The sequence below is a fragment of the Streptococcus sp. AS20 genome, from assembly GCF_000524255.1.
GTDB classification, from domain to species: domain Bacteria; phylum Bacillota; class Bacilli; order Lactobacillales; family Streptococcaceae; genus Streptococcus; species Streptococcus constellatus.
On sequence record NZ_JANS01000001.1, the window covers coordinates 1 to 85,972 of the forward strand.

Annotated in this window: 81 protein-coding genes, 4 tRNA genes and 2 pseudogenes; 71 read left to right on the forward strand and 16 right to left on the reverse strand. The window is 39.4% G+C overall.

What is annotated here, in order from left to right:
• Window positions 1-4 precede the first annotated feature (4 nt).
• From HMPREF1514_RS00005 to purH, 20 genes are all read left to right on the forward strand, one after another.
• Window positions 5-77: transfer RNA gene (locus HMPREF1514_RS00005), tRNA-Phe, on the forward strand.
• 17 nt (window positions 78-94) lie between these two features.
• Window positions 95-165 (forward strand) — tRNA-Gly (locus tag HMPREF1514_RS00010).
• Window positions 166-200: 35 nt separating this feature from the next.
• Window positions 201-274, forward strand: a tRNA-Ile gene (locus HMPREF1514_RS00015).
• 10 nt (window positions 275-284) lie between these two features.
• Window positions 285-372 (forward strand) — tRNA-Ser (locus HMPREF1514_RS00020).
• Window positions 373-466: 94 nt separating this feature from the next.
• A complete protein-coding gene (gene mreC / locus HMPREF1514_RS00025) occupies window positions 467-1,273 on the forward strand; it encodes a rod shape-determining protein MreC (RefSeq protein ID WP_037596251.1) in 807 nt (268 codons plus the stop codon).
• 1 nt (window position 1,274) lies between these two features.
• Entirely contained in the window at window positions 1,275-1,775 is a 501-nt protein-coding gene (gene mreD / locus HMPREF1514_RS00030; protein WP_003071293.1) for a rod shape-determining protein MreD, read from the forward strand.
• A 109-nt stretch (window positions 1,776-1,884) separates the two neighbouring features.
• Window positions 1,885-3,105 carry a peptidoglycan hydrolase PcsB gene (gene pcsB, locus HMPREF1514_RS00035; protein ID WP_037596256.1) on the forward strand — a complete coding sequence of 407 codons (1,221 nt, stop codon included), beginning with the start codon at window positions 1,885-1,887 and terminating at the stop codon, window positions 3,103-3,105.
• Window positions 3,106-3,238: 133 nt separating this feature from the next.
• Window positions 3,239-4,210: a ribose-phosphate diphosphokinase gene (locus HMPREF1514_RS00040; protein ID WP_020997513.1), complete on the forward strand. Its 972-nt coding sequence runs from the start codon at window positions 3,239-3,241 to the stop codon at window positions 4,208-4,210.
• A gap of 232 nt (window positions 4,211-4,442) precedes the next feature.
• The gene (locus tag HMPREF1514_RS00045; protein WP_037596259.1) at window positions 4,443-5,630 is read left to right on the forward strand and encodes a pyridoxal phosphate-dependent aminotransferase; all 1,188 of its coding nucleotides are present in this window, start codon (window positions 4,443-4,445) and stop codon (window positions 5,628-5,630) included.
• Window positions 5,608-6,381, forward strand: coding sequence for a DNA repair protein RecO (gene recO, locus HMPREF1514_RS00050; RefSeq protein WP_037596262.1), 774 nt, complete (start codon window positions 5,608-5,610; stop codon window positions 6,379-6,381). The genes HMPREF1514_RS00045 and recO overlap by 23 nt, the downstream gene beginning before the upstream one ends.
• Window positions 6,378-7,376, forward strand: a complete 999-nt coding sequence (plsX, locus tag HMPREF1514_RS00055; protein ID WP_006270084.1) for a phosphate acyltransferase PlsX — start codon at window positions 6,378-6,380, stop codon at window positions 7,374-7,376. Before recO ends, plsX begins: the two co-directional genes overlap by 4 nt.
• A complete protein-coding gene (locus HMPREF1514_RS00060) occupies window positions 7,373-7,618 on the forward strand; it encodes an acyl carrier protein (protein ID WP_006270090.1) in 246 nt (81 codons plus the stop codon). Before plsX ends, HMPREF1514_RS00060 begins: the two co-directional genes overlap by 4 nt.
• Before the next feature lie 158 nt (window positions 7,619-7,776).
• Window positions 7,777-8,484: a phosphoribosylaminoimidazolesuccinocarboxamide synthase gene (gene purC, locus HMPREF1514_RS00065; RefSeq protein WP_006269231.1), complete on the forward strand. Its 708-nt coding sequence runs from the start codon at window positions 7,777-7,779 to the stop codon at window positions 8,482-8,484.
• Window positions 8,485-8,493: 9 nt separating this feature from the next.
• Window positions 8,494-12,219 carry a phosphoribosylformylglycinamidine synthase gene (locus HMPREF1514_RS00070; RefSeq protein WP_037596268.1) on the forward strand — a complete coding sequence of 1,242 codons (3,726 nt, stop codon included), beginning with the start codon at window positions 8,494-8,496 and terminating at the stop codon, window positions 12,217-12,219.
• Between the two features lie 21 nt (window positions 12,220-12,240).
• The gene (locus tag HMPREF1514_RS00075; protein ID WP_003071279.1) at window positions 12,241-12,861 is read left to right on the forward strand and encodes a DNA alkylation repair protein; all 621 of its coding nucleotides are present in this window, start codon (window positions 12,241-12,243) and stop codon (window positions 12,859-12,861) included.
• Window positions 12,862-12,886: 25 nt separating this feature from the next.
• A complete protein-coding gene (purF, locus tag HMPREF1514_RS00080) occupies window positions 12,887-14,326 on the forward strand; it encodes an amidophosphoribosyltransferase (RefSeq protein WP_037596270.1) in 1,440 nt (479 codons plus the stop codon).
• Window positions 14,327-14,572: 246 nt separating this feature from the next.
• Entirely contained in the window at window positions 14,573-15,595 is a 1,023-nt protein-coding gene (purM, locus tag HMPREF1514_RS00085) for a phosphoribosylformylglycinamidine cyclo-ligase (RefSeq protein WP_156921855.1), read from the forward strand.
• Complete coding sequence (purN, locus tag HMPREF1514_RS00090; protein ID WP_037596275.1) at window positions 15,595-16,149, forward strand: phosphoribosylglycinamide formyltransferase; 555 nt, start codon at window positions 15,595-15,597, stop codon at window positions 16,147-16,149. The genes purM and purN overlap by 1 nt, the downstream gene beginning before the upstream one ends.
• A 106-nt stretch (window positions 16,150-16,255) precedes the next feature.
• The gene (locus HMPREF1514_RS00095; RefSeq protein WP_037596278.1) at window positions 16,256-16,963 is read left to right on the forward strand and encodes a suppressor of fused domain protein; all 708 of its coding nucleotides are present in this window, start codon (window positions 16,256-16,258) and stop codon (window positions 16,961-16,963) included.
• A gap of 41 nt (window positions 16,964-17,004) precedes the next feature.
• Window positions 17,005-18,552: a bifunctional phosphoribosylaminoimidazolecarboxamide formyltransferase/IMP cyclohydrolase gene (gene purH / locus HMPREF1514_RS00100; protein WP_037596281.1), complete on the forward strand. Its 1,548-nt coding sequence runs from the start codon at window positions 17,005-17,007 to the stop codon at window positions 18,550-18,552.
• 54 nt (window positions 18,553-18,606) lie between these two features.
• Here purH and HMPREF1514_RS00105 read toward each other — a convergent pair whose 3' ends face one another.
• The gene (locus HMPREF1514_RS00105) at window positions 18,607-20,538 is read right to left on the reverse strand and encodes a GBS Bsp-like repeat-containing protein (protein ID WP_037596282.1); all 1,932 of its coding nucleotides are present in this window, start codon (window positions 20,536-20,538) and stop codon (window positions 18,607-18,609) included.
• A gap of 522 nt (window positions 20,539-21,060) precedes the next feature.
• On the opposite strand from HMPREF1514_RS00105, the gene HMPREF1514_RS00110 reads away from it, so the two are divergent.
• Window positions 21,061-21,960, forward strand: coding sequence for a beta family protein (locus tag HMPREF1514_RS00110; RefSeq protein WP_037596284.1), 900 nt, complete (start codon window positions 21,061-21,063; stop codon window positions 21,958-21,960).
• Window positions 21,961-21,991: 31 nt separating this feature from the next.
• Here the strand turns inward: HMPREF1514_RS00110 and HMPREF1514_RS00115 are convergent, their stop codons facing one another.
• Together HMPREF1514_RS00115 and HMPREF1514_RS00120 are read right to left on the reverse strand one after the other, a co-directional pair.
• A complete protein-coding gene (locus HMPREF1514_RS00115) occupies window positions 21,992-22,600 on the reverse strand; it encodes a sce7726 family protein (protein ID WP_021002278.1) in 609 nt (202 codons plus the stop codon).
• Between the two features lie 175 nt (window positions 22,601-22,775).
• Window positions 22,776-23,240, reverse strand: a pseudogene (locus HMPREF1514_RS00120) (IS30 family transposase); the annotation flags it as partial.
• Window positions 23,241-23,346: 106 nt separating this feature from the next.
• Between HMPREF1514_RS00120 and HMPREF1514_RS00125 the strand changes: the two are divergent.
• The 7 genes from HMPREF1514_RS00125 to purB all read left to right on the forward strand — a co-directional run bounded on the left by HMPREF1514_RS00125 (window position 23,347) and on the right by purB (window position 31,035).
• The gene (locus HMPREF1514_RS00125) at window positions 23,347-24,159 is read left to right on the forward strand and encodes a hypothetical protein (RefSeq protein ID WP_037596286.1); all 813 of its coding nucleotides are present in this window, start codon (window positions 23,347-23,349) and stop codon (window positions 24,157-24,159) included.
• Window positions 24,160-24,617: 458 nt separating this feature from the next.
• Entirely contained in the window at window positions 24,618-25,883 is a 1,266-nt protein-coding gene (gene purD, locus HMPREF1514_RS00130; protein ID WP_037596289.1) for a phosphoribosylamine--glycine ligase, read from the forward strand.
• A 207-nt stretch (window positions 25,884-26,090) separates the two neighbouring features.
• Window positions 26,091-26,582, forward strand: a complete 492-nt coding sequence (gene purE / locus HMPREF1514_RS00135) for a 5-(carboxyamino)imidazole ribonucleotide mutase (protein WP_037596292.1) — start codon at window positions 26,091-26,093, stop codon at window positions 26,580-26,582.
• Window positions 26,569-27,660 carry a 5-(carboxyamino)imidazole ribonucleotide synthase gene (gene purK, locus HMPREF1514_RS00140; RefSeq protein WP_037596294.1) on the forward strand — a complete coding sequence of 364 codons (1,092 nt, stop codon included), beginning with the start codon at window positions 26,569-26,571 and terminating at the stop codon, window positions 27,658-27,660. Before purE ends, purK begins: the two co-directional genes overlap by 14 nt.
• 9 nt (window positions 27,661-27,669) lie before the next feature.
• Window positions 27,670-27,894, forward strand: a complete 225-nt coding sequence (locus HMPREF1514_RS00145) for a hypothetical protein (protein ID WP_037596296.1) — start codon at window positions 27,670-27,672, stop codon at window positions 27,892-27,894.
• Window positions 27,894-29,663 carry an RNA-directed DNA polymerase gene (locus HMPREF1514_RS00150; RefSeq protein WP_232216459.1) on the forward strand — a complete coding sequence of 590 codons (1,770 nt, stop codon included), beginning with the start codon at window positions 27,894-27,896 and terminating at the stop codon, window positions 29,661-29,663. The genes HMPREF1514_RS00145 and HMPREF1514_RS00150 overlap by 1 nt, the downstream gene beginning before the upstream one ends.
• Before the next feature lie 76 nt (window positions 29,664-29,739).
• Window positions 29,740-31,035, forward strand: a complete 1,296-nt coding sequence (gene purB, locus HMPREF1514_RS00155; RefSeq protein WP_037596298.1) for an adenylosuccinate lyase — start codon at window positions 29,740-29,742, stop codon at window positions 31,033-31,035.
• 189 nt (window positions 31,036-31,224) lie between these two features.
• Here the strand turns inward: purB and HMPREF1514_RS00160 are convergent, their stop codons facing one another.
• Window positions 31,225-31,791: an NAD(P)H-dependent oxidoreductase gene (locus HMPREF1514_RS00160; protein WP_037596300.1), complete on the reverse strand. Its 567-nt coding sequence runs from the start codon at window positions 31,789-31,791 to the stop codon at window positions 31,225-31,227.
• Window positions 31,788-32,384 carry a TetR/AcrR family transcriptional regulator gene (locus HMPREF1514_RS00165; protein ID WP_037596303.1) on the reverse strand — a complete coding sequence of 199 codons (597 nt, stop codon included), beginning with the start codon at window positions 32,382-32,384 and terminating at the stop codon, window positions 31,788-31,790. The genes HMPREF1514_RS00160 and HMPREF1514_RS00165 overlap by 4 nt, the downstream gene beginning before the upstream one ends.
• 216 nt (window positions 32,385-32,600) lie before the next feature.
• Here HMPREF1514_RS00165 and dhaK point away from each other — a divergent pair, with 216 nt between their 5' ends.
• Genes dhaK through HMPREF1514_RS00185 form a run of 4 tightly spaced genes read left to right on the forward strand, consistent with a single transcriptional unit; the run spans window position 32,601 to window position 35,279 of the window.
• Complete coding sequence (gene dhaK, locus HMPREF1514_RS00170; protein ID WP_037596306.1) at window positions 32,601-33,590, forward strand: dihydroxyacetone kinase subunit DhaK; 990 nt, start codon at window positions 32,601-32,603, stop codon at window positions 33,588-33,590.
• Between the two features lie 10 nt (window positions 33,591-33,600).
• Entirely contained in the window at window positions 33,601-34,182 is a 582-nt protein-coding gene (dhaL, locus tag HMPREF1514_RS00175) for a dihydroxyacetone kinase subunit DhaL (RefSeq protein WP_037596309.1), read from the forward strand.
• A complete protein-coding gene (gene dhaM / locus HMPREF1514_RS00180) occupies window positions 34,179-34,553 on the forward strand; it encodes a dihydroxyacetone kinase phosphoryl donor subunit DhaM (protein WP_003071235.1) in 375 nt (124 codons plus the stop codon). Before dhaL ends, dhaM begins: the two co-directional genes overlap by 4 nt.
• 12 nt (window positions 34,554-34,565) lie before the next feature.
• On the forward strand, window positions 34,566-35,279 hold the full coding sequence (locus HMPREF1514_RS00185) for an MIP/aquaporin family protein (protein WP_037596312.1): 714 nt from the start codon (window positions 34,566-34,568) through the stop codon (window positions 35,277-35,279).
• Between the two features lie 300 nt (window positions 35,280-35,579).
• On the opposite strand, the gene HMPREF1514_RS00190 is transcribed toward HMPREF1514_RS00185, so the two are convergent.
• Entirely contained in the window at window positions 35,580-36,296 is a 717-nt protein-coding gene (locus HMPREF1514_RS00190) for a GntR family transcriptional regulator (RefSeq protein WP_037596314.1), read from the reverse strand.
• A gap of 171 nt (window positions 36,297-36,467) precedes the next feature.
• Between HMPREF1514_RS00190 and HMPREF1514_RS00195 the strand changes: the two genes are divergently transcribed.
• The 8 genes from HMPREF1514_RS00195 to HMPREF1514_RS00230 all read left to right on the forward strand — a co-directional run bounded on the left by HMPREF1514_RS00195 (window position 36,468) and on the right by HMPREF1514_RS00230 (window position 44,290).
• On the forward strand, window positions 36,468-38,255 hold the full coding sequence (locus HMPREF1514_RS00195; protein ID WP_037596406.1) for a glycoside hydrolase family 35 protein: 1,788 nt from the start codon (window positions 36,468-36,470) through the stop codon (window positions 38,253-38,255).
• Window positions 38,252-38,728: a PTS system mannose/fructose/N-acetylgalactosamine-transporter subunit IIB gene (locus HMPREF1514_RS00200; RefSeq protein WP_037596316.1), complete on the forward strand. Its 477-nt coding sequence runs from the start codon at window positions 38,252-38,254 to the stop codon at window positions 38,726-38,728. Before HMPREF1514_RS00195 ends, HMPREF1514_RS00200 begins: the two co-directional genes overlap by 4 nt.
• A gap of 18 nt (window positions 38,729-38,746) precedes the next feature.
• A complete protein-coding gene (locus tag HMPREF1514_RS00205) occupies window positions 38,747-39,640 on the forward strand; it encodes a PTS mannose/fructose/sorbose/N-acetylgalactosamine transporter subunit IIC (protein ID WP_006269047.1) in 894 nt (297 codons plus the stop codon).
• Window positions 39,627-40,454 (forward strand): PTS system mannose/fructose/sorbose family transporter subunit IID, encoded by an 828-nt coding sequence (locus tag HMPREF1514_RS00210; RefSeq protein ID WP_003071224.1) that lies wholly within the window; start codon window positions 39,627-39,629, stop codon window positions 40,452-40,454. Before HMPREF1514_RS00205 ends, HMPREF1514_RS00210 begins: the two co-directional genes overlap by 14 nt.
• 17 nt (window positions 40,455-40,471) lie before the next feature.
• On the forward strand, window positions 40,472-40,876 hold the full coding sequence (locus HMPREF1514_RS00215; RefSeq protein WP_037596319.1) for a PTS sugar transporter subunit IIA: 405 nt from the start codon (window positions 40,472-40,474) through the stop codon (window positions 40,874-40,876).
• 152 nt (window positions 40,877-41,028) lie between these two features.
• Window positions 41,029-42,198 carry an SIS domain-containing protein gene (locus HMPREF1514_RS00220; protein ID WP_037596321.1) on the forward strand — a complete coding sequence of 390 codons (1,170 nt, stop codon included), beginning with the start codon at window positions 41,029-41,031 and terminating at the stop codon, window positions 42,196-42,198.
• 10 nt (window positions 42,199-42,208) lie between these two features.
• Entirely contained in the window at window positions 42,209-43,210 is a 1,002-nt protein-coding gene (gene lacD / locus HMPREF1514_RS00225) for a tagatose-bisphosphate aldolase (protein WP_037596323.1), read from the forward strand.
• 42 nt (window positions 43,211-43,252) lie between these two features.
• Complete coding sequence (locus HMPREF1514_RS00230; RefSeq protein ID WP_037596325.1) at window positions 43,253-44,290, forward strand: aldose epimerase family protein; 1,038 nt, start codon at window positions 43,253-43,255, stop codon at window positions 44,288-44,290.
• Window positions 44,291-44,733: 443 nt separating this feature from the next.
• On the opposite strand, the gene HMPREF1514_RS00235 is transcribed toward HMPREF1514_RS00230, so the two are convergent.
• The 8 genes from HMPREF1514_RS00235 to HMPREF1514_RS00270 all read right to left on the reverse strand — a co-directional run bounded on the left by HMPREF1514_RS00235 (window position 44,734) and on the right by HMPREF1514_RS00270 (window position 49,582).
• Window positions 44,734-45,252: an ATPase AAA gene (locus tag HMPREF1514_RS00235; RefSeq protein WP_037596326.1), complete on the reverse strand. Its 519-nt coding sequence runs from the start codon at window positions 45,250-45,252 to the stop codon at window positions 44,734-44,736.
• A gap of 34 nt (window positions 45,253-45,286) precedes the next feature.
• On the reverse strand, window positions 45,287-46,036 hold the full coding sequence (locus HMPREF1514_RS00240; RefSeq protein ID WP_037596328.1) for a class I SAM-dependent methyltransferase: 750 nt from the start codon (window positions 46,034-46,036) through the stop codon (window positions 45,287-45,289).
• Window positions 46,037-46,147: 111 nt separating this feature from the next.
• On the reverse strand, window positions 46,148-46,930 hold the full coding sequence (locus tag HMPREF1514_RS00245) for an aminoglycoside N(3)-acetyltransferase (protein ID WP_037596329.1): 783 nt from the start codon (window positions 46,928-46,930) through the stop codon (window positions 46,148-46,150).
• Window positions 46,931-46,990: 60 nt separating this feature from the next.
• Window positions 46,991-47,434 (reverse strand): GNAT family N-acetyltransferase, encoded by a 444-nt coding sequence (locus tag HMPREF1514_RS00250; protein WP_198014300.1) that lies wholly within the window; start codon window positions 47,432-47,434, stop codon window positions 46,991-46,993.
• On the reverse strand, window positions 47,428-47,868 hold the full coding sequence (locus HMPREF1514_RS00255) for a hypothetical protein (RefSeq protein WP_037596411.1): 441 nt from the start codon (window positions 47,866-47,868) through the stop codon (window positions 47,428-47,430). Before HMPREF1514_RS00255 ends, HMPREF1514_RS00250 begins: the two co-directional genes overlap by 7 nt.
• Before the next feature lie 112 nt (window positions 47,869-47,980).
• Complete coding sequence (locus HMPREF1514_RS00260; protein WP_037596414.1) at window positions 47,981-48,631, reverse strand: ABC-2 transporter permease; 651 nt, start codon at window positions 48,629-48,631, stop codon at window positions 47,981-47,983.
• Entirely contained in the window at window positions 48,631-49,365 is a 735-nt protein-coding gene (locus HMPREF1514_RS00265) for an ABC transporter ATP-binding protein (RefSeq protein ID WP_186822129.1), read from the reverse strand. Before HMPREF1514_RS00265 ends, HMPREF1514_RS00260 begins: the two co-directional genes overlap by 1 nt.
• 1 nt (window position 49,366) lies before the next feature.
• On the reverse strand, window positions 49,367-49,582 hold the full coding sequence (locus HMPREF1514_RS00270; RefSeq protein ID WP_006269106.1) for an AbrB/MazE/SpoVT family DNA-binding domain-containing protein: 216 nt from the start codon (window positions 49,580-49,582) through the stop codon (window positions 49,367-49,369).
• 240 nt (window positions 49,583-49,822) lie between these two features.
• Between HMPREF1514_RS00270 and ruvB the strand changes: the two genes are divergently transcribed.
• From ruvB to HMPREF1514_RS00345, 15 genes are all read left to right on the forward strand, one after another.
• Window positions 49,823-50,821 carry a Holliday junction branch migration DNA helicase RuvB gene (gene ruvB, locus HMPREF1514_RS00275; RefSeq protein ID WP_037596335.1) on the forward strand — a complete coding sequence of 333 codons (999 nt, stop codon included), beginning with the start codon at window positions 49,823-49,825 and terminating at the stop codon, window positions 50,819-50,821.
• 5 nt (window positions 50,822-50,826) lie between these two features.
• Window positions 50,827-51,402, forward strand: a complete 576-nt coding sequence (locus HMPREF1514_RS00280) for a nucleotidyltransferase family protein (RefSeq protein ID WP_037596339.1) — start codon at window positions 50,827-50,829, stop codon at window positions 51,400-51,402.
• 229 nt (window positions 51,403-51,631) lie between these two features.
• Window positions 51,632-52,060 (forward strand): low molecular weight protein-tyrosine-phosphatase, encoded by a 429-nt coding sequence (locus tag HMPREF1514_RS00285; RefSeq protein WP_003027217.1) that lies wholly within the window; start codon window positions 51,632-51,634, stop codon window positions 52,058-52,060.
• 7 nt (window positions 52,061-52,067) lie between these two features.
• A complete protein-coding gene (locus HMPREF1514_RS00290; protein WP_006270404.1) occupies window positions 52,068-52,481 on the forward strand; it encodes an MORN repeat-containing protein in 414 nt (137 codons plus the stop codon).
• Window positions 52,471-54,288, forward strand: coding sequence for an acyltransferase family protein (locus HMPREF1514_RS00295; RefSeq protein WP_037596347.1), 1,818 nt, complete (start codon window positions 52,471-52,473; stop codon window positions 54,286-54,288). The genes HMPREF1514_RS00290 and HMPREF1514_RS00295 overlap by 11 nt, the downstream gene beginning before the upstream one ends.
• 360 nt (window positions 54,289-54,648) lie before the next feature.
• Window positions 54,649-57,300 carry a bifunctional acetaldehyde-CoA/alcohol dehydrogenase gene (gene adhE, locus HMPREF1514_RS00300; protein WP_037596350.1) on the forward strand — a complete coding sequence of 884 codons (2,652 nt, stop codon included), beginning with the start codon at window positions 54,649-54,651 and terminating at the stop codon, window positions 57,298-57,300.
• Window positions 57,301-57,579: 279 nt separating this feature from the next.
• Window positions 57,580-58,170 (forward strand): HAD family hydrolase, encoded by a 591-nt coding sequence (locus HMPREF1514_RS00305; RefSeq protein ID WP_198014301.1) that lies wholly within the window; start codon window positions 57,580-57,582, stop codon window positions 58,168-58,170.
• A gap of 187 nt (window positions 58,171-58,357) precedes the next feature.
• Complete coding sequence (locus HMPREF1514_RS00310) at window positions 58,358-59,062, forward strand: N-acetylmannosamine-6-phosphate 2-epimerase (RefSeq protein ID WP_037596353.1); 705 nt, start codon at window positions 58,358-58,360, stop codon at window positions 59,060-59,062.
• A gap of 45 nt (window positions 59,063-59,107) precedes the next feature.
• The gene (locus HMPREF1514_RS00315) at window positions 59,108-60,433 is read left to right on the forward strand and encodes an ABC transporter substrate-binding protein (protein ID WP_037596356.1); all 1,326 of its coding nucleotides are present in this window, start codon (window positions 59,108-59,110) and stop codon (window positions 60,431-60,433) included.
• Between the two features lie 111 nt (window positions 60,434-60,544).
• The gene (locus HMPREF1514_RS00320) at window positions 60,545-61,432 is read left to right on the forward strand and encodes a carbohydrate ABC transporter permease (protein WP_003074939.1); all 888 of its coding nucleotides are present in this window, start codon (window positions 60,545-60,547) and stop codon (window positions 61,430-61,432) included.
• 16 nt (window positions 61,433-61,448) lie between these two features.
• Window positions 61,449-62,279: a carbohydrate ABC transporter permease gene (locus HMPREF1514_RS00325; protein ID WP_037596359.1), complete on the forward strand. Its 831-nt coding sequence runs from the start codon at window positions 61,449-61,451 to the stop codon at window positions 62,277-62,279.
• 13 nt (window positions 62,280-62,292) lie between these two features.
• The gene (locus tag HMPREF1514_RS00330; RefSeq protein ID WP_037596361.1) at window positions 62,293-62,745 is read left to right on the forward strand and encodes a YhcH/YjgK/YiaL family protein; all 453 of its coding nucleotides are present in this window, start codon (window positions 62,293-62,295) and stop codon (window positions 62,743-62,745) included.
• 24 nt (window positions 62,746-62,769) lie between these two features.
• On the forward strand, window positions 62,770-63,417 hold the full coding sequence (locus tag HMPREF1514_RS00335) for a DUF624 domain-containing protein (RefSeq protein ID WP_037596364.1): 648 nt from the start codon (window positions 62,770-62,772) through the stop codon (window positions 63,415-63,417).
• 25 nt (window positions 63,418-63,442) lie between these two features.
• Entirely contained in the window at window positions 63,443-64,360 is a 918-nt protein-coding gene (locus HMPREF1514_RS00340; protein WP_037596366.1) for a dihydrodipicolinate synthase family protein, read from the forward strand.
• 17 nt (window positions 64,361-64,377) lie between these two features.
• Window positions 64,378-65,262 (forward strand): ROK family protein, encoded by an 885-nt coding sequence (locus HMPREF1514_RS00345; protein WP_037596369.1) that lies wholly within the window; start codon window positions 64,378-64,380, stop codon window positions 65,260-65,262.
• A gap of 54 nt (window positions 65,263-65,316) precedes the next feature.
• On the opposite strand, the gene HMPREF1514_RS00350 is transcribed toward HMPREF1514_RS00345, so the two are convergent.
• On the reverse strand, window positions 65,317-66,162 hold the full coding sequence (locus HMPREF1514_RS00350) for a MurR/RpiR family transcriptional regulator (RefSeq protein ID WP_006270388.1): 846 nt from the start codon (window positions 66,160-66,162) through the stop codon (window positions 65,317-65,319).
• Window positions 66,163-66,398: 236 nt separating this feature from the next.
• On the opposite strand from HMPREF1514_RS00350, the gene HMPREF1514_RS00355 reads away from it, so the two are divergent.
• From HMPREF1514_RS00355 to HMPREF1514_RS00425, 15 genes and pseudogenes are all read left to right on the forward strand, one after another.
• Window positions 66,399-66,722 (forward strand): hypothetical protein, encoded by a 324-nt coding sequence (locus tag HMPREF1514_RS00355; RefSeq protein ID WP_003027241.1) that lies wholly within the window; start codon window positions 66,399-66,401, stop codon window positions 66,720-66,722.
• The gene (locus HMPREF1514_RS00360) at window positions 66,712-68,670 is read left to right on the forward strand and encodes a V-type ATP synthase subunit I (protein WP_037596372.1); all 1,959 of its coding nucleotides are present in this window, start codon (window positions 66,712-66,714) and stop codon (window positions 68,668-68,670) included. Before HMPREF1514_RS00355 ends, HMPREF1514_RS00360 begins: the two co-directional genes overlap by 11 nt.
• Before the next feature lie 99 nt (window positions 68,671-68,769).
• Window positions 68,770-69,249: a V-type ATP synthase subunit K gene (locus HMPREF1514_RS00365; RefSeq protein ID WP_003071156.1), complete on the forward strand. Its 480-nt coding sequence runs from the start codon at window positions 68,770-68,772 to the stop codon at window positions 69,247-69,249.
• A gap of 55 nt (window positions 69,250-69,304) precedes the next feature.
• Complete coding sequence (locus tag HMPREF1514_RS00370; protein WP_037596374.1) at window positions 69,305-69,895, forward strand: hypothetical protein; 591 nt, start codon at window positions 69,305-69,307, stop codon at window positions 69,893-69,895.
• Window positions 69,896-69,906: 11 nt separating this feature from the next.
• Window positions 69,907-70,917, forward strand: a complete 1,011-nt coding sequence (locus HMPREF1514_RS00375; protein ID WP_037596376.1) for a V-type ATPase subunit — start codon at window positions 69,907-69,909, stop codon at window positions 70,915-70,917.
• Entirely contained in the window at window positions 70,907-71,230 is a 324-nt protein-coding gene (locus tag HMPREF1514_RS00380) for a V-type ATP synthase subunit F (RefSeq protein ID WP_006270371.1), read from the forward strand. Before HMPREF1514_RS00375 ends, HMPREF1514_RS00380 begins: the two co-directional genes overlap by 11 nt.
• 12 nt (window positions 71,231-71,242) lie before the next feature.
• Complete coding sequence (locus HMPREF1514_RS00385; protein ID WP_037596378.1) at window positions 71,243-73,033, forward strand: V-type ATP synthase subunit A; 1,791 nt, start codon at window positions 71,243-71,245, stop codon at window positions 73,031-73,033.
• Window positions 73,020-74,411, forward strand: coding sequence for a V-type ATP synthase subunit B (locus tag HMPREF1514_RS00390; protein WP_003071147.1), 1,392 nt, complete (start codon window positions 73,020-73,022; stop codon window positions 74,409-74,411). The genes HMPREF1514_RS00385 and HMPREF1514_RS00390 overlap by 14 nt, the downstream gene beginning before the upstream one ends.
• Before the next feature lie 12 nt (window positions 74,412-74,423).
• A complete protein-coding gene (locus HMPREF1514_RS00395) occupies window positions 74,424-75,047 on the forward strand; it encodes a V-type ATP synthase subunit D (protein WP_003077697.1) in 624 nt (207 codons plus the stop codon).
• 263 nt (window positions 75,048-75,310) lie between these two features.
• Complete coding sequence (gene thrC / locus HMPREF1514_RS00400) at window positions 75,311-76,795, forward strand: threonine synthase (RefSeq protein ID WP_037596382.1); 1,485 nt, start codon at window positions 75,311-75,313, stop codon at window positions 76,793-76,795.
• A gap of 119 nt (window positions 76,796-76,914) precedes the next feature.
• Window positions 76,915-78,192, forward strand: a complete 1,278-nt coding sequence (locus tag HMPREF1514_RS00405) for an MATE family efflux transporter (protein WP_037596385.1) — start codon at window positions 76,915-76,917, stop codon at window positions 78,190-78,192.
• Window positions 78,189-78,800 carry an HAD-IA family hydrolase gene (locus HMPREF1514_RS00410; protein WP_037596387.1) on the forward strand — a complete coding sequence of 204 codons (612 nt, stop codon included), beginning with the start codon at window positions 78,189-78,191 and terminating at the stop codon, window positions 78,798-78,800. Before HMPREF1514_RS00405 ends, HMPREF1514_RS00410 begins: the two co-directional genes overlap by 4 nt.
• A gap of 401 nt (window positions 78,801-79,201) precedes the next feature.
• Window positions 79,202-79,346 (forward strand): annotated as a pseudogene (locus tag HMPREF1514_RS09785) (DUF1304 family protein); the annotation flags it as partial.
• 148 nt (window positions 79,347-79,494) lie between these two features.
• Window positions 79,495-79,773, forward strand: a complete 279-nt coding sequence (locus HMPREF1514_RS00420) for a phasin family protein (protein ID WP_037596389.1) — start codon at window positions 79,495-79,497, stop codon at window positions 79,771-79,773.
• A gap of 109 nt (window positions 79,774-79,882) precedes the next feature.
• Entirely contained in the window at window positions 79,883-81,460 is a 1,578-nt protein-coding gene (locus HMPREF1514_RS00425; protein WP_037596392.1) for an ABC1 kinase family protein, read from the forward strand.
• 105 nt (window positions 81,461-81,565) lie between these two features.
• Here HMPREF1514_RS00425 and HMPREF1514_RS00430 read toward each other — a convergent pair whose 3' ends face one another.
• Window positions 81,566-82,189, reverse strand: coding sequence for a TetR/AcrR family transcriptional regulator (locus HMPREF1514_RS00430; protein ID WP_022526405.1), 624 nt, complete (start codon window positions 82,187-82,189; stop codon window positions 81,566-81,568).
• Window positions 82,190-82,454: 265 nt separating this feature from the next.
• Here HMPREF1514_RS00430 and HMPREF1514_RS00435 point away from each other — a divergent pair.
• The coding region (locus HMPREF1514_RS00435; RefSeq protein WP_037596395.1) for a Spy0128 family protein at window positions 82,455-85,972 on the forward strand (3,518 nt) is incomplete at its 3' end.

Here is an 85,972-nt window from a genome sequence, read left to right on the forward strand (position 1 = left end):
GGTAGGCTCGGTAGCTCAGTTGGTAGAGCAATGGATTGAAGCTCCATGTGTCGGCGGTTCGATTCCGTCTCGCGCCATTTGTTTAATTGATTAAGCGGGTGTAGTTTAGTGGTAAAACTACAGCCTTCCAAGCTGTTGTCGCGAGTTCGATTCTCGTCACCCGCTTTGAACGGAGATGTTCACACCAAGTTTTTGAACTTGGGCGCGTAGCTCAGGTGGTTAGAGCGCACGCCTGATAAGCGTGAGGTCGGTGGTTCGAGTCCACTCGTGCCCATAATATTTTTGGAGAATTACTCAAGAGGCTGAAGAGGACGGTTTGCTAAATCGTTAGGTCGGGTAACTGGCGCGGGGGTTCGAATCCCCCATTCTCCGTATTTAAGGAGTGTAGCGATAGCTATCTCCTTTTCTGTTATCTGTGAATCTTGTGTGATAGATATTGTATCTATTTTGGAGTAGAGTGAATCATATGAAAAAATCCAAATTTCTTATTATGACTGCTGTTTTGATAATAATAACTTCTGTACTTTTGGTTACTACTCGTTCTTTAGGTGTGGTGAATGAAGCTTCTAATGTTGTTTCTATTTTGGATAATATTGTTTCAAAACCATTTAGTTTTTTAACGGATGTTAAATCAGATTTGACTGATTTATCGCGAACATACAAGGAAAATAAGCAATTAAAAAAGACTTTATTTAAAGTAGAAGAACAATCGGCTGATTTAGATTCATTAAAAGATGAAAATGCTCAATTAAGACAACTATTAGAAATGAAAAATATCTATGAGTCAAAAAAGACGGTTTCATCTGATGTTATCACGCGTATGCCTGTTTCTTGGTTATCTGAATTAACTGTCAATGCTGGTCGTCAAAATGGGATTCAAAATACAATGTTAGCGGTGGCAAATGGTGGCTTGATTGGTAGTGTGAAAGATGTTGCTGCTCATTCTAGTCGAGTAAATCTTTTAACAAACAATAAAAATGTTGACAATATTTCAGTAAGAATTCAAACGGAGACAAGCACTATTTATGGAGTGATTGTTGGCTACAGTAAAGAAAAATCTGCTTTCATTATCAGTCAGTTAAACAGTTCGGATACAATTAAAAAAGGTGAGAAAGTTGTGACAAGCGGTTTAGGAACGTATAACATTCCCAATATTCCAGTCGGAACAGTTCTTTCTGTTACTGAAAAATCTGATCATTTAACAAAAGAGGTATTTGTAAAACCGAGTGCAGATTTGTCAGATATTCGTGTGGTAACATTGGTAGGAAATTGATATGAAATTTTTTAAAAACTACGTTTTACCTTTTTTGGTTTTATTTGTTGTGATGTTAATAGATGGTCATCTTTCAAATCTTTTGACTAATCTTTTTTCGAATGATATTCACTTACTCAGTCATCTTTTACTTATTTTAATTTTGTACGTTTCTATAGATTTCTCGGAAAATATTAATTTTGTTATTTTATTGTTAATCGGTCTATTGTATGACGCTTATTATTTTCATATTATTGGTCTTTCGACATTATTATTGCCTTTAAGTGGGATTGTTGTTAGTAAATACAATTCTGTTTTGATGACTAATCGAGTTAGTCGCTTTTTGTCAGTTGCTATTTTGGTATTTTTCTTTGAAATAGCTACGTTTGCTTTGGCAAATGTTACTCAGTTGACTCGAATGTCTTTTGCAGATTTTGTCGTTTATACAATGGCTCCGACGATGGTGTTCAATTTACTATTCTTTTTATTGATTCGACCAATTTTGGAAAAGATATATTTATGATAAAAATTTATGATAAATTGGAAATAGAAATGTAATAAAGGCGTAACATACTCAATGCCTTTTTTTGTTATACTTATAAATGTCTTATCGAATAGGAGTATAATTGTTTATGAAGAAAAAATTACTTACGTCAATCTTATTAAGTACAATGGTTCTTGCACAAGGAGCATCTCTTGTAAATGTACATGCAGATTCCACTGATGATAAAATCGCCGCACAAGATAGCAAAATTAATAGTTTGACTGATCAACAAAAATCAGCTCAAGCTCAGGTAGATCAAATTAAAAGTCAAGTCTCATCCATCCAAGCTCAACAAGAAAAATTGAAAGCTGAAAATGATAAACTCCAAGCCGAGTCAAAGAAATTATCAGCTGAAATTGAAGCTTTGTCTAAAAATATTGTAGCGCGCAACGAATCATTGGCTAATCAAGCACGTAGTGCTCAAACGAGTGGTACGGCTACAAGTTATATCAATACAATTGTAAATTCAAAATCTATCACAGAAGCCATTTCACGTGTTTCTGCGATGAATGAAATTGTTTCAGCAAATAATAAAATGTTAGAGCAACAAAAGCAAGATAAAAAAGCAATTTCTGAAAAACAAATGGCTAATAATGAAGCGATAAATACCGTTATTGCAAATCAACAAACGCTTGAAAATGATGCAAAAACATTATCTACTAAACAAGCTGAATTAAAAGCAGCTCAGTTAAATCTTGCTGCAGAAAAAGCAACTGCTGAAGGTGAAAAGAATTCATTGTTAGCTCAAAAAGCAGCAGCACAAAAGGCTGCGGAAGAAGCAGCAGCACAAGAAGCAGCTTATAAAGCACAACAAGCAGCACAAGCACAAGCAGTCGTTTCTTCAGCAAATACAAACTTTGAGGCACAGGTGCAAGCGGTGAATAATAGCGCTTCAGCAGCTACTCCAACTCAAACAAATGTGACGACTCGTTCTACATCAACTACATCAACTGTTAGTCGTCCTACTTATAGTTCTTCAGCTTCAACTTATCCAGTTGGTCAATGTACTTGGGGAGCGAAAACATTAGCTCCGTGGGCTGGGGATTATTGGGGTAATGGTGCTCAATGGGCAGCAAGTGCAGCTGCGGCTGGTTTCCGTACAGGTTCAACACCTCAAGTTGGTGCAATCATTTCGTGGAATGATGGTGGTTATGGTCATGTTGCCGTGGTGACAGCTGTAGAATCACCTACACGTATTCAAGTATCTGAAGCAAACTATGCAGGTAATCAAGCTATTGGAAATTACCGTGGTTGGTTCAATCCAGCTGCTGCAGGACAAGGCTCATTTACTTACATCTATCCAAATTAATGAATAAAGAGATAAAAAGCGCATGATGCGTTTTTTATTTTTGATTGAAAAATTAACTAAAAAGGGTTACAATGTTAATTGGAGAATATTTGTAACTGGTTTACAAAGAAACGAATACATACTGGAGGAAATTATGTCGTTTTCTGATTTAAAGCTCTTTGCTCTTTCGTCCAACCAAGAATTGGCTAAACGTGTTGCTCAAGAGATTGGCATAGAGCTTGGAAAGTCAACTGTGCGTCAATTTTCCGATGGGGAAATTCAGGTTAATATTGAAGAATCTATCCGCGGGAAACATGTTTTTATTTTGCAATCAACGAGTTCTCCTGTCAATGATAATTTGATGGAAATTTTGATTATGGTGGATGCATTGAAACGTGCAAGCGCCGAGTCTATCAATGTTGTCATGCCTTATTATGGTTATGCTCGTCAAGATCGAAAGGCACGCGCTCGTGAACCGATCACTTCAAAATTAGTTGCAAATATGTTGCAAGTGGCAGGTGTGGATCGTTTGTTGACAATTGATTTGCATGCGGCTCAAATTCAAGGATTTTTTGATATTCCAGTAGATCATCTCATGGGTGCTCCTCTCATTGCGGATTATTTTGAACGTCGTGGAATGACAGGTACTGACTATGTGGTTGTCAGCCCTGATCACGGTGGTGTGACGCGCGCTCGTAAATTAGCTGAGTTTTTGAAAACACCGATTGCGATTATTGATAAGCGACGTAGCGTAGATAAGATGAATACGAGTGAAGTGATGAATATCATTGGTAAGGTAGAAGGCAAGACTTGTATTTTGATTGATGATATGATTGATACGGCTGGGACAATTTGCCATGCTGCTGATGCGCTTGCTGAGGCAGGTGCGGTAGAGGTTTATGCAAGCTGTACTCACCCAGTACTTTCAGGTCCTGCTATGGATAATATTCAAAAATCAGCAATTAAAAAATTGATCGTATTAGATACAATTTATTTACCAGAAGAACGTTTAATTGATAAAATTGAACAAATTTCGATTGCACATCTTTTGGCAGAGGCTATCGTACGTATTCATGAAAAACGTCCTCTTTCGCCACTATTTGAAACTTTAACGGCTCTTTCATAAGAAATCTAGATAGGAATCACTCTGATAGCTGGAGTGATTCTTTTGTTTCAATTAGACGATAAGTGATGAATTTTCCTCAATATTATGCTATTTTTTTATTTTTTTTTGAATAATAAAAAAGACTTTGTCTAGATAGGTTGCAAAAATAGCGGAGATACTCTCGCTAAAGTATTGATTTAACAAGTTTTTGATTTTATAGTATAATAGTTCTATCAGATTTTGGAGGTAAGATATGGATTTGACGAAACGTTTTAACAAAAATTTAGATAAAATTGAAGTTTCTTTGATTCGGCAATTTGATCAATCTATTTCGAGCATTCCTGGAGTTCTTCGTTTGACATTAGGAGAGCCTGATTTTACAACTCCAGATCATGTAAAAGAAGCTGCAAAAGCGGCAATTGATGCAAACAAGAGTCATTATACAGGCATGAGTGGGCTGTTAGAATTGCGTCAGGCAGCCAGTCAATTTGTAAAAGAAAAATACAATCTTTCTTATGATCCTGAAACAGAAATTTTAGTGACAATTGGGGCAACTGAAGCTTTATCTGTTACGTTGACGGCTATTTTAGAAGAAGGAGATAAGGTGCTTTTACCCGCACCTGCTTATCCAGGATATGAGCCGATTGTTAATCTTATTGGGGCAGAAGTTGTTGAGATTGATACGACAGAAAATGATTTTGTTTTAACACCTGATATGTTGGAAAAAGCGATTTTGGAGCAAGGAGATAAATTAAAAGCTGTTATTTTAAATTACCCAGCTAATCCTACGGGCATTACCTATTCTCGTGAACAAATAGCTGATTTAGCCGATGTCTTGACAAAGTATGATGTCTTTGTTGTTTGCGACGAAGTGTATTCTGAGCTGACTTATACTGAGCAGCCACATGTATCTATTGCAGAATTTTTACCAGAGCAAACGATTGTTATCAATGGTTTGTCTAAATCGCATGCGATGACAGGATGGCGTTTGGGTTTTACCTTTGCTCCAGCAGCATTTACTGCTCAGTTGATTAAGAGTCATCAGTACTTGGTAACAGCTGCAAATACGATGGCTCAATTTGCAGGAGTGGAAGCATTGACAGTAGGTAAAGATGATGCAGAGCCAATGAAAAGGGAATATATTGAGCGTCGCGATTACATTATAGAAAAAATGACAGAATTGGGCTTTACGATTATCAAGCCAGACGGTGCATTTTACATTTTTGCTAAAATTCCAGCTGACTATAATCAAGATTCTTTTGCTTTTTTGAAGGATTTTGCACATAAAAAATCAGTTGCTTTCATTCCTGGTGCCGCTTTTGGGCGGTATGGAGAAGGATATGTACGTATTTCTTATGCGACCAGCATGGATACGATAAAGGAAGCAATGAAGCGACTTAAGGAATATATGGAGGAATATGCTGAAATCTATCACAAGTAAAGGTTTGGTTCTCTATAATCGTAATTTCCGAGAAAATGATAAGTTGGTCAAAATTTTCACAGAGCAAGCGGGTAAGCGAATGTTTTTCGTGAAACATGCTAGAAATTCTAAGTTGAATCCGGTTATCCAACCACTAGTAGTGGCAGATTTTTTAATGAAAATAAATGATGACGGTTTAAGTTATATTGATGATTATCAAGAAATTAGAACTTTTCAGCATATCAATCATGATCTTTTTACAATGGCTTATGCGACTTATGTGGTAGCTCTGGCGGATGCCAGTATTCAGGATAATGAAATAGATTCTGCTCTCTTTGTTTTTTTGCAAAAGACATTAGAATTGATGGAGCAAGGTTTGGACTATGAAGTCTTGACAAATATTTTTGAAATTCAAATTTTATCGCGTTTTGGTGTTTCTTTGAATTTTCATGAGTGTTGTTTTTGCCACCAAATAGGGCTACCGTTTGATTTTTCTTTTACTTATAGTGGCGTTTTATGTCCGGAGCATTACGACAAGGACGAGCGACGGAGTCATTTGGAGCCCAATATTCCTTACTTATTAGACCAATTTCAGGCTGTTCAATTTAGTGAACTGGAGACAATTTCTTTGAAATCTGAATTGAAAAAACAATTGCGAAAAGTGATTGATCAAATTTATGAAGAATATGTTGGGATTCATCTAAAGTCCAAAAAATTTATTGATTCTCTGGGAGACTGGGGAGAAATCTTAAAGAACAAGGAGTCGAAATGAAAAAAATAGCAATTGATGCCATGGGTGGTGATTATGCCCCACAATCTATTGTAGAGGGGGTTAATCAAGCCTTGAATGATTTTTCGGATGTTGAAGTCATCCTTTATGGAGATGAAGCAAAAATCAAGCAGTATTTAAAGGCAACTGAGCGGGTTCGTATTGTTCATACAGATGAAAAAATCAATTCAGATGATGAGCCGACTAAAGCTATTCGTAAGAAGAAAAATGCCAGTATGGTGTTAGCGGCCAAAGCTGTAAAGACTGGAGAAGCTGATGCCATTCTTTCTGCGGGGAATACTGGAGCGCTTTTGGCTGCTGGATTCTTCATCGTCGGTCGTATCAAGAATATTGACCGTCCGGGTTTGATGTCCACATTACCAACGACAGATGGAAAAGGATTTGATATGTTGGACTTGGGAGCTAATGCAGAAAATACGGCTCATCATTTGCATCAGTATGCTATTTTAGGGTCATTTTATGCTGAAAATGTACGAGGAGTCAAGCAACCGCGTGTTGGGCTGTTAAATAACGGAACTGAAAGCAGTAAGGGAGATTCGCTTCGTAAGGAAGTGTATGATTTGTTAGTGTCGGATGCCTCATTGAATTTTATTGGAAATGTGGAAGCGCGTGATTTAATGGATCATGTAGCGGATGTTGTTGTAGCAGATGGGTTTACAGGTAATGCAGTATTGAAAGCTATGGAGGGAACCGCCATGGGAATTATGAGCCAGCTTAAAAAATCTATTTTAGATAGTGGCTGGAAAGCAAAACTAGGTGCAGTGTTGCTGAAAGACAGTCTAAAGTCTTTGAAGAGTAGTTTAAATTATTCTGAGGTAGGCGGTGCTGTTTTGTTTGGAGTGCAGGCACCTGTTGTTAAAACACATGGGGCGAGTGATGCGAAAGCAGTTTACAGCACGATTCGCCAAATTCGTACAATGTTAGAAACAGATGTTGTTGGAAAAGCGGTACAAGAATTTTCAGGAGAAGTAAAATGACAGAACAAGAAATTTATCAAAAAATTATAGAAATTATTCAGGAAAGTCAGGGTGAACATTTTGTTGTCACTAAAGAATTGAGTTTAAAAGATGATTTAAAAGCGGATTCGGTGGATTTGATGGAATTTATTCTAACTGTAGAAGATGAATTTAACATTGAAATTTCAGACGAAGATATAGATAGTTTGAATAATGTGAGCGATGTCGTCGCTTGCGTACAGAAAAACTTGAACAAAGGATAAAAGCGAACATTTTATCTCTATAAGAAATCAATTGTAAGAAAACAACTGAAAAACCAGTTGTTTTTTTGTTGTTTATCATTATTGTACGTTATTTTCTTGAAAAACTATTTCCAATATGATAGACTTAAGTCAGAAAAAGACGAAAGGCGAATATTAAAATGATGAGTGATTTATTATATTCGGGAAAAGCTAAAGATTTATTTTTGACAGATGATGAAAATATCATTGTTGCACGTTACAAAGACCAAGCGACAATGCTTAATGGCGCTCGTAAAGAGACGATTAAAGGGAAAGGTGTTCTTAATAATCAAATCTCATCTCTCATTTTTAGAAAATTAAATGCAGCTGGGGTTGCAACGCATTTCATTGAGAAAATATCAGAAACAGAACAACTGAATAAAAAGGTCAGCATTATTCCGCTTGAAGTTGTTCTGCGTAATGTGACAGCAGGTTCTTTTTCTAAACGTTTTGGGTTGGAAGAAGGAATCGAACTGGAAGAGCCAATTGTCGAATTTTATTATAAAAATGATAAATTGGATGATCCCTTCATTAATGATGAACATGTGAAATTTTTAAAGCTTGCTAACGATGAAGATATTGCCTATATTAAAGCTGAAACACGTCGGATAAACAAACTCTTGTCAGATTGGTTCCATCAAATCGGACTTAAATTAATTGATTTTAAATTGGAATTCGGTTTTGATAAAGATGGTAAAATTATCCTAGCAGATGAGTTTTCACCAGATAACTGTCGTCTTTGGGATGCGCAAGGGCATCACATGGACAAAGATGTCTTCCGAAGAGGGTTAGGAGAATTAACAGATGTTTACGAAGTGGTATGGGAAAAATTGCAAGAACTTAAGTAAGGATTGAACATGGATAGACGTATTTTTGTTGAGAAAAAAGCTAACTTTAGCATTAAATCGGAGTCACTGGTCAAAGAACTAACACATAATTTGCAGTTAACCTCTTTAAAAATTTTACGTATTGTGCAGGTGTATGATATCTTTAATTTAGAAGAAAGCCTGTTTGCGCGTGCGCAAAAGCATATCTTTTCTGAGCAGGTGACAGATACAATTTTAGATGAAGCAACTGTGCAGGCGGATCTTAACAGCCATGCTTTTTTTGCTATTGAAGCTTTGCCGGGTCAGTTTGACCAGCGGGCAGCAAGTTCACAAGAGGCTTTGCTCTTACTTGGTAGTGACAGCAACGTAACGGTTAATACTGCCCAGCTTTATCTGGTTAATAAGGATATTGATGCAACTGAGTTGGAAGCGGTGAAGCATTATCTTTTAAATCCAGTTGATTCGCGTTTCAAAGATATCACCTTGCCTATTCGTCCACAGGAATTTTCAAATTCTGACAAAACAATTCCAAATTTGGATTTCTTCAAGACTTATACAGCCGAAGATTTTGCGGCTTACAAGGCGGAACAAGGTTTGGCTATGGAAGTGGATGATCTTGTTTTTATTCAAGATTATTTTAAATCAATTGGGCGTGTGCCAACAGAAACAGAATTGAAAGTTTTGGATACCTACTGGTCTGACCATTGCCGTCACACGACTTTTGAGACAGAATTGAAAAATATTAACTTTTCAACTTCTAAGTTCCAGAAACAATTGCAGGCAACTTACGATAAATATATTGCCATGCGTGACGAATTGGGACGTTCTGAAAAGCCACAGACGCTTATGGATATGGCGACGATCTTTGGTCGTTATGAGCGTGCTAATGGGCGTTTGAACGACATGGAAGTGTCGGACGAAATCAATGCCTGCTCGATTGAAATTGAGGTAGATGTAGATGGTATCAAAGAACCTTGGCTGCTTATGTTCAAAAATGAAACCCACAATCACCCAACGGAAATTGAGCCTTTCGGTGGAGCTGCAACTTGTATTGGTGGTGCTATTCGGGATCCGTTGTCAGGTCGTTCTTATGTTTACCAAGCTATGCGTATATCAGGTGCAGGTGATATTACCGCACCAATAGCAGAAACACGCGCCGGTAAATTGCCACAACAAGTCATCTCTAAAACGGCGGCACACGGCTATTCGTCATACGGGAACCAAATAGGACTTGCGACTACCTATGTCAAAGAGTACTTCCATCCAGGCTTCGTTGCTAAGCGTATGGAGCTAGGTGCTGTTGTCGGTGCAGCACCAAAAGAAAATGTCGTGCGTAAAAAGCCAGAAGCTGGTGATGTGGTCATCCTTCTTGGTGGGAAAACAGGCCGTGACGGTGTCGGTGGTGCTACAGGCTCATCTAAGGTTCAAACGGTTGAATCGGTTGAGACAGCAGGTGCTGAAGTGCAAAAAGGGAATGCTATTGAAGAACGTAAGATTCAACGTCTTTTCCGCAATGGCAATGTCACTCGTCTCATCAAGAAATCAAATGACTTTGGTGCTGGCGGCGTCTGTGTGGCTATTGGTGAATTGGCAGATGGTCTTGAAATTGACTTGGACAAAGTGCCACTAAAATACCAAGGTCTTAACGGTACCGAAATTGCCATTTCTGAGTCACAAGAACGCATGGCTGTTGTTGTTCGTCCAAGTGATGTGGACGCCTTTATTGCAGCATGTCATAAAGAGAACATTGATGCAGTTGTTGTCGCGACTGTTACTGAAAAACCAAACCTTGTCATGACTTGGAAGGGTGAAACCATCGTTGACTTGGAACGTGCCTTCCTTGATACCAATGGTGTGCGTGTGGTTGTTGATGCAAACGTTGTGGATAGGGATGTTGCTCTTCCTGAGGTGCGTACCACGTCAGCAGCAACACTTGAAGCAGACACAGTGAAAGTTCTGTCTGATCTTAACCACGCTAGTCAAAAAGGGTTGCAAACCATCTTTGACAGCTCGGTTGGACGTTCAACAGTTAATCATCCAATCGGCGGTCGTTATCAAATTACGCCCACTGAAGCTTCTGTGCAAAAATTGCCAGTACAAAATGGTGTAACAACAACGGCTTCTGTCATGGCACAGGGATTCAATCCTTATATTGCGGAGTGGTCACCTTATCATGGTGCAGCTTACGCTGTTATTGAAGCAACAGCTCGCTTGGTAGCAACAGGTGCTGATTGGTCTCGTGCGCGTTTCTCTTACCAAGAATACTTTGAACGCATGGATAAACAAGCGGATCGCTTTGGTCAGCCAGTAGCTGCTCTGCTTGGTTCGATCGAGGCACAAATCCAGCTTGGGCTACCATCAATCGGTGGTAAGGACTCCATGTCAGGGACCTTTGAAGAATTGACGGTACCGCCAACCTTGGTTGCCTTTGGTGTGACAACAGTAGATAGTCGCCAGGTGCTTTCTCCTGAGTTTAAGACTGCTGGGGAGAATATTTACTACATCCCAGGACAGGCTATTTCAGAAGACATTGATTTTGATTATATCAAGGCTAACTTTGCACAATTTGAAGCTATTCAGACTAAGCATAAAGTAACAGCAGCCTCAGCTGTTAAATACGGTGGTGTTCTTGAAAGTTTAGCACTTATGAGCTTTGGTAACCGTATTGGTGCAACTGTAGAAATAGCTGAGCTTGACAGCAGCTTGACAGCTCAGCTTGGTGGTTTTGTTTTTACATCTGATGAAGTCATTGCTGACGCAATGAAAATTGGTCAAACTGTTGCAGAATTTACAATAACTGTTAATGGTGTCAACTTGTCTGCTGCGAAATTACTTGCAGCCTTTGAAAGTAAGTTAGAAGATGTTTATCCAACCGAGTTTGAACAGTCAACAGTTCTTGAAGAAGTACCTGTTGTGGTATCTGATGCTGTTATAAAAGCTAAAGAAAGAATTGCACAGCCTCTGGTTTATATCCCAGTTTTCCCTGGTTCTAATTCAGAGTATGATTCAGCTAAGGCCTTTGAACAAGCTGGTGCCAAAGTCAACTTGGTGCCATTCGTGACTCTTAATGAAGCAGCAATTGAGGCTTCTGTTGACACCATGGTTGACAACATTGCTAAAGCCAATATTATCTTCTTTGTCGGTGGTTTCTCAGCAGCAGACGAGCCAGATGGTTCGGCTAAGTTTATCGTCAATATCTTACTTAATGAAAAAGTTCGCTCTGCTATTGACAGCTTCATTGAAAAGGGTGGCCTCATCATCGGTATCTGTAATGGGTTCCAAGCTCTTGTCAAATCCGGTCTTCTGCCTTATGGTGACTTTGAAGAAGTTGGCGAGACAAGCCCAACCCTCTTCTACAATGATGCCAACCAGCACGTGGCTAAGATGGTGGAAACCCGTATCGCTAATACCAACTCTCCATGGTTGGCAGGTGTTAAGGTTGGTGATATTCATGCGATTCCAGTCTCTCACGGTGAAGGGAAATTTGTCGTGACAGCTGAAGAATTTGCGGAACTGCGTGACAATGGTCAAATCTGGAGTCAGTACGTGGACTTTGATGGCAAGCCTTCTATGGATTCTAAATACAATCCAAATGGTTCACTCAACGCTATTGAAGGGATTACGAGTAAGAACGGTCAAATCATTGGTAAGATGGGACACTCGGAACGCTATGAAAATGGCCTCTTCCAAAACATCCCAGGTAACAAAGACCAGGGCCTATTTGAAAGTGCAGTGAAATACTTTACTGGAAAATAGCCTATTTATAGAAGGGATATTATGAAACAGTATGTTGCAAGGCTAGAAAAAGATTTTTCACTTATAGAACACGGATTTAAAGAGGAAGAACAAAGAGCCTTAACTGATTATAAATCCAACGATGGTGAGTATATCAAGAAATTAGCATTTTTAGCTTATCAATCTGATGTTTACCAAGTAAGAATGTACGCTGTATTCCTTTTCGGATACTTATCAAAAGATAAAGAAATTTTAATATTTATGAGAGATGAAGTTTCTAAAGATAGTAACTGGAGAGTTCAAGAAGTGTTGGCAAAGGCGTTTGATGAATTTTGTAAGAAAACAGGATATAAAAAAGCACTTCCAATTATTGATGAATGGTTAAAAAGTAGCAATCTCCATACGAGGAGAGCTGTTACAGAAGGGTTAAGAATATGGACAAATAGACCATACTTTAAAGAGAACCCTAATGAAGCTATCAGAAGAATAGCTGACTTAAAAGAGGATGTAAGCGAATATGTTAGAAAATCAGTAGGGAATGCTTTAAGAGACATTAGCAAAAAATTTCCAGATTTAGTTAAAATTGAGTTGAAAAATTGGAAATTAGAAAGTAAAGAAATTAACCAAGTTTATAAATTGGCAAGTAAATTTATTGATGCCTAGAATTTAAGTACAAAAGGTATATAAAATGACATACGAAGTAAAATCTCTCAACGAAGAATGTGGGGTCTTCGGTATCTGGGGACATCCTCAAGCAGCTCAAGTCACTTATTTTGGATTGCATAGTTTGCAACACCGTGGTCAAGAAGGTGCTGGCATTCTGACAAATGATGCTGGCAAATTGATACGACATCGTGATACAGGATTAATTTCAGAAGTTTTCAAAAATCCAGCTAATTTGGAAAAATTAACAGGTCAGGCTGCTATTGGGCATGTCCGTTATGCAACGGCTGGAGAAGCCTCTATTGATAATATCCAGCCTTTCCATTTTAAGTTTTACGATATGGAATTTGGTCTGGCACATAACGGTAATCTGACCAATACGAAAACCCTGAAGAAAGAATTAGAACATAACGGCGCTATTTTCTCTTCTTCATCTGATACGGAAATTCTGGCTCATCTTATTCGCTGCAGCCATAATCCAAGCTTTATGGGCAAGGTTAAGGAAGCGCTCAATACGGTCAAAGGTGGTTTTGCCTATCTTCTGATGATGGAAGATAAGCTGATTGCAGCTCTTGATCCAAACGGTTTTCGTCCGCTTTCTATTGGTAAAATGGCAAATGGTGCCATCGTTGTTTCCAGCGAAACCTGTGCCTTTGAAGTGGTGGGTGCCGAGTGGATTCGTGATGTCAAGCCGGGTGAAGTGGTTATCATTGATAACAGTGGTATCCAGTACGACACTTACACGACAGATACACAGCTGGCTATTTGTTCAATGGAATACATCTACTTTGCCCGTCCTGACTCAAATATTCACGGGATCAATGTCCACACTGCTCGTAAACGTATGGGAGCACAGTTGGCGCGTGAGTTCAAACATGAGGCAGACATTGTGGTTGGTGTACCTAATTCCTCACTCAGCGCAGCTATGGGCTTCGCCGAAGAATCAGGACTGCCAAATGAAATGGGTCTCATCAAAAATCAATACACTCAGCGAACCTTTATCCAGCCGACGCAAGAACTGCGTGAGCAAGGGGTTCGCATGAAACTTTCTGCCGTATCTGGAGTGGTTAAGGGCAAACGTGTCGTCATGATTGATGACTCCATCGTGCGTGGGACAACTTCACGTCGTATCGTTCAGCTCTTGAAAGAAGCTGGAGCTACAGAAGTTCACGTGGCAATTGCTAGCCCACCTCTAAAATATCCATGTTTCTATGGAATTGATATTCAAACACGGCGTGAATTGATTGCGGCTAATCATTCTGTTGAAGAAACACGCCAGATTATCGGTGCAGATAGCCTAACTTACTTGTCTATTGACGGCTTGATTGACTCTATCGGACTTGAAACAAATGCCCCAAACGGCGGTCTCTGTGTTGCTTACTTTGATGGAGAGTACCCAACACCGATTTACGATTACGAGAAAGATTATCGTAGAAGCTTGGATGAGAAGGTTAGTTTTTATTGATAGACCGAACTCAATAGCAGCTCTGCTATTTCCGAAGAAAAAAGAAGGAAAATATTATGACAGAAAAAAATGCTTACGCTCCACGTCTTACCACTGACTAAAGGCTAAAGCATTTGTCAGTGGACGCTTTGTCCTATGGGGCCAAAGCTAAAGACCTGACTAGCTTTTTCAGTCAAAATTATGGTTTGACTGAAAAAACGTCGCAATCTTCAATATGGTTTTTTGACAAAAAAGAGAAGGAAAATTATTATGACAAAAAATGCTTACGCTCAATCTGGTGTAGATGTTGAGGCGGGATACGAGGTTGTTGCTCGGATTAAGAAACATGTGGCGCGTACGGAGCGTCTTGGTGTTCTGGGGGCTCTCGGTGGCTTCGGTGGGATGTTTGATTTGTCCCAGCTGGATGTCAAAGAGCCTGTCTTGATTTCAGGAACGGACGGTGTCGGAACCAAGCTCATGCTGGCTATCAAGTACGACAAACACGATACCATTGGTCAGGACTGTGTGGCCATGTGTGTCAACGACATCATTGCTGCGGGTGCTGAACCTCTTTATTTCCTAGACTACATTGCAACGGGTAAGAATGAACCTGCTAAACTGGAGCAGGTGGTTGCTGGTGTGGCTGAAGGCTGTGTCCAAGCTGGTGCTGGTCTGATTGGCGGCGAAACAGCTGAAATGCCTGGTATGTATGGCAAAGACGATTACGACTTGGCTGGTTTTGCGGTTGGTGTGGCTGAAAAATCACAAATCATCGACGGCTCAAAAGTCAAAGAAGGAGATGTGCTACTGGGATTGGCTTCCAGCGGTATCCATTCAAACGGTTATTCGCTTGTCCGCCGTGTCTTTGCAGACTATACTGGTGAGGAAGAACTGCCAGAATTGGAAGGTAAAAAACTCAAAGATGTCTTACTTGAACCTACTCGTATCTATGTCAAAGCAGCTCTGCCATTGATTAAGGAAGAATTAGTCAACGGTATTGCCCACATCACAGGTGGCGGCTTTATCGAAAATGTCCCACGTATGTTTGGGGACGATTTGGCAGCCGAAATCGAAGAAGACAAGGTGCCAGTTCTGCCAATCTTCAAGGCGCTTGAAAAATATGGTGAGCTGAAGCACGACAAAATGTTTGAAATCTTCAACATGGGTATCGGGCTCATGCTGGCTGTCAGTCCTGAAAAGGTTGACCGTGTCAAGGAAGTCCTTGATGAGCCTGTTTATAAGCTTGGGCGTATCGTGAAAAAGGCTGACGCAAGTGTGGTGATCAAATAATGAGCAAAAAAATTGCTGTTTTCGCTTCTGGTAATGGGTCAAATTTTCAGGTGATTGCCGAAGAATTTCCAGTGGAGTTTGTTTTTTCAGACCATCGTGACGCCTATGTGCTCGAGCGTGCCGACAAGCTTGGCGTTCTGTCCTACGCTTTTGAACTCAAGGAGTTTGAGAACAAGGCAGAATACGAAGAAGCAATTGTCAATCTCTTGGCTCAGCACCAGATTGACTTGGTTTGTCTAGCAGGCTATATGAAAATCGTTGGGCCAACCTTGCTTTCTGCTTACCAAGGTCGTATGATCAATATCCACCCAGCTTACCTGCCAGAATTTCCAGGAGCTCACGGTATCGAAGATGCTTGGAATGCTGGGGTCGACCAGTCTGGCGTGACCATTCACTGGGTTGACTCTGGTGTGGATACAGGCAAGGTCATTAAACAAGTCCGTGTCCCACGGCTAATTCATGATACGATTGAAAGTTTTGAAGAACGCATCCATGCTGCTGAGTATCAGCTCTATCCTCAAGTGCTGGAGAGTTTAGGGGCCGAGAGAAGATAAGAAGGTAGTGAGAGATGATTTTATGGTAAAGGTAAGGACCTGTTCATAAACTATCTCTATCAGGGTTGGTAAATCATGAGTAGGGGCGTTAGCTAAGGAGAATTTTATGGGTCTATTTGATTTTTTTAAGAAGAAATTTTCCAGTGAAGAGATACCAATTGAAGATGGAGATAAGACTGTTGTTAAATCTGAAGATACAGATGATAGCGCTCCAGGATGGGAAGCGATTGATGCAGAATTTGATCGTTTATATCCTGATCAGCCCAATCCTCTTCATTATGGGACGGTTGTCAAGTATATGTTTGGGGGTCCAGATCCACTTGACGGTATAAGTGTCTACGATGCGGGAGATTTTTGGCATTTTGTCAGCTATGGCTTGTCGGAGTTATATACAAAAGAAAGCACCGACTCAGAATACAGTGGTTATGGGATTGAATTGACTTTTAAGTTAAAGAAATCTACTAATGACGAAGAAGAAATCAAAAATGGCTGTGGTTTATTGCAGTATGTTGCAAGATATATTTTTAAAACAGGAAAAGTAGTTTTACCAGAAGAATATATTTATATGAAGCAAACGGTAGGAATCGATATCCAGCAGAAATCTAAACTGACAGGTTTTCTGACCGCTAGTGACAATCTAGCTAAGCCTCTAGATACTCCTCATGGAAAAGTAGAATTTGTCACTCTGATTGGTGCGACAGATGCAGAACTGCGAAGTGTTTATGAAAGTGAAACAAGTAAGTTTGAGGTAAGGAAATTGTTGCAAGAGCTTGGAAATCAGATTACAGACTATAATCGCCAGTCCTTAGTTTAGATAATTTGAAGGAATCTATTGATAAAATGAAAGGAAAAAACATGACTAAACGCGCACTTATCAGCGTCTCAGACAAATCGGGCATTGTTGACTTTGCTCAAGAATTGAAAAACTTGGGTTGGGAAATTGTCTCAACCGGTGGAACTAAGGTTGCCCTTGACAAGGCAGGGATTGACACCATCGCTATTGACGATGTGACTGGCTTTCCTGAAATGATGGATGGTCGTGTCAAGACTCTTCACCCAAACATTCATGGCGGTCTATTGGCGCGCCGCGACCTTGATAGTCATGTTAATGCTATGAAGGAACATGGAATCACACCGATTAATTTGGTCGTTGTCAACCTTTACCCATTCAAGGAGACTATTCTTAAACCAGATGCGACCTATGCGGATGCGGTTGAAAATATTGATATCGGCGGACCATCTATGCTGCGCTCAGCAGCTAAAAACCATGCCAGTGTGACGGTTGTGGTTGATCCAGCGGATTATGCCCTTGTTTTGGATGAATTGTCAGCGAACGGCGAAACAACTTATGAAACTCGTAAACGTCTGGCAGCAAAAGTTTTCCGTCACACCGCAGCTTACGATGCCCTCATCGCTGAATATTTCACTGCTCAAGTGGGTGAAGAAAAACCTGAAAAACTCACCTTGACTTATGACCTCAAGCAACCAATGCGTTATGGTGAAAATCCACAGCAGGATGCGGATTTCTACCAAAAAGCCTTGCCAACTGCTTATTCTATTGCCTCTGCTAAGCAGCTCAACGGTAAGGAATTGTCCTTCAACAATATTCGCGATGCTGATGCGGCTATACGTGTCATTCGTGACTTTAAAGACCGTCCAACCGTTGTGGCGCTCAAGCACATGAATCCATGTGGTATCGGTCAGGCTGATGACATTGAAACAGCTTGGGATTACGCTTATGAGGCTGATTCAGTTTCGATCTTCGGTGGCATTGTTGTCCTAAACCGTGAGGTTGATGTAGCGACAGCTGAGAAGATGCACGCTATCTTCCTAGAAATCATCATTGCGCCATCTTATACAGACGAAGCGCTAGCTATTCTCACAACCAAAAAGAAAAATCTGCGTATTCTGCAACTTCCCTTTGACGCTCAAGAAGCTAGCGAGGCTGAAAAAGAGTATACTGGCGTGGTTGGTGGCCTCCTTGTGCAAAATCAAGACGTGGTCAAAGAAAGTCCAGCCGATTGGCAGGTCGTTACCAAGCGCCAGCCAACTAAAACGGAAGAAACTGCTCTTGAATTTGCTTGGAAAGCTATCAAGTATGTCAAGTCTAATGGCATTATCGTGACCAATGACCACATGACACTTGGTGTCGGTCCGGGTCAGACCAATCGTGTCGCTTCTGTCCGCATCGCCATTGACCAAGCTAAAGATCACCTTGACGGGGCTGTTCTTGCTTCTGACGCTTTCTTCCCGTTTGCTGATAACGTTGAAGAAATTGCAGCTGCTGGTATCAAAGCTATCATCCAACCCGGCGGTTCCGTCCGTGACCAAGAGTCTATCGATATGGCTGACAAATACGGCATTGCTATGGTATTTACGGGTGTGAGACATTTTAGACATTGAGAACAGAAAAAACCTTGGAATTTTTTCCAAGGTTTTAAAGTTTTTTAGAGAGAGTTATTTTGGATAAATATAGCTAACTGCACCTTGTCCTGCTGTATGGGGATTAAACCAGCCACGAAAGTTGCCAATGTACTGTTTCCCAGCGTAGTTTGCCTCTTGAATCTGAATGCGTGTGTTTGAGGCGACGTGAGTGACGACTCCAACGTGTCCGTAACTACCATCTGTCCAACAAATAATGGCTCCGACTTGTGGAGTTGTTCCTGTTTTAAAACCAGCACGTCTGGCACTAGTAGCCCAATCGCCACCATTTCCCCAATAATTTCCAGCCCAAGGTGCTAGAGCTTTAGCGCCCCAAGTGCATTGACCTTTTGGATAAGTAGTTGCAGCGGCATAATTGGGTTGAAAAGATATAACAGGTTTCTCTACTTGATAGCTCGTACCTGTTAGTCCAATCATTTTACCGTTGAGATTGCGGTAGACATGTGTGTGGAAAAGCCCGCTGCCAGTGTGTTTTTGCGTATCAATTGTGAACTTGTAGATACCATTTCCAGTTTTAGTAGCTGTGTACCACTGGATATCATCTTGCCCGTTGACTTCAGACCAGGTAGGCAGGATGATATTTCCATCTCCATAAGCATCTGTTACTGTTACTTCATAATTGTAGATCGAGCGTTTTGTGACAGCTACTTTCGTTTTTATCTGTTCTGCGGACATGCTAACCGAATCTGTTGCATAACTATGCTCACTACCGTCTTTATATTTTACATAAATATGATTGATATAGGTTCCAGACAAAGCCTGATGATTGCGGATATTAAAGGTTGTTGAAAAAGTTCCGTCTCCATTGTCAGTGGCTGTGTACCATTTGATATTACTCTGATTTGTAGTACTCCAAATAGGAACGCGAACGGATTGAATGGATTTGGATTTTGAAGTTTCCTTAATTGTGACCGTATATGTTCCTTGTTCTTGATTGATATTTTCAACAGAGAATAATGGCTTTTGCTCTTCTTCCGAAGGTAATTGATCGGAACGAACTTGTACTGTAGTTCCAGCTAAGCCAGTAAACTCTGGTTTGACATAGCTTTCTCCGTAAAGATGAATGTGATAAGTTCCTGTGTCATAGTTGTGTTTTTTTAGCTCAACTCTAACATTGTAGCTTCCATCATGATTTTTAGTAGCTGCATACCATTGAAGATCATCCTGTCCGTTTTTATCAGACCAAGTTGGAACAGTAAGTTTATAGATTGTTTCAGGGACATTTTTGATCTGAATATCCATGATGCCAGGTTCTGGAAAACTAGTTTGGATAGTAGGATTTGGTTTTTCAAGGTTAAAAGTGGTACCGTTTAAACCAATCATCTTTCCGTTTTTATTTTCATAAGTATGAACATGGTAAATGCCATAGCCTCTATGATTAGATAAGTCAATTTCTGTCTTATTTTGACCTGCTGTATACCACTTGATGTCATCTTGCCCTTTTTCGTCAGACCAAACAGCGTGTAAAATATTAGCATTGGTTTGATCCTTGTTTCGAGTGAAGGATATTTGAGCATTCTTTCCAAAAACTGTTGTAGAAACCGTACTATTAGCGGGTTTTTCCACTTTGAAAGTCGTTCCATTTAAACCGATCATTTTTCCATTGATGTTGATATATGTATGGACATGGAAAGTACCGTACCCAGAATGTTGGCTCAAATCAACAGTTGTTGATGTTTGAGATGCGGAATACCATTTAAGGTCATCTTGCCCATTTTCATCAGACCAAACAGCATGGGAAATGGTGTAGGGGTTTTGGGCTTGTGAACGTATGTAGTTGATAGAAACGCTATTGCCAGAAACATTGACAGTAACATCGCTAGCAAGAGTTGTTGGATTTGAGCTTTTTGAAGCATTATTTGCTTCCGAGGCTTGAACTGTTAGTTGAGCTGAAAAAACACTCAAAAGGGCGCTGGATAGTAAAAACAATTGACTATATTTTTTCATAAATCTCCTTTGAATAAATAATTTGGATAGTTCCATTTAGATTATTCGGGAAAGAAATTAAAAATTAAAAAACTATTTTTTTTGTGAATTTGTGAGATGACGGAAGAGTCAGCTTTGCTCTATTTGTAAAATGTTCGAAAAGGAGCAGAGGAATGATGACATCACGTCGGATACTATCGCATCAGATTATTGTAGCTGTCAACAATAGAAACAGGAAATATGTTTATACTAAGAAGTAAGCTGGGAAGGGTGGATTTTTCATGCGGACGTCGTGGCAATAAGCATTTCTTTCTTGACAAATTACTGATAACTTTAGTAAAATGATGTTAATAGGATCGCCCACCTCTCCCTGAAGTGACAAGGCGAACATTTTTAACATAAATATTGGACGAGAAGTAAGCCCTATATAGTTTGCTTTTTTGTTATAATGAAAGAGTATACAATTTTAATTTAAAAATGTCACTCAATTATTAATATATTTTAAGCATTAAAACAAAGTGAAATTTAGAATTGAGACGCAGTATGTATATAATTAATTTGAACCCTAAACAAAGTGAACGAAGGGCTGTTTCACATCTTACAGGACTTTCTGAGACTGATTTTCTTCCTAATTTTATATTGAGTAATGAAGTGAAGAAATATCAGCAAGAAATTTCTTCTATTATCCAAGATTACAAGCTGAAATTTCTGGTAGATACTAAGAATTTTTCTAAAAATGAGCTTCCAGATCTTATTCAATATATCAATTCTGTAAGTTCTAATATTTCATTAGTATATAATTTGGATAATCTCTCTAATAACACTGTGGTAAGTGATTTTTTAAAAATTTCTCTTACTGAACTTAATCCTATAGTTAGTAATTGGCTTGTTTCTGATAGTCAAGATATTCCTCAAAATATTATATTTGATTTTGGATATATTTCAAAAATGCCCACTATTGAGGATATAAATAAAGTTTCTGGTGCCATAAGAAGATTAAATACAAAAAATATAATAATTTCAAGTGGTGCAGTTCCAGATGTGGTTCCTGTAAAGAGAGAAGAAAATTACAGTTTGCAAAGATATGAGAAATTGCTATTCAATGAATTACAGACTTTGACCCATAAAAAACTAATATATAGTGATTATGGCACTATTCATCCGTTGCCTATGGGTAAAGGATTTACTGCAACTGTACAAATTAAGTATACGACCTCAGATAATTATATTTTTGTACGAAATGGTCAATTTAGGGGGAATTATAAACTGTTTCCAGTGGCCAATGAAATTTGTAAACATCCCATTTTTGATGAGAATCATTGTTGGGGCGAGCAATTGATTCAAGAAATTCACGTAACGGGAAATAATCAAGGTAATCCAAGTATTTGGGTGTCTATAGGTTTAAATCACCATATTCAACTATGTATAGATGAAACTAGATAAATAATTATTTCAATATAGTAAAGATGGAACACTATAGAAGTGTTCCATCTTTATATAAGTTTCGGATATCATATCCTTTAAAAATTTGACGAGTTAGATTTTTTATCAGATTTTGCTGTTTTTTAGAGGCATTAGAGTTAATCATTGTAACAATATCTTGTTTCATCATTGCCTGGATATCTGTTCGCTTATATATTTTTTGATAATTTGGCAATTCTTTAGCTAGATACTTTATTTGATTGCTTGATAATAAATAAAGAAATGAATGAAAAGAAAAGTTGGGGTTTAGCTTAGCAATTCGTACAAAATTCAAAGTAATCTTACCTTGCCTTGTTGTGGAGGCAAGAATGATTCCCCAATGTTTGGGAATTTGAGGTTCAATCTGATTGATAAATTTTTTTCCAATAACAATATAATTTTTCTCAAACACTTTATCATATTCTTTTACTTGGGAAAGTAATCTTTTGAGAGAGTCAAAATCGCTCTTGATTTCATAAGCAGTGAAATGTCCATTAACAGCAACTAAATCGGCTCTTGACTTACCTGAAGGAAGAGTAAATTCATCATAAATATAACAATCTTTATATGTTGATAATCTTTCTTTTAAAACTTCTCGAATTTGCTTGTCATCTAGTTTCATAATTTTCACCTAATTCATTATTTATTTTTTTGAATTGTTTGTCAAGTCTTTTTTCAGAAGTTCAATAAGAAAAATAATGTTGCCCTGTTGTCAAGTCAAATGCAACAGGTTCGAAGCTGAATTAGATTTCCTCTTCTTAGGCTGTTCGGGCTAGTTCAAACAGAACATTTGCGGTTTAGTATTGATGAAGTCGTCTAGATCTGTTATTGATGACCGAGACGTAGAGATTGAATTCCGCTGTTGTTAAGAAGTTAAGAGAAACACCTTTCGGTAGAAACTCTCGCAAGAGACCATTGAAATTCTCATTTGAACCTCTCTCATGGGATGAGTAAGGATGAGCAAAATAAACATTAATGCCTTTCAAGTCAGACAAGAGACTGAATTCAGAACCATTGTCCGCTGTGATTGAAGAAATAGGATACTGTGTTAATAATTTCTTCACAGCACTATTGATTGTTCTAGCCTGCTTGTCAGCTAGTTTCACAGCAATGGCAAATCGTGTTTGTCGCTCTACTAAGGTCATCAGAACAGCTTCACCTTTGGTTTTCTTCCCAAGAACTAAGTCAATTTCCTAATGACCAAATTCAGAGCGATCGTTAATGGCTTTTGGACGTTCTGCAATGGACTTACCGAGCCTTTTCTGATTGGTATTTGGCTTGCTTTTGGAACATTTCCTAAAATGTTCTAAAGTATTTGATATAATGGGAAAAGTAGCTTATTATTGTAGTTAGAAAAAGGGGGTATATATGTCAAAGAAAAAAAGAAAATACAGGTGTGCACTATGTCAAAACTATTTTAAAAAGTCTGAACTAAGTGCAGAGCATTATCCTGCAAAAAGTGTCGGAAACAATGATATTATAGCTCTTGATTTTACAAAAATGATAGATACAATACAGTCACCTATAATACACAATGTAATTAACAAGCAGGTTATTAAAGGAGAAAAGTATGAAAATGTAATTGGTGAAATTTTTGACAGTTATTTAGCTACGGATTTATATCCAGAAGGACGCACAACCTATTCTTTATGTAGGGCTTGTAATACATTTTTAGGAAAGTATGATGAAAGTTATCAAAAATTTTTTAATGTATTCGGTAATCCAGAAAAGGTGAAAGGTTTTCAAAGAAAAACAAAATTACAAATAATCAAAGCAGTATTTGGGAAATTTTTATCTCTTCCAGAAGCCAAAAAAGAAAATTTTGATTTTAGAGATTTTGTTAAAAATGTTGAAAATGAGCAATATAAAGGTGTTTGGAATCTTTATTTAGTAAAACGTAACTATACAACAGATTTAATGGGATTTGGTGACATTAGTACAGGAAAACTTTCTTTTGACGAGGGAGTGGTTTATGAGTTGTCTGATGAAAAATTTATTTATAATTTGATGAATTTTCCAAAACATAATTGTTTTAAAATGACAAATATTTTTGATATTTTGAATAAAAACTATGAATTGGTTGAAGGTGTCGAAGAAAATGGAGGTTATCATAGTCAATTACAAATAGGTAAGTTATTCACTCATCAAAAGTTGGATGAAAATGCTTTATTAAAAAAGTAAAATATTTTATTAATGCAAATATAAGAGATAAAAGTAACTATCAAAAATATTAATTAAGTGGCTGATAATTACTCGTTAAATAGAGAATTTAGTTGAAAAAGCAGTATTTTATGGATAGTAAATCGGTCAAATAAGGGTGTTTGTAAAAGTATAAAAAATAATACATTCAATATTGTTAAAATTAAAAATTTTATCTTGGTATGATTATGCTAGAGATAATGTTTTTAAACCTACACTGTATATTATTGGGGTTGATGATCAAGTTACATTTATCTTTTTTCCTTTGTTTAAAATTACGAACAAATATGTTATAATATTCCTGTATAATTCGTGAAATGAAAGGGATTGAACCCGAGCGGAAGGCTCGGAATCTAGAGGGATCGTCTTGTGTCCAAGCACACTGCGTTGATTCATTAAAATTCTGCTGCTTTTTCTGTTCGCTCTTGGTATCTTGCATTATGAAACTTTTAGTTGTTGGTTCAGGTGGTCGTGAGCATGCGATTGCCAAGAAGTTGTTGGCATCTCGGGATGTTGAGCAGGTCTTTGTTGCTCCCGGCAATGATGGCATGACTCTGGATGGTTTGGATTTGGTGAATATCAGAATTTCCGAACATTCCAAGTTGATTGAGTTTGCCAAAGCAAATGCTATTGCTTGGACCTTTATTGGTCCTGATGATGCGCTAGCGGCTGGTATCGTTGATGATTTTAACCAAGCTGGGCTTGAGGCTTTTGGTCCGACTAAGTTAGCAGCGGAGCTGGAGTGGTCTAAGGATTTTGCTAAGGAAATCATGGTCAAATACGGCGTTCCGACAGCAGCCTATGGCACATTTTCCGACTTTGAGAAAGCTAAAGCTTACATCGAAGAGCAGGGCGCTCCAATCGTGGTCAAGGCGGATGGCTTGGCATTGGGTAAGGGAGTAGTCGTGGCTGAAACCGTGGAGCAGGCGGTCGAGGCGGCGCATGAAATGCTGCTGGACAATAAGTTCGGCGACTCGGGTGCGCGCGTGGTTATTGAGGAGTTCCTTGATGGCGAGGAATTCTCTCTCTTTGCCTTTGTCAATGGGGACAAGTTTTACATTATGCCTGCGGCGCAGGATCACAAGCGGGCCTATGATGGTGATAAGGGACCAAATACAGGCGGTATGGGTGCCTATGCTCCTGTTCCTCACCTGCCGCAAAGCGTGATTGACCAGTCGGTTGATGCTATTATCAAGCCAGTGCTTGAGGGCATGATTGCTGAGGGCCGCCCTTATCTTGGCGTGCTCTACGCGGGGCTTATCTTGACTAAGGACGGTCCTAAGGTTATCGAGTTCAACTCTCGCTTTGGCGATCCTGAGACCCAAGTTATCCTGCCGCGCCTGACTTCTGACTTTGCACAGAATATCACGGATATTTTGGCTGGCAGGAACCCTGACATCACTTGGCTGGATTCGGGCGTGACCCTAGGCGTGGTGGTTGCTTCAAATGGCTATCCGCTCGCTTATGAAAAAGGAGTGCTTCTGCCAGAAAAGACCGGTGGCGACATAATCACCTATTATGCAGGGGCTAAGTTTGATGGCAATAGCCAGCTACTCTTGTCAAACGGCGGCCGCGTCTACATGCTGGTTACTACAGCCGACAGCGTCAAGGCTGCGCAGGACAAAATCTATAAGAAACTTGCAGAACAAGAAACAGCAGGCCTCTTTTATCGGCAAGATATCGGGAGTAAGGCGATTAAAGATTAAATCTACTCGTTTAAAAATTAGTGTTTTCTAAAGCAACCGAAGGTTGCTAGAATCCGACAGTTTCTTCCGTAGTGAAAAGATGATTAACCACGGTTAATCGTCTAGGGAAATTTCGAGACCCTGGGCTCGAATTTAAGCAATGGAACGCCATAGGCGGTCGCTTACGTCCCCACTACTTAAGGAAACTGTCAAAAAAGGAAGAATGTTATGAAAAAACCACTTATTTCTATTATTATGGGTTCCAAATCCGACTGGAGCACTATGCAAAAAACCGCTCAAGTTTTGGATAACTTCGGCGTGGCCTATGAAAAGAAAGTCGTCTCTGCCCACCGCACACCGGACCTCATGTTCAAACATGCAGAAGAAGCTCGCAGCCGCGGCATCAAGGTCATCATTGCAGGTGCAGGCGGTGCCGCGCATTTGCCGGGTATGGTGGCAGCTAAAACAACACTGCCTGTCATCGGTGTACCTGTCAAATCACGCGCGCTCAGCGGTCTGGACTCTCTTTATTCGATTGTGCAGATGCCAGGTGGTGTGCCTGTGGCAACTATGGCCATTGGGGAAGCGGGAGCGACCAACGCTGCCCTAACTGCCCTTCGGATCTTGGCGATTGAAGATCAAGACCTAGCAGCAGCGCTAGCGGATTTTGCTGAAGAACAAGGAAAAATCGCAGAGGAGTCTAGTAATGAGCTCATCTAAAACAATCGGGATCATCGGCGGCGGTCAGCTGGGTCAGATGATGGCTATCGCGGCGGTTTACATGGGGCACAAGGTGGTGACGCTGGATCCAACGGCGGACTGTCCTGCCTCGCGCGTGTCTGAGATGATTGTGGCGCCTTACGATGATGTGGATGCTTTGCGTCAATTGGCGGAGCGTTGCGACGTACTGACCTATGAGTTTGAAAATGTCGACGCTGACGGTCTTGATGCAGTCGTAGGAGGCGGTCAGCTGCCGCAGGGTACTGATCTACTACGCATTTCGCAAAACCGTATTTTTGAAAAGAACTTCCTCGCCAACAAGGCTGGCGTGACGATCACTCCATATAAGGTAGTGACCTCTAGTTTGGACTTGGAGGATTTGGATTTGGGCAAGACTTACGTCTTGAAAACGGCCACAGGCGGTTATGATGGACACGGTCAAGTCGTCATTAAATCACCCGACGATTTAGCTGCCGCGAATCAATTAGCCAATTCTGCTGAGTGCGTCTTGGAAGAATTTGTGGACTTTGACCTTGAAATCTCAGTTATTGTCTCAGGTAATGGCAAGGACGTGACGGTCTTCCCCGTTCAGGAAAATATCCACCGCAACAACATTCTTTCGAAGACCATCGTCCCAGCTCGCATTTCAGAGAGTCTAGCAGACAAGGCCAAAGCTATGGCGGTGCGAATCGCAGAACAGCTTAATCTGTCTGGAACGCTCTGCGTGGAAATGTTTGCGACAGCTGATGATATCATCGTCAATGAAATCGCCCCACGCCCCCACAACTCAGGACACTACTCGATCGAAGCCTGCGACTTCTCACAATTTGACACGCATATTTTGGGTGTTCTCGGAGAACCATTACCAGCCATTAAACTCCATGCGCCTGCTGTTATGCTTAATGTCCTCGGCCAGCATGTCGAGGCTGCTGAAAAATATGTCACAGAAAATCCAAGCGCCCACCTCCACATGTATGGTAAAATAGAAGCGAAGCACAACCGCAAGATGGGACATGTGACTTTGTTTAGTGATGTGCCAGATAGTGTGGTTGAATTTGGGAAAGGGATTGATTTTTAGGTGAAGCCTATGATTCAAATAATCGTAAATGCATTTGTTGAAAAGGATAAGACGGGAGCAGTTGTCGAAGTCTTGTATGCCAGTAGCGATCACGAAAAAGTGAAAGCTAAATATGAAGAGCTAGTGGCTCAGTACCCAGAAAACTATCTAGCAATTTACGATTTACCACTGGATACAGATTTGAATACACTAGCTCACTATCCGTCTGTGTTTATTGGGAAAGAGGAGTTTTAGTGACCTTGTTAGAAGATGTTTATAATGAAATCTTTAATCCAGAGTATTTAATTAAATACGGTTATTTCTCTTATAAAAAGAATAAAGAGAAAGATTCAGATGATGATAGTTATTTTAGTACAGAAACATTTTATAGAATGTTCAACTTAAATCAACTTTCTCAAATAGCTATTAATTGTTTGTCATCTCGTTATGATATGACAATTACGGAACCAATATACTTTAATATTCCTAAAAAAGGTCTGATTAGAAGACAGTATAAACTTCCAAATTTGTATAGCTATACTAACTTGATTAAGTATATGTGTGATAACAAAAATGAGTTTATTGATATTTTTTTAGAAAATAACTTTTCAACATCTAAGTTTTTTGATTCTCCTAAATATAAATATGCTGTAACAGAAGAAATAAAATCAAAATTATTATATTCTGGCAACAAACAGCTACATCTTGATTTATCTAATTTTTATCACACTTTATATACTCATAGTATCCCTTGGATGCTAATGGGAAAAGCTACTGCAAAATTAAGTAGAAGTGGAGGTTTTGCAAACGATTTGGATAAATTAATTGAAGCTTGTCAGTATGGAGAGACTCATGGTATTCCAACAGGAAATTTAGCTTCAAGGATTATAGCTGAGTTGTTCATGTGTTATTTTGATAAAGAAATAGAGAAAAAAGGCTTTAAATATGCTCGTTATGTTGATGACTTCACCTTTACGTATTCTATGGAATCAGAAAAAGAAGAATTCTTAGAACAAGTGAACTTATTATGTAGGGAATATAACTTGTACTTAAATTCAGAAAAAACTATTATTGAGAATTTCCCACAAAATAATAATAGGAGTAAATTAAAAATTTTTAGTTTTTTCGATAGCTGTGATTTTATAACCAAACAACCACCAGTGCAACGAGATTTGATTAATAATTATTTGGATTTATGTATTACTGAAGAAAGTAAAGGAAATAAAGGATCGCTAAAAATAATTTTTTCAGGTCTTCAAAGAAGTATTGTATATTTTGGCAAACTATCAGAAAATAGAATTAATGAATTGTTTCTTTATATCAATCCAAAGACAAAAACATCGTTATTAGAAAAGATATTTGATATTTCTATAAAAAAACCAGAATTGACCAATAGATTCATGGATTTGTTTGAAGATTTATTTACAAGTTCTAAACTTAAAGTAGGGGCAAAAAAAATAATTCAGAAATATTTTGAAGAAAATACTAGAAATTTAATATCTAAAATTTTTTATTATAAAAAGAATAATTTTAGTCAGGAATTTTATCAAATTTTACTTTATATTGTTCAATTTAATGTAAATACAAGAGGAATTATATCTAAAAAAAATCTATTATCTTTGATAGATGAGAGGGTAGATGATTTTTCTCTTTGTTTATTAACTATTATTTATATAAAACGGGAGTTAGATAGTAAAGATTTATTAGATAAAATAAATAATTTGCTAGAAGAGACTTGTAGAAATTATCCAAATCAATCACGATTTTCAGGAAAATTATGGTACTATAGATATTTTATATATTATTTAATAAAAAATAATATAATTAATAATACAATAGTCAGGTCGTATTTGAGGAGCAAAGGATATCAATCAGGAAGATATGGTTATAAGTCAGAACTAAACGCGAGTTACATTTTTACCCAAGGGAATCAACAAAATATAAATAATTTTTACAAAGATTTGCTTGATTCAAATGTTGCATTGGTTGATTGTGGGGAAAATCAAGACTTTATATATTTTTAGTTTATATACTCTTCCTAAAAGATAAGATGATTAGAAGTGTCTTTAGCAATTAGAAATATCGAAAGGAAAATTAAACATGATTGAAAGATATAGCCGCCCCGAAATGGCGAACATTTGGAGTGAAGAAAATAAATACCGTGCTTGGCTTGAGGTGGAAATCTTGGCTGACGAGGCATGGGCTGAGTTGGGGGAAATCCCTAAGGAAGATGTGGCTTTGATTCGCGAGAAGGCGGACTTTGACATCGACCGTATTTTGGAGATTGAGCAGGAGACACGCCACGATGTGGTAGCTTTCACGCGTGCGGTTTCTGAGACTCTTGGTGAAGAGCGTAAGTGGGTTCACTATGGATTGACTTCTACTGACGTGGTGGATACGGCCTACGGTTACCTCTACAAGCAGGCCAACGACATCATCCGCAAGGACCTTGAAAACTTCCTTAACATCATCGCTGATAAGGCTAAGGAGCACAAGTTCACCATCATGATGGGTCGTACCCACGGTGTGCACGCTGAGCCTACAACTTTTGGTCTTAAATTGGCGACTTGGTACAGCGAAATGAAGCGCAATATCGAGCGTTTTGAACATGCGGCTGCTGGTGTGGAAGCTGGTAAGATTTCTGGTGCGGTTGGGAACTTTGCCAACATCCCACCATTTGTAGAGGAATATGTCTGCGAAAAATTGGGTATCCGTGCCCAAGAAATCTCTACACAAGTCCTTCCTCGTGACCTTCACGCTGAGTATTTTGCGGTTCTTGCCAGCATTGCAACTTCGATCGAGCGTATGGCAACGGAGATCCGTGGTCTTCAAAAATCAGAACAACGCGAAGTGGAAGAATTCTTTGCTAAGGGGCAAAAAGGTTCATCAGCTATGCCTCACAAACGCAATCCTATCGGTTCTGAAAACATGACAGGTCTTGCGCGTGTTATCCGTGGTCACATGATAACAGCCTATGAGAACGTAGCTCTCTGGCACGAACGTGACATCTCTCACTCATCAGCTGAGCGTATCATCACACCAGATACGACCATTTTGATTGACTATATGCTCAACCGTTTTGGAAATATCGTTAAGAACTTGACGGTCTTCCCTGAAAACATGATCCGCAACATGAACTCTACTTTTGGTCTTATCTTTAGCCAACGTGCTATGTTGACCTTGATTGAAAAAGGCATGACCCGTGAGCAAGCCTATGACTTGGTGCAACCAAAAACAGCCTACTCTTGGGATAACCAAGTAGACTTCAAACCACTCCTGGAAGCAGATCCAGAAGTAACCTCACGCCTTAGTCAAGAGGAAATCGACGAAATCTTCAATCCAGCATACTACACCAAACGAGTAGATGAAATCTTCAAGCGCGTGGGGCTAGATTAAACATAAAAATGAGCCTGGGCAAAAAGTCCAGGCTTTTGAATTTAAATTAGAAAAATAGATGACGCAGTGGTTGATTGGCATCTTCTTTCGCTTTTAAGCTCCAAAGATGACTTAATCAACTGGGCGGGGGTGGGAAAACGAACTTTTTTAACTTATTTGAAGTTCTTTCCCACTCCTGTTTTCTTTATCTTAAATTTGACTGGCCAGCTGCCCGATTTTCTTGAGCATTTCTTGGCGTTGTTGGTCTGTTTTGCGTTCTACACTGTTGAGTTCAGTCAGTTTGACTGGAGAAATACCGCAAGGTTTCAGGATTTGATTTTTAAGCACTTTGCCATAGTCTTGGACGAAAGGTAGAGCAAAGGCTGGAGTATTATGACTGGTGATAATCCAGCCGGACTTGCCTTGCAGGTGGCCTTGGAGTCCGACTTTCTTATAAGAGTAGGCGAAGTCAGCCGCAAAGACGCGATCGATAAAGCCTTTAAGAATGGCCGGCATACCGCTCCACCAGATAGGGAAAATGAAAATCAGATGGTCTGCCCAAGTAATCAAATCCCGGTATTTTGCCATTTCAGGGTCTTTGTGCAGGTCACGGCGTCTATGTTCATGGTCAAAGCGCAAAATCGGATCAAAATTTTCAGCATACAAGTCCAAGGTTTTCACTTCGTGCTTCTTAGAAAGATTGCTTTGAACTTCTTTGAGAATAGCAGCATTGAAGCCAGTTGGGCTGGGGTGGGTGTAAATAATCAAGGTTTTCATGATCGTTCTCCTTTGATATAAATGTCAAGCATGTGTTCGATTGTGCTTTGGATGGCTTGAGGATCAAGGTCTTGTCCGATAGGACTGTTGGTCAGAACGGCCAGACCTGTGATAAAGCTCCAAAAGTGAAAAAGGCTTTCTGCTTCGCTATTGCTAAAATTTTCCTCCTTGCGAAGCTTTAAAACAAGCTCCTTAAATTTATCAAATCCAGGCAAGTCCGACTCCAAGAGAATTGTGTCCTGCGTCACCTTCATATATTTAAAAGGGAATTTGATAAAGAGAGCTTCGAAAAAATGAGGGTAGGTCTTGGCAAAAAGAATGAAATTAAGTCCAAGCTGGGTCAGCTGATCACGCGCAGAACCTGTCGCATCCATACTCTGATTGATTTCCTGATTGAGAAACAGCGAAAGCTGAGTCAAAACCACCTTGAGGTAGCCTTCCTTGCTCTCAAAATGGCGGTAAGGGCTGCCGTGAGTTACACCGCAGGCCTTGGCAACAGTCCTGAGCGAAAGCTGTTCAATTCCGTGTTTTCCGATTTCGTCAATCCCTGTTTGGATGAGTTGTTCTTTCAGCTGGGCAGTATTGCGTTTCATTCATTTTCTCCTAAAGTATACGCTGTCTACTTATCTATTTTTAGTATACGCTGTCTACTTTTTATTGTCAACTAATTTGATGCTTTCTTCTATTCTAGGATGTGGCAGAATTTGCTTTCGGTAAGATAAAATGTTAAAATAATATCAAAATGATAGCGCTTTCTTTTTAGGGCGAATTGCTCATTTTAGAGAAGCGCCGAGAAATGGAGGACACCTATGAAAAAAATTATCAATCAACCAACGGCTGTTGTGGACGAAATGCTGGACGGTTTGGCTTATATCCACAGTGATTTGGTGCATCGTGTAGAAGGCTTTGACATCATTGCCCGAAATAGCGAAAAGTCTGGCAAAGTAGCTATTATCTCAGGTGGCGGTAGCGGCCATGAGCCTGCACATGCTGGCTTTGTGGGCAACGGTATGCTTTCGGCTGCGATTTGCGGAGCGGTCTTTACTTCGCCAACTCCTGACCAAGTCTTGCAAGCAATCAAAGAAGCAGACGAGGGCGAAGGTGTGTTCATGGTTATCAAGAATTATTCTGGTGACATCATGAATTTTGAAATGGCACAAGATATGGCAGAAATGGAAGGAATCGAGGTGGCAAGTGTTGTTGTCGATGATGATATTGCTGTAGAAAATAGCCTTTACACGCAAGGTCGACGCGGTGTTGCGGGTACGATTTTTGTACATAAGATTTTAGGTCATGCGGCGCGTGCCGGAAAATCATTGAGTGAAATCAAGGCATTGGCTGATGAATTGGTTACTCAGATTCATACGGTTGGGTTGGCTCTCAGCGGAGCAACAGTTCCTGAAGTTGGGAAACCCGGCTTTATCTTAGCTGATGACGAAATTGAATTTGGAATCGGCATTCATGGAGAACCTGGTTATCGCAAAGAAAAAATGCAGCCGTCTAAAGAATTGGCACAAGAATTAGTGGAAAAATTGAAAGACTCTTTTGAACTCAAAGCAGGTGATAAAATCGGAATCCTTATCAATGGCATGGGTGCAACACCGCTCATGGAACAGTATGTCTTTGCAAACGATGTGGCTGGAATCCTTGCAACAGCAGGTCTGGAAGTTATCTATAAGAAATTAGGAAACTACATGACATCTATTGACATGGCAGGCATTTCTTTGACCTTTATCAAGCTAGAGCACAAAGAATGGGTAGACGCATTAAATAGTCCTGTTACAACAATTGCTTGGTAGGAGGTATGATATGGATGCAGAATTAGCAAAGAAATGGATGCTTCTCTTTAACGAAAAAATTCAAGCAAATAAAGACTATCTGTCAGAGTTAGACACCCCTATTGGTGACGGGGATCACGGAGGAAATATGGCGCGTGGTATGGCAGCTGTCGTTGAAAATTTGGAAGGAAAGGATTTTGCCAATTCAGCAGAAGTCTTTCAAGTTGTCTCCATGCAATTGCTTAGCAAGGTTGGCGGGGCCTCTGGCCCCCTTTACGGCTCAGCCTTTATGGGAATAATGAAGGCTGAGAAGGAAGGCACTAGCTTGGTGGATGCTGTTCAAGCAGGACTTGATATGATTCAAAAGCGTGGGAAAGCGAGCGTCGGTGAAAAAACGATGGTAGATGTCTGGGCTGGTGTGGTAGAAGCGATTCGAAGAGAAGAATTGACCAAAGAAACCATTCGTGCTTTGGTTGAATCAACCAAAGATATGAAAGCAACGAAAGGTCGAGCTTCTTATGTGGGTGAACGTTCGATTGGGCATATTGATCCAGGTTCGTATTCATCAGGCTTGCTTTTTGAAGCCTTGCTAGAAGCGGAGGGACTGGCATGACAGAAGTTGGGATTGTCGTGGTTTCTCATTCAAAATGGATCGCTCAAGGCGTTGTGGATTTAATTTCAGAAGTCGCCAAAGATGTCTTACTGACCTATGTAGGGGGTACAGAAGATGGAGGTATTGGTACAAGTTTTGAGCAAGTCCAAACGATTGTAGAAGCCAATGAAGCAGAGAAGATTTTAGCTTTCTTTGATCTTGGATCGGCTCGCATGAATCTGGAGCTAGTAGCAGATTTTTCAGATAAAGACATCATCATTAACAATGTTCCCATTGTTGAAGGAGCTTATACTGCGGCTGCTCTTTTGCAAGCTGGTGCAGATTTGGCGACTATACAAGAACAATTGAAAGAGTTAGAAATTAAGAAATAAAGGAGTTTGATTATGATTCAGTATCTCGGTGAATTTTTAGGAACTTTTATCCTAGTATTGCTTGGCGACGGGGTTGTTGCCGGGAATGTTTTGAGCAAGACGAAAGAAGAAGGAACCGGCTGGGTTGCTATCGTTTTAGGCTGGGGGATTGCCTGTACCGTAGCGGTTTATGTATCCGGATTTTTTAGTCCAGCTCACTTGAATCCAGCGGTCACATTCGCAATGGCCTCTATTGGAGCGATTAGTTGGGGGCAAGTCTTTCCTTTCATTATTGCACAAATGCTGGGTGCAATGGTTGCAGCTTTCGTTCTATGGCTTCATTACTATCCTCACTGGGTTGAAACGAAAGATTCCGGCTTGATTTTAGCTAGTTTTTCAACTGGTCCAGCCATTCGCCATACAGCCTCTAACTTTTTAGGTGAAGCATTGGGAACGGCTGTTCTCGTCATTACGATTATGGCAATTGGACCTAATAAAGTTGCTGCTGGTCTAGGACCTATCATCGTAGGAATGGTTATTTTTGCAGTCGGTTTTTCACTTGGTCCAACGACAGGTTATGCGATCAATCCGGCAAGGGATTTGGGACCGCGTATCATGCATGCTATTTTACCAATTGCGAATAAAGGAGATTCTGACTGGTCCTATGCTTGGATTCCGGTTTTGGGTCCAATCGTTGGTGGTGTTGTAGGGGCTTTGCTTTATAATCTTGTTTTAAGCATGATGTAAGAATATCAAAGGCAAGATATTTAAAATAAAGGAATTATATACTTGTACACAACCACAAAGTATGATTGTTAAATTTACAAAAATCTTGTTTCGAAATACTCCATATTGTGATTGGTGTAAACTGCGATATAGTTCCCTAAAATAAAACAAACGCGAGATGAACAGTAGTTTGTCTCGTGTTTAGTATATATTTTTTCGAAATAGTACTTTTTTGTTTCAAAATTGGTCTAGATAGATTATAATAATTTTAAGATATAAAAAAGAACAACTGACGCTCAGATGTTCTTTACGTAAAAATAATTAATGATTTCCACTGCGTGACACGAACTTGATTTTAAAGAAGTCGCCACGTTTGTAGGCTTCGCTATACTCTAGAATTTGCCCTGTGCTTTCTAACTGTGTTGTTTTTACTTGGAAGACCGTTGGGAAGTTTGTGTCAATGTCCAGTAATGTTGCAACAGTTTTTGGTGTCGGGAAGATGATTTCATTTGTTTCTTCAAAGTGCTCATCATTCATGTGGATATGATAGTCTTGTTTAAAGCGGTTGTAGATAGAGCTATAATATTCAAGATTTGGATAGTTGGCATTGATATACTGCTCTGGAATATAAGTTTGATGATAGATGTAGGGGATATCTTTTGCTTTACGGAGCCTCTCAATTTTATAGTAAAATTGATGTCCCTTTAGCTCTAACTTGTCAAGAATTGTTAAGTCGTTTCCACGTTCGATCGATAAAACGGTCACTTGATCAGTTTGGGTAGGAAATATCTCAATGTCAGAAAATTCAACAAGTTTGTGCTTGCGGGCGCGTGACACAAATGTTCCTTTTCCTTGTTGGCGGATAATGTACCCATCTTTTGCTAACTCGTTTAGAGCTCTGACAACGGTAATAGAACTCACATCGTACATTGTGATTAGCTCAGCTTCTGTATAAAATTTATCTCCATTTTCAAATTGACCTGAGATAATCTTACTTTTGAGTTCGTCTTTTATGTATTGGTACTTAGGGATTGCCATATTGTTCACCTCTCTTTCACTTCCCTCTCATAAAAAATTTTACCATAAATTTCAATAAAATGGTTAAATTTATTAAATTTTAAAAAAACTATTGACATTTCATGCAAAATATATTATATTAACCTATGTAAACGATTACAAGAAAATTATTGTGTGAAAGAGGGAAATGGTTTGGCAAGATTTGAGATTAGAGAAGAATTTTATCTGAATCAACAGCCTTTTAAAATATTATCTGGTGCTATTCATTATTTTCGGATCCAGCCAGATGATTGGTACTATTCACTTTATAATTTAAAAGCTCTGGGCTTTAATACAGTAGAAACCTATATTCCTTGGAATATGCATGAGCCAATAAAAGGGCAATTTGATTTTGAAGCTATCCTTGATGTAGAAAAATTCTTGCAAACAGCACAAAATTTGGGACTGTATGTTCTTCTTCGGAGTTCTCCCTATATCTGTGCAGAATGGGAATTTGGCGGTTTACCTGCTTGGCTCTTAGAAGAAAATATGAGAATTCGGTCTTCTGATCCTGCTTATCTTGCTGCAGTTGCCAACTATTATGATGAATTGCTTCCACGATTAGTGCCACATCTTTTGGAAAATGGTGGCAATATTCTCATGATGCAAGTAGAAAATGAATATGGCTCTTATGGTGAAGACAAGGAATATTTGAGAGCTGTTCGAGACATGATGCTAGAGCGAGGTGTGACTTGTCCGCTCTTTACGTCAGATGGTCCGTGGCGAGCTACTTTGCGAGCAGGAACGCTGATTGAAGATGATGTGTTTGTAACGGGGAATTTTGGCTCTAAGGCAAAAGAAAATTTTGCGCAGATGCAGGAATTCTTTGATGAGCATGGCAAAAAGTGGCCACTCATGTGTATGGAATTTTGGGACGGTTGGTTCAATCGTTGGAAAGAGCCAACTGTCACGCGAGATCCAGAAGAATTAGCTGAAGCGGTTCACGAAGTCTTACAACAAGGCAGTATCAATCTTTATATGTTTCATGGAGGAACAAATTTTGGGTTCATGAATGGTTGTTCAGCGCGAGGAAGCATTGACCTGCCACAAGTAACGTCTTATGATTACGAAGCTCTCCTTGATGAACAAGGAAATCCAACACCAAAATACTTTGCCATTCAGCGAATGTTAAAAAAATATTATCCAGAGTATCCACAGAGAGAGCCTTTGGTAAAAGAAACGTTTGAGTTAAAGAATATTCCGCTTAGTGAGAGAGTTAGCTTATTTGAGACTTTAGAAGATATAGCGCAGCCAATCGAGAGTCTGTATCCTATGAAAATGGAGGAGTTGGGCCAAAATGTTGGCTATCTGCTCTATCGTACACAAGCAGAATGGGATGCGGATAAGGAACGGGTTCGTGTCATTGACGGGCGTGATCGGATGCAGCTTTTTGTAGACGGGAACTTTATTACGACCCAGTACCAGACAGAAATCGGACAAGACATCTTTGTTGCTGCTGAAAAAGGTACCAATCACACAATTGACATTCTCATGGAAAATATGGGGCGGGTCAACTACGGACATAAATTGCTGGCAGATACGCAGCATAAAGGTATTCGCACAGGAGTTTGCAAAGATCTCCATTTTATGCTTCATTGGAATCAGTATCCATTAGAGTTCAAAAATCCAGAAGCGATTGATTTTACGAAAGAATGGCATGAAGATCAGCCAGCATTCTATGCATTTGATGTTGAATTGAAAATGCTTAAAGATACTTATCTGGATTTGACCAACTTTGGCAAAGGAATTGTCTTTGTCAACGGTGTCAATATTGGCCGTTTCTGGGATGTTGGCCCAACCTTATCACTTTACATTCCACATGGTCTCTTACGGATCGGAAACAATCGCATTATTATTTTTGAAACCGAAGGAAAATATAGTAAATTCATTGATTTAGTTCATAAACCTACATTTAAACCAATAAAGGGGGATAAACTATGACAATTATAGCTAATCGGATTGATGGACGTTTGATCCATGGGCAAGTAGCCAATCTTTGGACTACAACATTAAATATTTCACGTATTATGGTTGTAGATGATGAAATAGCAGAAAATACTATTGAAAAGAGTGGCTTGAAGTTGGCGACACCAGCTGGTGTAAAATTGAGTGTGTTACCAGTTGCAAAAGCGGCAGAAAATATCCTAGCAGGCAAATACGATAGCCAGCGTCTGCTCATTGTTGCGAAAAAGCCAGATCGTTTTTTGAGATTAGTAGAAGCAGGCGTACCAATCGAAACGCTCAATGTGGGCAATATGTCGCAGACATCTGAAACGCGTTCGGTCACACGATCGATTAATGTGGTGGATGAAGATGTGGCAGTGTTTCATCAGCTAAATGAAAAAGGGGTCAAGTTAACAGCCCAAATGGTTCCAAACGACCCAGCCGAAGACTTTATGAAATTATTGAAATAAATTTAGGAGGTCATTGTTATGATACAATGGTGGCAAATTCTCTTACTAACGCTGTATTCAGCGTATCAAATTTTGGATGAGTTGACGATTAACTCATCAGCAGGATCTCCTGTTTTTGCAGGATTTATTACGGGTCTGGTCATGGGTGATCTGAAGACAGGCCTATTTATCGGTGGTAGTTTACAACTGGTTGTACTCGGGGTTGGTACATTTGGCGGTGCTTCTCGGATTGATGCAACCTCTGGTGCAGTTCTTGCAACAGCATTCTCTGTGGCAACAGGTATCAAAGCGGAATTGGCGATTTCAGCTATCGCAGTTCCGGTAGCAGCGTTGCTGGTTTATACTGATGTTCTTGGACGTTTCTCTACAACTTACTTTGCACATCGTATTGATACAGCGGTTGAAAAATTTGACTACAAAGGTGTTGAACGTAATTACTTACTCGGTGCTATTCCATGGGGGCTTTCACGAGCACTTCCAGTATTTTTAGCTTTGTGGCTTGGTGGGGATGCTGTAAAAGCATTCTCCGATTGGCTTGCCAATAATGCACAATGGATTGCAGATGGTTTGATTCTTGCAGGTAAAATGCTTCCTGGTGTCGGTTTTGCAATTTTGCTTCGTTACCTTCCAGTAAAGAAAAACCTTCATTATCTTGGTTTAGGCTTTGCCATTACAGCAATGTTGAAAGTTGTTTTTGACTATATTTCAACATTAGCGACAGCATCAAGTGCTGTCAAACCCATTGCAAAGGCTCTCGGTGGAGCTAAGTTTGAGGGGCTTCCAATGATTGGAATTGCGATTATTGGCTTTGCTTTAGCAGCTCTTAGCTATCAAAATGCTATCAACAAACAAGTGGTGACTGTTGCTGCGGAACAATCAGAAAGTGGGGAAATTGACGATGACGAACTCTAATTACAAATTAACAAAAGAAGATTTTAAACAAATCAACCGTCGTAGTCTCTTTACTTTCCAATGGGGTTGGAACTACGAGCGTATGCAAGCATCAGGTTATCTTTATATGATTTTGCCGCAGTTGCGTAAGATATACGGTGATGGTACGCCAGAATTAAAAGAAATGATGCGAACACATACGCAATTTTTCAACACGTCTAACTTTTTCCATACTTTGGTGACAGGGATTGACCTTGCGCTTGAAGAAAATGAAGGGGTTGCGGCTAAAGATACTGTTACAGGGATTAAAACTGGGTTAATGGGTCCATTTGCAGCGATTGGTGATGCGATTTTTGGTTCAACTATTCCTGCAATCATGGGTGGCTTGGCAGCAGGTCTTGCCATTGATGGCAATCCTCTTGGTATTTTCCTTTGGATAGGAGTAACGATTGCGATTAACGTTTTCCGTTGGAAACAATTAGAATTTGCCCACAAAGAAGGCGTTAAATTAGTTACAACGATGCAGGATAAATTGTCCGCAATCACAGATGCTGCAACTGTTTTGGGAACATTCATGGTAGCTGCTTTAATTGCTACGATGATTAACTTCAAATTCACCTATACTCAAAGTTTTGGTGGTGTAACGTTTAATCTTCAAGAAACGTTGGATAAAATCTTCCCGCGTTTGGTTCCGGCATTGTTTACTGGATTTGTTTATTGGCTGCTTGGTAAGAAAGGTATGAATTCAACCAAAGCAATCTTTATTGTCATTATTATTGCAATTGGTGTTTCTGCGCTTTCACACTTTACTCATACGCCAATCTTAGGTGTTTAAAAGGAGCTTTTCTATAAATGACAAAACAACTTATACTGGTCAGCCATGGTCACTTTTGTGAAGAATTGAAAAAAAGTACCGAAATGATTATGGGGCCTCTGGAATTCGTTCATACAGTTCCCTTACTTCCGGAAGAAGGAATAGACGACTTTACGGCTAAATTTTTAGCGACTGTAAAAGAGCTAGATGATTACATTGTCTTTGCTGATTTGCTTGGAGGAACACCTTGTAATGTCGTTAGTCGCCTTATTCTGGAAGGACTTCAAATTGAACTCTATGCAGGAATGAATATGCCCATGGTGATAGAATTTATCAATTCTGCCTTGACTGGTGTGGAAGCGAAATATATTGAAAAAGCAAACAGATACATTGTGAAGGTCAATGATATGTTGGCAGCAATGAATGATGAGGAAGATGAATAAAAATATATCCAGTTAATAGTGGCTGAGAAAGCGCATACTTGGTATAATAAGGAGGAGGGGATAAGAAAATGGATTTCTTAGAAATCCTTATTTCCCGCCCCCTTCTTTTGGTTAATAGAAAATATCACATCTGCAAAGCAGAAAGGAGAAATATGCTCAATTATACAAAGGAAAAATTAGTCGAATTAGGTGCGGAAATCACCACGAGGGAAATTTATCAACAGCCACAGGTTTGGCAGACGGCTTTTGAAAATTATAAAGCGCAAGCTGATGAGATTGTAGCGTTTCTAAATGGCATTGATGAAAAGCATGACTATATCAAGGTTATTTTGACAGGGGCGGGAACATCAGCCTACGTTGGAGATACGCTTTTACCTTATTTTAGAAAGCTGTATGATGAACGCAAGTGGAATTTCAACGCCATTGCAACAACGGATATTGTAGCCAATCCTTTGGCGTATTTACACAAGGAAGTACCGACTGTTCTCGTTTCTTTTGCCCGTAGCGGAAATTCGCCAGAGAGTGTGGCAACAGTTGATTTGGCAAAGGACTTGGTTGAGGAACTGTACCAAATTACAATTACATGTGCAGCAGAAGGGAAGTTAGCGCAGCAAGCACATGGTGATGAACGCAATTTGCTCTTGCTTCAGCCTGCACTATCAAATGATGCTGGCTTTGCTATGACCTCAAGCTTTACGTCTATGATGTTAACCGCTTTGCTCGTCTTTGACAAGACAGATTTAGCTGTAAAAGAAGGGAAGATTGCTGCTTTAATAGCTTTGAGTCAAAAGGTGCTAGATTCGGCAGAAATGATTCAAAAGATGGTATCCTTGGATTACAATCGAGTCATTTATCTGGGAGCAGGGCCATTCTTTGGCTTGGCACATGAAGCTCAACTGAAAATTTTGGAATTGACTGCCGGACAAGTGGCGACGATGTATGAAAGCCCTGTTGGTTTCCGCCATGGTCCAAAATCATTAGTAAATGAAGAAACGGTCATTGTGGTGTTTGGTTCGACAGACTCATACACCAAATTATATGATCTTGATTTAGTACGAGAAGTGGCTGGAGATGATATTGCCCGCAAGGTGATTTTATTGACAGATCAGAGGGAAGATTTGGAAAATGTTGAACAGATCATTCTTTCTAGCCAATCACTAGCAGATGACGTTTATCGCGTGTTCCCTTATATTGTCTGTGGTCAATTATTTGCCTTATTAACATCCCTTAAGGTTCAAAATCGTCCAGACACACCGTCTCCGACAGGAACTGTCAACCGTGTTGTGCAAGGTGTCATCATTCACCCGTTTGATAAAGAATAGGAAGGAATCTATGGAAAAATTAAAAATTAGTCACAAAAAGTTATCACATTTAAAGAAGCTGTCAGATGAAAATGGTATGATTGGAGCTTTGGCGATTGATCAGAGAGGTTCGCTGAAAAAAATGCTGGCAAGTGGTGCACGTACTGTATCGGGCGATGAAGCACTGATTGAGTTTAAACAATTGATTTCCAGTCAGTTGACTCCGTATGCAACTTCTATTCTTTTGGATCCAGAATATGGTGTCCCCGCTACTAAATTACGGGCATCAGAGTGCGGTCTTATTGTTGCTTATGAAAAGACAGGGTATGATGCGACAACAGAAGGTCGCCTGCCAGACTTGCTACCAAATTGGTCTGCTAAACGCATTAAAGAACTAGGCGCTGATGCAGTCAAAGTTTTGATTTATTATGATGTAGATGACAAACCTGAAATCAATGATATCAAACAAGCTTGGGTTGAACGAGTAGGGAGTGAATGTCTAGCAGAAGATATACCTTATTTCCTTGAAATTCTGACTTATGATACGACGTATACTAGTGTAGTAGATGCAGATTATGCAAAAGTAAAACCTCACAAAGTCAATGAAGCCATGAAGCTCTTTTCAGAACCACGTTATAATGTAGACGTTTTAAAAGTCGAAGTTCCTGTAAATATGAATTTTGTAGAAGGTTTTGCTAAAGATGGAGTAGAACCAGTTTATAGTCTCGCAGAAGCCAAGGCTTTCTTTAAGGAACAATCTGATGCGACGCATCTGCCATTTATTTTCTTGAGTGCTGGAGTTAGCGCAGAGCTTTTCCAAGAAACACTGAAAGTGGCACATGAGGCAGGTTCTCAATTTAATGGTGTCCTTTGTGGTCGTGCTACCTGGAAAGAAGCTGTTACGGTCTTTGCAGATCAAGGAGCGGATGCAGCTAGAGCTTGGTTGGATGAAACAGGACGTCAAAATATTAACGGCTTAAATCGTGTCTTACGTGAAACAGCTGTTTCGTGGATGGAGAAGTTAGAGATTTAAAATAGGAAAATGTAAAATGGTAATAAAAACAAGGAAAGTTGTATGAAATCTTATCAAGAAGCTATTTTCGGAACATTTCAAGGGCAAGATATTGTTTCTTACACATTTGAAAATGATTTGGGCTATCGTTTGAAAGTCATGACTTATGGAGCGACTGTCTTAGAATATGTCACTCCGGACAGAAATTATGAATTTACAAATATCGTAGTTGGGTTTGATTCTTTTGATGCTTATGTAGGCAATAGCCCTAAATATGGCGCAAGCGTTGGACCAGTTGCAGGACGGATTGCAAAGGCTGAGTTCGAGTTGAATGGAGAAATCTATCCGTTAGAGGTCAATAATGCAGAAAATTGTAATCACAGCGGATCTACTGGCTGGGATAGTGCCATTTTTCAAGTGGAAGAGGTCACGAATGAAAGTGTCACTTTTTATATTGAACGCACAGACGGAACAGGTGGTTTCCCAGGAAATTTGAAGGTCTGGGTTTCTTATACTTTAACAGAATTGGGTGAGCTAGAGGTTTCGTATCAAGTTCAAACGGACAAGGACACTTTAGTTAATCCGACCAATCACAGTTACTTTAACTTAACAGGCGATTTCCGTCAGCCAATTGATCATTGTGTTTTGCAGCTGAATACTCTTGGTGTCTATCCTATCGCACCAGATGGAATACCTGCTAAAATACCAGATTCAGAACATAACTTTGTAAAACAGCTTTGCCAAGGCGTTTCTATGAAGGATATTTTTGCAGATCAAGATGAGCAGATTCAGATTGTATCAGGCTTAGATCATCCATTTGTTTTGGATAAAAAACAGGAATATGCTGGCTCTCTTTATGAGCCAGAATCTGGACGTTATCTTACTTTCAAAACTAGTGCACCTTGTTTGGTGACTTACTCAGCAAACTTTGTGGATGACACGGTCATTTTAAATGGGCATCCCATGATTCAGCACAATGGCTTAGCTCTTGAAACTCAGGCGCTTCCTGATGCCATTCATAGCGACTTGAAAGCAGATGTTATCTTAAAAGCGAGTGAGATTTTTACCAGCACGACCATTTATCATGCAACAAGCAAATGAAAATGAATATTGAAAACGGCAGTTGATTGTTCTGTCGTTTTTATTTAATACCAGTTTAAAATACTTATTCCATATTAGTATCATCAAATAAAAATCTTTAGTGTCTATTTGTAAAATCTACGGTTAAATCAGTTTACTAACCTAATTTTTTATAATAAAAGGAAGTGAGTTTTATCTCTTTGCTTCCTCTCACTCTTGGTATTGATGCGAAAGAGGGATTGGTTGCATCAACAACCCAAAAATTCCATATAAATAAAAAAACACACAAACAGATTTCACTCTGTCTATGTGTTTTGCTGGTTTTGATAAGAATACGGAGGATTCTTTTGTATAGATAGTGATGTGTTACTCCCGTAAATAATCGCCGTGTAAAATTATTTTAAATTCATCAAAACTGTAATCACCCTTTAATGCTATTCCTTTTAAAATCTATATTATCTCTCTTAAACAAAAAACTTATCTGAAGATTTTATTCTATTTACAGTTTCTTTAATATCTAAATGATCCGTATAAAGCAAATGATTCTTATTCATATTTCTAGATAGAAATTCATTTCTTGATGTAATGGATAACTCACCAGTTCTTTCTATTTCTTTTCTAGAAGAATCTCTATCTTTAAGAGTCTGTTCTTCTGTTAGCAACACACAATATTTTAATTTTATTTGTTTCGTTTTTAAGAAGTCTTCCATTTTTTTAATTTGGTCTTCAAATAGTACATAGTTTATGATTACTGTCATATCTCTAGCAAGTAAATTATTGGTAATACTAATGACATTATCCCAGAACAAATCCATATAGTAGCCATCATCTTCCCATGGTGCTACCAAGCCACTTTTAATCATTAAATAAATACTGTCTCCTTCTATAACAGCACTTTTGTCAAATGTGTAAGCTAACTCTTTGCTAACACTACTTTTCCCAACACCTGGCGGCCCAGAAATAATATAAACACAGTTTTCCATATTAACACCTCTACAAATTTTAATTCTATTTCTATCATTTAACTGATTTTGTTGCAATATATGTTTTAATATTCAGTTCATGCAGTCTACCAAAACCATTTGTATCTTCATATATATCAAGCAGAGTAAACCCCGCCTTTAACTGTCCGCCTATTTGCTCTGTCATATTGTGAGAGAATTGCATGCCAGCATTTTCTTTTATCATAAAATCTTTGGCTGTTTTATCTTTTAATGGATTAAAAGGCATTTTCCAAATAATTTCTTTTTCTTCATTATCTACAATGTAATTTATTTCATTGTTTAATCCTGCCAGAAAAATTCCACCCTTTTTCAGAACTCTATATACTTCATTAAAAATGGGCTGCACATCTTCAACATAACAGTTGGAAACCGGATGAAATACTATATCAAAGGCTTCATCCTCAAAAGGCAAAGCTTTTGTCATATCGCCTTCAATCGCTTTAATAGTATAGCCTTCTCTTTCAGCAATTAAAAATTCACTTTCTATTTGCTTTGACGAATTATCAAGCACAGTGCAATCTGCACCTAATGCGTTAAATATAGGTATTTGCTGCCCACCACCTGATGCTAAACCTAAGATTTTGTTTCCATTTAAATTTCCTAACCATTCATGTGGAACAGGAACCGTCGGAGTAAGAAAAACATTCCACTCTCCGTTTTTTGCATTAATATACTCATCATGTGAAGTTGGTTTACCCCATTCCCAGCTTTCTTCAACCCATCTATCAATGGTTTCTTTATTGATATCCTGATATGATTTCATTAGCTATTTCCTTTTATAAATCCCCAGTTTATCAGATAAACTGGGATTATCGACTTATTTTTGCTAAAGTTTAGCCAGTTTACCGTTTCCTTCACAATGATTAAATTCAACCTATTTACGATGCTTTTCAATCCAGGAAACGGAAAAATCTACTAGATTACGCTGTTGCATCAGTCTAGAATCAGCATTGCCGATTTTCCCTATATTTGCAAGACCCTTTTCCTCAAACGCGATTCCTATGTCCTCAAAATCTTCTCCGTCAACAAATAAGGTATTATACGCTTTCCATATCCGAACACCATCTTGAAGTATGGCACTGTGTTCAATACAGTCATGTTTCCCAGGATACTCTGCACGGACATCCGCTAAGTGTATGGAGGTGTTTTTATCATATCCAACCCCTAATAACAGTACTTTTGCGTCAAGTTCATAGAGTTTTGCGATAGGTGATCCCTCCCCAAATATATTTGAAAGGGTGTGTTCCGCTGTAATATATTCAGCTTGTTTTCCCCATGCACAAATTGATCTTGCTGGATGATCTGTTCTGATGCTCCCCGGCCATTGACGGAACATTTCTGCAACAGCTCCCATTGTATTTGTTGGCGTTATCTGTTTATCATATGCTGGCCAATTCTCTCTAATTTTATCCCAGTCTGACTCGTCTGCATTCCAGTGCACACCTGTTTCCGGATCTAAATTTTTCCATGACTGTGTCGGCATCACAATGGTACCTTCAGAAGTAACGACTTCAATTAGAGCTTCTATCACAGTCTGCGCTCCTCCACATACATATCCAATACTTTTTAACGATGTATGGACAATGACAACATCCCCTTGTTTCAGACCAAGTTGTGTCAGGTCCGCTACGATATCATTTTTATCTACTGTTCTCATAATTCTTTCCTCTTGTGAGCAAAATTTATCCTAAATTCATCCGACAGTCCGGCATTTATTTTACTCAATCCATTGTATAAATGCTCTTTTATCTTCAGCATTATAGCCGGCATTCTTATAAAAAGTTAATGTACTTTTGTTCTTTGTACCCGTCAAAAGCATTATTTTATAGCAATTGTTTTCTATCGCTATTTCCCTAGCATAATGGAGACATTCTGTCGCATATCCTTTTCCTCTATGTTCTTCATGCGTCACCACATTCTCAATAAGGGCATAAGGGCGTATATTTCTGGTTAGATTCGGAATGATGACACAAACGCAGGATGAAAGGATCTGACCATTTATCTCTTTTACAATAATATGGTGATTTTTATCTTCCATGATTGCATTCCAGGTACCCTTCAAAGTTTCAATATCTTTCGGAATCTCTTTTTCATGCAAGAAAAGATATAGGTTCAACAAGTCATATAAATCTTCTCTAACAGCTTCTCGTATTATCAGCATCTCTCCTTCATGTAGGTTTCCACTTCTTCAGCAGTCAATTTTCTCACCTGTGTATTGGGAAATTCCTGATATTCTTCAACTGAAAAAACAGACGCCATTTTTTCACAAGTTTTTCCTTTATTCTTTTTTAGATATAATTTCAATTCTTCATTGCTTGCAAAAATTTTATAGGAAATTCTACCATTCTCACTTTTCAATTCATAAATACCACATGGCTTTTTTTCTGTATAATCGGCAGTTCTCAAATATAGTTTTGCAATTTCTAATGACTTAAATGGAAAATTCCACCGTTGCAATCCGCGACTTGAATCATGTTCAATACAAATGCACCTACCGCATGTACCACAAATATACTGTGTATGATTTTCTAAGCATTCCAAAGAATTTAAAAGTGGCGTTATTCTATTTTGGTCAACATAACATTCTTTACACATGTTCATTTCACAACCTCTCAGAATTTCAATTTTATCTATATGAGTCTATATGAGTCTATCATTTTTTGCCCTGATTTCATCAGCAAAGAACGTTTAATTAATATACTCTAATTTACAAATTAATTTCTTCAAAATCTTTCACAGCTTTTTGATAGAAAAGCCATGTACATAACATAAACACGGTGATACCAATCGCCAATATGGCAACCTGCAGTATGCTTAAATTTGCAGGATCATTTAGGCTTTCCAAGCCGGGAATGTGATGTAACACTTCTCCCATGAATATTATGATAGATCCGACTACGCAGAATAAGATGAAAGGCTTCCCAATCTTGTAAGCCGTCTTAAAAAATCCTGCTAAAAAAATACCATTAAAGGACGCGAATACAGCTAATAAATAGCCAAGATAAGCGGCATTTGCATTCATCAATGGATTTGTCACATACGGGGCGGCATTACCTAGAAATTTCATCCTAATAATCGTTAGCAATGCGCATAAGACAAAAGCCATCAATTCGATGAACAAAACAAATAGATACTTAGCTGAAACCACATCTTTTTTCCTTACCGGCAGCATAACCGTGTAGGTAATATCATCGTATTCCCGAACTTGCTGGTAGGTATAGAAAATGCCAAGACAGATAAAAAAGGAACCGACAAGAATAGGGTATCCTGGAATCATCGTCATAGTTGAAAAAGCTATAAACCAATAACTCAAAAGATTTGCTGACAGTTTCATTTCCTTATAAAGAAGTTTTTTCATCATAGATTCACCTCTTCTCTTTCGATATGCACCATAATATCTTCAAGTGTTGGTGCACCACCTATTTCCTCCGTGTAATGGTGGATAAAGTCTTCTTTTTTCGCAGATAAAAGCAATTCTCCATTTTTGATGTAGGTGATCGTATCTGCACATTTCTCCAAATCACTGGTAATATGGGTAGAAAATAAGATTGCTACCCCTTTTTCAGCCAGTTTACGAAAAATTTCATTCATTTCATCTCTGGATACGGGGTCAAGCCCACTGGTCGGCTCATCCAAGATTAAAAGCTTGGCGTGATGAGAAAGAGCCAAGGTCAGATAGAATTTTACTTTCATCCCCTCAGACAGTTCCATAATCCTCTTATTTTCATCAAGTTTAAATGCATCAAGATAATGACGGTAAGTCTCATTATCCCAATTTTCATAAAAAATACGAGTAATGGCTACAATATCCTTTAACTTTTCTCTTTTATAATAATTGATTCCACCTACTGCATACCCAATCTGCTGTTTAATTTTATCCTCATTATCCAGATAGTCCATTCCAAGAATACGAACACTGCCTGCATCAGGATGGACAAGATTTAGAATCGATTTCAGAGTTGTCGTTTTACCTGCACCGTTTCTACCTATAAATCCCATAACTTCACCGGCTTCAATATGAAAACTAACAGGTTTTAATTCAAAAGCCGGATATTTTTTTGTCAGATTATTTATTTCCAGAATATATCCCATATTATTCATCTTCTTTCTCTTCAAAAGCCACTTCCATCAAGTGCGCGAATGCTCCTTTAGGCGGTATAGCGATACCTCGTTTTTCATCGCCAAGAAGCAGAAGCGTATCACCAGGTTTGATATTAAATACCTCTCGTGCCTGCTTCGGTATTACTATCTGACCTTTTTCCCCAACTGTAGCTGTCCATGCATATTTTCCTTTTGGTGTTTTCGCCATGACTGCCTCCCTTTAAGTATGTTTAGTATGAATTGTATAACTAATTATACCACATAATCTTAAAATAACAAACTTTTATGTCATATCATAAATCATACTTGCCACACCAATATACTTAAACTCATTTATAGATAGTAAACTCGTAGTAATTTGATTGGTTTTATTCTTGATAGGGAATACTGTTCCCAGTGTTTATGCGGATAATTGGGATTTGATAATGTTTTTGTTATAATAATAGTTATGAGTAGAATTTTAGATAATGAATTGATGGGAGACGAAGAGTTAGTAGAACGCACGCTTCGTCCCCAGTATTTGCAAGAATATATTGGGCAAGATAAGGTCAAAAATCAATTAAAGATTTTTATTGAGGCAGCTAAGTTGCGAGATGAGGCGCTAGATCACACCTTGCTTTTCGGACCTCCGGGACTAGGGAAGACCACTATGGCCTTTGTTATTGCCAATGAACTAGGAGTCAATCTCAAGCAAACTTCTGGTCCAGTCATCGAAAAAGCAGGTGATTTGGTAGCGATTTTAAATGACCTAGATCCGGGAGATGTCCTCTTTATTGATGAAATTCATCGCTTACCCATGGCTGTGGAAGAAGTACTTTACAGCGCGATGGAGGATTTCTATATTGACATCATGATTGGTGCAGGGGAGACCAGCCGTAGCGTTCACTTGGAGTTGCCGCCTTTTACGCTGATTGGAGCAACGACGCGGGCAGGTATGCTGTCAAATCCTCTACGCGCACGTTTCGGGATTACTGGTCACATGGAATATTATGCAGAAGCAGATTTGACTGAGATTGTGGAGCGAACGGCAGAAATTTTTGAAATGGATATCACTCATGAAGCAGCTGAGGAATTGGCACTGCGCAGCCGGGGTACGCCTCGGATTGCCAATCGGCTTCTTAAACGCGTACGAGATTTTGCTCAAATAATGGGAGATGGCTTGATTGATGCTCATATCACTGATCAGGCTTTATCAATGCTGGACGTGGATCAAGAAGGACTGGATTATGTAGATCAGAAGATTCTTAAAACCATGATTGAGGTTTATGGTGGTGGTCCGGTTGGTCTGGGAACTCTTTCGGTTAATATCGCTGAAGAACGAGAAACAGTTGAAGATATGTATGAGCCTTATCTGATCCAAAAAGGCTTTGTCATGCGGACGAGAACAGGGCGCGTGGCGACGCGCAAGGCTTATGAACATCTAGGATATGAGTATTTGGAAAAGTAGGATTTATGAAAATAGCAGAGCAGGATATTTTAAATCAATTTACTGCAGATAAAGATTTGATGACGATTTTAACAATGATTCGCAGTTTGCAGCTAAAAGATAGTTGGTTGGCTGCTGGCAGTGTACGAAATTTTATCTGGAATTATTTGTCAAATCAACCGGGATTTGATAAAGAGACAGACGTTGATGTAATTTTTTTTGATCCAGCTATTTCTTATGAAGAAACCCTTAAAATCGAGACAAAACTGAAAGAAAACCATCCAAACTATAACTGGGAACTGAAAAATCAGGTTTATATGCATATTCACAATCCTAATACAGAATCTTATCGAGATTCTAGAGATGCTATGAGCAAGTACCCAGAACGCTGTACAGCAATTGGGCTTCGCTTATTGGACAACGACCAGTTGGAATTGTTTGCTCCTTATGGTTTAGACGATATTCTAGAGTTCCGAATTGCATCCACTCCGCATTTCCTAGAAGATGCAGACAGGAGGCAGCTCTATAACATGAGAATACAGAAAAAAGATTGGCAGAAGAAGTGGAACAATCTTCAATTGAATTTCTTTAAAATTTTTTAGAAAAAAGAAAAATCTTTAAGAAAAATTTAAGTCAGCATCGTTATACTATAATCACAAGTTGAGAGAAGCTTAACTTGAACTCCTAAAAACTTTTCTTTTTCATAATAATCTCCCTATAAGAGTCGCCCAATCGGCGGCTTTTTTGAGATTTATAAAGAATTGAAAAAATCTCAAAGGTTAAAATTCCTATTTTTATAGATTTTGTTATAATAGTAAAGAGGTCTATGCTATGAAAAAAATTGTGTTTGTTTGCTTGGGAAATATCTGTCGTAGTCCAATGGCAGAATTTGTGATGAAAGATTTGACAGATGAAGTTTATGTTGAAAGTCGTGCGACTTCGGATTGGGAACATGGGAATCCAATTCACTCTGGAACGCAGGCAATTTTCAGGAAATATGCCATTCCTTATGATAAAGGTAAGACTTCGCAGCAAATATCAATACAGGACTTTGAACGTTTTGATTATATTATCGGAATGGACCAATCCAATCTTCAGGATTTAAAGAAAATGGCGCCAAAGCAATATGCTAGTAAAATTTTCCAATTTGAAGAGAAAAGTGTGCCAGATCCGTGGTACACAGGAGATTTTGATGAAACCTATCAGCTTGTATTGGAAGGTTGTCAAAAGTGGCTGGAGCAGATGAAGAACGAAGATTAAGTAAAAAATGGATACACTAAAAGCATTTTACGAAAAATATAAAATTTATCTTACAAGGCATAATTTAGAGTTGCTAACAGTAACAGTTATTGTCATATCAGCGATTGTTGCCTTTACATCAGGGATTCCAAGTCAAGGGGCTTTGACGTTGGATAAAGGAGCAATCAAGTACAATGGTAGCCTTGTTCGTGGGAAAATGAGTGGACAAGGAACCTTGACTTTTAAAAATGGCGATGTCTATAAAGGGCATTTTAAAAATGGAATGTTTAATGGGCAAGGAACTTTTACCGCTAAAGCTGGCTGGAAGTATGAAGGAAATTTTGTAAATGGTCAAGCAGATGGTCAAGGAAAATTGACGACAGAGGACAATGTTGTCTACAAGGGAAAGTTTAAACAGGGGATTTATCAAAATGCGCGTTAAATGGTTTTCATTAGTGAGGATTACAGGGTTACTTCTAGTCCTGCTCTACCATTTCTTCCAGAAAGCTTTTCCTGGCGGTTTTATTGGTGTGGATATTTTCTTCACTTTCTCAGGCTTTTTGATTACATCTCTCTTGATTGATGAATTTGCCAGAAACAAGGGAATTGACATCAAAGGATTTCTGAGACGGCGATTTTATCGGATTGTGCCGCCGCTTGTGCTAATGATTTTGGTTGTTATGCCTTTCACGCTTTTAATTCGGAGAGATTTTGTGGCGGGGATTGGAACGCAAATCGCTGCTGCCTTCGGTTTTATGACCAATTTCTATGAAATCTTGTCCGGTGGAAATTACGAAAGCCAATTCATCCCGCACCTTTTTGTGCATACTTGGAGCTTGGCTTTGGAAATGCACTACTATATTTTATGGGGGTTGGCAACATGGTATTTAGCAAAGAAAAGTAAGAACGTTGGACAATTTCGTGGTGTCATCTTTCTTGTTTCGTCTGCTTTGTTCTTCATTAGTTTTCTTTCTATGTTTGTCAGAGGTTTTTTCTCTTCAAACTTTTCTGTGATTTACTTTTCGAGTTTTACTCATATCTTCCCATTTTTTGTAGGAAGTGTTCTAGCTACGGTTTCAGGTGTGAGCGACTTGGGAGCACCTTTCCATAAAATAGAGCAAGCGCTTGATTTGAAAAAAACCTTTTATCTACTTGGTGGAAGTTTTGTAGCTTTGCTACTGTTGACTTTTCTTCTGAGGTTTGACAATTTATTGACTTATCTGTTTGGTTTTCTTCTTGCAACGGTATTTTCAGTAGTGATGATTTTAGCAACACGTGTGCTCCATGAGAAGACGCCACATGTTGATGAGCCACCGATTATCACTTTCATTGCAGATACGAGCTACGGTGTCTATTTGTTCCATTGGCCATTCTATATCATTTTCTCTCAATTGATGGGCAATGGTTTAGCTGTGCTTTTGACAACCATTCTCTCCTTTGTTTTCGCTGCCGGCTCTTTTTACCTTTTGGAGCCAACATTAGCAGGTAAAGAGCCCAAAGTATTTGGCTTGAAAATGAATATTAAGCAGATCACAACACCTGTATTTTATAGTTTGATTCCTTTTACCTTGATAACATTGATCATTATGATGACTGCTCCCAAAATCGGTGCCTTTGAAGAAAATTTATTGGTCAATGGACTTAATCAAGCTGATAATAAAATGCAAATCACTCGTACACAAGTTGATCATGCGACAGCCAGCCAATACAATGTTACGAAAGGAACAACTGTTATCGGAGATTCTGTTGCTTTACGGGCAAGTGAATGGCTCAAACAAGCTATGCCAGAGGCTCAAGTAGATGCAGCTGTTAGCCGTAATTTAGCATCAGGATTGGAGGTTTATCAAACAGATATTTCCAATAAAGTACTTCTGGAAAATGTTGTGCTAGCGTTGGGCGCTAATACTGTTGACAACTATGAAAGTCTGCTCAATCAATTTATTGCAAAATTACCGAAAGGTCATCGCTTAATCTTGGTAACGCCTTATGACGGACGCACAGCGCATGATGGGACCAGTATCGCTGTAAAAACACGTCAATATGAATTGGAATTGGCTAAAAAATACGATTATGTCTTTGTAGCAGATTGGTATCAGGTAGCTATCGAACATCCTGAAATTTGGTACGGCACAGACTACGTACACTTTGGTTCAGAGTCGACTACAATCACCAAGGGTGGAGAACTTTATGCTCAAACTGTCAAACAAACGATTGAGGAGGCAACGAAAAAAGGAACCGTTAAGAAATAATAGTAAATAAATTAGGAGTCATGGATTGCATTGCGATTCATGGCTTTTGTGTAGCGTAAGAAGTGAGTGTCATGTGAGCGGAGTAAATAAGGCAACAAAAAAGGCTCTTTGATACAATCTTTTCGCCTATAAAACCTTGGCTCAAGTATGTGAAATATATTTTTTGTGTTTTGAAATTCACAAACAATGCTTTAGGACACAGTAGAAAATACATGTTTTGAAACAAATTCACAATATAAAAGAAAAAGTTTGTGAAGTTTACTTGAAAGTGTTTACAAGAGAAAGAAAATAAGGTATAATAATCTTGTGAAAAAATTAACAAAGGATTTTTAAAAATCCTGAGAACCATTGGAGGAACACATGGCTGATAAAAAAACATTAACTCCCGAAGAAAAAAAGTTAGCTGCTGAAAAGCATGTTGACGAACTTGTTCAAAAAGGGCTAATTGCTCTAGAAGAAATGAGAAAATTAAATCAAGAACAAGTAGACTACATTGTTGCAAAAGCTTCAGTTGCTGCTCTTGATGCGCACGGTATCTTAGCTGAGCATGCTGTTAAAGAAACGGGTCGCGGTGTCTTTGAAGACAAAGCAACGAAGAACCTCTTTGCCTGTGAGCATGTTGTTAACAATATGCGTGGTGTTAAAACTGTTGGTGTTATTGAAGATGATCCAATTACAGGTTTGACTAAAATTGCTGAACCAGTTGGTGTTATCTGTGGTGTAACTCCTACAACCAACCCAACTTCAACTGCGATTTTTAAATCTTTGATTTCATTGAAAACACGCAATCCAATTGTGTTTGCTTTCCACCCATCTGCTCAAGAATCTTCTGCTCATGCAGCACAAATCGTTCGTGATGCAGCGATTGCAGCAGGAGCACCTGAAAACTGCGTGCAATGGATTACTCAACCATCTATGGAAGCTACAACAGCTTTGATGAATCATGAAGGTATTGCAACCATTCTTGCGACTGGTGGGAATGCTATGGTAAAAGCTGCTTATTCATGTGGAAAACCAGCCCTTGGAGTTGGTGCTGGAAATGTGCCAGCTTATGTTGAAAAATCAGCTAATATCCGCCAAGCAGCACATGACATCGTTATGTCTAAATCTTTTGATAACGGAATGGTTTGCGCGTCTGAACAAGCAGTTATCATTGATAAAGAAATCTATGATGAATTTGTAGAAGAATTCAAATCATATCATACTTATTTTGTAAACAAAAAAGAAAAAGCCCTTCTGGAAGAATTCTGCTTTGGTGCTAAAGCGAACAGCAAAAACTGTGCTGGTGCTAAGCTAAATCCAAATATCGTTGGTAAATCAGCTGTTTGGATTGCAGAACAAGCTGGATTCACTGTTCCAGAAGATACCAATATTCTTGCAGCAGAATGTAAAGAGGTTGGTGAAAAAGAACCTTTGACTCGTGAAAAATTATCACCAGTTATTGCAGTCTTGAAATCTGAAGATACTGAAGACGGACTTAAGAAAGCACGTCAAATGGTTGAATTCAACGGTCTTGGTCACTCAGCTGCTATCCATACAAAAGACGAAACTCTTGCAAAACGTTTCGGTACGGAAATAAAAGCAATGCGTATCATCTGGAACTCTCCATCTACTTTCGGTGGTATTGGGGATGTATATAATGCCTTCATTCCGTCATTAACGCTTGGATGTGGTTCATACGGACGCAACTCAGTTGGTGATAACGTATCCGCTATCAACCTTCTCAACATCAAGAAAGTAGGGAAACGTAGAAATAATATGCAATGGTTTAAAGTTCCTTCAAAAATCTACTTCGAACGTAACTCAATCCAATATCTTCAAACTTGCGAAGGCATTGAACGTGTTATGATTGTTACCGATAAATCTATCGAAAAACTTGGCTTTGTGCAACGTGTGATTGATCAATTGAATCTCCGTGCAAATAAAGTGACGATTCAAGTCTTCTCAGATGTTGAACCAGATCCAGACATCACAACAGTCCGCCGCGGTACTGAAGCAATGCGTGAATTTGAACCAGATACAATCATTGCACTCGGTGGTGGTTCTCCAATGGATGCGGCTAAAGGAATGTGGATGTTCTATGAACAACCAGAAGTTGACTTCAGCGATCTTGTTCAAAAATTCATGGATATTCGTAAACGTGCCTTCAAATTCCCATCACTTGGTAAGAAAGCGAAATACATTGGTATCCCAACAACATCTGGTACAGGTTCAGAAGTAACACCGTTTGCTGTTATCTCTGATAAAGCAAACAATCGTAAATACCCACTTGCTGACTATGCTTTGACGCCAACCATTGCGATTGTTGACCCAGCTTTGGTAGAATCTGTTCCAGCATTTATCGCAGCAGATACAGGTATGGATGTTCTAACTCACGTTACAGAAGCCTATACTTCAAACTTTGCTAATGACTATACAGATGGTATTGCCCTTCAAACCATCAAGTTAGTCTTCAAATACTTGGAAAAATCTGTAAAAACGGCTGACCCAGAAGCCCGTGAAAAGATGCATAATGCCTCTACAATGGCTGGTATGGCCTTTGCAAATGCCTTCCTTGGAATGAGTCACTCAATGGCGCATAAGATTGGTGCTGTTCACCACACCATTCACGGACGTACAAATGCTATTTTACTTCCTTATGTTATCCGTTATAATGGAACTCGTCCATCTAAGACTACAACATGGCCTAAATACAATTACTGGAAAGCTGATGAAAAATTCCAAGATATCGCTCGTATGCTAGGTCTTCCTTGCTCAACACCAGAAGAAGCGGTTGAAGCGTATGCTAAAGCTGTTTATGACCTTGGTGTAGCGGTTGGTATCAAGATGAACTTTAAAGATCAAGGAATTGATGAAAAAACTTGGAAAGATAGCTTACATGATATTGCCGTTCTTGCTTATGAAGATCAATGTTCACCAGCAAATCCACGCTTGCCAATAGTTACTGACATGGAAGAAATTATGGCTGATGCCTACTATGGCTATGCAGAACGTCCAGGACGTCGTAAATAGACAGTAAAGTTTGTTCTAATTTGAATCGTTCGTCATTGTACAGACAATGTATTCAGATTTTTAGACATAAAACAGTTTATCAGTCACCATCTCCCTGCTTTTGTAGGGAGATTTTTCTATTTGGAGAGAGTGTCCTTTCTCTTGCTTGATATTGTATGCGCTTTCCTGTAAACTAGTTGTGAAAAAAGGAGGGCGGTCATGTTTCAATTGTTGGTATTTGATATGGACGATGTCATTGTGGATACGGAATATCTAGATTTTCAATTACAATAAGCATTTGTGTGCTTGTTTAGTTCAAGTCCAAATGAGTTGTCTCAGCAAGATTTTTCGATTTTAGTTGGAAAATCTTATACGGCTCTTTATCGTTGTATTAAACAGCTCAGCCAGACAAGTTTATCTTTGGAAACAATCGATCATCAACTAGACAAGTTTGCAGCAGAAAAATATCAAGAGGTAAACTACCAAGAATTGTTTCAGAAAGCTATCGTGCAGATTCTCTTATATGCTAGGGAAAATCATATAAAAGTAGCACTTGTATCGTCTTTTAGATATCAACATATTATAGAAGTTCTGACTTCTTGTGGAATTAAAGAATATTTTGACTTGATTGTCAGTGGTGAAGATTTTGCGGAAAGCAAGCCTAATCCAGCGATTTATCAAGTTATTTTAGAAAAATTGGATATAAATGTGGGAAATGCTGTAGCTATTGAGAATTCTTTTTGTGGTATTGCTGCTGTTAAGAGTGCAGGGTTAAAGATTATTGCTTATGAAGAAAAGAGGATACCTGTTGACCAGAGTCAAGCTGACATGGTCGCAAAAGATATGATTGAGATTTTCTCAATACTACAAACCTTGAAGGAGAGTGAATGATTGCGATGCTTTGGGTATCGTTTTCTTGAAACTACTTTCAAGATTTAAGAGAAAAGTGAGCATTATCAGAAATTAGAACCTAAATATCGGATGTTATTGAAAGCGTTTTAAAAAACAGCTATAATAGCACTGTGAGATTGAAAGCGCTTTAAAAATCGATCTACAATAGTAAAGGAGAAGGCTGTCTATGGCAAAAATGACAAAAGACGAGCTGATTGCCAAAATAAAAGCTGGCATCATTGTTTCCTGTCAAGCTCTGCCACATGAACCGCTTTATACTGATGCAGGTGGGGTTATTCCTCTTTTAGTGAAAGCGGCTGAACAAGGAGGCGCTGTTGGTATTCGAGCGAATAGCGTTCGGGATATTAAGGAAATTAAAGAGGTCACTTCGCTACCCATTATTGGTATTATCAAGCGAGATTATCCACCTCAAGAGCCATTTATTACCGCAACGATGCGAGAAATTGATGAACTAGCAGCTCTGGATATTGAAGTGATTGCTTTTGATTGTACAAAGCGGGAGCGTTTTGATGGTTTAAAGATTGCGGATTTCATCAAGCAAGTGAAGGAGAAATATCCTCATCAATTGTTCATGGCAGATGTGAGTACCTTTGAAGAGGGAGCTGCTGCGGTAGAAGCGGGTGTGGACTTTGTAGGGACAACTTTGTCGGGCTACACTTCTTATAGTTTGCAAGGTGAGGGGCCGGATTTTGATCTGATAAAAAATTTATGTGATGCAGGTTTGGATGTTATCGCGGAAGGAAAAATTCATTATCCAAGTGAAGCTAAAACGATTCATGACTTAGGTGTTAGAGGAATTGTAGTAGGTGGTGCCATTACGCGTCCAAAAGAAATTACAGAGCGTTTTGTTGCAGCAGTAAGTGAAAAGTAGGAACAATTTTATCCTAAAAAGGATGACAATAAAAGGAGAAACAATATGAGGATGAAGAAAATACTTTGTTCGTTAGTTGCAGGAGCTGCAATTTTATCTTTGGCAGCATGTGGAAATTCAGGTGGTTCAAACAAGTCGGCTGATTCAGGTAATTCTTCTGGTAAGACAGAGATTACTTGGTGGGCTTTCCCAGTCTTCACGCAAGAAAAAGCAAACGATGGTGTTGGAACTTATGAAAAAGAAATTATCAAAGCATTTGAAAAAGCCAATCCAGATATTAAAGTGAAACTAGAAACAATTGATTTCAAATCTGGTCCAGAAAAAATCACAACGGCGATTGAAGCAGGAACAGCACCAGATGTCCTCTTTGACGCACCGGGTCGGATTATTCAGTATGGTAAAAATGGTAAATTGGCAGAATTGAACGATCTCTTTACAAATGATTTTGTCAAAGATGTCAATAACAATCAAATCATTCAAGCCAGCAAAGCTGGTGACAAAGCTTATATGTATCCAATTAGCTCTGCGCCATTTTACATGGCATTGAACAAGAAAATGCTGAAAGAAGCTGGTGTGTTAGACCTTGTTAAAGAGGGCTGGACAACTGCTGACTTCGAAAAAGTATTAAAAGCATTGAAAGCTAAAGGGTATACTCCTGGCTCACTCTTCAGTAATGGTCAAGGTGGTGACCAAGGTACACGTGCTTTCATTTCAAATCTTTATGGTGGTTCTGTAACAGATGATAAGGTGACAAAATATACAACGGACAGTCCAAACTTTGTCAAAGGTTTGAACAAAGCAGTGAGCTGGATTAAAGATGGTTTGATGACAAACGGCTCTCAATTCGATGGTGGAGCAGATATTCAAAACTTTGCAAATGGGCAAACTTCTTATACTGTTCTTTGGGCACCTGCGCAAAAAGGCATCCAAGCTAAACTCTTGAAAGCTAGTGGTGTCGAAGTTGTGGAAGTGCCATTCCCATCAGATAACGGAAAACCAGCTTTGGAATACCTTGTAAATGGTTTTGGTATCTTTAACAATAAAGATAAAAAGAAAGTAGAAGCTGCTAAAAAGTTTGTCAAATTTATTGCGGATGATAAAAAGTGGGGGCCAAAAAATGTTGTTCGTACAGGTGCCTTCCCAGTCCGTTCCTCATTTGGAAAATTGTATAATGACAAACGGATGGAAACAATCAGCACTTGGACAAAATATTATTCACCATATTACAATACGATTGATGGATTTGCAGAAATGAGAACACTCTGGTTCCCAATGTTGCAATCTGTTTCAAATGGCGATGAAAAAGTTGAATCTGCTTTGAAGACCTTTACAGAAAAAGCAAATGAAACCATTAAAAAAAGTAAAAAATAAATAATGTAACGATTTCCCTTTTTCTGTTGTTGGTTTCATAAAATAGGAAAAGGGAATTTTTTATCAAAAAGAGGAGGTCAGTATCTCCTCTAGCTAAATGAGGTGTTGAATGTGAAAGTGAATAAAATAAGAATGAGAGAAACGGTGATTTCCTATGCTTTTTTGGCACCAGTTCTATTATTCTTTATTGTCTTTGTATTGGCACCGATGGTGATGGGATTTGTAACGAGTTTCTTTAATTATTCTATGACTTCCTTTTCATTCGTTGGATTGGACAATTACTCACGAATGTTTAAAGATCCAGTCTTTATTAAATCTCTCATTAATACGGTGATTATCGTTATTGGTTCGGTACCAATTGTTGTGTTGTTCTCTTTGTTTGTGGCTTCTCAAACCTATAGTCAGAATGCGATTGCACGGTCATTTTATCGGTTCGTCTTCTTCCTGCCGGTGGTAACAGGGAGTGTAGCTGTAACGGTTGTATGGAAATGGATTTACGACCCACTGTCAGGGATTTTGAATTTCGTCCTGAAGTCGGGTCATGTCATCAATCAGAATATTTCTTGGCTGGGTGATAAGCATTGGGCGTTGATGGCGATTATTGTGATTTTGCTGACAACTTCTGTCGGGCAGCCTATTATTCTCTATATTGCTGCTATGGGAAATATTGACAATTCATTGGTGGAAGCTGCGCGTGTTGATGGAGCGACAGAGCTGCAAGTTTTCTGGAAGATTAAATGGCCAAGTCTTTTGCCAACAACTCTGTATATTGCGATCATTACAACAATCAATTCCTTCCAATGTTTTGCCTTGATTCAGCTGTTGACATCCGGAGGGCCAAACTATTCAACCAGTACATTGATGTATTACCTGTATGAAAAAGCCTTCAAGTTATCTGAATATGGTTATGCTAATACCATGGGAGTATTTTTAGCTGTCATGATTGCTTTGATTAGCTTTGCCCAATTCAAGATTCTTGGAAATGACGTCGAATATTAAAGAAAGGAGAGACAAGATGAAACAGAAAAAAATGAGTGCCTTTACGGTAATTTCAACGATGATTCTCTTGGTGTTGACCGTTCTCTTTGTTTTTCCTTTCTATTGGATTTTAACAGGGGCTTTCAAATCGCAGCCAGATACGATTGTCATTCCACCTCAATGGTGGCCTAAGATGCCAACATTAGAAAATTTCCAACAGCTGATGGTGCAAAACCCAGCCCTGCAATGGATGTGGAATAGTGTCTTTATCTCGCTAGCGACCATGTTTTTGGTCTGCATTACTTCTGCCTTAGCGGGTTATGTTCTGGCTAAAAAACGTTTCTATGGGCAGCGGCTTCTTTTTGCAACTTTTATCGCTGCTATGGCTCTGCCTAAACAAGTAGTACTGGTTCCTTTGGTCCGTATTGTCAACTTTATGGGAATTCATGATACACTAGCTGCAGTTATTTTGCCTCTTGTTGGTTGGCCTTTTGGGGTTTTCCTCATGAAGCAATTTAGTGAAAATATCCCAACGGAATTGTTGGAATCTGCTAAGATTGATGGCTGTGGTGAGATTCGGACATTTTGGAATGTTGCTTTTCCGATTGTGAAACCAGGTTTTGCTGCCCTTGCCATTTTTACTTTTATCAACACATGGAATGATTACTTTATGCAATTGGTCATGTTGACATCGCGGCAGAATCTAACGATTTCACTTGGAGTGGCAACGATGCAAGCTGAAATGGCAACGAATTATGGTTTGATTATGGCTGGTGCTGCTATGGCAGCTGTTCCGATTGTAACCGTCTTTCTTGTCTTCCAAAAATCCTTCACACAAGGTATTACCATGGGAGCTGTGAAAGGATAAGGAGGGAAAACGAATGATTTTCGATGAATTGGAAAATCTCGCCCATTACAAAGGTATCCATAATCATTTAGATTGTGCCATTGATTATCTCCTAACTCACGATTTAAGCAATTATGAGTTAGGACGGTATGAGATTAATGGAGACAAAGTTTTCTTCTTTGTGCAGGAAAATGAGCTTAATCAAGAAGAGAATGATGGCTTTGAATTTCATCATCGTTATTTGGATTTGCATTTTCTCTTGGAAGGGCGAGAAATAATCCAGTATGGCTATGAGCAAACGGAACTTCGCAAGGTTTATGATGCAGAGAAAGATATTGGTTTTAACACTTGCAACCAAGTCTATCCGCTAGTTTTGGATCATCGGAATTTTGTGGCGTTTTTACCAGAAGAAGCTCATCACCCAAATGGTTTTGCTGGCAAGGGGTTGACGGTCAAGAAATGCGTGGTAAAAGTGCTATTTGACTAACTAGAAAAATAAAGGAGATTGAGCATGGAGAACAGAAGCTCTCAGTTAGTGAAATCTATTTTTAATACGGATAATTTATTCATGAGAATTTGTGAAAAAATTCTTGATTTAGTGACAGTCAATCTTCTTTTTCTGCTGTCTTGTCTACCACTTGTTACGATTGGTATTGCCAAAATTAGCTTGTATGAAACTTTGTTTGAAATCAAGGGTGCGCGTCGCGTAAAAGTCACAGCGATGTACATGCAAGCATTTAGAAAAAATTGGAAAGTCGGTTTAAAACTTGGTTTGTTAGAACTGCTACTTGTAGGAATCAGTCTATTTGACCTCGTGCTTTTTTGGAAGCAGGAAACAATGCTGTTTCAAATGCTAAAAGCAACTTGTATAGGTGTCATCATTTTTACTAGTTTGCTGTTTTTATGCATCTATCCTTTGGCAGCTAAGTTTGAAATGACGATAAAAGATCTATTACAAACGGGACTGATCATGGTGAGTTTGCATTTCCCGTGGTTCTTTTTGATGATAGCCTTATTAGCTGTAATTGTCTTTTTCCTCTCTAGTTCAGGATTTGTATTGCTACTGGGCTTTACTCTTTTTGTATTAGTTGGCTTTGCAGCCTTAGGATTTTTGCAATTGCCTATTATGGAAACTATTTTTAATAAATATAAACGATAAAACCAATTAACTTGGAGAATAAAATATGAGAGATTTAAAAAAATATGAAGGGGTCATTCCGGCCTTTTATGCTTGCTATGATGATCAAGGCGAGATTAGTCCAGAGCGCGTGCGAGCTTTGGTAGAATATTTTCTTGAAAAAGGAGTTCAAGGCTTGTATGTTAATGGCTCATCTGGTGAATGTATCTACCAAAGTGTTGCTGATAGAAAATTGATTTTAGAAGAAGTAATGGCAGTGGCAAAAGGGAAATTAACTATTATTGCTCACGTCGCTTGCAACAACACCAAGGATAGTATGGAGTTAGCGCGCCATGCAGAAAGCTTGGGAGTGGACGCTATTGCGACCATACCACCGATTTATTTTCGTTTGCCAGAATACTCGATTGCTCAATATTGGAACGATATTAGCGCAGCTGCCCCACATACAGACTTTGTGATCTACAATATTCCGCAGTTGGCAGGTGTAGCTCTGACGCCAAGTTTATATACAGAAATGCTCAAAAATGAACGTGTGATTGGCGTGAAGAATTCTTCCATGCCTGTCCAAGACATTCAAACCTTTGCAGCACTTGGTGGGGAAGACCACCTCGTCTTTAATGGACCAGATGAGCAATTTTTAGGCGGTCGCCTGATGGGAGCAAGAGCAGGCATCGGCGGAACATATGGGGCTATGCCAGAACTTTTCTTAAAGCTCAATCAATTGATTGCCGACAAAGAATTGGAGAGAGCAAAAGAATTACAATTTACCATCAACACTATTATCGGAAAATTAACTGCTGCTCATGGAAATATGTATTCTGTCATCAAGGAAGTCTTGAAGATCAATGAAAATCTAAACATTGGTTCTGTTCGTGCTCCGTTAACACCAGTGACAGGCACAGATCGTCCGATTGTAGAAGAAGCAGCTCGCTTGATTCGTGTAGCTAAGGAAACGTTCTTGTAATAAAAAAGAGGTGGATTATGGGGAAATATGTTGCCATTGATATTGGTGGAACAAATATCAAATATGGTCTGATTGATGATACTGACACCTTGCTGGAAGCGCATGAAATCCCAACAGAGGCTCATAAGGGCGGTCCAGAAATTTTACACAAGGTAAAGGGAATTGTAGCACGTTATTTAGAACAAATTCCAGTTGCTGGGGTTTGTATCTCCTCGGCTGGAATGGTCGATCCAGATAAAGGAGAAATCTTTTATGCTGGTCCTCAGATTCCGAACTATGCAGGTACTCAGTTCAAGAAAGTGGTAGAAGAAACATTTGCCGTTCCTTGTGAGATTGAAAACGATGTCAATTGTGCTGGCTTAGCGGAAGTCATGTCCGGGAGCGGAAAGGGAGCGAACATTGCGATTTGTTTGACGATTGGGACGGGTATAGGTGGCTGTTTGCTGGTGGATGGTCAGGTTTTTCACGGCTTTAGTAATTCAGCCTGTGAAGTCGGTTATGTGTATCTATCAGATGGTGCATTCCAAGATGTGGCTTCAACGACGGCCTTGGTCAATTATGTAGCAGAACTTCACGGAGAAGATCCTGCTATGTGGAATGGACGGCGCATTTTCAAGGAAGCAACAGAAGGAAATGCACGCTGTATCCAAGGTATTGACCGCATGGTCAACTATCTGGGACAAGGGATTGCCAATATTTGCTATGTAGTCAATCCAGAAGTGGTGATTTTAGGTGGCGGCATTATGGAGCAAGAGGCCGTTCTTCGTCCTCGAATTGAGGCTGCTATGAAAGCCTGCTTGGTACCAAGTATCGCTAAAAAAACCAAGCTCGCTTTCGCTTACTATCAAAATACAGCAGGAATGTTTGGTGCCTATTATCATTTTAAAAATAAACAACAATAGATAAAAAGAGCAAGTGAGGTTCTCAGGAAAATCTGAACTCAACTTGCTCTTTTGTTATTTATGTCGTTGGTAGTAACCATTTAATTTTTTATTTTCCCAATAGCTGTTGAAGATTTTTTCTTTTTTCTCCCGATCAATTTCAAGGAAAAAGGCATAGAGTAAGTCAATCACCAGCAACATAGAAAATTGAGCTGAGATGCGCAAAATATACTCTGGTTTGCTTTGAATGGCAACAGGAATGATTTCCGTAAATTGTTGGTCAACTTTGTCTGATTGGCCTGTTACCAATACAGTTTTAGCTCCCATTGCTTTGGCATCCATCAGACTATTGATGATAGATTGGGTTTGTCCTGATAAAGAGAAACCAATCACCAAGCAATTTTTGTCTAAAATACTGGTCGTCCAAGCAAAGCCGTCTTGATCTGTCAAAGCTTCGCAGATGACCCCAAGCCGCATGAAGCGCAGTTTCATATCACGAGCTACCAACCCTGAACTACCAATACCAAAAAAATACACTCGATCCGCTTCTTCGATAAACTGCACCACACGCAACAGTTTTTCTTCATCAATCAATTCCTCTGTCTGTTGTCGAATTTGAGTATAATTTCGCAAAACTCTACGGGACACATCGTGTTGTAAGTGATTGGTTTCTTCTACATTACTTTGCAGTTGATGAATATATTGAAAATTAAACTCTCTGTAACCTTTAAATCCACATTTTTTTGCAAAGCGAGTAAGTGCCGCCTGGGAGATGAAAAGAGTTTGCGCAACTTTTTGCGAAGAAAGGTCGTCGTAGATACTAGAAGGATTTAAAAAGTAGTTTGCAATCCGCTTTTCTAAGTCGGTCATGCTGTCAAAATGGCTTTCGATTCTCGCCATAATATGTCGCGTATTTTTCATAGATGTACTCTCTTTACTTGTAGTGATATAGAACAAATGTTTTGAAAAACCTATTTGTATTATAACATAGTTTTACAAAATAAGACGCTGGGTAGCTTGATAAATAACACACGGTGAAATGATTTCAATTAAGCGCAGAAAAGGAATAAAACTCTGTGACGAATGGTTTGAAAATGTGTTATAATTTACACAAGTAAACGTTACAGCCATTGTATGATACAAAGGAGGTGCAAGATATGACGAACGCTACTCTTGAGCAAATGCAAGAAATTGAGCGAGCAGCAGATGAAGTGCTAGCTGGTTATCAACATCAGATTCGGGAGTTGCAAGACCAAGCTGCTAGGGATTTGAAGCAGCTAGGGCGAGCCTATGATGAAGAAAAACAACAGTTGCTTATTGAGTTAAAGGAACAATCTGAAAAAGAGATTGCTAGCTTGACACAAGACTTGGAAAAAACGAAACAAGAGAACGAAGAAAAAGTCCAAGCAGCTTTGTCAAATAAAAAAGAGGCGTTACTGCAAATGATTGTAGACAGGGTGGTAGAAAAATATGGCAATTAGTCAAATGCAGGAGTTGTCGCTGCTGTTGCCAAGAGAATTGTTGGATAAAATCCTTTCCTATCTGCAAGATCTCCAATCGGTTGAAATTCAGGATTTACAAGCAAAAGAGACCTGGAAAGGTGCTTTTGAGAAAGAGTTAGTGTGGAATCCTGATACATCTTTTTCGGAACACCTTCAAGCTTTGACTCGGCGGCAGGAAAAACTCGCACGTATGATTGAAAACCTGCAAGCATTTGTTCCTAAGAAAAAAATGCTGGAATCATTGAAGGAAGCTCCGTTGGAAACAAGCTTTGTCAGTTTAGAACAGATGGGACAAGCGCGTGACGAAGAAGCGTTTCTTGCGGCGATTCAGCAACAATTTCAAGTGTTGGCAAGAGCACAAGAAGTCAAAGAAACGGCTCAGTCGGAAGTAGCGGAGTTGGAAAAATGGGCAAGTTTAGACGTTACTCCAGTAGTACTTAAGCAATTTAAATATCTTCGTGCGTTTGTGGGAACCATTCCAATTAGTGGAAACAATCAGTTCAATATTCGATTGCAGGATTATCCCAATCTGGAAGTTCGAGAGGTTTTTACTAGCAGTACAGAAAAAGGAATCCTTGTGTTATGTAAAGCAGAAGTTGCTAAAGAAACCCAAGCAGTTTTGACAGAACTTGGTTTCAAGCTGTTTGAATATGCTTTTGAGGAATTGCCAAAGGAGCGTTTGGTAGCATTACAAGCGATGATAAAAGAGCAAGAAGTACTCATAACTTCAACAAAAATACAACTGGCGTCTTCAAATGAAGAATTAAAACAACTCAAGTGTCAGTTGGATTATGTATTGAATTTAACTTCTCGTCAAGAAAGCAAGGAAGCTCTTGCTAGTACACAGAATTTGGTTGCCTTAGAGGGCTGGATTGAGCAGGAGCAGATAGAAGATTTAAGAATGGGACTCACGCAGCAATTTGGTGGTGCTGTCTTGCTTCAAATCCATGAAATGACGGCAGCTGATCGACAGCGCGTGCCGACAAAACTCAAAAACAATGTGCTGGTTGAGCCGTTTGAGTTGGTAACGGAAATGTATTCGCTGCCGAAGTACGAAGACAAAGATCCAACACCCGTTGTGTCGCTGTTTTATTTTATCTTTTTTGGTATGATGGCAGCTGATATTGGTTATGGTTTGTTGCTCTTTGGTGGAACAAGTTGGGCTTTGAAGGCTCTACATATCAAGCCAAATCTGGCTAAGAATTTACGCTTTTTTAGAATTTTAGGAGTCGGTGTTGCACTCTGGGGAGTCATCTACGGTTCATTCTTTGGTTTCAAATTGCCTTTTGCGATTGTTGATACCAGTACGGATGTGATCACCATTCTGATTATGTCAGTCGTGATTGGGTTTATTACAGTCATGACAGGGCTTTATCTCAGTGGTGCAAAGAATATTCGCATGAAAGACTATGCGGAAGCCTATAATTCAGGTTTTGCTTGGATGCTGATTCTCGTCGGGCTGGCTTTATTAGCAGCGGGTCGATTATTCCCATCGCTTGCTATTGCTGGTTTGATCGGACAATGGCTTGCTATTATAAATGCTGTGGGTATTGTACTCGTTTCTATTATCAGCGCTAAGAGTTTGAAAGGATTGGGGCCTGCATTGTTTAATTTATACAATATCAGCAGTTATGTGGGCGATTTGGTGAGTTTCACGAGACTTATGGCTTTGGGTCTTGCAGGTGCGAGCATTGGTTCAGCCTTTAACTTAATTGTTAGTCTCTTTCCTCCTTTTGCTCGCTTCAGTATTGGTATTGTGCTATTTATCGCCCTTCACAGTATCAATATGTTCCTCTCCTTTTTATCAGGCTATGTACATGGAGCACGTTTAATTTTTGTTGAATTTTTTGGAAAATTCTACGATGGTGGTGGAAAAGCCTTTAAACCTTTGAAACCAGCAGGGAAATATGTTCGCTACAAAAAGTAGTTCAGCGAAATTGTTTTAATTGCTCAGACAGAATTTTATACCATTGACAATTAGAACAATCAAACAAATAGTATTTACTATTAGAAATGGAGTTTATTTATGCAAGCTTTTTCATCTTATTTTTCAACTTATGGCGGTGCCTTTTTCGCAGCACTAGGTGTGGTTCTGGCGATTTTTCTTAGTGGTATCGGTTCTGCGCGGAATGTCGGCTCGACCGGTCAGGCTGCAGCAGCGTTGTTAAAAGAACAGCCAGAGAAATTTGTTAGCGCTTTGATTTTGCAGCTATTGCCAGGTACGCAAGGTTTGTATGGTTTTGTTATTGGAATTTTAATTTTCTTTAAAGTTCAACCTGAAATGGCTCTCCAAACAGGCTTGGCACTCTTTTTTGCCGCACTTCCAATCGGAATTGTTGGTTATTATTCTGCTAAATATCAAGGAAATGTAGCGACAGCAGGCATGCAGATTTTGGCAAAACGTCCTGAAGACGTAATGAAAGGAGTAATCCTTGCTGCCATGGTCGAAACCTATGCTATCCTTGCCTTTGTTGTGTCTCTTTTAATGGTTTTGAATGTGAAATGAAAATGAGACAGTGTTTAGGGTCTTGAACCATCTGATTTCATAGAAGGAGGCAGATATGGGATTTGAATCTCAATTGAGGGATTCGGTTTTAGAGCAGGCGCATGAAAATGGGCGACAGTTAGTAGCTAATGCCCAAGAAACCCTTGATCGCGAAACTAAAGAACAAAAAGCACGGCTGAAACAAGAAAAAATGCAACAACGTGAGCAAGAAGTAAAAGTGCTAAAACGTCAAGTACAGCGTAAAGTGCAGCAACTTGAAAATGAAAAACGTCAATCTACTTTGGCGACCAAGCAACGGATTTTGAAAGAATTATTTGCAGGAGCTTATGAGCAGATGGCGACTTGGTCGCTCAAACAGGAACAGGCTTTTTTGGAGCAGATCTTAAAAAAGTATCCTCAAGAAGAGCTGGTTTTGACATTTGGTTCACGAACATTTGGTAAATATTCAGCCGTTCAATTAGAACAATTGTTAGAGCGTTATCCGCAAGTGAAATTAGCTTCTTCACCTGTGAGTGGAGAAGCGGGTTTTCTCCTTTCTCGGGGGAATGTTGACGATAACTACCTCTACCGTTATTTAGTGGATTCTTTATGGCAGGAGGAAAGCTATCGGCTCGCTCAGGCTATTTTCCAAGATAAAGAAGAGTAAGGAGACTGTTCATGAATGACAATACTTTCGCACAAGTTAATACGGAAATTAGTATTCATGAGAGTAGTTTCTTAAGTCCTGCGCAGTATGAGCAGTTGTTGCGAGCTTCAACTTCTGAAAGTCGATCAGCAGCTTTGGAAGGGACAGCATATAATCCGAATCATGAACAACTAACTGACTTAAATACAATTGAGAGATTTCTCATGAAGCATTTGTTTGCAGAGTATACATGGGCTTTTGAAGTCAGTCCAACATCTGCTTTGGTGGAGTTTTTCACGCTTAAATATACCTATCACAATCTTAAAGTGTTGCTTAAGCACAAGGCAACAGGCTTAAATTTAAAGCATCTGTTGATTCCTGTCGGGTCATATTCGTTAGACATGCTGGAACAGCTGATTACAATCTTTTCCACGGAATACTGTCCAAAATTGATGGTGGATGAAATAGAAGCAACTTGGGCAGAATATCAGGATTACCAAGATGTGCGTGTTCTAGAAATCGGAATGGATCTAGCTTATTTCGCGCACTTAAAAAGGTTGGAATCTGAATTTGAAGATGAGCGGCTTAAGCAGTTGGTACGGTTGACGATTGATTTTTACAATGCAACAACGGTGCAGCGTGCCATTCGTCACCAAAAACCGCATAGTTTTATGACACAACTCTTATCTGATGATGGGTCTTTGACAAGTGCAGAGTGGATTGAGTTAGCAGAAAAAGGGCAACTAACGGACTGGTTTTCTCAAGTAAACCCATTAGAATTTGATGCAGAATTGCGCTCTTATGAAGAAAAAATGCATTTGGAGAAGCTGACAAATCTTGAACTGGAATATTTAGCAGACTTGGTTCCGTTTAAACTCTTAGAGCAAGGACGATTTGAAACAAGTGGTCCACTTCCATTAGCTCGCTATTTATTGGGGAAAGAGCTAGAAGTGAAAAATCTTCGACTTATTTTGACCGGTTTGACAAATCAGCTTCCAGTAGAAAACATTAAAGAAAGGATGAGACCGATTTATGGCCAGTAAAACTTATAAAATTGGTGTGGTAGGAAATCGTGATGCCATTCTACCTTTTCGTCTAATTGGTTTTCAGACTTTTCCAGTCACAGGAGCAGCTGATGCTGTGAATGCTTTACGCCGACTGAGTCGAGAAGATTTTGCCATTATTTATTTGACAGAGGATGTGGCTGCAGAAATCCCTGAAACATTGGCTTACTATGATAAGCAAGTGCTGCCGGCGATTATTTTAATCCCGACTCATAAAGGAATAACGGGATTAGGACGGGGACGCATTCGTGAGAATGTAGAAAAAGCAGTCGGACAAAATATTTTAAATTAGAAGGAGCAAGACTTGAGTCAAGGAAAGATTATAAAAGTTTCAGGTCCTTTGGTGGTTGCTTCTGGAATGCAGGAAGCGAACATTCAGGATATTTGTCATGTAGGCAATTTGGGCTTGATTGGGGAGATCATCGAGATGCGTCAAGATGAGGCTTCTATTCAGGTATACGAAGAAACCTCTGGTCTTGGGCCAGGAGAACCAGTAGAAACAACAGGGAGTCCGTTATCGGTTGAGTTGGGGCCGGGGCTGATTTCGCAAATGTTTGATGGCATTCAACGTCCTTTGGCACGCTTTCAAACGGTGACACAGAGTGATTTTCTGGTACGTGGAGTTCAGCTGCCTAATCTGAATCGTGAGACTAAGTGGGACTTTGTACCTTGTCTAGCTGTCGGCGATGAAGTCCAAGCTGGAGATATTCTAGGCACCGTTCAAGAAACCGAGCTGGTAGTGCATCGTATTCTGGTACCAGTTGGTGTTAGTGGTCGGCTGACGGCTATTGAAGCTGGTAGCTTCACGGTCGAAGAAGCAGTCTATGAAGTTGAGCGTGCGGATGGTTCTGTCTTTGTCGGCAGTCTCATGCAGAGGTGGCCAGTCCGGAGAGGCCGTCCATTTGCTCAAAAGCTGATCCCAGAGGAACCTTTGGTGACGGGTCAACGCGTGATTGATACCTTTTTCCCAGTCACTAAGGGCGGGGCTGCTGCTGTTCCTGGCCCATTTGGAGCTGGCAAGACCGTTGTTCAGCATCAGGTTGCCAAATTTGCTAATGTGGACATCGTGATTTATGTTGGTTGTGGCGAGCGAGGCAATGAAATGACGGATGTCTTAAATGAATTTCCAGAGCTAATTGATCCAGTAACTGGTCAGTCAATTATGCAACGAACCGTTCTTATTGCGAACACGTCCAACATGCCAGTTGCGGCGCGTGAGGCTTCTATCTATACAGGAATTACAATTGCTGAGTACTTCCGAGATATGGGCTACTCTGTGGCCATTATGGCAGATTCGACCTCACGTTGGGCAGAAGCTCTGCGGGAAATGTCCGGGCGTTTGGAAGAAATGCCGGGCGATGAAGGCTATCCTGCCTATCTCGGCAGTCGGATTGCTGAATATTACGAACGAGCTGGTCGGGTGAAAACCTTAGGTAGTGACGAGCGCGAGGGAAGTATTACTGCAATTGGTGCGGTTTCCCCTCCAGGTGGAGATATTTCGGAGCCCGTCACGCAAAATACTCTACGGATTGTCAAGGTCTTCTGGGGATTGGACGCTCAGTTGGCACAACGTCGTCACTTTCCGGCTATCAACTGGCTTAGTTCTTACTCACTTTATCAAGATGAGGTAGGGCACTATATCAATCAGCATGAACAGTTGACTTGGTCAGAAAAGATAACCAAGGCAATGAACATTCTTCAAAAAGAGAGTGAACTACAAGAAATCGTACGGTTGGTTGGCCTGGATTCGCTGTCTGAAAAGGATCGTCTTACCATGAATACAGCAAAAATGATCCGTGAGGACTACCTGCAGCAGAATGCTTTTGACGAAGTGGATACCTACACTTCCTTTAAAAAACAAGTAGCTCTTCTTACTAATATCCTAACGTTTGATGAAGAAGCTAATCGTTCTTTGAATTTAGGGGCCTATTTTACTGAGATTATGAACGGTACTGTAGAGTTGAGAGATCAGATTGCCCGCTCTAAATTTATCCCAGAGGATCAGTTGGAAGCAATTCGCAGTTTGGATACCGCTATTCGGGAAAAACTGCATGATATTCTTGCCCAAGGAGGAGCAACCAATGAACGTGATTAAAGAATACCGTACCGTCAGTGAAGTTGTCGGCCCTTTGATGATTGTGGATCGAGTAGAAGGGGTGCATTTCAATGAATTAGTGGAAATCCAACTCCATGATGGAACGAAGCGTCAAGGGCAGGTCTTAGAAGTGCAAGAAGATAAGGCGATGGTGCAGCTGTTTGAAGGCTCTAGCGGAATCAATCTAGGGAAAACTAAGGTGCGTTTTACCGGTCATCCTCTTGAGTTGCCAGTATCAGAAGATATGGTCGGAAGGATTTTCAATGGGATGGGTAAGCCTATTGATGGTGGTCCAGATATTTTGCCTGAGAAATACCTGGACATTGACGGTCAAGCGATCAATCCAGTAGCAAGAGATTATCCTGATGAGTTCATTCAGACTGGGATTTCAGCTATTGATCACCTCAATACTTTGGTACGTGGTCAAAAACTGCCAGTCTTTTCTGGATCGGGCCTGCCTCATAAGGAATTGGCTGCTCAGATTGCTCGTCAAGCTACTGTGCTCAATTCAGAAGAAAATTTTGCAGTCGTTTTTGCGGCTATGGGGACGACCTTTGAAGAAGCCGAATTTTTTATGAATGACTTGCGGGAGACGGGGGCCATTGACCGCTCTATCCTCTTTATCAATCTAGCAAATGATCCTGCTATTGAGCGGATTGCGACACCACGAATTGCCTTGACGGCTGCCGAATACTTGGCTTATGAAAAGGACATGCACGTTCTCGTCATCATGACAGATATGACGAACTACTGTGAGGCCTTGCGAGAAGTATCCGCTGCTCGTCGAGAGGTGCCAGGACGCCGAGGCTATCCGGGGTATCTTTATACCAATCTATCCACTCTGTATGAGCGTGCGGGACGTTTGGTAGGGAAGAAAGGCTCGGTCACACAAATTCCAATTCTTACCATGCCTGAGGATGATATCACTCATCCCATTCCTGATTTGACTGGCTACATTACTGAAGGTCAGATTATCCTGTCGCGTGACCTTTACAATAGTGGTTATCGTCCGCCGATTAATGTGTTACCGTCCCTTTCACGTCTCAAGGACAAAGGATCTGGCGAAGGAAAGACTCGGGGAGACCACGCGGCAACGATGAATCAGCTTTTTGCGGCTTATGCACAAGGGAAACAGGCCAAAGAATTAGCAGTTGTACTAGGAGAGTCTGCATTATCTGATACGGATAAACTCTATGTACAATTTACTGAGCGATTCGAAAAAGAATATATCAATCAAGGATTTTATACCAATCGAACGATTGAAGAAAGCCTAGATTTAGGTTGGGAATTGTTGTCTATCTTGCCACGGACGGAGCTTAAGCGGATTAAGGATGATATGATCGACCAATATTTACCAGAAAGTAGGCGGCAAGCTTAAGGAGGTGAGCCGATGACTCGTTTGAATATCAAACCCACTCGAATGGAACTCAACAATCTAAAAGAGCGCCTGAAAACAGCTACTCGCGGTCATAAACTTCTCAAGGATAAGCGAGATGAACTGATGCGTCGTTTCATTGAAGCTGTTCGCGAAAATAATCGCCTTCGCCAAAAAGTTGAAGAAGCTCTCGTTGGTCATATGCAGGACTTTGTGTTGGCAAAAGCTTTGGAAAGCGACCTTATGGTGGAAGAAATTTTTGCTGTCCCTATGCGAGAAATCAATCTCCATATCGAACAGGAAAATATCATGAGCGTGCGAGTTCCTAAGATGCATGCCCATATTGCCAATCCTTACGGTGATGATGAGGGAGATGTGGTTTATAGCTACGTGGCATCCAACAGCCAGATGGATGAGACGATTGAAGATATGAGTAACCTATTGCCAGATCTTTTGCGCTTAGCAGAGATTGAAAAGAGCTGTCAGTTGATGGCGGATGAAATTGAAAAAACTCGCCGCCGGGTCAATGGCTTAGAGTATGCAACTATTCCAGATCTCATAGAAACCATTCATTATATCGAAATGAAGCTAGAAGAAGCTGAACGAGCTAGTCTAGTGAGAGTTATGAAAGTGAAATAATGTTGTGTAATAAGTCGGTAGTGGGATACTCGATATTTAAAATCACTGTCACTGACATTCAGTTCTATGGCTGACAACGATAATCAAAAAACAAAACGGACGATGCTTTGATGAGTTGACGTCTGTTTTTCTTTTCGATGATTAGACGTGCAAGCAAGAAGAAACCAAAAGTTTACGCACATTAGTATTTTCCATAGAAATGCGAGAATTTTCTGATAAGTCATGTTATAATAGAACAGACTACACGAAAGGGATAAAAATTTATGACTTTAGTTTATCAATCAACACGTGACGCAAACAATACAACGACAGCCAGCCGAGCTATTTTGCAGGGATTGGCAACAGATGGCGGTCTCTTTACTCCAATTTCTTATCCTCAGGTCGAGTTGGATTTTGCAAAACTAAAAGACGCTTCCTATCAAGAAGTAGCAAAATTAATTTTATCTGCTTTCTTAGATGATTTCACAGATCAAGAGCTAGATGATTGTATTGCCCATGCTTACGATAACAAGTTTGATACGCCGAACATTGCTCCCTTAATCAAGCTAGATGGTCAGTACAATTTAGAGCTTTTTCATGGTTCGACCATTGCTTTTAAGGATATGGCCTTGTCCATCCTTCCGCATTTACTGACGACTGCAGCGAAAAAGCATGGCTTGGAAAATAAAATTGTCATTCTGACGGCGACTTCTGGCGACACGGGTAAGGCAGCTATGGCAGGCTTTGCAGACGTTCCTGGGACCGAGATTATCGTCTTTTATCCGAAAGACGGTGTCAGCAAGGTTCAGGAGCTGCAAATGACGACTCAGACAGGGGACAATACTCATGTAGTGGCTATTGAAGGGAATTTTGATGATGCTCAGACCAATGTCAAGCAGATGTTTAATAACGCTGTGCTTCGCAAAAAACTAGCAGAACACAAGTCGCAATTTTCTTCCGCCAACTCCATGAATATCGGGCGCTTGGTGCCACAGATTGTTTATTATGTCTATGCCTATGCACAATTGGTCAAAACCGATCAGATTCGAGCTGGTGAAGCAGTCAATTTTTCTGTACCAACTGGAAACTTCGGTAATATCTTGGCAGCCTACTATGCTAAACAAATAGGTCTTCCAGTTGGCAAGTTAATCTGTGCTTCCAACGAAAATAATGTCTTGACAGATTTCTTTAAAACACATATCTATGATAAGAAGCGCTGTTTCAAGGTGACATCTAGCCCGTCTATGGACATTTTAGTTTCTTCAAATCTAGAGCGCTTGATTTTCCACCTGTTAGGAAATAATGCCGAAAAGACAGCAGAGTTGATGACCAATCTCAAAAAACATGGTCAGTATGAGTTGACCAACTTTGACTCAGAAATGCTAGCACTCTTTGCGGCTGAATATGCCACAGAAGTGGAGACCGCGGCTGAAATCAAACGGGTTTATGAAATATCTAACTATATTGAAGATCCGCATACAGCAGTAGCATCAGCCGTTTATCAAAAATATCGTACCAAAACAGGTGACGACACGAAGACAGTCGTTGTTTCAACTGCCAGTCCTTACAAATTCCCAGTTGTTGCAGTCGAAGCTGTGACTGGACAAACCGGACTGAGTGATTTTGAAGCTTTGGCTCAGTTACATGATCTTACTGGTGTGTCAATTCCAGCAGCCGTGGATGGCATAGAAACGGCTGAAGTCCGCCATAAAATGATTGTTGCTGCTGACCAGATGCAGGCGGCAGTAGAAAAGGATTTAGGGCTTTAACCATTTTCAACACTCAGAGGGGACTCACCTGAGTGTTTTCGGCTTGTAAAAGTATGTAAACAGTCTATTGCACGTCTCGTACAGCAAAGGGGATAATCAGAGCAGGAGTTTCATAATGCATGACTACTTATAAAAAGATTTTAAACATAGCTTTGCCAGCCATGGTAGAAAACTTTTTGCAGATGCTAATGGGAATGGTAGATTCGTATTTAGTAGCTAGTCTAGGTCTGGTGGCTATTTCAGGAGTTTCGGTTGCTGGCAATATGATTAGCATTTACCAGGCCATTTTTATTGCGCTAGGATCAGCGGTATCCAGTCTAATTTCTAAGAGTTTAGGAGAAGGAGACCGAGATAATCTAGCTTATCATACTAGTGAAGCCATTAAATTGACCCTGATGCTGAGTGGGTTTCTGGGACTTTTCTCGCTTGCTTTTGGACAGCAAATATTGGCTTGGTTGGGAACGGAGCCTGCAGTCGCTAATGCAGGTGGTCTCTATCTCGCTTTAATCGGAGGAACAATTGTTCTTTTGGGAATGATGACAAGTCTAGGGGCTTTGGTTCGAGCGACCAGCAATCTCCGCCTGCCTATGTATGTCAGCTTTTTTAGCAATCTACTTAATGTTCTTTTTTCCAGCATTGCAATTTTTATTTTCCACATGGGAATTGTTGGAGTGGCATTGGGAACCATTTTAGCTCGTCTGGTGGGCGTCTTCATTTTATGGAAAGAATTGTCGCTACCTTTGGCGCCTTGGAGTTGGAAGCTGGATTGGGAACTGCTGCGCTTATCTCTGCCAGCTGCTGGGGAACGATTGATGATGCGAGCTGGGGATGTTGTGATGATTGCTATTATTGTTAAATTCGGGACAGATGCCGTCGCAGGAAATGCTATTGGAGAGGTTCTGACCCAGTTTAACTACATGCCGAGCTTTGGTGTCGCTACTGCAACAGTCATGTTGGTAGCTCATGCAGTGGGACAAGCAGACCTTCAAGCAGTTAGGAGGCTGACAAAGCAGACGTACTGGTTATCTCTAAGCCTCATGTTACCGATAGCTCTGTTTCTTTTTGGGTTTGGGCAGCCGTTAACACAACTTTATACAGCTGACGGTGGTGCTGTTCAGGCTAGTTTGTCTGTTGTTCTGTTTTCACTTTTGGGAGTGCCTATGACAGCAGGAACAGTCATCTATACAGCTGTTTGGCAAGGGTTGGGCAATGCTAAGCTGCCTTTTTATGCCACGACGGTTGGTATGTGGCTCATTCGCATTGTAGCAGGCTATTTTCTGGGGGTAACGCTGGGCTTGGGCTTGCCTGGAGTTTGGACGGCTACTCTTTTGGACAATAGCTTTCGCTGGCTATTTTTACAAATACTCTACCAACGGAAAATGAGGGAGCGAACATGACAAGAGCTTTTATTTGGGATTTGGATGGAACATTACTAGATTCCTATGACGCTATTTTGGCGGGGATTGAAGAAACTTATACTCACTATGGATTGGATTTTGACCGAGAGGGCATCCATGCTTATATTTTGCGGCATTCTGTTCAAAAATTGCTAGAAAAAGTCGCAGTAAAAAAAGGCTTGAATGCAGAAGAGATGAATCAATTTAGAGGGCAAAGCTTGCAAGAGAAGAATGCTCAAATTGAGCTTATGGATGGTGCTAAGACAATCCTTGCTTGGGCGCAGGAAGCAGGTATTCAGCAGTTTGTTTATACCCACAAGGGGGAAAATGCCTACCAAGTTTTAGCTGATTTAGATATTTTGGATTATTTCACAGAAATTGTGACGACGGCTAATGGATTTGCAAGAAAACCTGATCCAGAAGGGGTGGATTATCTGGTGGAAAAATATCAGTTGAATAAAGAACTGACTTACTATATCGGTGACCGAATGCTAGATGTAGATGTTGCCTTTAACAGCGGTATTCAATCCATCAATTTCTGTGATTACCGACCAACGATCAATCAAAAAATCAATCAGTTAGTAGATATACAAAAGATAATCCGTTAAAGGGAAGCAAAATGGTTGCTTTTCTTTTTTTATAGTCCACAATTGACTTGTCAATAGTTGACGAATCACCAAAACTAAAAAGGAGAACTAGGGTTCCATTCATCACCTACTATATCAACTACATTCAACGGAACAGGCTATCACGCAATTCTTTGCGTAATGAGCTTAACGTGGCATTTTTGATGAATCATATTCCGTGTAATCAGGCAGCTGTGCAAGAAGTCTTGAAAATTGATCCCGCGCAGTATTGCCCCAGCATTTCAGGCTCTTAGAAGGGCATGGATATGTTCAACGAAGTCGCAATCCCAAAAATAAACGAGAGATTAGATGTAATGAATCTTGTAAAAAAGCAACTTTTACAGGATTCACCGAGTCCCCATGTAGGTGTCCAAAATGAAGGCAGTCCTCGTCTAGAAATTGTGACTCTTTGTGTTTGGTCTGTCATTGGTATCGCAGGATATGGTGCAGTAACAACTAATAAGAAAATCATCTTGATCCAAGGAGGTCGCTATTTTAGCCATTTTAAGTATTTTATTGTTTAAATAAGGCTAACATTAACCTTTATAAAAGTTTAAGTGAATCACTATTAACGTTTTGTGCTCTAAATGATTTATTACTTCATTTTTCTCTAGAATAAATAGCTCAAAAGCGCTATAATGAAGGTGGAAAGATTCTCATATATGGAGGTGTCAAGATGGACGAATTGAAAAAAGTTTTGCTGGCAGGGATTGGATTGACTTCCATGACCTATGATAAAGCTAGTGAATTTGTCAAAGAATTGATTGCCAAAGGTCGCTTAACGGTGGATGAAGGCAAGCAACTTCAGTCAGAATTAAAGCGCAAAGCAAAAGAACAAACCGCTGAAAGTCAAGTTGAACACATAGATAATGTATATGCAACCAAGCAAGATATTGAACGATTAGAAGACAAACTAGACCAATTATTTAAAGGGCTTTCGAAAACAGAAGAATAGTCTTCCATGATAACGCAGTCACAACTTTATAAAGACTGCGTTTTTTGCTAAACTAAAAGCAGGATTTGAAAGAAAAATTGACAATTATAAATAGAAGGAGGATAACTTTATGGCAAACAAACGCTTACGAGAGATTCTAACAGCCTTTAGTGCTGTTGGTTGGTCCAATCTGAGAGAACGAAGGAAGCCACTGGACGAGAAAAAAGCTCCTAAGCAATTGCGAGAAGCTTTTGAGCAACTAGGACCCAGTTTTGTAAAAATTGGTCAAATTTTGTCCACTCGCAGTGACTTATTGCCAGAAATCTATATCAAAGAGTTAAGCAAGTTACAAGATGACGTCAAACCTTTGGACAAAGAGACTGTCATGGTTGCGATTGAAGACGAATTAAAACGCCCAATTGAGAAACTTTTTTTAGACGTCTCGCAGGAACATTTAGCAAGTGCTTCCGTCGCACAAACTCACCGTGCTGTTTTGTTAAATGGCGATGAAGTTGTGCTGAAAATTCAGCGTCCGCATATTCAAGAGCAAATTACAGAAGACATTGCGCTCTTGATTCGCCTAGCTCGTCATTTTCCTAAGCATTTGCTGCCTATGGTGGATTTGCCAAAGATTCTGCAACAGTTACAGACCACTCTCTTGAACGAAATTGACTTTCGCAATGAAGCTAAGTACATGGACGAATTTGCTCGCTACAATCAAGAGATTCCTTGTGTTGGCGTGCCAAAAGTCTATCCAGACTTTACTACTCCACACTTAATTGTGGAAGAATACATTCCTGGCGTCCGCATCAATCAATATGCTGTTTTACAAGAAGCGGGTTACGATTTGGCAGATATTGGTCAGAAACTCATGTTGAGCTTTATCAAGCAGGTATTTAAAGATGGCTTTTTTCATGGTGATCCACATCCAGGTAATCTTTTAATCTATGAAGGAAAGATTTATTTTATTGATTTTGGGATTATGGGAGAATTGGAAACGGGTTTTCGTATGTCTCTAAACGACATGTTGTCTAGCTTTACGACACAGGACATTGACTCGATGACGCAGGCTATTCTGACCATTACGACGGCTAGTGAACCAATCAATAAATTACAACTAGAGCAAGATGTTGAACGTATGCTAACCAAATACGGCAATTTAGAGTTAGGCTCCTTGTCTATTACAAATATGTTTGAGGATGTGGTGGCGATTTGTAGGCGTCATCATTTACAAGTACCTTCTCAGATGGCAATTTTAGAAAAAGCCGCTTTGCAAATTGAAGGCCTTTTTCGCGAGTTAGCTCCTAACATCAATCTGATGACTTTAGCCAAGCAATATTTCCTCGAAAATATGAAATCAGACATCTTGCACCAGACTTTGAGTTACGATTCTTTCTTAATCGAACTGCTCTACTTGCTGCGGCATGGGAAAAGCATTCCAAGACGGCTCCACCAGCTAGTGGAGCAGGTGGTGAATGGTCGCTTGGTTGTTAATCATGACTTGATAGACTACAATCAACGATTTCGTCGTATCGAATCTTTGACCAATCGTCTTGTACTAAGCCTTGTCTTTCTGGCTTTATTATTGACAGGGGGCATGTTAACCTTCAATCCGGAGCTGTTGCTTTTAGCGAGAAGTCTTTTTGCTTTAGCAGGATTGGTGTTGATATGGATTTTTTATCTGATTATCCAGTCCACAAAAAAATAACATAAAAAGTGAGCGTGACAACTTACTTCTTCATCCGTTTTTCAAGCTCAGAAGAGCTATGGGAGATGAGACTATGAACTAAGAATTTTCAAGATTAGTTCGGTTTCACTCCCTTTCTTTATCTTCCAAACTGTTTGTAACGATCAGTTTGTCATTAGAGGAAGTTTGCTTGAAACAAACATAGTCTGTGAGAGGGAAATGAATCAACTTTAAAAAGGTTTCTGCAAATTGTTCAGGAGGGGTAGGTTCAGGTTGGGTAATCCAAATTTCGATAAAGATCAAAATTCCTCTAACAAGAACTTGAGCAGCCTTTTCTTTTGGAATGTTTAATGTTTGATAGTCAATCGTAATATGCTGTTCAATCCATTGTCCATAGGTATTTCGTAAAAATTCCCTCCAATATGGATCTGCTGCTGTTGTAAAAAGACAGCTGATTTGTTTTCGGTGGGTGTATAAGATAGGAATCACTACCTCTGCAAAAAAGACAAAAGGATCAGGATAAACTTTCTTATCATAAGTTTGAAAAATCATTCGAAATTCAGCATCAAGTTCTTTATGAATATAGTCTAGAATTTCATGATTTCCATTGAAATGACGTTTGTAAATGGCTTGTCTTGAAATTCCAGCCTTTTTGGCAATTTCTGCTAAAGAAAAATGCATTTTATTTGGATGTTCCATAGCAAGCTCAAAAAAAGCCTCTAGAATTTTTTCTCTCGTATTAAGTACCATCTTGCTCCCTCCTTATAAATATTCTAATTTAAAAAATATATGTAGTCTAGCAAAACCATCGAAAAAAGTTTACATTTTGTAAACCACCTGCGAGATATCCTGTTGTATATCAATGGGGTGTTTAAAACTTTACAGTTTGTCAAGAAATAGAACTAAAATATAGAGCATTTTGCTTGAAAGGACTATAAGGTAGTTGATATAATGGTATTAGTGGAGTTTTGTACTTTTGTACAAAGTCCTGAAAAACCAAAGAAAGGAAATCGTCATGATTAAAAAAGCGATGAATCTTGTTGGGGTTGCATTATTGCTGGCTTCAACAATCTTATCACCAGCTAGTGCTGTTGCTCAGACATTGTCGAATCAATCTTCTACAGTGACAACTCAGTCATCTCCGAAAACAGGAACGACTGAACAGCCAACGTCTCCTACTGAGTCAACGCAAAAGACAGCAGATACTAGTTCTAGTCAGGGGCAGCAGCCTGCTACTGAGAATAAAGCGGAAGCTAATTCAAATGAGCAGGAAAATAAGCCAAGCACCTCAAAAGAAGAAAGCTCTGATGCTAGTCAAGTAAAAGAAGATACATCTTCACAAAAAGCTAGTAAGGTAGAGGAAAAGAGTGAGACTCAGCCAGGAGCTCCACCGAGAAGTAAAAGAACACGGAGAGCCGCTCCTGCTGGTGCGTTGGATGTTAAACAAGTTGATGATGTCATTACTAATTTACAAATCAAGGATGCAAACGGGAATCCACTCAATCACTCCCTAAAAAAATGGGAAAACTTTAGAATTACAGGGGAATTTAAATTACCTGATAACGTAGTCAAAGCTGGTGATCATACAACAATCCAACTTCCGAATAAAATCACTTTTTGGGATGCCAAAGGCTTTGATTTAAAAGATAGCACCGGCCAAGTAGTAGCACATGCGACAGTGGACCCTCAAACGAAGACGATAACACTAAAATACACCGATTATGCACAAACACACTCTAGTGTAACAGGTAGTTTTTTCTTCTATGCTCGTGTGGACCACAGTGTTGTTAAAACTAAACAGAAGGTATCAGTAGAACTCACAATCAACAAAAGAGCAATTGCAGTTGGTGAAGTAGACTTTGAAGGTCTTCCACCAGCTGAAAAAACTGATATCACCAAGAGCGGATGGATTGATGAAGGTAAAGTTTTACACTATCAAATTCCAGTAAATCGTTCAGGAATATCAATCCCTAATGCTTCTGTATATGACCATCTTCCAAATAATAGCTTGCAGTATGTTCAAGGTACTCTTAAAATTGAAAAAGGGACATGGATACCAGATGGCGATAAGTGGGAATTTAAAAATCGAGTTGATGTAACTAGTCAGTTTAAATCCAAGATAACGTGGACAGAAACGAGTTTTAACTTGCAACTAGGGAATCTTTCCTCAACAGATGGATACTACATTACTTATGATGTTAAGGCTAATTATACTCCGGTGGATGGTGAAAAATTTGTAAATAATGCCAAGCTATACTCAAACGGCCAAGTGAAAAAAGAAGTTAGTTTCACTAATTCCTATTTTGAAGGTGGCGGACAAGCTGAAGGTTATGTTTATAATATTAAAATTCATAAAAAAGATGAGCAAGGAAAACCTCTTAAGGGAGCAGAATTCCAAGTTATTCGTGATAGAACAAAACAAGTAATTAAGACGGTTACGACTGATAATAATGGGAATGCAGAAATAACGGGGCTTTTAAAAGATACTTATACAATTAAAGAAACAAAAGCTCCAGAAGGATATCAATTATCTACTGAAGAAATCAAAGTCAAGCCAGAAGAGTTTGGAGCAACTAAGTCTGTAACAAAGGACATCATCAACAAGAAAAACGAAAAAGTTTCTGCTCAACTTCAGGTTAAGAAGGAATTGATCGGTCGCCAACTCAAAGATAAAGAATTTACATTTGAATTAAAAAGAAAATCAGATAAACATCTTGAAGATACAGTGAAGAATGATCGTGATGGTTTAGTGAAGTTTAAGGAGTTGACATTTACTGAAGTTGGAACTTACGAGTATATAATTTCTGAAAAACGTGAAGACCATCCAGAGCATGGTTTGTTCTACGATATCAGTGATATTGATGTAACAGTTACTGTCGGCAGAGATAATGAGGGCAAACTTGCTGTTACAAAGATTTCTTATAAAGAGCAAGGAAGTTCAACAGAGAAGAAGACATTTACGAACACTTATACTCCTGATAAGACGGAAACACGCCTATCGGTGAACAAGAAACTGACGGGTCGCAGTTTACGTGAGGGTGAATTCCAATTTGAATTGAAGAAAGAGGGAGAACTAACCCCGATTCAAACGAAATCAAATGGCGTTGATGGTAAGGTTCAATTTGATTCGATTGAATATACTAAAGCCGGAACCTACAATTATACGATTACTGAAAGAGCCGGTAATGTTCCAGGGGTTGTATATGAGCCAAATCTTATCTCGGCAACTGTAGTCGTCGAAGATAAGGGAGGAAAACTTGAAGTTACAAAGGTCACTTATTCGAAAGCTGGACTGGAGACGAAGGACCCAACCTTTATCAATCAATATACCCCAGGAAAAACTTTTGCTAAATTACAAGTAAATAAGATTTTAACTGGTCGAGATCTTCAAAATGGTGAATTTAAATTTGAATTAACTGGTACAGAAGATCATAAACATCAAGTGAAGACGAACGATGCAAATGGTAAAGTCGAGTTCGATCAGATTGAATATACTAAAGTAGGTGAATACCATTACACTATTAAAGAAAAAAACAATGGTCTAGGTGGTATCACTTATGATTCGAAAGAAATAAAAGTTACTGTCAAAGTTACAGATGACGGCAAAGGAAAACTGAATTCTGAAATTTTCTATGAAAATGATGATCAAACTTTCAAGAACACATACTCAGCTGCTAAAACAAATGTACAACTCTCCGTTAAGAAAGCATTGACTGGTCGCAAACTGAAAGCGCAAGAGTTTGAGTTTGATTTGGTTGATAATACTGAAGTTAGTCCAACTGTCGGTAAAATCTTGCAAACTGTTAAAAATAACGCCAATGGTGAGGTCAATTTCAAATCATTGGAATATACTAAAGCAGGAACTTATGAATATTTTATCCGAGAGAACAAAGGTTCTGCACCAGGAGTTACCTATGACCAAAAATTTATCACGGTAACAGTAGAAGTCAAGGAGAAATCCGGTAAACTTGAAGTTAGCAAAGTGACTTATATGACAGATGGAGAAGAAATTAAAAAACCAACTTTCAATAATCGCTATACTCCAGTTAAAACATCTGCTAAGTTAGAAGTGAAAAAGGTTTTAACAGGTCGTCCTCTTCAAGAAGGTGAATTTGAATTTGAACTCAAAGATCTACAACGAAATAAAAAGATTTTAGAAACTGTAAAAAATACGGCTGATGGTAAGGTTCAATTCAAAGAGCTTAAATATACTAAAGCAGGAATCTATCATTATACCATTAGTGAAAAAGCTGGTGATGTTCCAGGAGTTGAATATGAACCGAATCTTATCTCGGCAACTGTAACTGTCGAAGATAAGGGAGGAAAGCTTGAAGTTACAAAGATCACTTATTCGAAAGCTGGTGAGGAGACTAAAAACCCAACTTTTGAGAATCGCTATACTCCAGGAAAGACTTTCGCTCGATTAGAAGTGAACAAAGTTCTGACAGGTCGTCAGCTACAAAAAGACGAGTTTGAGTTTGAGTTGAAGGAAGATGGTAAACCAGATGTTCTTCAAACGGCTAAAAATGATGC

Bases quoted from the DNA above. Each gene is read 5' to 3' on its own strand.
- mreC (WP_037596251.1), top strand. From the start codon at position 467: ATGAAAAAATCCAAATTTCTTATTATGACTGCTGTTTTGATAATAATA.
- mreD (WP_003071293.1), top strand. From the start codon at position 1,275: ATGAAATTTTTTAAAAACTACGTTTTACCTTTTTTGGTTTTATTTGTT.
- pcsB (WP_037596256.1), top strand. From the start codon at position 1,885: ATGAAGAAAAAATTACTTACGTCAATCTTATTAAGTACAATGGTTCTT.
- HMPREF1514_RS00040 (WP_020997513.1), top strand. From the start codon at position 3,239: ATGTCGTTTTCTGATTTAAAGCTCTTTGCTCTTTCGTCCAACCAAGAA.
- HMPREF1514_RS00045 (WP_037596259.1), top strand. From the start codon at position 4,443: ATGGATTTGACGAAACGTTTTAACAAAAATTTAGATAAAATTGAAGTT.
- recO (WP_037596262.1), top strand. From the start codon at position 5,608: ATGCTGAAATCTATCACAAGTAAAGGTTTGGTTCTCTATAATCGTAAT.
- plsX (WP_006270084.1), top strand. From the start codon at position 6,378: ATGAAAAAAATAGCAATTGATGCCATGGGTGGTGATTATGCCCCACAA.
- HMPREF1514_RS00060 (WP_006270090.1), top strand. From the start codon at position 7,373: ATGACAGAACAAGAAATTTATCAAAAAATTATAGAAATTATTCAGGAA.
- purC (WP_006269231.1), top strand. From the start codon at position 7,777: ATGATGAGTGATTTATTATATTCGGGAAAAGCTAAAGATTTATTTTTG.
- HMPREF1514_RS00070 (WP_037596268.1), top strand. From the start codon at position 8,494: ATGGATAGACGTATTTTTGTTGAGAAAAAAGCTAACTTTAGCATTAAA.
- HMPREF1514_RS00075 (WP_003071279.1), top strand. From the start codon at position 12,241: ATGAAACAGTATGTTGCAAGGCTAGAAAAAGATTTTTCACTTATAGAA.
- purF (WP_037596270.1), top strand. From the start codon at position 12,887: ATGACATACGAAGTAAAATCTCTCAACGAAGAATGTGGGGTCTTCGGT.
- purN (WP_037596275.1), top strand. From the start codon at position 15,595: ATGAGCAAAAAAATTGCTGTTTTCGCTTCTGGTAATGGGTCAAATTTT.
- HMPREF1514_RS00095 (WP_037596278.1), top strand. From the start codon at position 16,256: ATGGGTCTATTTGATTTTTTTAAGAAGAAATTTTCCAGTGAAGAGATA.
- purH (WP_037596281.1), top strand. From the start codon at position 17,005: ATGACTAAACGCGCACTTATCAGCGTCTCAGACAAATCGGGCATTGTT.
- HMPREF1514_RS00105 (WP_037596282.1), bottom strand. From the start codon at position 20,538: ATGAAAAAATATAGTCAATTGTTTTTACTATCCAGCGCCCTTTTGAGT.
- HMPREF1514_RS00110 (WP_037596284.1), top strand. From the start codon at position 21,061: ATGTATATAATTAATTTGAACCCTAAACAAAGTGAACGAAGGGCTGTT.
- HMPREF1514_RS00115 (WP_021002278.1), bottom strand. From the start codon at position 22,600: ATGAAACTAGATGACAAGCAAATTCGAGAAGTTTTAAAAGAAAGATTA.
- HMPREF1514_RS00125 (WP_037596286.1), top strand. From the start codon at position 23,347: ATGTCAAAGAAAAAAAGAAAATACAGGTGTGCACTATGTCAAAACTAT.
- purD (WP_037596289.1), top strand. From the start codon at position 24,618: ATGAAACTTTTAGTTGTTGGTTCAGGTGGTCGTGAGCATGCGATTGCC.
- purE (WP_037596292.1), top strand. From the start codon at position 26,091: ATGAAAAAACCACTTATTTCTATTATTATGGGTTCCAAATCCGACTGG.
- purK (WP_037596294.1), top strand. From the start codon at position 26,569: ATGAGCTCATCTAAAACAATCGGGATCATCGGCGGCGGTCAGCTGGGT.
- HMPREF1514_RS00145 (WP_037596296.1), top strand. From the start codon at position 27,670: ATGATTCAAATAATCGTAAATGCATTTGTTGAAAAGGATAAGACGGGA.
- purB (WP_037596298.1), top strand. From the start codon at position 29,740: ATGATTGAAAGATATAGCCGCCCCGAAATGGCGAACATTTGGAGTGAA.
- HMPREF1514_RS00160 (WP_037596300.1), bottom strand. From the start codon at position 31,791: ATGAAAACCTTGATTATTTACACCCACCCCAGCCCAACTGGCTTCAAT.
- HMPREF1514_RS00165 (WP_037596303.1), bottom strand. From the start codon at position 32,384: ATGAAACGCAATACTGCCCAGCTGAAAGAACAACTCATCCAAACAGGG.
- dhaK (WP_037596306.1), top strand. From the start codon at position 32,601: ATGAAAAAAATTATCAATCAACCAACGGCTGTTGTGGACGAAATGCTG.
- dhaL (WP_037596309.1), top strand. From the start codon at position 33,601: ATGGATGCAGAATTAGCAAAGAAATGGATGCTTCTCTTTAACGAAAAA.
- dhaM (WP_003071235.1), top strand. From the start codon at position 34,179: ATGACAGAAGTTGGGATTGTCGTGGTTTCTCATTCAAAATGGATCGCT.
- HMPREF1514_RS00185 (WP_037596312.1), top strand. From the start codon at position 34,566: ATGATTCAGTATCTCGGTGAATTTTTAGGAACTTTTATCCTAGTATTG.
- HMPREF1514_RS00190 (WP_037596314.1), bottom strand. From the start codon at position 36,296: ATGGCAATCCCTAAGTACCAATACATAAAAGACGAACTCAAAAGTAAG.
- HMPREF1514_RS00200 (WP_037596316.1), top strand. From the start codon at position 38,252: ATGACAATTATAGCTAATCGGATTGATGGACGTTTGATCCATGGGCAA.
- HMPREF1514_RS00205 (WP_006269047.1), top strand. From the start codon at position 38,747: ATGATACAATGGTGGCAAATTCTCTTACTAACGCTGTATTCAGCGTAT.
- HMPREF1514_RS00210 (WP_003071224.1), top strand. From the start codon at position 39,627: ATGACGAACTCTAATTACAAATTAACAAAAGAAGATTTTAAACAAATC.
- HMPREF1514_RS00215 (WP_037596319.1), top strand. From the start codon at position 40,472: ATGACAAAACAACTTATACTGGTCAGCCATGGTCACTTTTGTGAAGAA.
- HMPREF1514_RS00220 (WP_037596321.1), top strand. From the start codon at position 41,029: ATGCTCAATTATACAAAGGAAAAATTAGTCGAATTAGGTGCGGAAATC.
- lacD (WP_037596323.1), top strand. From the start codon at position 42,209: ATGGAAAAATTAAAAATTAGTCACAAAAAGTTATCACATTTAAAGAAG.
- HMPREF1514_RS00230 (WP_037596325.1), top strand. From the start codon at position 43,253: ATGAAATCTTATCAAGAAGCTATTTTCGGAACATTTCAAGGGCAAGAT.
- HMPREF1514_RS00235 (WP_037596326.1), bottom strand. From the start codon at position 45,252: ATGGAAAACTGTGTTTATATTATTTCTGGGCCGCCAGGTGTTGGGAAA.
- HMPREF1514_RS00240 (WP_037596328.1), bottom strand. From the start codon at position 46,036: ATGAAATCATATCAGGATATCAATAAAGAAACCATTGATAGATGGGTT.
- HMPREF1514_RS00245 (WP_037596329.1), bottom strand. From the start codon at position 46,930: ATGAGAACAGTAGATAAAAATGATATCGTAGCGGACCTGACACAACTT.
- HMPREF1514_RS00250 (WP_198014300.1), bottom strand. From the start codon at position 47,434: ATGCTGATAATACGAGAAGCTGTTAGAGAAGATTTATATGACTTGTTG.
- HMPREF1514_RS00255 (WP_037596411.1), bottom strand. From the start codon at position 47,868: ATGTGTAAAGAATGTTATGTTGACCAAAATAGAATAACGCCACTTTTA.
- HMPREF1514_RS00260 (WP_037596414.1), bottom strand. From the start codon at position 48,631: ATGAAAAAACTTCTTTATAAGGAAATGAAACTGTCAGCAAATCTTTTG.
- HMPREF1514_RS00265 (WP_186822129.1), bottom strand. From the start codon at position 49,365: ATGGGATATATTCTGGAAATAAATAATCTGACAAAAAAATATCCGGCT.
- HMPREF1514_RS00270 (WP_006269106.1), bottom strand. From the start codon at position 49,582: ATGGCGAAAACACCAAAAGGAAAATATGCATGGACAGCTACAGTTGGG.
- ruvB (WP_037596335.1), top strand. From the start codon at position 49,823: ATGAGTAGAATTTTAGATAATGAATTGATGGGAGACGAAGAGTTAGTA.
- HMPREF1514_RS00280 (WP_037596339.1), top strand. From the start codon at position 50,827: ATGAAAATAGCAGAGCAGGATATTTTAAATCAATTTACTGCAGATAAA.
- HMPREF1514_RS00285 (WP_003027217.1), top strand. From the start codon at position 51,632: ATGAAAAAAATTGTGTTTGTTTGCTTGGGAAATATCTGTCGTAGTCCA.
- HMPREF1514_RS00290 (WP_006270404.1), top strand. From the start codon at position 52,068: ATGGATACACTAAAAGCATTTTACGAAAAATATAAAATTTATCTTACA.
- HMPREF1514_RS00295 (WP_037596347.1), top strand. From the start codon at position 52,471: ATGCGCGTTAAATGGTTTTCATTAGTGAGGATTACAGGGTTACTTCTA.
- adhE (WP_037596350.1), top strand. From the start codon at position 54,649: ATGGCTGATAAAAAAACATTAACTCCCGAAGAAAAAAAGTTAGCTGCT.
- HMPREF1514_RS00310 (WP_037596353.1), top strand. From the start codon at position 58,358: ATGGCAAAAATGACAAAAGACGAGCTGATTGCCAAAATAAAAGCTGGC.
- HMPREF1514_RS00315 (WP_037596356.1), top strand. From the start codon at position 59,108: ATGAGGATGAAGAAAATACTTTGTTCGTTAGTTGCAGGAGCTGCAATT.
- HMPREF1514_RS00325 (WP_037596359.1), top strand. From the start codon at position 61,449: ATGAAACAGAAAAAAATGAGTGCCTTTACGGTAATTTCAACGATGATT.
- HMPREF1514_RS00330 (WP_037596361.1), top strand. From the start codon at position 62,293: ATGATTTTCGATGAATTGGAAAATCTCGCCCATTACAAAGGTATCCAT.
- HMPREF1514_RS00335 (WP_037596364.1), top strand. From the start codon at position 62,770: ATGGAGAACAGAAGCTCTCAGTTAGTGAAATCTATTTTTAATACGGAT.
- HMPREF1514_RS00340 (WP_037596366.1), top strand. From the start codon at position 63,443: ATGAGAGATTTAAAAAAATATGAAGGGGTCATTCCGGCCTTTTATGCT.
- HMPREF1514_RS00345 (WP_037596369.1), top strand. From the start codon at position 64,378: ATGGGGAAATATGTTGCCATTGATATTGGTGGAACAAATATCAAATAT.
- HMPREF1514_RS00350 (WP_006270388.1), bottom strand. From the start codon at position 66,162: ATGAAAAATACGCGACATATTATGGCGAGAATCGAAAGCCATTTTGAC.
- HMPREF1514_RS00355 (WP_003027241.1), top strand. From the start codon at position 66,399: ATGACGAACGCTACTCTTGAGCAAATGCAAGAAATTGAGCGAGCAGCA.
- HMPREF1514_RS00360 (WP_037596372.1), top strand. From the start codon at position 66,712: ATGGCAATTAGTCAAATGCAGGAGTTGTCGCTGCTGTTGCCAAGAGAA.
- HMPREF1514_RS00365 (WP_003071156.1), top strand. From the start codon at position 68,770: ATGCAAGCTTTTTCATCTTATTTTTCAACTTATGGCGGTGCCTTTTTC.
- HMPREF1514_RS00370 (WP_037596374.1), top strand. From the start codon at position 69,305: ATGGGATTTGAATCTCAATTGAGGGATTCGGTTTTAGAGCAGGCGCAT.
- HMPREF1514_RS00375 (WP_037596376.1), top strand. From the start codon at position 69,907: ATGAATGACAATACTTTCGCACAAGTTAATACGGAAATTAGTATTCAT.
- HMPREF1514_RS00380 (WP_006270371.1), top strand. From the start codon at position 70,907: ATGGCCAGTAAAACTTATAAAATTGGTGTGGTAGGAAATCGTGATGCC.
- HMPREF1514_RS00390 (WP_003071147.1), top strand. From the start codon at position 73,020: ATGAACGTGATTAAAGAATACCGTACCGTCAGTGAAGTTGTCGGCCCT.
- HMPREF1514_RS00395 (WP_003077697.1), top strand. From the start codon at position 74,424: ATGACTCGTTTGAATATCAAACCCACTCGAATGGAACTCAACAATCTA.
- thrC (WP_037596382.1), top strand. From the start codon at position 75,311: ATGACTTTAGTTTATCAATCAACACGTGACGCAAACAATACAACGACA.
- HMPREF1514_RS00405 (WP_037596385.1), top strand. From the start codon at position 76,915: ATGACTACTTATAAAAAGATTTTAAACATAGCTTTGCCAGCCATGGTA.
- HMPREF1514_RS00410 (WP_037596387.1), top strand. From the start codon at position 78,189: ATGACAAGAGCTTTTATTTGGGATTTGGATGGAACATTACTAGATTCC.
- HMPREF1514_RS00420 (WP_037596389.1), top strand. From the start codon at position 79,495: ATGGACGAATTGAAAAAAGTTTTGCTGGCAGGGATTGGATTGACTTCC.
- HMPREF1514_RS00425 (WP_037596392.1), top strand. From the start codon at position 79,883: ATGGCAAACAAACGCTTACGAGAGATTCTAACAGCCTTTAGTGCTGTT.
- HMPREF1514_RS00430 (WP_022526405.1), bottom strand. From the start codon at position 82,189: ATGGTACTTAATACGAGAGAAAAAATTCTAGAGGCTTTTTTTGAGCTT.